This window comes from Salinispora sp. CH2A1_6, assembly GCF_056820975.1.
In genome coordinates, this window is the sequence record NZ_JBXEDG010000008.1 from 57672 (window position 1) to 170774 (window position 113103).

At 69.2% G+C, this 113103-nt stretch carries 108 protein-coding genes, 3 tRNA genes and 8 pseudogenes (2 of these 119 running past the window's edge); 61 read left to right on the top strand and 58 right to left on the bottom strand.

Annotation, left to right across the window (positions count from 1 at the left end):
- The 3 genes from AC1UKG_RS12925 to orn all read right to left on the bottom strand — a co-directional run.
- Positions 1–398, bottom strand: partial view of a helix-turn-helix domain-containing protein gene (locus AC1UKG_RS12925; RefSeq protein WP_482641775.1) — the 5' portion only. It extends 691 nt beyond the left edge of the window; only the first 398 of its 1089 coding nucleotides appear in the window; the start codon lies at positions 396–398; its stop codon lies beyond the left edge, outside the window.
- A gap of 597 nt (positions 399–995) precedes the next feature.
- Positions 996–1071, bottom strand: a tRNA-His gene (locus AC1UKG_RS12930).
- Between the two features lie 88 nt (positions 1072–1159).
- On the bottom strand, positions 1160–1756 hold the full coding sequence (gene orn / locus AC1UKG_RS12935; RefSeq protein ID WP_026271620.1) for an oligoribonuclease: 597 nt from the start codon (positions 1754–1756) through the stop codon (positions 1160–1162).
- Positions 1757–1824: 68 nt separating this feature from the next.
- Here orn and AC1UKG_RS12940 point away from each other — a divergent pair, with 68 nt between their 5' ends.
- A complete protein-coding gene (locus AC1UKG_RS12940; protein ID WP_482641776.1) occupies positions 1825–3087 on the top strand; it encodes a glycosyltransferase 87 family protein in 1263 nt (420 codons plus the stop codon).
- 208 nt (positions 3088–3295) lie between these two features.
- Here the strand turns inward: AC1UKG_RS12940 and AC1UKG_RS12945 are convergent, their stop codons facing one another.
- The 3 genes from AC1UKG_RS12945 to AC1UKG_RS12955 all read right to left on the bottom strand — a co-directional run bounded on the left by AC1UKG_RS12945 (position 3296) and on the right by AC1UKG_RS12955 (position 6405).
- Positions 3296–3880 (bottom strand): hypothetical protein, encoded by a 585-nt coding sequence (locus AC1UKG_RS12945; RefSeq protein ID WP_475890472.1) that lies wholly within the window; start codon positions 3878–3880, stop codon positions 3296–3298.
- Between the two features lie 102 nt (positions 3881–3982).
- Positions 3983–4723 (bottom strand): YcnI family copper-binding membrane protein, encoded by a 741-nt coding sequence (locus tag AC1UKG_RS12950; RefSeq protein WP_482641777.1) that lies wholly within the window; start codon positions 4721–4723, stop codon positions 3983–3985.
- Positions 4724–4740: 17 nt separating this feature from the next.
- Positions 4741–6405 (bottom strand): copper resistance CopC/CopD family protein, encoded by a 1665-nt coding sequence (locus AC1UKG_RS12955; RefSeq protein ID WP_482641919.1) that lies wholly within the window; start codon positions 6403–6405, stop codon positions 4741–4743.
- A gap of 286 nt (positions 6406–6691) precedes the next feature.
- On the opposite strand from AC1UKG_RS12955, the gene AC1UKG_RS12960 reads away from it, so the two are divergent.
- Complete coding sequence (locus AC1UKG_RS12960) at positions 6692–7216, top strand: MauE/DoxX family redox-associated membrane protein (RefSeq protein ID WP_018745337.1); 525 nt, start codon at positions 6692–6694, stop codon at positions 7214–7216.
- On the top strand, positions 7209–7922 hold the full coding sequence (locus AC1UKG_RS12965) for a DsbA family protein (protein WP_482641778.1): 714 nt from the start codon (positions 7209–7211) through the stop codon (positions 7920–7922). Before AC1UKG_RS12960 ends, AC1UKG_RS12965 begins: the two co-directional genes overlap by 8 nt.
- A gap of 11 nt (positions 7923–7933) precedes the next feature.
- On the opposite strand, the gene AC1UKG_RS12970 is transcribed toward AC1UKG_RS12965, so the two are convergent.
- Genes AC1UKG_RS12970 through AC1UKG_RS12985 form a run of 4 tightly spaced genes read right to left on the bottom strand, consistent with a single transcriptional unit; the run spans position 7934 to position 10590 of the window.
- On the bottom strand, positions 7934–8707 hold the full coding sequence (locus tag AC1UKG_RS12970) for an ABC transporter ATP-binding protein (protein WP_026271622.1): 774 nt from the start codon (positions 8705–8707) through the stop codon (positions 7934–7936).
- A complete protein-coding gene (gene cbiQ, locus AC1UKG_RS12975) occupies positions 8704–9474 on the bottom strand; it encodes a cobalt ECF transporter T component CbiQ (protein WP_018814977.1) in 771 nt (256 codons plus the stop codon). Before cbiQ ends, AC1UKG_RS12970 begins: the two co-directional genes overlap by 4 nt.
- Positions 9475–9484: 10 nt before the next feature.
- Complete coding sequence (locus AC1UKG_RS12980; RefSeq protein WP_018814978.1) at positions 9485–9877, bottom strand: PDGLE domain-containing protein; 393 nt, start codon at positions 9875–9877, stop codon at positions 9485–9487.
- Positions 9874–10590 (bottom strand): energy-coupling factor ABC transporter permease, encoded by a 717-nt coding sequence (locus AC1UKG_RS12985; protein ID WP_018742182.1) that lies wholly within the window; start codon positions 10588–10590, stop codon positions 9874–9876. The genes AC1UKG_RS12980 and AC1UKG_RS12985 overlap by 4 nt, the downstream gene beginning before the upstream one ends.
- A 227-nt stretch (positions 10591–10817) precedes the next feature.
- Between AC1UKG_RS12985 and bcp the strand changes: the two genes are divergently transcribed.
- Both bcp and AC1UKG_RS12995 read left to right on the top strand, forming a co-directional pair.
- Positions 10818–11294: a thioredoxin-dependent thiol peroxidase gene (bcp, locus tag AC1UKG_RS12990; RefSeq protein WP_482641779.1), complete on the top strand. Its 477-nt coding sequence runs from the start codon at positions 10818–10820 to the stop codon at positions 11292–11294.
- 118 nt (positions 11295–11412) lie between these two features.
- Positions 11413–11499: transfer RNA gene (locus tag AC1UKG_RS12995), tRNA-Leu, on the top strand.
- Position 11500: 1 nt separating this feature from the next.
- On the opposite strand, the gene AC1UKG_RS13000 is transcribed toward AC1UKG_RS12995, so the two are convergent.
- Complete coding sequence (locus AC1UKG_RS13000; protein WP_018742180.1) at positions 11501–11917, bottom strand: ASCH domain-containing protein; 417 nt, start codon at positions 11915–11917, stop codon at positions 11501–11503.
- Positions 11918–11990: 73 nt separating this feature from the next.
- Here AC1UKG_RS13000 and AC1UKG_RS13005 point away from each other — a divergent pair, with 73 nt between their 5' ends.
- Entirely contained in the window at positions 11991–12539 is a 549-nt protein-coding gene (locus AC1UKG_RS13005) for a GNAT family N-acetyltransferase (RefSeq protein WP_018742179.1), read from the top strand.
- Between the two features lie 77 nt (positions 12540–12616).
- On the opposite strand, the gene AC1UKG_RS13010 is transcribed toward AC1UKG_RS13005, so the two are convergent.
- Positions 12617–13435, bottom strand: coding sequence for an MOSC domain-containing protein (locus tag AC1UKG_RS13010; protein ID WP_018742178.1), 819 nt, complete (start codon positions 13433–13435; stop codon positions 12617–12619).
- An 86-nt stretch (positions 13436–13521) separates the two neighbouring features.
- On the opposite strand from AC1UKG_RS13010, the gene AC1UKG_RS13015 reads away from it, so the two are divergent.
- The 6 genes from AC1UKG_RS13015 to hutH are packed head-to-tail and all read left to right on the top strand — an operon-like array spanning position 13522 to position 21315.
- A complete protein-coding gene (locus AC1UKG_RS13015; protein ID WP_018742177.1) occupies positions 13522–14373 on the top strand; it encodes a MurR/RpiR family transcriptional regulator in 852 nt (283 codons plus the stop codon).
- A gap of 11 nt (positions 14374–14384) precedes the next feature.
- Positions 14385–16034, top strand: a complete 1650-nt coding sequence (gene hutU, locus AC1UKG_RS13020) for a urocanate hydratase (protein WP_018742176.1) — start codon at positions 14385–14387, stop codon at positions 16032–16034.
- A 10-nt stretch (positions 16035–16044) separates the two neighbouring features.
- Positions 16045–17259: an allantoate amidohydrolase gene (locus tag AC1UKG_RS13025; RefSeq protein ID WP_026271623.1), complete on the top strand. Its 1215-nt coding sequence runs from the start codon at positions 16045–16047 to the stop codon at positions 17257–17259.
- Complete coding sequence (locus AC1UKG_RS13030) at positions 17256–18614, top strand: formimidoylglutamate deiminase (RefSeq protein ID WP_482641780.1); 1359 nt, start codon at positions 17256–17258, stop codon at positions 18612–18614. The genes AC1UKG_RS13025 and AC1UKG_RS13030 overlap by 4 nt, the downstream gene beginning before the upstream one ends.
- Positions 18611–19789 carry an imidazolonepropionase gene (gene hutI, locus AC1UKG_RS13035; RefSeq protein ID WP_018814983.1) on the top strand — a complete coding sequence of 393 codons (1179 nt, stop codon included), beginning with the start codon at positions 18611–18613 and terminating at the stop codon, positions 19787–19789. The genes AC1UKG_RS13030 and hutI overlap by 4 nt, the downstream gene beginning before the upstream one ends.
- The gene (hutH, locus tag AC1UKG_RS13040; RefSeq protein ID WP_018742172.1) at positions 19777–21315 is read left to right on the top strand and encodes a histidine ammonia-lyase; all 1539 of its coding nucleotides are present in this window, start codon (positions 19777–19779) and stop codon (positions 21313–21315) included. The genes hutI and hutH overlap by 13 nt, the downstream gene beginning before the upstream one ends.
- A 66-nt stretch (positions 21316–21381) precedes the next feature.
- Here hutH and rdgB read toward each other — a convergent pair whose 3' ends face one another.
- The 8 genes from rdgB to clpS all read right to left on the bottom strand — a co-directional run bounded on the left by rdgB (position 21382) and on the right by clpS (position 26491).
- Positions 21382–21996, bottom strand: a complete 615-nt coding sequence (rdgB, locus tag AC1UKG_RS13045) for an RdgB/HAM1 family non-canonical purine NTP pyrophosphatase (RefSeq protein WP_018742171.1) — start codon at positions 21994–21996, stop codon at positions 21382–21384.
- A gap of 49 nt (positions 21997–22045) precedes the next feature.
- Positions 22046–22771: a ribonuclease PH gene (gene rph, locus AC1UKG_RS13050; RefSeq protein WP_018742170.1), complete on the bottom strand. Its 726-nt coding sequence runs from the start codon at positions 22769–22771 to the stop codon at positions 22046–22048.
- An 87-nt stretch (positions 22772–22858) separates the two neighbouring features.
- Entirely contained in the window at positions 22859–23605 is a 747-nt protein-coding gene (locus AC1UKG_RS13055) for an MBL fold metallo-hydrolase (RefSeq protein ID WP_026271624.1), read from the bottom strand.
- 168 nt (positions 23606–23773) lie between these two features.
- Positions 23774–24739 carry a PLP-dependent cysteine synthase family protein gene (locus AC1UKG_RS13060; RefSeq protein ID WP_482641781.1) on the bottom strand — a complete coding sequence of 322 codons (966 nt, stop codon included), beginning with the start codon at positions 24737–24739 and terminating at the stop codon, positions 23774–23776.
- A gap of 12 nt (positions 24740–24751) precedes the next feature.
- Positions 24752–25090 carry a MoaD/ThiS family protein gene (locus tag AC1UKG_RS13065; protein WP_482641782.1) on the bottom strand — a complete coding sequence of 113 codons (339 nt, stop codon included), beginning with the start codon at positions 25088–25090 and terminating at the stop codon, positions 24752–24754.
- Positions 25091–25159: 69 nt separating this feature from the next.
- Positions 25160–25648, bottom strand: coding sequence for a M67 family metallopeptidase (locus AC1UKG_RS13070; RefSeq protein ID WP_018742166.1), 489 nt, complete (start codon positions 25646–25648; stop codon positions 25160–25162).
- A gap of 55 nt (positions 25649–25703) precedes the next feature.
- Positions 25704–26198, bottom strand: coding sequence for a DUF2017 domain-containing protein (locus tag AC1UKG_RS13075; RefSeq protein WP_196230300.1), 495 nt, complete (start codon positions 26196–26198; stop codon positions 25704–25706).
- A gap of 2 nt (positions 26199–26200) precedes the next feature.
- On the bottom strand, positions 26201–26491 hold the full coding sequence (gene clpS / locus AC1UKG_RS13080) for an ATP-dependent Clp protease adapter ClpS (protein ID WP_018742164.1): 291 nt from the start codon (positions 26489–26491) through the stop codon (positions 26201–26203).
- Between the two features lie 167 nt (positions 26492–26658).
- On the opposite strand from clpS, the gene AC1UKG_RS13085 reads away from it, so the two are divergent.
- The 3 genes and pseudogenes from AC1UKG_RS13085 to AC1UKG_RS13095 all read left to right on the top strand — a co-directional run.
- Positions 26659–27945, top strand: a complete 1287-nt coding sequence (locus tag AC1UKG_RS13085; RefSeq protein WP_018814985.1) for a nicotinate phosphoribosyltransferase — start codon at positions 26659–26661, stop codon at positions 27943–27945.
- Positions 27946–27956: 11 nt separating this feature from the next.
- Entirely contained in the window at positions 27957–28538 is a 582-nt protein-coding gene (locus tag AC1UKG_RS13090) for an isochorismatase family protein (RefSeq protein WP_018814986.1), read from the top strand.
- Between the two features lie 15 nt (positions 28539–28553).
- Positions 28554–28793 (top strand): annotated as a pseudogene (locus AC1UKG_RS13095) (MFS transporter); the annotation flags it as partial.
- A 71-nt stretch (positions 28794–28864) separates the two neighbouring features.
- On the opposite strand, the gene ctaD reads toward AC1UKG_RS13095, so the two are convergent.
- The 6 genes from ctaD to AC1UKG_RS13125 all read right to left on the bottom strand — a co-directional run bounded on the left by ctaD (position 28865) and on the right by AC1UKG_RS13125 (position 35924).
- Positions 28865–30622: an aa3-type cytochrome oxidase subunit I gene (gene ctaD / locus AC1UKG_RS13100; protein WP_018742161.1), complete on the bottom strand. Its 1758-nt coding sequence runs from the start codon at positions 30620–30622 to the stop codon at positions 28865–28867.
- Positions 30623–30795: 173 nt separating this feature from the next.
- The gene (locus tag AC1UKG_RS13105; RefSeq protein ID WP_026271626.1) at positions 30796–31905 is read right to left on the bottom strand and encodes an FAD-dependent monooxygenase; all 1110 of its coding nucleotides are present in this window, start codon (positions 31903–31905) and stop codon (positions 30796–30798) included.
- Positions 31906–32035: 130 nt separating this feature from the next.
- Positions 32036–33832: a glycoside hydrolase family 15 protein gene (locus AC1UKG_RS13110; RefSeq protein WP_018742159.1), complete on the bottom strand. Its 1797-nt coding sequence runs from the start codon at positions 33830–33832 to the stop codon at positions 32036–32038.
- Positions 33833–34241: 409 nt separating this feature from the next.
- Positions 34242–34523 carry an adhesin gene (locus AC1UKG_RS13115; RefSeq protein WP_018723180.1) on the bottom strand — a complete coding sequence of 94 codons (282 nt, stop codon included), beginning with the start codon at positions 34521–34523 and terminating at the stop codon, positions 34242–34244.
- 225 nt (positions 34524–34748) lie between these two features.
- Complete coding sequence (locus tag AC1UKG_RS13120; protein ID WP_018742158.1) at positions 34749–35180, bottom strand: nitroreductase family deazaflavin-dependent oxidoreductase; 432 nt, start codon at positions 35178–35180, stop codon at positions 34749–34751.
- A gap of 150 nt (positions 35181–35330) precedes the next feature.
- Positions 35331–35924 carry a pentapeptide repeat-containing protein gene (locus AC1UKG_RS13125; protein ID WP_018742157.1) on the bottom strand — a complete coding sequence of 198 codons (594 nt, stop codon included), beginning with the start codon at positions 35922–35924 and terminating at the stop codon, positions 35331–35333.
- Here AC1UKG_RS13125 and AC1UKG_RS13130 point away from each other — a divergent pair.
- On the top strand, positions 35910–36098 hold the full coding sequence (locus AC1UKG_RS13130; RefSeq protein WP_018814987.1) for a hypothetical protein: 189 nt from the start codon (positions 35910–35912) through the stop codon (positions 36096–36098). The two genes, AC1UKG_RS13125 and AC1UKG_RS13130, sit on opposite strands and share 15 nt — an antisense overlap.
- A gap of 9 nt (positions 36099–36107) precedes the next feature.
- Positions 36108–36749, top strand: a complete 642-nt coding sequence (locus AC1UKG_RS13135) for an NAD(P)H-binding protein (protein ID WP_018742156.1) — start codon at positions 36108–36110, stop codon at positions 36747–36749.
- Here AC1UKG_RS13135 and AC1UKG_RS13140 read toward each other — a convergent pair.
- Both AC1UKG_RS13140 and AC1UKG_RS13145 read right to left on the bottom strand, forming a co-directional pair.
- A complete protein-coding gene (locus AC1UKG_RS13140) occupies positions 36743–37402 on the bottom strand; it encodes a DUF6642 family protein (protein WP_018742155.1) in 660 nt (219 codons plus the stop codon). The two genes, AC1UKG_RS13135 and AC1UKG_RS13140, sit on opposite strands and share 7 nt — an antisense overlap.
- A gap of 181 nt (positions 37403–37583) precedes the next feature.
- Positions 37584–39179, bottom strand: a complete 1596-nt coding sequence (locus tag AC1UKG_RS13145) for a DHA2 family efflux MFS transporter permease subunit (RefSeq protein WP_482641783.1) — start codon at positions 39177–39179, stop codon at positions 37584–37586.
- Between the two features lie 317 nt (positions 39180–39496).
- On the opposite strand from AC1UKG_RS13145, the gene AC1UKG_RS13150 reads away from it, so the two are divergent.
- Together AC1UKG_RS13150 and AC1UKG_RS13155 are read left to right on the top strand one after the other, a co-directional pair.
- A complete protein-coding gene (locus tag AC1UKG_RS13150) occupies positions 39497–40090 on the top strand; it encodes a dihydrofolate reductase family protein (RefSeq protein WP_018742153.1) in 594 nt (197 codons plus the stop codon).
- A gap of 183 nt (positions 40091–40273) precedes the next feature.
- The gene (locus AC1UKG_RS13155; protein WP_018742152.1) at positions 40274–40597 is read left to right on the top strand and encodes a GYD domain-containing protein; all 324 of its coding nucleotides are present in this window, start codon (positions 40274–40276) and stop codon (positions 40595–40597) included.
- Between the two features lie 57 nt (positions 40598–40654).
- Here the strand turns inward: AC1UKG_RS13155 and AC1UKG_RS13160 are convergent, their stop codons facing one another.
- The 7 genes from AC1UKG_RS13160 to AC1UKG_RS13190 form a co-directional block, all read right to left on the bottom strand.
- On the bottom strand, positions 40655–40825 hold the full coding sequence (locus AC1UKG_RS13160; protein WP_018814988.1) for a YunG family protein: 171 nt from the start codon (positions 40823–40825) through the stop codon (positions 40655–40657).
- Positions 40826–40845: 20 nt separating this feature from the next.
- The gene (locus AC1UKG_RS13165; RefSeq protein ID WP_482641784.1) at positions 40846–42222 is read right to left on the bottom strand and encodes a hypothetical protein; all 1377 of its coding nucleotides are present in this window, start codon (positions 42220–42222) and stop codon (positions 40846–40848) included.
- Positions 42223–42316: 94 nt separating this feature from the next.
- Complete coding sequence (locus tag AC1UKG_RS13170) at positions 42317–43516, bottom strand: hypothetical protein (protein WP_018814989.1); 1200 nt, start codon at positions 43514–43516, stop codon at positions 42317–42319.
- 137 nt (positions 43517–43653) lie between these two features.
- On the bottom strand, positions 43654–43938 hold the full coding sequence (locus AC1UKG_RS13175) for an antibiotic biosynthesis monooxygenase (RefSeq protein ID WP_018742149.1): 285 nt from the start codon (positions 43936–43938) through the stop codon (positions 43654–43656).
- Between the two features lie 90 nt (positions 43939–44028).
- The gene (locus AC1UKG_RS13180) at positions 44029–45447 is read right to left on the bottom strand and encodes an MFS transporter (RefSeq protein WP_018742148.1); all 1419 of its coding nucleotides are present in this window, start codon (positions 45445–45447) and stop codon (positions 44029–44031) included.
- A gap of 132 nt (positions 45448–45579) precedes the next feature.
- Positions 45580–46923, bottom strand: a complete 1344-nt coding sequence (locus AC1UKG_RS13185) for a class I SAM-dependent methyltransferase (protein WP_482641785.1) — start codon at positions 46921–46923, stop codon at positions 45580–45582.
- Positions 46920–48302, bottom strand: coding sequence for an FAD-binding oxidoreductase (locus AC1UKG_RS13190; RefSeq protein WP_482641786.1), 1383 nt, complete (start codon positions 48300–48302; stop codon positions 46920–46922). Before AC1UKG_RS13190 ends, AC1UKG_RS13185 begins: the two co-directional genes overlap by 4 nt.
- 101 nt (positions 48303–48403) lie before the next feature.
- Between AC1UKG_RS13190 and AC1UKG_RS13195 the strand changes: the two genes are divergently transcribed.
- On the top strand, positions 48404–48688 hold the full coding sequence (locus AC1UKG_RS13195; RefSeq protein ID WP_018742145.1) for a DUF427 domain-containing protein: 285 nt from the start codon (positions 48404–48406) through the stop codon (positions 48686–48688).
- A 57-nt stretch (positions 48689–48745) separates the two neighbouring features.
- Entirely contained in the window at positions 48746–49480 is a 735-nt protein-coding gene (locus AC1UKG_RS13200) for an RICIN domain-containing protein (protein WP_482641787.1), read from the top strand.
- Positions 49481–49484: 4 nt separating this feature from the next.
- On the opposite strand, the gene AC1UKG_RS13205 is transcribed toward AC1UKG_RS13200, so the two are convergent.
- Both AC1UKG_RS13205 and AC1UKG_RS13210 read right to left on the bottom strand, forming a co-directional pair.
- Positions 49485–49952, bottom strand: a complete 468-nt coding sequence (locus AC1UKG_RS13205) for a hypothetical protein (protein ID WP_018742143.1) — start codon at positions 49950–49952, stop codon at positions 49485–49487.
- Positions 49953–50006: 54 nt separating this feature from the next.
- Positions 50007–50615, bottom strand: coding sequence for a TetR/AcrR family transcriptional regulator (locus AC1UKG_RS13210; protein WP_018742142.1), 609 nt, complete (start codon positions 50613–50615; stop codon positions 50007–50009).
- 138 nt (positions 50616–50753) lie between these two features.
- Here AC1UKG_RS13210 and AC1UKG_RS13215 point away from each other — a divergent pair, with 138 nt between their 5' ends.
- From AC1UKG_RS13215 to AC1UKG_RS13240, 6 genes and pseudogenes are all read left to right on the top strand, one after another.
- Positions 50754–51209 (top strand): GNAT family N-acetyltransferase, encoded by a 456-nt coding sequence (locus AC1UKG_RS13215; protein WP_018742141.1) that lies wholly within the window; start codon positions 50754–50756, stop codon positions 51207–51209.
- Between the two features lie 20 nt (positions 51210–51229).
- Positions 51230–52225 (top strand): L-glyceraldehyde 3-phosphate reductase, encoded by a 996-nt coding sequence (mgrA, locus tag AC1UKG_RS13220; protein WP_026271629.1) that lies wholly within the window; start codon positions 51230–51232, stop codon positions 52223–52225.
- A gap of 86 nt (positions 52226–52311) precedes the next feature.
- Positions 52312–53454, top strand: coding sequence for an epoxide hydrolase (locus tag AC1UKG_RS13225; protein ID WP_018742139.1), 1143 nt, complete (start codon positions 52312–52314; stop codon positions 53452–53454).
- A gap of 199 nt (positions 53455–53653) precedes the next feature.
- Positions 53654–54058: an NUDIX domain-containing protein gene (locus AC1UKG_RS13230; RefSeq protein WP_026271630.1), complete on the top strand. Its 405-nt coding sequence runs from the start codon at positions 53654–53656 to the stop codon at positions 54056–54058.
- A gap of 10 nt (positions 54059–54068) precedes the next feature.
- Positions 54069–54971 (top strand): NshR/TsnR family 23S rRNA methyltransferase, encoded by a 903-nt coding sequence (gene nshR, locus AC1UKG_RS13235; RefSeq protein WP_018742137.1) that lies wholly within the window; start codon positions 54069–54071, stop codon positions 54969–54971.
- Positions 54972–55162: 191 nt separating this feature from the next.
- Positions 55163–55360 (top strand): annotated as a pseudogene (locus AC1UKG_RS13240) (GNAT family N-acetyltransferase); the annotation flags it as partial.
- 53 nt (positions 55361–55413) lie between these two features.
- Here AC1UKG_RS13240 and AC1UKG_RS13245 read toward each other — a convergent pair.
- Positions 55414–57213, bottom strand: a complete 1800-nt coding sequence (locus tag AC1UKG_RS13245; RefSeq protein WP_482641788.1) for a trypsin-like serine protease — start codon at positions 57211–57213, stop codon at positions 55414–55416.
- Between the two features lie 171 nt (positions 57214–57384).
- On the opposite strand from AC1UKG_RS13245, the pseudogene AC1UKG_RS13250 reads away from it, so the two are divergent.
- The 5 genes and pseudogenes from AC1UKG_RS13250 to AC1UKG_RS13270 all read left to right on the top strand — a co-directional run.
- Positions 57385–57758: pseudogene (locus AC1UKG_RS13250) on the top strand (transposase); the annotation flags it as partial.
- Between the two features lie 731 nt (positions 57759–58489).
- Positions 58490–59452 (top strand): phosphatase PAP2 family protein, encoded by a 963-nt coding sequence (locus tag AC1UKG_RS13255; RefSeq protein WP_018814993.1) that lies wholly within the window; start codon positions 58490–58492, stop codon positions 59450–59452.
- Between the two features lie 113 nt (positions 59453–59565).
- A pseudogene (locus AC1UKG_RS13260) lies at positions 59566–59793 on the top strand (radical SAM protein); the annotation flags it as partial.
- Between the two features lie 1438 nt (positions 59794–61231).
- Positions 61232–61384 carry a hypothetical protein gene (locus AC1UKG_RS13265; RefSeq protein ID WP_196233698.1) on the top strand — a complete coding sequence of 51 codons (153 nt, stop codon included), beginning with the start codon at positions 61232–61234 and terminating at the stop codon, positions 61382–61384.
- A 50-nt stretch (positions 61385–61434) separates the two neighbouring features.
- On the top strand, positions 61435–61782 hold the full coding sequence (locus AC1UKG_RS13270) for a hypothetical protein (RefSeq protein WP_482641920.1): 348 nt from the start codon (positions 61435–61437) through the stop codon (positions 61780–61782).
- Positions 61783–61944: 162 nt separating this feature from the next.
- On the opposite strand, the gene AC1UKG_RS13275 is transcribed toward AC1UKG_RS13270, so the two are convergent.
- Positions 61945–62361, bottom strand: a complete 417-nt coding sequence (locus tag AC1UKG_RS13275; protein ID WP_482643201.1) for a type II toxin-antitoxin system VapC family toxin — start codon at positions 62359–62361, stop codon at positions 61945–61947.
- On the bottom strand, positions 62343–62597 hold the full coding sequence (locus AC1UKG_RS13280; RefSeq protein WP_018729706.1) for a FitA-like ribbon-helix-helix domain-containing protein: 255 nt from the start codon (positions 62595–62597) through the stop codon (positions 62343–62345). The genes AC1UKG_RS13275 and AC1UKG_RS13280 overlap by 19 nt, the downstream gene beginning before the upstream one ends.
- 662 nt (positions 62598–63259) lie before the next feature.
- Between AC1UKG_RS13280 and AC1UKG_RS13285 the strand changes: the two genes are divergently transcribed.
- Positions 63260–64663 (top strand): autotransporter outer membrane beta-barrel domain-containing protein, encoded by a 1404-nt coding sequence (locus AC1UKG_RS13285; protein ID WP_482641790.1) that lies wholly within the window; start codon positions 63260–63262, stop codon positions 64661–64663.
- A gap of 711 nt (positions 64664–65374) precedes the next feature.
- Here AC1UKG_RS13285 and AC1UKG_RS13290 read toward each other — a convergent pair.
- The 3 genes from AC1UKG_RS13290 to AC1UKG_RS13300 form a co-directional block, all read right to left on the bottom strand.
- Positions 65375–65971: an AfsR/SARP family transcriptional regulator gene (locus tag AC1UKG_RS13290; protein ID WP_482641791.1), complete on the bottom strand. Its 597-nt coding sequence runs from the start codon at positions 65969–65971 to the stop codon at positions 65375–65377.
- Positions 65972–66099: 128 nt separating this feature from the next.
- A complete protein-coding gene (locus AC1UKG_RS13295; RefSeq protein ID WP_482641792.1) occupies positions 66100–67065 on the bottom strand; it encodes an FAD-dependent oxidoreductase in 966 nt (321 codons plus the stop codon).
- Positions 67066–67080: 15 nt separating this feature from the next.
- Positions 67081–68505 (bottom strand): NsdA family TPR-like regulatory protein, encoded by a 1425-nt coding sequence (locus AC1UKG_RS13300; protein ID WP_482641793.1) that lies wholly within the window; start codon positions 68503–68505, stop codon positions 67081–67083.
- Between the two features lie 217 nt (positions 68506–68722).
- Here AC1UKG_RS13300 and AC1UKG_RS13305 point away from each other — a divergent pair, with 217 nt between their 5' ends.
- The 7 genes from AC1UKG_RS13305 to AC1UKG_RS13335 are packed head-to-tail and all read left to right on the top strand — an operon-like array spanning position 68723 to position 75333.
- Positions 68723–69622 (top strand): radical SAM protein, encoded by a 900-nt coding sequence (locus tag AC1UKG_RS13305; RefSeq protein WP_482641921.1) that lies wholly within the window; start codon positions 68723–68725, stop codon positions 69620–69622.
- Between the two features lie 17 nt (positions 69623–69639).
- Positions 69640–70890, top strand: coding sequence for a methionine adenosyltransferase (locus AC1UKG_RS13310; protein WP_482641794.1), 1251 nt, complete (start codon positions 69640–69642; stop codon positions 70888–70890).
- Entirely contained in the window at positions 70887–71546 is a 660-nt protein-coding gene (locus AC1UKG_RS13315; RefSeq protein WP_482641795.1) for a class I SAM-dependent methyltransferase, read from the top strand. The genes AC1UKG_RS13310 and AC1UKG_RS13315 overlap by 4 nt, the downstream gene beginning before the upstream one ends.
- A complete protein-coding gene (locus tag AC1UKG_RS13320; RefSeq protein ID WP_482641796.1) occupies positions 71543–72301 on the top strand; it encodes a phytanoyl-CoA dioxygenase family protein in 759 nt (252 codons plus the stop codon). The genes AC1UKG_RS13315 and AC1UKG_RS13320 overlap by 4 nt, the downstream gene beginning before the upstream one ends.
- Before the next feature lie 8 nt (positions 72302–72309).
- Positions 72310–73281, top strand: coding sequence for an NAD-dependent epimerase/dehydratase family protein (locus AC1UKG_RS13325; RefSeq protein WP_482641922.1), 972 nt, complete (start codon positions 72310–72312; stop codon positions 73279–73281).
- 4 nt (positions 73282–73285) lie between these two features.
- Complete coding sequence (locus AC1UKG_RS13330; RefSeq protein ID WP_025619730.1) at positions 73286–73909, top strand: FkbM family methyltransferase; 624 nt, start codon at positions 73286–73288, stop codon at positions 73907–73909.
- A complete protein-coding gene (locus tag AC1UKG_RS13335) occupies positions 73906–75333 on the top strand; it encodes a hypothetical protein (RefSeq protein WP_482641797.1) in 1428 nt (475 codons plus the stop codon). Before AC1UKG_RS13330 ends, AC1UKG_RS13335 begins: the two co-directional genes overlap by 4 nt.
- Positions 75334–75363: 30 nt before the next feature.
- Here AC1UKG_RS13335 and gltX read toward each other — a convergent pair whose 3' ends face one another.
- Positions 75364–76767 (bottom strand): glutamate--tRNA ligase, encoded by a 1404-nt coding sequence (gene gltX, locus AC1UKG_RS13340; RefSeq protein ID WP_482641798.1) that lies wholly within the window; start codon positions 76765–76767, stop codon positions 75364–75366.
- A gap of 470 nt (positions 76768–77237) precedes the next feature.
- Here gltX and AC1UKG_RS13345 point away from each other — a divergent pair, with 470 nt between their 5' ends.
- The 3 genes and pseudogenes from AC1UKG_RS13345 (at position 77238) to AC1UKG_RS13355 (ending at position 80495) form a co-directional block, all read left to right on the top strand.
- Positions 77238–78110 (top strand): replication-relaxation family protein, encoded by an 873-nt coding sequence (locus AC1UKG_RS13345; RefSeq protein WP_482641799.1) that lies wholly within the window; start codon positions 77238–77240, stop codon positions 78108–78110.
- A 749-nt stretch (positions 78111–78859) separates the two neighbouring features.
- Positions 78860–79861: pseudogene (locus tag AC1UKG_RS13350) on the top strand (recombinase family protein); the annotation flags it as partial.
- Between the two features lie 76 nt (positions 79862–79937).
- On the top strand, positions 79938–80495 hold the full coding sequence (locus tag AC1UKG_RS13355; protein ID WP_482641800.1) for a hypothetical protein: 558 nt from the start codon (positions 79938–79940) through the stop codon (positions 80493–80495).
- Here AC1UKG_RS13355 and AC1UKG_RS13360 read toward each other — a convergent pair.
- Both AC1UKG_RS13360 and AC1UKG_RS13365 read right to left on the bottom strand, forming a co-directional pair.
- Positions 80470–80541: transfer RNA gene (locus AC1UKG_RS13360), tRNA-Lys, on the bottom strand. The two genes, AC1UKG_RS13355 and AC1UKG_RS13360, sit on opposite strands and share 26 nt — an antisense overlap.
- A 113-nt stretch (positions 80542–80654) precedes the next feature.
- Positions 80655–81808: pseudogene (locus AC1UKG_RS13365) on the bottom strand (MerR family transcriptional regulator).
- A 223-nt stretch (positions 81809–82031) separates the two neighbouring features.
- Here AC1UKG_RS13365 and AC1UKG_RS13370 point away from each other — a divergent pair.
- The gene (locus AC1UKG_RS13370; protein ID WP_482641801.1) at positions 82032–85151 is read left to right on the top strand and encodes an AfsR/SARP family transcriptional regulator; all 3120 of its coding nucleotides are present in this window, start codon (positions 82032–82034) and stop codon (positions 85149–85151) included.
- Here AC1UKG_RS13370 and AC1UKG_RS13375 read toward each other — a convergent pair.
- Positions 85118–85885 (bottom strand): Calx-beta domain-containing protein, encoded by a 768-nt coding sequence (locus AC1UKG_RS13375; RefSeq protein ID WP_482641923.1) that lies wholly within the window; start codon positions 85883–85885, stop codon positions 85118–85120. The genes AC1UKG_RS13370 and AC1UKG_RS13375 overlap by 34 nt on opposite strands.
- Positions 85886–86139: 254 nt before the next feature.
- Here AC1UKG_RS13375 and AC1UKG_RS13380 point away from each other — a divergent pair, with 254 nt between their 5' ends.
- Positions 86140–86610: a hypothetical protein gene (locus AC1UKG_RS13380; RefSeq protein ID WP_482641802.1), complete on the top strand. Its 471-nt coding sequence runs from the start codon at positions 86140–86142 to the stop codon at positions 86608–86610.
- Positions 86611–86751: 141 nt separating this feature from the next.
- Here the strand turns inward: AC1UKG_RS13380 and AC1UKG_RS13385 are convergent, their stop codons facing one another.
- Positions 86752–88038, bottom strand: a complete 1287-nt coding sequence (locus tag AC1UKG_RS13385; RefSeq protein WP_482641803.1) for an IS256 family transposase — start codon at positions 88036–88038, stop codon at positions 86752–86754.
- Positions 88039–88371: 333 nt separating this feature from the next.
- Here AC1UKG_RS13385 and AC1UKG_RS13390 point away from each other — a divergent pair, with 333 nt between their 5' ends.
- The 14 genes and pseudogenes from AC1UKG_RS13390 (at position 88372) to AC1UKG_RS13455 (ending at position 101390) form a co-directional block, all read left to right on the top strand.
- Positions 88372–90843, top strand: a complete 2472-nt coding sequence (locus AC1UKG_RS13390; RefSeq protein ID WP_482641924.1) for an FtsK/SpoIIIE domain-containing protein — start codon at positions 88372–88374, stop codon at positions 90841–90843.
- Entirely contained in the window at positions 90840–91511 is a 672-nt protein-coding gene (locus AC1UKG_RS13395) for a hypothetical protein (RefSeq protein WP_018742125.1), read from the top strand. The genes AC1UKG_RS13390 and AC1UKG_RS13395 overlap by 4 nt, the downstream gene beginning before the upstream one ends.
- A gap of 62 nt (positions 91512–91573) precedes the next feature.
- The gene (locus AC1UKG_RS13400; RefSeq protein WP_018218703.1) at positions 91574–91834 is read left to right on the top strand and encodes a hypothetical protein; all 261 of its coding nucleotides are present in this window, start codon (positions 91574–91576) and stop codon (positions 91832–91834) included.
- Positions 91835–91859: 25 nt separating this feature from the next.
- On the top strand, positions 91860–92495 hold the full coding sequence (locus tag AC1UKG_RS13405) for a hypothetical protein (RefSeq protein WP_018815001.1): 636 nt from the start codon (positions 91860–91862) through the stop codon (positions 92493–92495).
- A gap of 191 nt (positions 92496–92686) precedes the next feature.
- The gene (locus tag AC1UKG_RS13410; protein WP_018815002.1) at positions 92687–93115 is read left to right on the top strand and encodes a hypothetical protein; all 429 of its coding nucleotides are present in this window, start codon (positions 92687–92689) and stop codon (positions 93113–93115) included.
- Between the two features lie 981 nt (positions 93116–94096).
- Entirely contained in the window at positions 94097–94984 is an 888-nt protein-coding gene (locus AC1UKG_RS13415; RefSeq protein ID WP_018815004.1) for a Scr1 family TA system antitoxin-like transcriptional regulator, read from the top strand.
- Positions 94981–95184, top strand: a complete 204-nt coding sequence (locus AC1UKG_RS13420; protein ID WP_018742121.1) for a DUF397 domain-containing protein — start codon at positions 94981–94983, stop codon at positions 95182–95184. Before AC1UKG_RS13415 ends, AC1UKG_RS13420 begins: the two co-directional genes overlap by 4 nt.
- A gap of 249 nt (positions 95185–95433) precedes the next feature.
- Positions 95434–96216, top strand: a complete 783-nt coding sequence (locus AC1UKG_RS13425) for a bestrophin-like domain (protein ID WP_029123958.1) — start codon at positions 95434–95436, stop codon at positions 96214–96216.
- A gap of 123 nt (positions 96217–96339) precedes the next feature.
- Positions 96340–96741: pseudogene (locus tag AC1UKG_RS13430) on the top strand (class I SAM-dependent methyltransferase); the annotation flags it as partial.
- A 394-nt stretch (positions 96742–97135) separates the two neighbouring features.
- Complete coding sequence (locus AC1UKG_RS13435; protein ID WP_018742118.1) at positions 97136–97897, top strand: alpha/beta fold hydrolase; 762 nt, start codon at positions 97136–97138, stop codon at positions 97895–97897.
- Between the two features lie 259 nt (positions 97898–98156).
- A complete protein-coding gene (locus AC1UKG_RS13440; RefSeq protein WP_018742117.1) occupies positions 98157–98585 on the top strand; it encodes a hypothetical protein in 429 nt (142 codons plus the stop codon).
- A gap of 189 nt (positions 98586–98774) precedes the next feature.
- Positions 98775–99203 carry a DedA family protein gene (locus AC1UKG_RS13445; RefSeq protein ID WP_482641925.1) on the top strand — a complete coding sequence of 143 codons (429 nt, stop codon included), beginning with the start codon at positions 98775–98777 and terminating at the stop codon, positions 99201–99203.
- A 373-nt stretch (positions 99204–99576) separates the two neighbouring features.
- Positions 99577–100221, top strand: a complete 645-nt coding sequence (locus AC1UKG_RS13450) for a DUF4360 domain-containing protein (RefSeq protein WP_018815009.1) — start codon at positions 99577–99579, stop codon at positions 100219–100221.
- A 323-nt stretch (positions 100222–100544) separates the two neighbouring features.
- On the top strand, positions 100545–101390 hold the full coding sequence (locus AC1UKG_RS13455) for an endo alpha-1,4 polygalactosaminidase (RefSeq protein ID WP_482641804.1): 846 nt from the start codon (positions 100545–100547) through the stop codon (positions 101388–101390).
- 113 nt (positions 101391–101503) lie between these two features.
- Here AC1UKG_RS13455 and AC1UKG_RS13460 read toward each other — a convergent pair.
- The 6 genes and pseudogenes from AC1UKG_RS13460 to pepN all read right to left on the bottom strand — a co-directional run bounded on the left by AC1UKG_RS13460 (position 101504) and on the right by pepN (position 108365).
- Positions 101504–102806 (bottom strand): annotated as a pseudogene (locus AC1UKG_RS13460) (GNAT family N-acetyltransferase).
- 224 nt (positions 102807–103030) lie between these two features.
- Complete coding sequence (locus AC1UKG_RS13465) at positions 103031–103606, bottom strand: hypothetical protein (protein WP_482641805.1); 576 nt, start codon at positions 103604–103606, stop codon at positions 103031–103033.
- A 364-nt stretch (positions 103607–103970) separates the two neighbouring features.
- A complete protein-coding gene (locus AC1UKG_RS13470) occupies positions 103971–104603 on the bottom strand; it encodes a histidine phosphatase family protein (protein ID WP_018746091.1) in 633 nt (210 codons plus the stop codon).
- Positions 104600–104998 carry a ribosome silencing factor gene (gene rsfS / locus AC1UKG_RS13475; protein ID WP_018733493.1) on the bottom strand — a complete coding sequence of 133 codons (399 nt, stop codon included), beginning with the start codon at positions 104996–104998 and terminating at the stop codon, positions 104600–104602. Before rsfS ends, AC1UKG_RS13470 begins: the two co-directional genes overlap by 4 nt.
- Before the next feature lie 112 nt (positions 104999–105110).
- The gene (nadD, locus tag AC1UKG_RS13480; protein WP_018733492.1) at positions 105111–105704 is read right to left on the bottom strand and encodes a nicotinate-nucleotide adenylyltransferase; all 594 of its coding nucleotides are present in this window, start codon (positions 105702–105704) and stop codon (positions 105111–105113) included.
- Between the two features lie 147 nt (positions 105705–105851).
- Positions 105852–108365 carry an aminopeptidase N gene (gene pepN / locus AC1UKG_RS13485; RefSeq protein WP_018746090.1) on the bottom strand — a complete coding sequence of 838 codons (2514 nt, stop codon included), beginning with the start codon at positions 108363–108365 and terminating at the stop codon, positions 105852–105854.
- Positions 108366–108432: 67 nt separating this feature from the next.
- Here pepN and AC1UKG_RS13490 point away from each other — a divergent pair, with 67 nt between their 5' ends.
- On the top strand, positions 108433–108651 hold the full coding sequence (locus AC1UKG_RS13490) for a DUF397 domain-containing protein (RefSeq protein ID WP_018216626.1): 219 nt from the start codon (positions 108433–108435) through the stop codon (positions 108649–108651).
- A gap of 212 nt (positions 108652–108863) precedes the next feature.
- Positions 108864–109334, top strand: a complete 471-nt coding sequence (locus AC1UKG_RS13495; RefSeq protein ID WP_018746089.1) for a DUF4383 domain-containing protein — start codon at positions 108864–108866, stop codon at positions 109332–109334.
- A gap of 133 nt (positions 109335–109467) precedes the next feature.
- On the opposite strand, the gene obgE is transcribed toward AC1UKG_RS13495, so the two are convergent.
- The 4 genes from obgE to AC1UKG_RS13515 form a co-directional block, all read right to left on the bottom strand.
- On the bottom strand, positions 109468–110913 hold the full coding sequence (obgE, locus tag AC1UKG_RS13500; protein WP_018815480.1) for a GTPase ObgE: 1446 nt from the start codon (positions 110911–110913) through the stop codon (positions 109468–109470).
- Between the two features lie 94 nt (positions 110914–111007).
- Complete coding sequence (rpmA, locus tag AC1UKG_RS13505) at positions 111008–111259, bottom strand: 50S ribosomal protein L27 (protein ID WP_026271766.1); 252 nt, start codon at positions 111257–111259, stop codon at positions 111008–111010.
- 11 nt (positions 111260–111270) lie between these two features.
- Complete coding sequence (rplU, locus tag AC1UKG_RS13510) at positions 111271–111585, bottom strand: 50S ribosomal protein L21 (protein ID WP_018746087.1); 315 nt, start codon at positions 111583–111585, stop codon at positions 111271–111273.
- Positions 111586–111848: 263 nt separating this feature from the next.
- Positions 111849–113103, bottom strand: the end of a protein-coding gene (locus AC1UKG_RS13515) for an Rne/Rng family ribonuclease (protein ID WP_482642490.1). The gene runs 1889 nt beyond the window's last position; only the last 1255 of its 3144 coding nucleotides appear in the window; its start codon lies beyond the right edge, outside the window — the gene reads right to left on this strand; the stop codon is at positions 111849–111851.

The following is a 113103-nucleotide window of genomic DNA, read 5'->3' on the forward strand; positions in this document are numbered from 1 at the left end:
ACCGTGGTGCCATCCAGCCGGGTCGGCTCGGCAATCGCGTAGGCGATCCGCTGCTCATCATCCGGGGTGGTGACCGAAGGGGCCTCCACGACCATGGCAGCGAGCCTCCCGCCAGCTCGTAACGTGTCATCGAGCTGGCGAGCAATCTCGACCGTAGGCCTCGTCCGACCCGTTTCGAGGTCGTGCACATAGCTTTTGCCGCAGAAGATACGACGCGCCACGTCGCGTATCGACATCCCCAAGGCGCCACGGATACGGGCCAGCTCGGCGGGGAACCGGGGATCAACAAAGGTGGGAACGCGGGCAGGCATCGGGTCTCCCAGGTCGCGGTCTGGGTCGCGGGCGCCGGCCGCTACAACCGGCGCCCTGCCGCCATCGACGGTACTCCCCGCCCGCATGTCACGCCGTCACCTGTCCGTATGGATGTTCCGGCGCGTCGCGGCGTACGCCCTACCACGGAATGATGGTTCAGAACAGTTCAAGCTGTCCGCTATGCAGTAGCGGACAATCACAACGTCACTGGGACGGCCAAAACCATTCGCCTATATCACTTGTCGACTATGGATGCGCTACTAAAATTGTTCCGGCTGATCAGTGATCACGAGCAACGGTGACGGGGGCCTCCGTATGGGGTCGTGGCCCTCAGTCGCGCACCATCGCTGCCCTTAACCGAGCGGATTCATCGACACACCTACGAGAAGCCTCCCCTCTGTTCGTACGTGTGTTCGACTGACCCGCTCCTGTCAGCACTCAATGGAGGTCTTCGACAGCGCATGCACTCTCCCTCCCACCCCCACCGTCGCCCCGCGATGCCCGCGAACAGCTCGCCGCCGATGCCGAGGAAACCGTCCGAGCCACCTACGCGGAGGGCTATGCCGACGGGATCAGGCGCCGTGGAGCCGACGGCCGAGGTTGAGTTCCCCCATACTGCCCCTACAACGACTCAGGCCCCCTCCGTGGAGGGGGCCTGAGCTGCGGTGGAGTAGATCCACCTCTGGGGTGACTGATGGGAATTGAACCCACGACAACCGGGACCACAACCCGGTGCTCTGCCAACTGAGCTACAGCCACCATCCGCCGCGCCGGGGTTCACCCTGGCGGCGCGACCAATAATAGCCGCAACCGGCGTCGCCGCGTCCAGCGGGTTCCGGCCCGGCGGCTACAGCTTCGCGGCGACCGCCTTGGCGCTCTCCACATCTGGCCCCGGCAGCGGCACGAACAGCGTCCGTCGGTAGTACTCGAGCTCCCGGATGCTCTCGCGCACGTCGGCCAGCGCCCGGTGTTCCAGGCCCTTCTTCGGCTGGCTGAAGTACACCCGGGGGTACCAGCGCCGGCAGAGCTCCTTGATCGAGGAGACGTCGATCATCCGGTAGTGCAGGTGGTTGTCCAGCCGCGGCATGTCCCGGGCGATGAAACCCCGGTCGGTGGCGATCGAGTTGCCGCAGAGCGGGGCGGTACGCGGGTCCTTCACGTGACTGGTGATGTAGTCGAGGACCATCTCCTCCGCCTCGGCGAGCCCGATCGTGGAACGGCGGACCTCCTCGGTGAGCCCGGACTTGGCGTGCATCGTCGCCACGATCTCGGGCATCTTCTCCAGTGCCGCCTCGTCGGCGCGGATCACCACGTCAACGCCCTCACCGAGCACGTTGAGATCGGGGTCGGTCACGAGCGCAGCGACTTCGATCAGCTTGTCGCCGCCGAGGTCCAGGCCGGTCATTTCACAGTCGATCCAGACGAGTAGATCTGCCACCGGCACAGCCTACGCGCAGCCCAGCGGCCCGCGTGCCGCGCATCTGTCGGCACCGCGACCGTTAGGGTTCTCTCGTGCCAGCCGAACCCGTCTCCCCTCCCGCCATCGTCAAGGACGACACCAGCGGACGGACGGCACGTCGGATCGTCACGGTACTGGCTATCGCCGCCGCGCTGCCCGCGCTCTACCTGAACGGATGGAAGCACGACTTCTTCGACCTGAAGATCTACATGTCGGCGATGGACTGGTGGGCCACGGGCGAACCGCTCTACGACTACGTCCAGCCGGACCCGGTGCAGGGCGAGTTGTTCTTCACCTATCCACCGCTCGGCGCGCTGCTGCTGTCACCGTTCGCGCTGCTCCCGTTGAACGCCACCGTGACGATCTTCACGGTGCTGACCGTGCTGGCGGTGGTGGTGACCACCCGGTGGCTGGTCGACCCGGTGATCGCCCGACACCACCTGCCGCGCGTCTTCACCCTCACCGTGGCGGTGCTGCTCGTACTCGCCGTGGAGAGCACCCGGGAGACCATCACCTTCGGGCAGATCAACATGCTGTTGGTGGTGTTGATCCTAGCGGACCTGCTGTTCGCCGTGCCGCGGAACGGACGTTGGGCCGGGGTGGGGGTGGGGCTGGCGACGGCGCTCAAGCTGTACCCGGGCATCTTCATCGTCTATCTGTTGGCCTGCCGGCGGTGGCGGGCGGCAGCGGTGGCGAGCGCCACGGCGGCGGGAGCTACGTTGCTCGCCGCGGCTGTGCTGCCGCTCGAGTCGTGGCGCTATTGGACGCACGAGTTGTGGGCGACCGACCGGGTCGGCCGCACCGACTACACCGGCAACCAGTCACTGTTCGGTCTGATCCACCGCCTCACCGTGCCCCAGGAGCCGGAACGGCTCCTGTGGCTCGCCCTGGTCGCGGTGGTCGCCGGGTACGGGCTGTGGCGGGCGGCCCGGGCGGCCCGGGCCGGGCACGCGCTGACCGGCCTCACTCTCACCGGCCTGGTCGGTGCGCTGATCAGCCCGATCACCTGGCCCCATCACATCTACTGGTTCGTGCCGGCCGTCGTGGTGCTGGTGGACGCGGCGCTCGGCGCGAGGCCGGGCAGCACGCGCCGCCGGCTGTGGCTGCTCGCCGTCGGCGTCGCCGTGATCACCGTGTACGGCGTGGTGACGTTCCACGATTGGGGCACCGCCCTGGTGCCCACCGACACGGTCGCCGACTTCGTGGATCGCAACGTGTACGTGCTGCTGGGGCTGGTGCTGCTGGCAGCGCTGCCGATCCGCAACAGCAGACCGATTCAATCGGACACTCTTCACGAGACGCCCACAGCGCGCTAACCTGACGTCAGGGAAAGTAAGTGACGTTTCGGTAGCACCGATCCCCCGGTGCGGGACGGCCCTCCGTGTCGGCAGCACGGAGGGCCGTCCTCGTCCACCCCTGTTACCGGCAGCACCTCGCCGAGTCGAGTCGCGCTATCGCGCAGGGCCGAGTCGCCACCGCGCAGGGTTGAGCCGAGTCGCTACCGCGCAGGGTTGAGCCGAGTCGCTACCGCGCAGAGTCGGACGGCGCGGACGGCCGCAGCCGCCGCGCCGACACACGGCCGGAATCAGCCGGCACCTCGGCCTCCGTCGGCTCGTTGAGCGGCCAGGCCGGGCCGGCCTCCGGCGCTCGCCGGCGCCCCTCCGGGGCGATCGTGCGCTCCCCGGCTGGCCGCGGCATCGAACGGGTTCGCTCACCGGAAGCGCCGACCGACACGAGTTGCCGGGCCGGTGGGACGCGCCGGCTTCCGCCTCGCACGACGACCGGCTGCTCCCCCGCTCGGGCAGCGGGTGCACCGAGGCCGCTGAGCGAGGTCACTCCCAGCCGGCCGGCGAGGAGCGGCACCTGGTCCGGCTCGACCACGAAGACCACCTCCCGGGGGCGAACCGGTCGCAGCAGCAGCGCCAGGGCCCCCGACACCAGCAGCATCCCGCCAACCAGGAGGGCGGCGGTGACCGGCGGGACCCAGCTCTCCCGCAGCTCGGCGCGGAGGTCCAGGGTCAGGTCAGCGCCGAGCGCGGCCCCACCGAGCAGCACCGGAATCCCGGTGACCATCAACAGCACCCCGGCGACAACCCGCACTAAACGCACCGACTTCACCCCTCTCCGTAGTCGAGCACTCGGACGACCTTACCGACCCGAAGCGCCCAAACAGGGGATATCCACGGTCATCGCCGCGGAAAGGCGCTGCGGTCAGGCCTTCGGCGCGGGCGCACGTCGGGACCGGGTGAAGGCCAGCCCACCCAGCACCAGGCCACCCAGGCCGGCGACCAGACCGGCGACGCCGAGACCAACGGCCAGCCCCTCCCCCGCCGCCGCGTCATCCGTCGCCCCATCCGCCGCCGCGGCCGGCGTCCCGTCCTGGGCAGCCGCCGGATCGGCGTCCGCGGCGACAGCCAGCTCCAGCACCGGGGCCGGGGCCTCCGGCTCCACGCCGTCGGCGGTCGGCTCGTCGATCCACCGCACGACCGTTCCATCCGAGTACGTCTGCAGCGCCTTGAAGACCATCGTGTCAACCGCGGGTAGCGGCCCCACCGAGACCGGGAACTCCTGGAACGTGCCCGGCCCGATCCCGGCCTCGGGCTGCGCCGTCCAGGTGATCTTCGCTATTGCCTCGGTGATCTGGCTGCCGTGGACCTCCACCGGCTCGTCGAGCGTGCGCTTCTCCACCTCCGCCGTCCAGCCCGGGACCAGCATCGTCGAGACCGATCCGAGCGGGGCGTTCTCCGGCAGGAAGATCTCCACCTTGGTGGTGGAGTCGGTGTCACTCTCGTTCGGCACCCGGAAGGCGAATCGGCCGTACCCGCCCTGGGTCGCCTCCTTCGGGTCGACCGTGATGTGCGCCGAGGCCGGCCCGGCGAAGCCGAACACGGCAGCGGCGACCGCGCCGAGCGCGAGGAGGGCGGGGGCGGAGCTGCGCCGGAGACGGATCATGAAGTGGGAACCCTTTCCTATGTGACGGCGACGGTGGTCGTCACCGTGGCCTGGTCGATCTCAGACGTGCGGACGGTCACCCGCAGCTGCCAATCCCCGGACGCGGGCAGGTTGATCTCGCCGGTCGCGTGGTTGTCGGTCAGTGGCAGCAACGGCACCTCGATCGGTTCGATTCCCGCCGCCGGCAGCGCGACGGTGGCCCGCCACTCCGCCACCGGCTGGGGTCGGTTGTCCGGGGTGTAGGCGTAGAAGTGGACCGAGTTGTTGCCGCGCTTGGCCGGGTCCACCTCGACCTGCAACGAATACAACGAACTGGTCAGAGTCGTCGAGAAGTAGCCGCCGTCGGACTGGGCGGTGTCCGCGACCGCGGTCCGCGCCGGGGTGGTCTGGACCAGCACCGCCGCCAGCCCGAGCAACACGGCGGTGATCGCCAGCTCAACCATGATCGCCCGCCGCACCGGCGCGGGCCGCTCGGCCGCCGTGCGCCGACGCACCAGTGCCCGGGAATACGCGGCCACCGCGACCACCAGAACGAAGAGCCCGACCTTGCCGAGCAACAGCCGACCGTACGGGGTGTCGACGAGGGCCGCGAAGGAGGCGACCTCGATCAGCGCCTGTACGACCCCGGCGACGAGCAGCGCGGAGACGGAGAGCGCCGCCCAGCGGGACCAGATCGGCAGGATCGCGGTCAGCTCTCCCTCGTCGGCCTGGCGCAACAGGAAGCTGACGAGCATCACCAGCCCGCCGAGCCAGACCGCCATCCCGCCCAGGTGCACCGCGTCGAGCACGACCGAGACCACCGGAGCCGGGGAGACCGCCGGATGACCGGACAGGGGCCAGGTCAGCAGGGCCGCTCCGCCGAGGACGCCCAGGATCACCAGATCGGTCCGGCCGACCGGGCCGGCCAGCACCGGCCGGAGCACGAACGCCGCCGCCGCGAGCAGGCCCAGCCGGACCAGGTGCGCGGCGCCGAAGGTACTACCCAGCACCGTGCTCAGGCCCGCGCCCGTGATGTCGAAGACGCCGCCGCCGTTGGTGTAGGGGACCTGGAGCCAACCCGTCGCCAGGGTGGCGAACGCCAGCAGGCCCAGGCCGGTCCACGCCAGCCGGGCGGGGCCGCGACGGGACAGCCGGCGGGGCCAGAGCAGGGCGAGGACCAGCACCGGGCCGACCAGGAGCAGCAGGCCGAGGTAGCCGAGGTACTTGCCGACCTTGATTCCGGCACTCACCACCGGGTCGGCGCGGCTGTCGCTGCCGGTGTCGACCGGGGGTGTCGACGGGGCACCGACGGAATAGGTGAAGGCACCGGAGACCGGGTGGCTGTCGGCCGAGATCACCCGAAAACTGACCAGGTAGGTGCCGCGACCGGAATTCGGGTCGACCGGGATCACGACGACCGCGCCGTCGAAGCTGGGCTCGCCCCGGTCGGCCCGCGACCCGTCCGGTGCGATCACCCGGATCTTGCCAGGCACCTTGCGGACCGACTCGCTGAAGGTGAGGACCACCTCGGTGGGCGCGTCCGGCACCACCGCCGACGAGGCCGGGCTGCTACTCACCAGCACCGCGTGGGCGCTGGCCGGGCCGGCCGGGGCGAGCAACAGGGCAACGAGGGTGATCAGGAGGCCACCAACGGCGGTGAGCCGGGCGCTCCAGCGGCGGAGGACGACAGTCATGCCGGTCATGCTCACCCAGAACGCTCCCTGATGCCCAACCGGACCCGGGCCGGAGGGGGCCCAGGACCGGGCCGCGCCCGTCGGCCCATGAATGGGTGGTCGGGGCTCGCCCGCGGAAAGTTCCCGACGTGGCAGAGCCCATCTAGGGGCGAAGGTCCCTACCGCCACATCTGGCTCCGCGTAGCCTAAATTGTCGTGATCCTGGCCCCGCGCGACACCGCATCCGCTGCCCCCGCCGTCGGCCTGGCGTGGATCGGATGAGGGCGGGAACTTGCCGGCGGCGAGGAGCGACCACATGAACGTGACCACATCGAGCAGCCCTGTTGCCCGCTGGCCGACCGTCCGCCCCTGGATCGGCCTCGCCGCCCGGCTCGGCCTGGCCGCGGTCTGGCTCCTCGCCGGCGCCGCCAAGGTGGGGGACCTCGCCGCCTCCGGCCGAGCGGTGAACGCATACCAGATCTTCCCGTACGACCTGGCGACCGTGATCGGCGCCGCGCTGCCCTTCCTCGAGCTGGCCCTCGGCGTACTCGTGCTGCTCGGGTTGGCGACCCGGCTGACCGCCGGGGTCTCCGCGGCGCTGCTGCTGGTCTTCATCGCCGGCATCGTCTCGGCCTGGACCCGCGGGTTGAACATCGACTGCGGCTGTTTCGGCGTCGGCGGCGAGCTGGCCCCGGGGCAGACCCCGAGCTACCTCCCGGAGATCCTCCGGGACCTGGGATTCCTGGCGTTGGCCGGGTTCCTGTTGATCTGGCCCCGCACCCCGTTCTCGGTGGACGGCTGGTTGCTGGGCGAACGCGCAGTGGAGGACAAGGATGAGTAGTCGGAAGGGTCGCAAGGAGGCCGCCCGGGTGGTCCGGGACCAGCTGGCCCAGGAACGGCGGCGCAGGCGGACACTGTGGGTGTCGGCGACCGCCGTCTTCGTGCTGGTGATCGCCGGCTTCACCGGCTGGGCCGTCTACTCCGAGCAGCGCGCCGACGAGTTCACTTCGCCACCGGGCGCCAACGAGGCCGGCACCGGCATCGTGTACGGCTCCGGGCCGGTCACCATCGACCTGTACGAGGACTACCTCTGCCCGGCCTGCAAGCAGTTCCAGGAGGTCAACGGCGAAACCGTTGACCAGCTCGCGGACGAGGGCAAGGCACGGGTGGTCTTCCACCCGGTGGCCTACCTGAACCGCTTCTCGACCACCCAGTACTCGACCCGCTCCTCCGCCGCAGCGGGCTGCGCCTCAGCCGGCGGGAAGTTCCGCGAGTTCAGCGAGGCGCTCTTCGTCCAGCAGCCACCCGAGAACGGCGCCCAGCTCAGCGACGCCGAGCTGATCGACATCGGGGCTGCGGCCGGGCTCGACCGGGACACCTTCGGCTCGTGTGTCAACGACGGCACCTACCTGTCCTGGACCGAACACGTCACCGAGGAAGCCAGCCGAGCGGAGATCACCGGTACGCCGACCATCCTGGTCAACGGCGAGCAGGTCAACACCTGGTCACCGGAGGCTATCCGGGCCGCGGTGGAGGCCGCCAGCTGATCCGCACCCGGTCAGCGGGGCGTCGGACGGGGCGTGAATCCGTAGGGCAGTTCGAGGCGGTGCCGGGCGAGCAGCGCCTCGTCTGCCAGGATCTCCTCGGTGGGGCCGTCGGCGACGAGCCGGCCACCGTCCAGGATGACCGAGCGTTCGCAGAGCTCCAGCGCGTACGGCAGATCGTGGGTGACCATCAGCAGGGTCACCGGCAGAGCGCGCAGGATCTCGGCCAGTTCGCGCCGGGCAGCCGGGTCGAGGTTGGACGACGGCTCGTCCAACACCAAAATCTCCGGGTGCATGGCGAGCACCGTCGCCACCGCGACCCGGCGGCGCTGCCCGAACGACAGGTGGTGCGGGGCGCGGTCCCGGTGCTCGCTCATCCCGACCGCGGCGAGCGCCTCGTCCACCCGGGTCGTCAGCGCGGCGCCGCGCAGCCCCAGGTTGGCCGGTCCGAACGCCACGTCCTCGGCGACGGTGGGCAGGAAGAGCTGGTCGTCCGGGTCCTGGAAGACGATGCCCACCCGCCGGCGCACCTCGGCCAGGGTCGACCGGTCCGGGCGGACGGTGAGCCCACCGACGGTCACACTCCCCGCGGTGGGGGTGAGGATGCCGTTGAGGTGCAGCACCAGGGTGGTCTTCCCGGCGCCGTTGGGCCCGAGCAGCGCCACCCGGTCGCCGCGGGGCACGGTCAGCTCCACGCCGCGCAACGCCTCGTGCCCGTCCGGGTAGGCGTAGCGCACGTCGCGCACGTCAAGGCTGGAGGGCGTCATCGGCTGCACGCATCCGATCATGTCAGGACCAGGGCGGTGGCGGCGACGCCGGCCGCTACGGCGGGGACGGTCGAGGCGGCCAGCCACTGCCCGACGGTCGCCGCCTCCGCGCCCTGCCACGCCTGGGGCATCCGCCCGGCGTAGCCGCGGGACAGCATCGCCAGGTACACCCGCTCCCCCCGCTCGTAGGCGCGCAGGAACAGCGCCCCGACCCCGGTCGCGAAACCCCGCAGCTGCCACATGAAGCGCGGATCGTCTCCCCGGGACAGCCGGGCCACCCGCATCCGCCGGGCCTCGCCGACCAGCACTTCCAGGTAGCGCAGCATGAAGGTGGCGATCTGGGTGAGCAGCTGCGGGCAGCGCAACCGGTCCAACCCGATGATCAGGTCCCGGGTGGTGGTGGTCGCGGCCAGCAGCAGCGACGCCAGGACGCCCAGGGTGCCCTTGGCGAGGATGTTCCACGCCCCGTACAGCCCGTCCACGGAGACCGACAGGCCGAGGAGTTCGGTGCGCTCGCCCGCACCGAGCAACGGCAGGGCGAACGCGAACAGCACGAAGGGCAGCTCGATCAGCGACCGGCGCAGCAGCCAGCCGGGCCGGACCCGGGCCACCGCCGCGACCGCCGCCACCAGCACGGCGTAGCCGCCGAAGGCCCAGAGCGCCTCCCGGGGGGTGGCGACCACGGCGAGGGTGAAGGCCACCATCGCCGCGACCTTCACCTCCGGGGGCAGCCGGTGCACCGGTGAGTCGGAGCAGTGGTAGAGCAGTTGGGTGTGCCCGGCGCCCACGGCCCGCTCCTCAGCCCACTCCGGCGGCGGAGGTCGGCTGCGCCGCGTCCCCATCCGAGTGGGGTTGCTGCCCAGCCCGGCGCCGGAGCAGCCAGAACCCGCCCCCCGCCAGGGCGAAGGTCAGCAGCACGCCGACGACGCCGGAGAGCCCGGTGGCGAGGGCGTCGTCGGTGATGCCGGAGACGCCGTAGTCGGCCAGCGGACCGCCGATCTCGTGCTCCGACTCCCGCTGCGCCGGACAGTCACCACCGGTGACAGCGCCCGCCGCGTCAACGGTGCAGCCCTCCCGCAGCGCGGACTCCAGCCCGTCCGGGTCGGCCGACGCGAAACTGCTCACCACCCCGGCCAGCAGCAGGGAGACCAGCAGCCCGCTGGCGATGAAGCCCCAGGTCCGTTTCCTCACCGGGCACCTCCAACAGCCGGGACGGGGGACGACGCGACCGGTCCGCGGGCGCGCAGCGCGTACACAAGATCGGGTCGGGTCTTCGCGACGGTCAGCACCGTCATCGCGGTGATCAGGCCCTCGCCGACGCCGATCAGCAGGTGGGTGACGGCGATCGTGCCGGCCAGGCCGGCGATGTTGTCACCGAGGTCGACGGCGCCACCGAGTTTGTACTGGAGGACGAAGCCCAGCGCCGCCGCCACGACGCTGACCAACGCCGAGACGAACGCTGTCACGGCGAGCCCGGCCGGCGTACGCGGCAGAACCCGCAGCAGCGCGACGATCAGCAGGTACGCGGCGGCGGTGCCGATGATCGCCAGGTTGGTAATGTTGAGGCCGAGCATCGCCACACCGCCGTCGCCGAAGACCAGCGCCTGCACGGTCAGCACGACGGCCACGCAGAGCGCACCGACCCACGGCCCCACCAGCAGCGCGGCGAGCGCACCACCGAGCAGGTGGCCGCTGACCCCGGCGGTGAAGATCGGGAAGTTGATCATCTGCACGGCGAAGATGAAGGCGGCGACCAGGCCGGCCATCGGCGCCAGCCGATCGTCCAGGTGTTGCCGGCCGCGCTGGACGCAGAGCGCCATCGCCGCCAGTGCGATCACCGCGAAGATAGCGGCGACGGGACCGTTGATAATCCCGTTGGAGATGTGCATCGCCAGGTGCTCCACGCGACCTCCCACGTGTCCGGCGGGTCTGTCCACGCCACCGCGTCAGGCTATTAGGAGAACTGAGCTGTTGCCAATCCTTGGCAACAAGAGATGACGTCGGTCACGTCGCCGCGCAGCCAGGGCAAGCGAGATGTGCCGACCGAGCGCCACCCCCACCGAGCACCACGCCACCGAGGTCCACGCCACCGAGGCGGACCGGGAGCAGGCCCGGCGGTAGGGTCGCAGCCATGACCGCGCCTGCCCGCCTCTCCCCCGGCGACACCGCCCCCGACTTCACCCTCCCCACCGACAGCGGCGACCAGCTCGCGCTGGCCGACCTCCGCGGCCGCAAGGTGCTGCTCTACGCCTACCCGGCCGCGATGACCCCCGGCTGCACCACGCAGGCCTGCGACTTTCGCGACTCCCTCGCCTCGCTCCAGGCCGCCGGCTACGAGGTCGTCGGCATCTCCCCGGACAAGCCGGAGAAGCTGGCCAAGTTCCGCGAGCGGGACGCCATCACGTTCCCGCTCGTCTCCGACACCGACCGGGCGGTGCTCGCCGCGTACGGGGCGTACGGCGAGAAGCAGTCGTACGGCAGGACGGTCACCGGGGTCATCCGCTCGACGTTCGTCATCGACGTCGACGGACGCATCGAACGGGCGTTCTACAACGTCCGGGCGACCGGCCACGTCGCCAAGATCCGCCGCGATCTCGGCCTGGACTGACGACGCCCGCCGCGCCGCGCGCCCGCGCCCCTGGGCCGGCTATCCGCCGGCACGCCAAGGATGACCACCCGGGCGGGGCGCGGGCCCGCCGGGGAAGGCTCTAGACTCTTCCCGGCAAGCGGGAGTGGCGTAATTGGCAGCCGCGCAGGTCTTAGGAGCCTGTGTCCGAGAGGACGTGGGGGTTCGAGTCCCCCCTCCCGCACCACTCAGAGGGTCTCCACCAGCCGAAACCGCTCCAGCACGGCCAGCGTGTCGTCGTCCACGGTGAAGTCCGGGTCGCCGATCCACCCTCGGTAGTCCGCCCCGTGCCAGTACTTCTCGTGCCCCGCTCGCCAGGCGGCAACCGAGTCGTCGCCCTCGCCCTCGTCCCGGGCGTGGTCCAGGTCCACGTCGCCGAGCCGGCTGACCCGCACCTCGGTCAGCTCGATCACGGCCACCGGGCGACCAGCAGAATCGATCACCGCCGCCCGGGTACCCGCGACCGGTAGCTCTTCCCCTTCGATCTCGTAGTCCTGGCGCAGGCCGGTCGTGGTGGTCTTGGTCCCCGCGAGCACCAGGGCGACCAGCTGGTCCCGCAACGGACCGGGGAAGGCGAACTCGAAGGGTGGCAGCTCTGTGATCATGGGCGGACCCTAGCCTGGTTCGCCCTGTCGGGCTCGTCACTTTCTCGGGCGGTGGCCGACCCGACCGGAAAGGATGGGCAGCGTGGCCCTCCGGTTCGTACTTGACCCCGACCTGACGCCCGAGCTCCGCAAGGACATCGTCGCGCTCTGGGTTGACGTCGTCAACGCCGGTGGCGCGGTGGGCTTCGTCGCGCCGGTCACCGCCGCCGAGGTGCGGACCATCGCCGACCCCACCCTCGCCGCGATCGCCGACGGTCTGGACCGGCTGCTCCTCGGCTACGCCGGCGACCGGCTCGTCGCGATGGCGATCTTCACCGACAACCGGTTTCACCAGAAGACCCACTACCGGGTCCTGACCCGGGTCATGGTCCACCCGGACTGTCAGGGCGAGGGCTACGGGGTGGAGCTGACACGCGCAGCGGAGCGGATCGGCCGCCAGTGGGGGCTCGCCGCGCTCCATATCACCGTCCGGGACGGAGTGGGGCTGGATCGCTTCTACCGGCGCCTCGGCTATCGCGAGGTGGGACGGTTGCCCGGCGCGCTGCGGGTGGCGGCGGGAGATGACCGGGACGAGCTCCACATGTGGCTCGATCTGAGCACCGACGGTCGGGGTGATGACTGAAGCCCGGGGTGAGCCACGGCTCGGGTGGTCAGCGGCGCCCGGGATGATCAGCAGCGGCCCGGTCTGACCCGCTGCGGTCAGTCGACGGGCACGACCTCGTCGCCGACGGCGACCCGGCCGGTCTCGACGGGCACCAGGTGCAGCCCGAAGCGGAGCTTCTGCCGCACGTTGCGGTAGCGGCCGAGGATGACCAGCGGCTCCTTCCCCCGGATCCCGGTCTCCTGGTCGGTGGTGGTGACCACGCAGCGACCCGCCAGGCCGGCGGCGCGGAAGGTGACACCACCGATGCGCACCGGGCGACCGGCCCAGTCGTCCTCCGCCCAGGCCGGCGCTCCGGTGACCACGAGGTTCGGGCGGAAACGGGTCATCGGCACCGGCGGTTCGCCGGCCTCGGCCAGCCACCCGTTGAGCGCGTCGAGTGAGGCGGTGCTGGCCAGCAGGATCGGGGCCTCGTCGGCGAAGGTGACCTGGTCACCTGGGTCATGCTCGCGGTCGGCGGCGGGGAGGTGGCGGGCCGGCCGGGCCAGCCACACCAGGCGGGCCGGGCGGCCGAGGAACCGGCTGACCCAGGTCTCGGCGGCCGGACCGGCGGCGTGCGCCCACACGTCCAGCTTGCGGCTGCGGAAGGTGCGCACCGCGATCGGGGCACCGTCCACCGGTTCCGCGACATCGAGGTCGGGGTGGCCGGCGGCGCGCAGGGTGAGACCGCCGGCTCGGGCCACCGCGCGCAGCCCGACGAGGCTGCTGACCTCGCGTTGGGTGATGCCGATGCCCGCCGCGTCGACGAGCATCCAGCGCCGGTCGCCGGCCAGGCCCCAGGGCAGCACCGGGGCGACATCGTGGTCCCGCCGCCGACCTCCTTTGACGGGGTAGGTGTGCACAGCGCTCAGCCACATCGGCTCACCCTGCCACTCGTACCCCGCCTCGCGCCGGCCGCAGCGGTCCGGTTGCCGATGAAAGTTTCTATGCATAGGGTCGAAACATGAATGAAGGATCCGTCGTGCCCCCGGGTGACCGGGTGCTGGACCTGTTCCGCGGGGTTCGGCTCACCCCGACGCAGCGACGGATCGCACACTGCCTCGTCCAGCAGGGCCCGGCGGTGGCATACCTGTCGGCCGCGGAGGTCGCCGAGTTGGCCGGGGTGAGTCAACCCTCCGTGACCCGCTTCGCGATGGCCCTCGGCCACGACGGCTACCCCGCCCTGCGCCGCCACCTCCGGGAGCTGACCGCGACGCCCCGCGGCGAACGACCGAACTCGGACAACGAACTCCAGCAGGCGGTGCGTGCCGAGATCGAAAACCTGGACCGGCTCGCCGACCAGTTCGCCGACCGGGACCGGATCGCCGCCGCCGGCCGGCTCCTCGCCGCCAGCCACCCGCTGCCGGTGCTCGGCCTCCGCGCCGCCGCGCCGTTGGCCGCCTACTTCGCCTACTTCGCCGCCAAGGTGCTCCCGGACGTACGGGTCCTCGACGACGGCGGCAGCCTGCTCACCGACCGGATCGAACAGGCGGCCGAGGCGGGCGCGACCGCCCTGCTCGCCCTGGTGCTGCCCCGCTACCCCCGGGAGGCCCTCGACGCCCTGCGGGAGGCCCGGACGGCGGGCCTGACCGTCGTCGCCATCACCGACTCGCCGGTCAGCCCGGCCGGCGAGCACGCCGACGTGGTGCTCCCCGCCGCCGTCGGCGCACAACTCGTGTTCGACCTACACACCGCACCGATGACCCTGGCCATGGTGCTACTGCAGGCGATCTGCGACGCCGCACCCGTACAAACCCAACGGCGGCTGGAGGCCTTCGAAGCCTCCGCCGCCCGTCGTCAGTTGTTCCTCGGTTAGGAGGTTCCCCTATGACCCAGCCGATCCGCGCCGCGCGCGGCACCACTCTCACCGCCCGCAGCTGGCCCCAGGAAGCCGCACGGCGGATGCTGATGAACAACCTCGACCCGGAGGTGGCCGAACGCCCCGAGGACCTGGTCGTCTACGGCGGCACCGGGAAGGCCGCGCGGGACTGGCCGTCGTACCGCGCGCTGTTGAACACCCTCACCGAGCTGCGCGACGACGAGACGATGCTGGTGCAGTCCGGCCGGCCGGTCGCGGTGATGCGGACCCACGAGTGGGCGCCACGGGTACTGCTGGCCAACTCCAACCTGGTCGGCGACTGGGCCACCTGGCCGGAGTTCCGCCGGCTGGAGCAGCTCGGCCTGACCATGTACGGGCAGATGACCGCCGGGTCGTGGATCTACATCGGCACCCAGGGCATCCTCCAGGGCACCTACGAGACGTTCGCGGCCGTCGCCGCCAAGCGGTTCGGCGGGTCGCTGGCCGGCACGCTGACACTGACCGCCGGCTGCGGCGGGATGGGTGGAGCCCAGCCGCTCGCCGTGACCATGAACGGCGGTGCCTGCCTGATCGTGGATGTCGACCGCTCCCGCCTCGAGCGTCGGGTACGCGAGCGCTACCTGGACGAGGTCGCCGACTCCCTCGACGACGCGGTGCAGCGGGCAACCGCCGCCCGCGACGAACGGCGGGCGCGCAGCATCGGCGTGGTCGGCAACGCGGCCACCATCTTCCCCGAGCTGCTGCGCCGCGGTGTCCCGGTGGACGTGGTGACCGACCAGACCAGCGCGCACGACCCGCTGTCGTACCTGCCGGAGGGGGTTGAGCTGGCCGACGCCCGCGACTACGCGGCGGCCAGGCCGACCGAGTTCACCGACCGCGCCCGCGCGTCGATGGCCCGACACGTCGAGGCGATGGTCGGCTTCCTCGACGCGGGCGCCGAGGTCTTCGACTACGGCAACTCGATCCGCGGCGAGGCGCAGCTCGGTGGCTACTCGCGCGCCTTCGACTTCCCGGGTTTCGTGCCCGCCTACATCCGGCCGCTGTTCTGCGAGGGTAAGGGCCCGTTCCGCTGGGCGGCGCTGTCCGGCGACCCGGCCGACATCGCCGCGACCGACCGGGCCATCCTCGAGCTCTTCCCGGAGAACGAGCAGCTGGCCCGCTGGATCCGGATGGCCGGCGACCGGGTGGCGTTCCAGGGGCTGCCGGCTCGGATCTGCTGGCTCGGCTACGGCGAGCGAGACCGGGCCGGGGTACGGTTCAACGAGATGGTCGCCGCCGGAGAGCTCTCCGCGCCGGTGGTCATCGGCCGGGACCATCTGGACTGCGGTAGCGTCGCCAGCCCGTACCGGGAGACCGAGGCGATGGCCGACGGCTCCGACGCGATCGCCGACTGGCCGCTGCTCAACGCCCTGGTGAACACCGCCAGCGGGGCCTCCTGGGTCTCCCTCCACCACGGTGGCGGGGTCGGGATCGGCCGCTCCATCCACGCCGGCCAGGTCTGCGTCGCCGACGGCAGCGCCCTCGCCGGGCAGAAGATCGAACGAGTCCTCACCAACGACCCGGCGATGGGCGTCGTACGGCACGTTGACGCCGGCTACGACGACGCCCGGCAGGTCGCCGAGCGGACCGGCCTGCAGATCCCGATGGCCAAGGCGTAAGGAGGGCTCCGTGATGACGCATCCGGTGGTGGAGGGCTCCCTTCCGCGTAGATTCCGGCGGCTCTGGGACGAGATCGCGCCGATCGGCCGGGACGACCGTAGCGGCGGGTACCTGCGGTACGCGCTGACCGACCCGGAGCTGCGGCTGCGAGAGTGGTTCCGGGCCCAGGCCGACCAGCGCGACATGCCGGTGACCGAGGACGGCAACGGCAACCTCTTCGCCTGGTGGGGTGCCCCGGAGGCGGGAAACGCGGTGCTCACCGGCAGCCACTTCGACTCGGTACCGCACGGCGGGGCGTACGACGGGCCGCTCGGCATCGTCAGCGCCTTCCTCGCCGTGGACGAGCTCCGTGCCGCCGGCACCACCCCCACCCGGCCGATCGCGGTCGCCGCCTTCGTGGAGGAGGAGGGCGCCCGGTTCGGCGTACCGTGTCTGGGGTCTCGGCTGCTCACCGGGGCGCTGCCGGTCGAGCAGGCGGCCGAGCTGCGCGACCCGGCCGGGGTGAGTTTCGCCGAGGCGCTGGGCGGCCCGCCGGCCGGCCCCCGGCCGGAGCTGCTCGGCCGCTTCGCCGCCTTCGTCGAGCTCCACGTCGAGCAGGGCCGGGCCCTGGTCGAGCAGGCCGCGCCGGTCGCCGTCGCCAGCGCGATCTGGCCGCACGGCCGATGGCGTTTCGACTTCACCGGCGAGGGAAACCACGCGGGTACGACCCGGATGATGGACCGCCGCGACCCGATGCTCACGTACGCGTTCACGGTGCTCGCCGCCAACAAGGAGGCCCGGCGGCTCGGTGCCCACGCCACGGTCGGCCGGGTACGGGTGGAGCCGAACGCCACCAACGCCATCCCGGCTACGGTCACCGGCTGGCTGGATGCCCGCGCGGCCGAACCGGAGACCCTCGCGGGGCTGGTCGAGGCGGTCCATGACCGGGCCGCCGAGCGGGCCCGACGCGACGGCACCGGGCTGCGGCTGACCGAGGAATCGGCCACGCCCCTCGTCGCGTTCGACGGCGGGTTGGCCGACCGGCTCGTCCGGCTGCTCGACGCGCCGGTGCTGCCGACCGGGGCCGGGCACGATGCCGGCGTGCTGGCTGGGCACCTGCCCACCGCGATGCTCTTCGTCCGCAACCCCACCGGGGTGTCGCACTCCCCCGCGGAGTCGGCGAACGACGACGACTGCGCGGCCGGGGTGCAGGCCCTCGCCGCCGCGCTGGAGGAGCTGACATGACGCGCTGGCTCGCCGAGTACGCGTGGCTACCCGAGCAGCCCGAGCCAACCCCGGACGTGCTGATCGAGACCGCTGCCGGCCGGATCACCGGGGTTATCCCGCTGACCACCGAGGGCCGGCCGACCACCGGGGTCGAGGTCCTCGCCGACGCGGTCCGCCTGCCCGGGCTGACCCTGCCGGGGCTGGCCAACGCGCACTCGCACGCCTTCCACCGCGCGTTGCGCGGCCGCACCCACGGCGGCCGCGGCGACTTCTGGACCTGGCGGGACCGGATGTACGAGGTGGCCGCCCGGCTGGACCCGGAGAGCTACCTCGCGCTCGCCCGCGCCGGGTACGCGGAGATGGCGCTGGCCGGAGTCACCTGCGTCGGCGAGTTCCACTACCTGCACCACGGCCCGGACGGCACCCCGTACGCCGACCCGAACGCGATGGGGGCCGCCCTGGTCGAGGCGGCGGCGCACGCCGGAATCCGGCTGACCCTGCTGGACGCCTGTTACCTGACCGCCACTGTGGCCGGCGAACCGCTAACCGGGCCGCAGCGACGCTTCGGCGACGGTGACGCCCTGCGCTGGGCGGAGCGGGCGGCGGCGTTCACCCCCACCGACGCGCACGTACGGGTGGGTGCGGCGATCCACTCGGTGCGCGCCGTGCCCGCCGACCAACTGGCGACGGTGGCCGGTTCGGCACGGGAGCGGGGCGTCCCGCTGCACCTGCACCTCTCCGAGCAGCCGGCCGAGAACGATGCCTGCCGAGCCACGCACGGCTGCACCCCCACCCGGCTGCTGGCCGACCGGGGAGTCCTCGACCAGCACACCACCGCCGTGCACGCCACCCACCCCACCAGCTCGGACGTGATCCTGCTCGGGGACAGCCGCACCGGGGTCTGCCTCTGCCCCACCACCGAGCGGGACCTCGCCGACGGGATCGGACCGGCCCGCCGGATGGCCAACGCCGGCAGCCCGTTGAGTCTCGGCAGCGACAGCCACGCGGTGGTGGACCTCTTCGAGGAGGCGCGCGCGGTGGAACTGGACGAGCGCCTGCGCACCCGGCAACGCGGCCACTTCACCGTCGGCGAGTTGGTCACCGCGGCCACCTCCGCCGGACATGCCGCCCTCGGCTGGGGTGACGCCGGCCGGCTGGCCGTGGGCGACCGGGCCGACCTGGTCACCCTCCGGCTGGACAGCCCGCGGACCGCGGGAGTACCGGCGGCCGGTGCGTTCTTCGCCGCCACCGCGGGGGATGTGCACCAGGTGGTGGTGGATGGCCAGGTGGTGGTGCAGGACGGACGGCACCGCACCGTTGACGTCCCCACCGAGCTGACCACCTCGATCGCGGAGGTGACCGGGACAGCATGAGTAGCTTGCTGCTGGACAACATCGGAGAGCTGGTCACCAACACCACCGCCGGGGAGGGGCCACTGGGCATCCGCCGCGACGCCGCCGTGCTCGTCGAGGACGGTGTGGTGGCCTGGGTCGGGTCGAGCGGGGGTGCGCCCGCCGCCGACCAACGTATCGACGCCGAGTCGGCGGCCGTGCTGCCCGGCTTCGTGGACAGCCACGCCCACCTGGTCTTCGCCGGGGACCGAGCGGTCGAGTTCGCCGCCCGGATGGCCGGCGAGCCGTACACCGGCGGCGGCATCCGCACCACGGTCGGCGCGACCCGGGCCGCCACCGACGACGAGCTACGCGCCACCGCCCGCCGGCTACACGCGGAGGCGCTGCGGCAGGGCACCACCACCATCGAGATCAAGAGCGGGTACGGCCTCACCGTCGCCGACGAGGCCCGCTCGCTGCGGATCGCCGCCGAGGTGAGCTCGGAGACCACCTTCCTCGGGGCGCACCTCGTCCCCGCCGAGTACGCCGACCGGCCGGACGACTACGTCGACCTGGTCTGCGGCCCGATGCTCGCCGCCGCCGCGCCGTACGCCCGCTGGGTGGATGTCTTCTGTGAGCGTGGCGCCTTCGACGCCGACCACACCCGGGCGATCCTGACCCGTGGGCGGGCCGCCGGGCTGGACACCCGGCTGCACGCCAACCAGCTTGGTCCGGGCCCGGGGGTCCAGCTCGGGGTGGAGCTGGGGGTGGCCAGCGTCGACCACTGCACCCACCTCACCGACGCCGACGTTGACGCGCTCGTCGGGGCCGACGGAACGACCGTGGCCACCCTGTTGCCCGGGGCGGAGTTCTCCACCCGATCGCCCTACCCGGACGCCCGGCGGCTGCTCGACGCGGGCGTGACCGTGGCGCTGGCCACCGACTGCAACCCCGGGTCGTCGTACACCTCGTCGGTGCCGTTCTGCATCGCGCTGGCCGTCCGGGAGATGCGCATGAGCCCCTCCGAGGCGGTCTGGGCGGCGACCGCCGGCGGCGCCGCGGCGCTGCGCCGCACCGACGTGGGTCGGCTGGCGCCCGGCGCCCGGGCCGACCTGATGATCCTCGACGCCCCGTCCCACCTGCACCTGGCATACCGGCCGGGTGTTCCACTGATCCGCCAGGTCCTGCACAACGGAGTACCGCAATGTCGACCGTAGTCATTCCACCAACCGGGGTTACCCCCGCCGATGTGCTCGCCGTCGCCCGCGGCAACGCCAAGGTCGTCCTCGACCCGACGGCGATCGACGCGATGGCCAACAGTCGGTCCGTCGTGGACGGGATCGAGGCCGCCGGCCAGCCGGTGTACGGCGTGAGCACCGGCTTCGGGGCGCTCGCCAACACCTTCGTCGCCCCGCAGCGGCGGGCCGAGCTACAGCACGCGCTGATTCGTTCGCACGCCGCCGGGGTGGGGACCGCCATGCCCCGCGAGGTGGTACGGGCGATGATGCTGCTGCGCGCCCGTTCCCTCGCGTTCGGCCGCTCCGGGGTCCGGCCGCTGGTCGCCACCGCACTGGTGGACCTGCTCAACCACGATGTCACCCCGTGGGTACCCGAGCACGGGTCACTGGGCGCCTCCGGGGACCTGGCGCCGCTGGCGCACTGTGCGCTGGCGCTACTCGGCGAGGGCTGGGTGCTCGGCGCGGCCGGTGACCGGATCCCGGCCGGTGCGGCGCTGCACCGGGCCGGTCTCACGCCGATCGAGCTGGCCGCCAAGGAAGGGCTGGCGCTGATCAACGGCACCGACGGCATGCTCGGCATGCTGCTGATGGCCAACCACGATGCCGCGCACCTGTTCACCCTGGCCGACGTGACGGCCGCCCTGGCGATCGAGGCGATGCTCGGCACAGACCGGCCGTTCCAGCCCGAGCTGCACACGATCCGGCCGCACCCCGGGCAGGCCACCTCGGCGGCGAACATCCACCGCCTGCTCCAGGACTCGGCGGTGATGGCGTCGCACCGCGACGACGTGGTGCACGCGGTGCAGGACGCGTACTCGATGCGGTGCGCGCCACAGGTCGCCGGCGCGGCGCGGGACACCCTGGACTTCGCCCGACAGGTGGCGGGCCGGGAACTGGTCTCGGTGGTGGACAACCCGGTGGTCCTGCCGGACGGCCGGGTCGAGTCGACCGGGAACTTCCACGGCGCGCCGCTCGGTTTCGCCGCGGACTTCCTCGCCGTCGCCGCCGCCGAGGTCGGCGCGATCGCCGAACGGCGGGTGGATCGGCTGCTCGACGTGACCCGTTCCCGGGACCTGCCGGCGTTCCTCTCCCCCGACGCCGGGGTCAACTCCGGGCTGATGATCGCCCAGTACACGGCGGCCGGCATCGTCGCGGAGAACCGCCGACTCGCCGCCCCCGCCTCGGTGGATTCCCTGCCCACCAGTGGGATGCAGGAAGACCACGTGTCGATGGGCTGGGCGGCGACCAAGAAGCTGCGGACCGTCCTGGACAACCTGACCAGCCTGCTCGCGGTCGAGCTCCTCGCCGCGGTCCGCGGGCTCCAGCTCCGGGCGCCGCTACAGCCGTCGCCGGCCGGACGGGCCGCCATCGCCGCGTTGGCCGGGGCCGCCGGTGAGCCCGGCCCGGACATCTTCCTCGCGCCGGTGCTGGAGACCGCCCGTACGGTGATTGCCGGTCCGGAGCTTCGGGCGGCGATCGAACGTGAGGTCGGAACACTGGCCTGACCCATCTGCTCGGCTGCGCCGGGCAGCGGCTGCCGAGGTCGGTAGCCGCTGCCCGGGTACGGCAGGTCAGGCCGGCGGCAACACCTTGGCGACCAGCTTCGCCAGTTCGCGCAGCGCCTTGCCGCGGTGACTGATCGCGTCCTTCTCCGCCGGCGTCAGCTCGGCGTTCGTCCGGTCCTGCCCGTCGCCGCGAAAGATCGGGTCGTAGCCGAAGCCACCGTCGCCGTGTGGCTCCCGCAGCAGGCGACCGGCCTGCCGGCCGTCCACCAGGTGCTCCTTGCCACCGGGCAGCGCCAGGGCCACCGTGCAGACGAAGGACGCACCCCGATGCTCGTCCGGCACGTCAGCGATCTGGTTCAACACCAGCTGCAGGTTGGCGTGGTCATCACCGTGCCGGCCGGCCCAGCGGGCACTGAAGACACCGGGCATGCCGTTGAGCGCCTCCACCGCCAGGCCGGAGTCGTCGGCGATCGTGGGCAACCCGGTGCGCCGGCAGCCCTCCCGGGCTTTGATCAGCGCGTTCTCACCGAACGTCAGGCCGGTCTCCGGCAGCTCCGGGTAGGACTCGACATCGTCGAGGCCGATCAGGGCGATCCGGTGCGCGCCCAGGGCGCCATCGAGGATGCGTTGCAGCTCGATGAGCTTCTTCCGGTTCCGGGTGGCGAGCAAAACCTTGTTCATGCTGAGTCACCTTCGTTCACGACCACGGAAGCCAGCAGCGGAGCCGCCTTCACGAGAGCGCCTTCCGCTGGGCTTCGGCCAACTCCACACAGCCGGCGACGGCCAGGTCGAGCAGGGCGTCGAGCTGTCCGCGGCTGAAGACGCCCGCCTCACCGGTGCCCTGCACCTCAACGAAGTCACCGGCGCCGGTGCAGACCACGTTCAGGTCAACCTCGGCGGTCGCGTCCTCGGCGTAGTTGAGGTCCAGTCGCGGCTCACCGGCGACAACGCCGACGCTCACCGCCGACACCGAGCGGTGCATCACCGTCTCCGGCCGACCGGCGAGGGAACGGCGGGTGGCGAGCCAGGTCACCGCGTCGTGCAGCGCCACGTAGGCACCGGTGATCGCGGCGGTACGGGTGCCGCCGTCGGCCTGGAGGACGTCGCAGTCGAGCACGATGGAGTTCTCGCCCAGCGCCTTCAGGTCGATCGAGGCGCGTAGGCTACGGCCGATCAGCCGGGAGATCTCGTGGGTACGCCCACCGACTCGCCCCTTGACACTCTCCCGGTCAGAGCGGGTGTTGGTGGCCCGGGGCAGCATGGCGTACTCGGCGGTGACCCAGCCGAGGCCGGAGCCCTTGCGCCAGCGGGGGACTCCCTCGGTGACGCTCGCGGTGCAGAGCACCCGGGTGGCGCCGAACTCCACCAGCACAGAGCCCTCGGGATGGGTGCTCCAGCCGCGGGTCAGGGTCACCGGTCGGAGGTGGTCGGGCAGCCGCCCGTCAGGTCGCGCCATGTCTGCACCCTATGTGGTGGCGGGGGCCGCCCGCCCCGGGGTGTCCCGGTCGACTGGACTGCCGAAGCCCCGGCCGGCCCACGCCGGTCAGACCTCGTAGCGCGCGCCCGGCCGGACCACCTCGAGCGGGCCGGCGTAGGCAGCGGCGGCGGACGCGACGGTGCGTGCCTCGCTGCCCCAGGCCGCCACGAGGTGGGTCAGCAGCAGCCGCCCGACACCGGCCTTGGTCGCGACCTCGCCGGCCTCCCCGCCGGTCAGGTGCAGATCCGGTGGGTTGTCCACCCCGTCGAGGTAGCTCGCCTCGCAGAGAAACACGTCGGCTCCCTGAGCCAGCTGCAGCAGCGCCTCGCAGGGGGCGGTGTCGGAGGAGTAGCAGAGCACCCGACCGTTGTGTTCCAGCCGGACCCCGTACGTCTCGATCGGGTGGTTGACCCGATCCACGGTGACGGTCAGCGGGCCGACCGGGAAGGTCCCTGGGGCCAGGGGGGAGAACTGGTACACATCCTCGACCGTGCCGTCCGGCGTTCCGGCGAGGGCGGCGAGTCGCTCCGGTGTGCCCGCCGGGCCGTACACCGGCAGTGACGGATAGGGGCCGTCCGGGGCGTACCGGCGGACCACCACGTAGAGCGCGGCGTCGAGGAAGTGGTCGCCGTGCAGGTGCGTGAGGAGGACGGCGTCGGGAGCGTGGAGCCCCACGTAACGCTGGAGGGTCGACAGCGACCCGGAGCCGAAGTCGACCAGGAGCCGGAAGCCCGCGGCCTCGACCAGATAGGCCGAGCAGGGGGAGTCCGGGCCGGGGAAACTCCCGGCGCAACCCAACACCGTTAGTCGCATTGAGTCGTCTCACTGTCGCATTCTGTAGTGTCCGGGCCGGTTGCCTCTCCGCAGAGCATCGCTCCAACCGCCGTGTACGCCACGCTGGGCAGCCTACGCTCGGCGGCCCGAAGGCATGAATCATCCCCGGAAAGGTGTCACGAACGTGACACCGTCCCAGTTGGTGGGTCAGGCCCAGAGCTGCCCCTCCAGCGCCTCCTCCGCCTCGGCGAGAGTGCCGTCGTATGCTCCGGTCGAGAGATACTTCCAGCCAGCGTCGGCGACCACGAAGGCCACGTCGGCGCGGCGCCCCTCCCGGACCGCCTCGTGCGCCACCGCCAGCGCCGCATGCAGGATCGCACCGGTGGAGAGTCCAGCGAAGAGCCCCTCCACCTCGACCAGCTGACGGGTCCGCAGCACGGCATCCCGGGTGCCGACCGAGAAGCGCCGGGTCAGCACCGAGGCGTCGTACAGCTCCGGCACGTACCCCTCGTCGATGTTGCGCAGCCCGTACACCAGTTCGCCGTAGCGCGGCTCGGCGGCCACGACCTGGACCCCCGCCACCTTTTCGCGCAGGTAGCGGCCGGTGCCCATCAACGTGCCCGTGGTGCCGAGCCCGGCCACGAAATGGGTGATCGTGGGTAGGTCCTGGAGCAGCTCCGGACCGGTGGTCAGGTAGTGGGCCTTCGCGTTGGCCTCGTTTCCGTACTGGTAGAGCAGGACCCAGTCGGGGTGGTCGGCAGCGATCTGCTTGGCCGTGGCGACGGCCTGGTTCGAGCCCCCCGCCGCGGGCGAAAAGATAATCTCCGCACCGTACATGCGCAGCAGCTGCACCCGTTCGGTGGAGACGTTCTCCGGCAGCACACACACCAGCCGGTACCCGCGCAGCTTCGCCACCATGGCCAACGCGATACCGGTGTTCCCGCTGGTGGGCTCGAAGATCGTGGCACCCGGCCGGAGCCGGCCCGCCGCCTCGGCCGCACGGACCATGAACAGCGCGGCCCGGTCCTTGATGCTGCCGGTCGGGTTACGGTCCTCCAGCTTCGCCCAGAGCCGCACCGGCGGCGCCCCAGCGGGCACCGCCGGCGCGAGCCGGGGCAGCCCGACCAGGGGCGTTCCGCCACTGGCGTCCAGCAGACTGTCGTAGCGCGCCACGGGGCCGCCCCCTCAGCGGGCGGCTGGCGACCCGGCGTACAGGCCGCGGGGAGCGGCCATCCCGGCGAAGTTGGGGGCCCCACCCGCGACGGCCGGCAGGATGGTCACGCTGTCGCCGTCGTTGATCTTGGCCTCCAACGCGCCAAGGAAGCGGACATCCTCGTCGTTGATGTAGACGTTCACGAACCGGTGCAGCGCGCCGGTGTCGGTAACCAGGCGGCCCTTCAGCCCGTCGTGCCGGCTGTCCAGATCGGCGAAGAGGTCGCCCAGCGTGTCGCCGGCCCCCTCGACGATCTTCGCACCGCCGGTGTGGCTACGCAGGATGGTGGGGATGCGAACTTCGATGGCCATGATGCAATGCTCCTCGGTCGGGAATGCCGAAATGGTGACGGGACGTGGTGGGGTGTTACCGCGCTGGTTTCAGCGGCCAGAACACTCGTAGTCGACCGTCGCCGGGCTCTGCCCGAACATGTAGGACTGCACGGCGTGCGGGTCCACCCCGGCGTCCAGGATGCGGACCGTCTCCTCGGTCACCACGCCATCCACGATCCGGAAGGAGCGAATCTCCTCGGAGTCGGGCTCACGGGTGGAGACGAGCAGGTAGTGCGCGTCGGGCTCACCGGCGAAGGAGACGTCGGTGCGCGATGGGTACGCCTCGGTCGCGGTGTGCGAGTGGTAGATGACGACGGGCGCCTCGTCCCGGTCGTCCATCTCCCGCCACACCCGTAGCTGCTCCATGGAGTCGAACTCGTAGAACGTCATGGAACGGGCGGCGTTCTCCATCGGGATGTGCCGAGTGGCAAGGTCGCTACCGGCGGGACCGGCGACCACGCCACACGCCTCGTCGGGGTGGTCCCGACGGGCATGGGCGATGATCGCGTCCACGATCGCCCGGTCGATGCTCAGCACGCCGACCAGCGTAGCGTCTGCCCGTGCTGGCCGGCGAGGTGGCACCGGTCACGGATCAGTCGATCAATGCGCTGAGCAGGGACTCCTGCAAGTAGCCCAAATACGCGTAGACCGACAGTTGGAACATCCGACTGGACCCCGAATCCGTGGCGACCGCGTCATCGAGCTCCGCGCCGAGATCGGTGCTGTCCCGGATCTCCAGCCGGACGCCCATCGCCAGCCGGGCGTCGTTGAGCGCCCGCAACCACGCCTCGGCCGCCTCGCCATCGAGCCGGACCTCGCCACCGGCGTCGTCGGGGAGCGCCGCGAGAATCGCGCCGGCCTGGTCGATCTTCGCCGTCTTCAGGTCTCCCTCGGTGTACTGACGAAACTCCGCGGCGTCCGCCGCGTCGTCCGGGTAGACCTCCGGGAAGAGCCGCACGACCACCGGGTCGGCGTGGTCGAACGCGTCGGTGAGCAGGCCGACCACCTCGGTGGCGACCTTCCGCAGGACGCGGACCTCGTCTACCGCGAAGGTGGCCACGTAGTGGCCACTACAGCGCTGGAACATGCTCACGCCCGATCCACCGTCGCCCAGAGCCCGTACGCGTGCAGCTGCGCCGCGTCGTGCTCCATCCGTTCCCGGGTACCGCTGGAGACGACCGCCTTGCCCTTGTGGTGAACGTCCAGCATGAGCTGCTCGGCCCGCCCTCGGCTGTAACCGAACAACTTCTGAAAGACCCAGGTCACGTACGCCATCAGATTGACCGGGTCATCCCAAACGATCGTCACCCACGGTCGGTCGGGCGCCGGCACCTCGTCGGTGTCCGGCGTCTCGAGTGGTGCAACCTGTGGAGCCGCCATGCCCCCATCGTGCCACCGGATCCGCCGAATCGAGGAACCGGAACACCGACCGCTCGCCGGCCGACGCCGGCGCGGGCGCCACGGCCGGCGACAAGGTGACGGCGAGCACCACGATTGTTCCTGGGCCAGGGCGGTACGGAGCGCGTGGGAACTCTAGGCTGAGCCGGGTGAGCACCCTGGGCCCCGCGCTGCTGACCGACCACTACGAGCTGACCATGGTCCGCGCCGCGCTGCGGGACGGCACCGCCGACCGCCGCTGCGTGTTCGAGGTGTTCAGCCGGCGGCTACCGACGGGGCGCCGCTACGGTGTCGTGGCGGGTACCGGTCGACTGGTGGAGCTGATCCGGGATTTCCGCTTTGATGTCGATGAGGTGGAATTCCTCCGGCGAACCGGGGTGGTGGACGACGCCACCGCGCAGTGGCTCACCGCCTACCGCTTCACCGGCGACATCGACGGTTACGCCGAGGGGGAGCTCTTCTTCCCCGGATCGCCGATCCTCACCGTCTCGGGCACGTTCGCCGAGTGCGTCGTGCTGGAGACGCTGGTGCTGTCGGTGCTCAACCATGACTGCGCCACCGCGGCGGCAGCCACCCGGATGGTCACCGCCGCCCGCGGACGCACCCTGATCGAGATGGGCTCCCGACGCACCCACGAGGAGGCGGCGGTAGCGACGGCCCGCGCCGCCTATCTGGCCGGCTTCCGGTTCACCTCCAACCTGGCCGCCGGCGAGCGCTACGGCATTCCCACCGCGGGCACCGCAGCGCACGCCTTCACCCTGCTGCACGAGGACGAGCGGACAGCATTCGCCTCCCAGGTGGCGACGCTGGGCAGGGACACCACCCTGCTGGTCGACACGTACGACATCGGCCAGGGCATCCGCAACGCGATCGCGGTGGCCGGGCCGGACCTGCGGGCGATCCGGATCGACTCCGGTGACCTGGCGGTCATGGCGCAGCAGTCCCGGGACCTGCTCGACTCGCTCGGCGCCACCGAAACGAAGATCATTGTCTCCGGCGACCTCGACGAGTACGCCATCGCCGCACTCGCCGCCGAACCGGTGGACATGTACGGCGCCGGCACGGCCGTCGTCACCGGCTCCGGCGCACCGACCGCCAGCCTGGTGTACAAGCTCGTCGAAGTCGAGGGGCGCCCGGTGGTCAAGCGTTCCGAACAGAAGGCCACCATCGGCGGCCGCAAGGTGGCGGTCCGCCGGCACAAACCGACCGGCACCGCCACCGAGGAGGTGATCGTGCCGCAGGGCGTGCCGGAGCGGCAGCCCAACGACCGGCTGCTGCAACACACCTACCTGGCGGGGGGTGCAATCACGGCGCAGCCGACGCTGGACGAGTCGCGGGAGCACCTGCGGCAGTGCCTGATCTCGATCCCCTGGGAAGGACTGAAGCTCTCCGCCGGCGATCCGGCCATTCCGGTCACGGTCGTACCGGCCGACTGAAGGAGCGACACATGGGCAACGCACTGATCATCGTGGACGTGCAGAACGACTTCTGCGAGGGCGGCTCACTCGCTGTCGGCGGCGGCAGCAGCGTCGCGGCCGGGGTCAGCCAGCTCCTCGCCAGCGCACCGGACCGCTGGAACCACGTGGTGGCGACGAAGGACTACCACATCGATCCCGGGGCGCACTTCGGCGATCCGCCGGACTTCGTCGACTCGTGGCCCCCGCACTGCGTGGTGGGGACGCCCGGCTCGGAGTTCCACCCCGACCTGGTCACCGACCGAATCGAGGTGATCTTCCACAAGGGCGAGCACGCCGCGGCGTACTCCGGTTTCGAGGGGCACACGGACCAGGGCGAGTGCCTGGCCGACTGGCTCCGGCGGCACGCGGTTGACCAGGTGGAGATCGTCGGGCTCGCCACCGACTTCTGTGTCCGGGCCACCGCCCTGGACGCGGCCGAGGAGGGCTTCCAGACCACCGTCCGGCTGGACCTGACCGCCGCCATTGGGCCCGACACGGCCGACGCGGCACTACGAGCCTTCGCCGGCGCCGGGATCAGCACCCAGGGAACGCCTGTGATCAGGGCCGCATGAGCCGTTAACACGTTCGTCGCCGCCGGCATCGGGCTCTTCCTGCGCAATCCACCGGTCCGGGGCGCCAGCGACGCGGCCGGCCCGCGACGAAAGGTGCCGCGGCGGGAGTGGCTCACCGCCCGAATGGTCGCCGTGCTGGGCGTCTGAGCGCTCGCCTCGCTGATCGGCGGCTTCGCGTACGGGGCGATCACCCGGTCCCCGGCTCCGCTGGTGCTGCTGGCGGCGCTGGGCACCGCCACGATCCCGGTCGGGCTGACCGACGACGGGCGCCGGCCCGGGGTATTCCCCCCGGAGCGGCGCCCGTCGTCGGTGCGTACGGCGAAGCGTCAGTGGCGGTCTCGGTCGCTCGCCACGTCCTGGCTGGCGCCACCATCGGCTTCCCTGGTCAGCAGCTTGACCCCACCCTCGGACGGGGCGGCGGCCAAGGGGGTCTGCCCGGTGGCCAGCTCGGGGAACTTGTGGTCGAACGCGGGCCGCTCGGAGCGGATCCGTGGCATCCGGTCGAAGTTCCGCAACGGCGGCGGCGAGCTGGTCGCCCACTCCAACGAGTTGCCGTGCCCCCACGGGTCCTCGACCTCGACCACCGGACCCGACTTGTACGACTTCCAGCAGTTGTAGATGAACGGCAACGTCGAGATACCGGTGATGAACGCACCGACCGTGGAGATCATGTTCAACGTCGTGAAGCCGTCGATCGCCTGGTAGTCGGCGTACCGCCGGGGGAAACCCTCGTTACCGAGCCAGTGCTGCACCAGGAAGGTGGTGTGGAAGCCCACCATGGTCAGCCAGAAGTGCACCCGGGCGAGCCGCTCGTCGAGCATCCGGCCGAACATCTTCGGGAACCAGAAGTAGATGCCGGCGAAGACGGCGAAGACGATCGTGCCGAAGAGCACGTAGTGGAAGTGGGCCACCACGAAGTACGAGTCGGAGACGTGGAAGTCCAGCGGCGGGCTGGCCAGCAGCACGCCGGTGAGACCACCGAAGAGGAAGGTGACCAGGAAGCCGACCGAGAAGAGCATCGGTGACTCGAAGCTGATCTGCCCCCGCCACATGGTGCCGATCCAGTTGAAGAACTTCATGCCGGTGGGGACGGCGATGAGGAAGCTCAGGAAGCTGAAGAAGGGCAGCAGCACCTGGCCGGTGGCGAACATGTGGTGCGCCCAGACGCTCATCGACAGGGCGGCGATGGCGACGGTCGCGGCGACCAAGCCCTTGTAGCCGAAGATCGGCTTGCGGGAGAAGACCGGGATGATCTCGGAGACGATACCGAAGAACGGCAGCGCGATGATGTACACCTCGGGGTGCCCGAAGAACCAGAAGAGGTGCTGCCAGAGCAGCGGCCCGCCGGTCGCCGGGTCGTACACGTGGGCACCGAGGATGCGGTCGGCGGCGAGCGCGAAGAGCGCGGCGGCCAGCAGCGGGAAGATCAGCAGCGCCAGCAGGCTGGTGACCAGCATGTTCCAGGTGAAGATCGGCATCCGGAACATGGTCATGCCGGGCGCACGGAGGGTCAGGATCGTGGTGATCATGTTGACCGAGCCGAGGATCGTGCCCAGACCGGAGATCGCCAGACCGACGACCCACATGTTGGCGCCCACGCCCGGCGAGTGCTCCACGCTACTCAGCGGGGTGTAGGCGAACCAGCCGAAGTCAGCGGCGCCACCCGGCGTGATGAAGCCAGCGGTGGTCAGGGTGCCGCCGAAGAGGAAGAGCCAGTAGGCGAAGCTGTTCAGCCGCGGGAAGGAGACATCCGGGGCGCCGATCTGGATCGGCACGAGGTAGTTGCCGAAGGCGAAGACGATCGGCGTCGCGAAGAACAACAGCATGATCGTGCCATGCATCGTGAACAGCTGGTTGAACTGCTCCGGTGACAGGAACTGCAGCCCGGGCCGTGCCAGCTCGGCCCGCATGATCAGGGCCATCAGCCCACCGATCATGAAGAACGCGAACGCGGTGACCATATACATGATCCCGATCTGCTTCGCGTCCGTGGTGCGCAGCAGCCGCGCGAAAGCCGACCCCTGAACCGGCTCTCGGACCGGCCAGGGCCGGGTCACGACCGGCTTGGGTGCGACGGTGGTCACGAGTGGCCTCCGGTTCTGGGTTGTCCCGCTCGGCACGCTGTGCGGAAAGCGGCCGTCATCCGCAAGGAGGATAGTCCCCGACAGGTGGCCCGGCTGCGTGGGGTGGCCGGGTACTCTGCCCGGACACGAGTCCCATGTCCGTTACCCGCCTCGGGGCGAGCAGCCGAACGGACTCACAGTGGCCCCAGAAGCAGCCGGTAGTGGTCGCCGAAGATGCGCCCACCCCGCCCCCGCAGCAACGGGTCCCGCAACGCCGGTGCGACGTCCCGGGTCCGGTTGCGGTCCCGGGTCCGGTCCCGCACCCAGCGGGTTCGCGGGCGGCGGCGGCTCTCGTACGCCGTCAGCGCCGCGTCGATGTCGCCGGTCGACCTCCGCAGCGACTCGGCGAGCACGACGGCGTCCTCGAGCGCCATCGCGGCCCCCTGCGACAGGGTCGGCGCGGTGGCGTGCGCGGCGTCCCCGACCAACAGCACCCGCCCCCGGTGCCAACGGCCCAGCTCGACCTCCTCGGTCACGGTGGCCCGCACGTGTCCCAGACAGTCCAGCACCTCCGGGATCGGTCCACCGTAGTCGCCGAACAACTCGCCGAGCCGGGTCATCGGGTCGGCCGGTGCGACGACACCGGATTCGTCGGCGTAGCAGTACAGCCGACCGGGGCCGACCGGAACGATCAGAAAGCCGGTCTGGTGGCCGAGCAACGCGGTCCACTCCGTTACCGGCGGGCCGTCGCGCACCACGGCGCGGTAGACCACCTGGCCGGTGCGGCGGGGCGGACCGCCCAGCGCGGCGAGGGCGCGGACCTCGGATCGCGGACCGTCGGCGCCGATCACCAGGTCGTACTCGACGGTCTCACCGCCGGCGAAGGTAATGCCGACGGTCGTCGGGAAGAGGTCAACGGCGTCGAGCCCAACTCCGTACCGCACGACTCCCCCGGCCCCGGTGAGCAGGACGCGGTGCAGTTCGCTCCAGAGCAACGCCCGGCACTGGCCGACTCCGGACCAGAGCGCGTCGAGGTCGACCTCACAGAGCGGCGCGCTGGTGGCGTCGCGGAAATACTGTCGGCGGATCACCTGGCCGAGCGGGCGGACCGGGCCGTCCAGTTCGAGCCGGCGCAGCGCCCGGTCAGCGTTGCCCGGCAGGTAGAGGCCGCTGTCCACCAGGTCGCCGGGGGAGAGCCTGTCGATGAGGTCCGGTCGGAAACCCGCCATCTGCAGCGCCCGGGCCACGGCAAGACCGGCGAGACCCGCACCGACGACGAGGATACGCAGGGGGAAGCCACCCATGGTGGTGTACGCCTCCGGGAGGGTCGGGGGCACGCGTTGGAGGCAAGACATTACTTGGAGCTATCGACCCACACCAGTCTCCGGCGTCCGCCGGACACCCGGCGGAAGCCGACAACTCGCCGGGCCCGCCCTAGTCGGTGGTCGGATCGGTCAGCCGCCAGGCGGCGTTGATCAAACCGATGTGGGACAGGGCCTGCGGGGTGTTACCGAGCTGCACGCCGGTGCGCGGGTCGATCTGCTCGCTGAGCAGCCCGACATCGTTGGCGTACCCGGCCGCCCGCTCGAACAGCGCCCCAGCACGCTCCCGCTCCCCGGCCAGCACCAGGCACTCGACCAGTAGGAAGCTACAGAGCAGGAAGCCGGCCGGATCGGTTTCCCACCGCCGGATCAGCCCACCCCCGGCACCCAGGACCCGCTCCACCGCGTCGATCGTGGCCCGCATCCGCGGATCGGTGGCCGGCAGAAAGCCCACCACCGGCAGGAACAACACGGAGGCATCCAGCTCGTCGGAGCCGAACACCCCGGTGTACGCCCCAGCCCGCTCACTCCACCCCGACCGCAGCACGGTGTCCCGGATCTCGTCGCGGATCGTCGCCCAGCGATGCGGGTCCGCGCGCTCACCGAGCCGGGGCGCCAACGCCACCGCCCGGTCCAGCGCCACCCAGCAGAGCACCTTCGACGACAGGTGGTGCCGGTCCGTGTCCCGGGTCTCCCACATGCCTCGGTCCGGCAGCTGCCAGGTCTCGGCGACCTGCTCGGTCAGCCCACACACCATCTCGCGCACCTCGTAGTCGAGGGGGTCACCGAGCAGGTGGTGCAGGCGCCACACCGCCGCCACCACCTCACCGGGTACGTCGAGCTGCCGCTGCCGCCAGGCGTCGTTGCCGAACCGCACCGGGCGGCTGTCCGCGTACCCGCGCAGGTGCTCCGCGACGTGCTCGGAGATGTCCCGCTCCCCCGCCAGCCCGAAGAGCACCGGCACCGGCTCGGCACCGACCTGACCGATCGAATGCGCCGCCCAGGTGAACAACCGGGACGCCTCCGCCGGGCAGGCCGCCACCCAGAGGGCCCGCAGCGTCATCGAGAAGTCGCGTAGCCAGGCGTACCGGTAGTCGTAATTGCGGTCTCCGCCGAGTTGCTCCGGCAGGGAGGTGGTGAGCGCCGCGGCGACCGCGCCACTACGGGCATAGGTGAGCCCGGTCAGCACGACGGCGCTGTGCCGCACCAGCTCCGGGTAGCACCCCTGGTAACGGTGGGTCTCCCGGAAGGCCTCCCACGCCTGCACCGTCTCGGCCAGCATGGCCGACGGATCCAGCCGCACCGACTGGCCACCGTAGGCCGCCCGATAGCCGGCGGCGAAGCCGACAGTCTCTCCAGCCGCGACCTCGAACTCGGTATGCACCCGGTCCGTCCCGGCGCACAGGGTCAGCGAATCCGCGCAGAGCTCCACCACCGTCGCACCGGCCATGGCCAGCACTGTCCCGCCCGGCTGGTCGTGCAGGTACGGGGTGAGCAGTCCGTGGTCAGGACGGGGCACGAACTCCGACGCCAGCCGCACCCGCCCGGAGAGCCCCTCGACGCACCGCAGCAACACCGCGGGCGAGTTCAGGCCAAGCTGGTGCCCCCGCGCCCCGCGTTCGGCGGCGAGCGCGTCGGTGACCGCGACGCTCCCCTCCGGCGTGTGGTGGACGGTACGCAGCACCAGAGTCTCCGGCCGGTACGCGCGCTCCACCCGCCACCCGGGACGGTCCGCGTCGACCGGTGCCAGCCGCCAGTGGCCCGCCTCGGGATCGAGGATCCGCCCGAACACCGCAGGAGAGTCGAACCGATCCGGGCACCACCAGTCGATGGAGCCGTTCCGACCGACCAGCGCGCCGGAGCGACAGTCGGACAGGAACCCGTAGTCGGCGATCGTCGGCTGGTCCACCCACCGCGGATACCCCGAACCCGGCCGGTCAGGCCGGTTCGGCGCTGCCCGCACCTCGAAAACGGTCCGGCCACTTCGGCGCTGTCCGTACTTTCGCCGCTGTCCCGCCGTTTGCGCCCGGGCTGAGCGGGAAGAGTCTGCCCGACCGGCCCTGCGACCTCCAGCCCGGCCGCACTGACCCGGTCTCGCCAAGTCCCCGCTGGTGTACCGCCGTACGGCTGCGCTGGTGGGAGACGGCCAGAGCGCGGCGACGTACCGACGCGGGTCGGACGGCACCGTGCACTCGTTGCCCCACCGCCGCCCTGCGCAGCGGTGGGGCGCTCGGGTGTAGGGGCCCGTCAGCGGATAGCGCCGGGTCCGGTCGGGCACCCCAACGCCGGGTGCCCGCACGCGCCGAGGGAAGCTCGGGTCATGGCTGCTCGGTGAAGCCGAACTGCACGATGCCCTCCTCGTCCACGGTCACGTCCACAGCGGCATCCCCGAGCAGTTGGGCCGCGTCCGAGTCGAGGAATATCCGGGCGCCCTGGTTGTCCACCACCTGGTCACCGGCGACGGGGCCCTCGACCAGTTGCACGGTGAGCGAGCCCTCCTCCGGGTCGGCGGCGATCCGGACCCCACCGTCATTCGCGACGTCCTGCTGATTGGCGAGGTCTCGGATCACCAGCACGGCGTTGTCGGTCATGGTCAGCATGGCGGAGCTCCTCATGGTCCTGGGATTCGCCACCGGCCGCAGATGGGGCCGGGGAACCGGCGGCGATCGCCGCCGTGGCCCGGGACCGCGTTGGGTCCCGCACGCCAACGGTGCCCCTTGGCGGGGGCCTGCGTCATCCCGGGCCGCCAGCCCGTACCTGATCGGGTGAAAACCAGTGCCCCAGCCCACAGGTCGGGGCCACCGTGCTAACGCAGGGACGGACGGTCAGCTCCGCTCGAGGACCACCACCGGGATCTCCCGGTCGGTCCGGGCCTGGTAGTCGTCGTAATCTGGCCAGATCGCCGCCATCGTGGCCCACATTCGCGGCTTCTCCTCCGGGCTCGCCACCCGCGCCCGGGCGGTGAACCGCTCCGCACCGACCTGCACCTCGACCCGCGGATCAGCGCGCAGGTTGAGGTACCAGGAAGGATGCTTCGGCGCGCCCCCCTGCGAGGCGACCAACAGATACGCGTCGCCGTCGCGTCCGTAGATGAGCGCGGTACGCCGCAGCGAACCGCTTCTCCGTCCCCGGGTGGTCAGCAGCAGCGTGAACACGCCGGGCCGAAACTCATGCCCGTCCGCGCCGTCGGTGCGTTCGTATCGAGCGATGTGGTCGGCCACCCAGTCCGTGGGACTGTCCTGCACCTGCTCGGCCATCAACGACTCCCATCCTCTGTGGTCGATCTATTGCCCCCACGCTATCGGGTCCCGCGGCCACTCGACCGGTTCGCCCGGTCAGCGCGGCACGACCACCGGGTGGCTCCGGTCGGGGCGGCGCGGTGCGGTGTGGCTGCCGAGCGGCCCGGATCAGCCGATCTGAAAGCCGAGCGCCTGGGCCAGCACCACCGCCTGCTCGGCGCTGACGATCGCCCCAGCCCGCTCCACCCCGACCGGATCAAGGTTGGTGAGGTCGCTGCGACGCAGGTCGGCGCGGGACAGCTTCGCGTGTGGCAACTGCGCCCCGGACAGGTCGACCCCGGTGACGGTCGCGCCGCGCAGATCCGCTCGGGTCAGGTCGGCCTCGCGCATCCGGACGTCAACGATGCGCGCGCCGCGCAGATCGGCGCCCGGCAGCGCGACAAATGACCAGTCACCACCGACGATCGTCAGCGGCCGCAGGTCACACTGGTCGAAAGTGCTGCCGATCAGCTTGCAGCCGGTGAACTCGGCAGCGAAAAAGTTGCAGCGGCGAAAGACACAGCGCGTGAAGGCCGTGTTGATATGTCGGGAGGCGTTGAAGCTGACGTTGCCGAACGTGCACCCGGTGAAGAGCGCGCCACGGGTGGTCGCCTCGGTGAGGTCGACCCGCTCGAAATGGCAGCCGACGTAGTGTCGTTCGGCGATCTCCTCGCCATACCAGTCCTCGTCGCGGAGGGTTACCCCATCGTGCTGATCCGGCATCGCGCCAGGCTACTTCCCGACACCGACAACAACGGCCGACCGAACCGGCACCCGCAGCGACGAGGGCAGCGCAGCCGCGACGACGAGGGCAGCGCGGCCGCACTGCCGGACGGCGACGTGCCGCGCGGGGCCGAGATCAGCGTTCCCCGGGCGGTGGCCGGGCGGCATCCCTAGCCTGAGGGCGTGGGCAACATCGTCGTCTTCGGGGCGGGCGGAACCGCGGGCTCCCAGATCACCCAGGAGGCATTCCACCGCGGGCACCGGGTCACCGCTGCGGTACGTCGGCCGGAGGCCACCTCATACCTACCGGCAGGAGTGCAGGTGGTGACCGGGGACGCGACCAGCGAACGGAGCGTACGGGAGCTGGCCCCGGAGGCGGACGCGCTGGTGGTGGCGATCGGTGGCGGGGAACGCGGCCTCTGGCTAGACGCGGCGCGAACGCTGGTCAGCGCGGTTCGCGGGACACCGAGCCCGCCCCGGATCATCCACCTGGGGGGCGGGGCCACGCTCTGCACCCCGCGAGGCGGCCGGTTCCTGGACGAGCCCGACTTCCCCCAGGAGTACCGGGACGCCGCGCTGGGCCAAGCCGACGCCCTGGCGTACTACCGGTCCGCGGCCGACGGGGTGCGCTGGACGTACGTGTCACCACCGCCGCTGGAGTTCCACCCCGGCGCCCGGACCGGGCACTACCGCACCGGCGGGGACCACCCGGTAACCGATCACGAGGGCCGGTCGGTCCTCAGCTACCAGGACATGGCCGTCGCGATCGTTGACGAGATCGAGAACCCACGGCACGAGAACACCCGTTTCACCGCTGCCTACTGACCCGACACCGTCGGCCTGGTGGTCGGCGGGCGCGGCGGGCGGGCGGGCTGCGCGGGCACCCGGGGGCGGACCGGCGGGCGCCAGGAGCGGCCGTTGGCGTAGATCACCCGGAAGCCGAGGTACGAGGCGAGTGGCGCCCAGTGCGCCGAACCCATTCGTAGTTCAGCCGCGTTGTGCCGCTGCCCGTTGGCGAGCACGTCGAGCAGCACGGTCTCGAAGGCGGCGGACTCCACCCAGTCGACCTCCCGGGTGAAGCCGCAGATCAGGGCCGCACCGGTGGAATCCAGGAACGCTCGCAGCACCGCGTCGTTGGCGCGCAACACCGAGCAGCTGCCGAAGTAGAGACGCCGCCCCTCACCGCGGCCAGCCATCAGCTCGGCCACGTCGGTGAGGGCCACCGACTCCCAGTCGGTCAGGCGCAACCGGCTGGGCTCCCCATGGGTGGCGAAGAAGCCGACCCGGTAGTCGGCGTACTGCTTGAGCAGCCAACGGTCAACGAAGTAGAACAGTTCGTCCCGGGTCGCCGCGTCCTTGTGGATAAACCGGATCCGGCTCAGTCGCTCCAGCAGTTCCAGGGTGGGCAGGACCGAACCGCGCTCGTTGAGGTCACGGTGCCACTGGCCCTCGATACAGAAGACACCGCCGCGCGCCATCTGGTACCTCCCCTCGTCAGCGGCGCCGACGTTACCGGCTGGGCGGCGGCAGGCCGGGCGTCACCGCCTGGTGTGGCGCGAAGGGCCGTGGCCCGTGCGGGCGAGACGCGGTGACCAGCTCCGACGGGCCCGGGGTGAGGCCCGGTGTCGGGGCACCGCGATGACCCCGACACCGGGAGGTTCAGTGAACAACCACCGGGGTGCGCGGCTCGCCCGGCTGGTCGTCGCGCGACGGTGACCGATCCCGCCGCCGGGGCAGGAACGCGGCCGGGATGAAGGTGAGCAGGACCAGCGCGAAGGCCACCCAGAACGTGGTGGCGAAGGAGTCGGCGGCGAAGGCGAGCCCGCGCTCGATGAGCGTCGGGTCTGGGACCTGCTGGGCCAGTTCCGGCTGCCGCTGGGCGCTGATCGCCAGGCCCGCCTCGGTGACCGGCTCCCCGTTTGGACCGGTCAGGCCGGGGATCGGCCGGGATCCGTTCAACTCGTTGGTGAGGATCACCGACATCACCGCCGCGCCGACCGAACCACCGATCTGCTGGATGATGTTCAGCAGGGTAGAGCCGCGGGCTACCTCCGGCCCGGTCAGCGTCCGCAGCGCCGAGGTCATGATCGGCATCATCGTGCCGCCCATGCCCAGACCCATGACGAACAACGAGCCACAGATCAACAAGTACGAGGTCTCTGGCCCGACCTGCGTGAAGGTGAAGAACCCGGCGGCGATCAGCACCAACGCGAACGGCACCGTTCGCCCCACGGGCACCCGGTCGGCGAGCGTCCCGGCGATCGGCATCGTCACCATCGCACCGATGCCCTGCGGCGCGATGAGAAGGCCGGCGTGCAGGGTCGACTCCCCGCGCACCTGCAGGAAGTAGCTCGGGAAGAGCAGACCGGCGCCCATGAACGCGACAATGAACACGAACATCGTCACCGACGCGATGGTCAACCTGCTGTTCCGGAACAGCCGCAGGTCGAGGAGTGGGTGCCGGGGCTTGAAGGAGTAGCGGACGAAGGAGACGACCAGCGCGGCGCCGAGCAGCATTGGCACCCATACCTCAGGGTCGGCGAAAGTGCCCACCTCGGGCAGCGTGGAGACGCCGTAGAGGAAGAGCGCCAGCCCCGGGGAGAGCATCAGCATGCCGAGGAAGTCGAACGACTCGGACGGCTCCGGAGCGTCCTTCGGGAGGGCCAGCCGCGCGTAGACCAGGGCGAGCAGCCCGATCGGCAGGTTGATCAGGAAGATCCAGTGCCAGCTCGCCACGTCGATCAGCCAGCCGCCCAGGATCGGACCACCGATCGGACCGAGCAGCATCGGGATGCCCAGGACGGCCATCAACCGCCCGATCCGGTGCGGCCCCGCCGCCCGGGTCATGATCGTCATGCCGATCGGCATCAGCATGCCGCCCCCGAGGCCCTGCAGCACCCGGTACGCGATCAGCTCGCTGATCGTGTCCGCGGTGGCACAGAGACCGGACCCGATGGTGAACAGGGCCAGGGCGATCATGTAGAGGCGTTTCGTGCCGAACCGGTCGGCCGCCCACCCGCTCAGCGGGATCACCGTGGCCAGGGCGAGGGTGTAGCCGGTCATCGTCCACGCGACCCGGGCGTAGGACGCGTCGAACTCACTCTGGAAGGTCGGTAGCGCGACGCTGACCACCGTCACGTCGAGGATCGACATGATCGCGCCGAGCACGACCACGCCTGCCACCTTGAGCACCGTGGCGTCAAGCTTGTCCGATGTCGCGCCCGGCTGGGGGGACGCGACCGATTGTTGTGTCACGAATTCTCCTGATGTCGGTTCGGCCGAGGGAAGGTCGCTGCAGGCACGCCACGACAGCCGCCATGGGCGGCGGTTGGCCAGGAAGAGCGGAACCGCAGGAAGACTAGCCCTCCCCACCGACAACTCGCCGACGATTTTGACGCTCGCAGAAACCCGCTGGCAGGTGTTCCTCGTCACGGCGTGGCCGACCCGGGGATGATGTCGAAATCCCCACCCCTGCTCCGTCCCACCCACGAACCCCGACGACCGAGCGGAGGGCGCGGGCCCCACCGCGCCCCCACCCGGCAGCCGAGAAACGCGCACCAAAAGGGAGCGAGATGCGAACACTCATCGTGGTCAGTGCCGTGTCGATGGACGGCTTCTACGACGGCCCCGCCGCCGGCGGGACAGTGCCGATGGAGAACTGTTTCGGCACCTACAACCTCGAGCGGATCCAGGCCGCCGACACCGTACTGCTCGGCGCGAACTCCTACGCGATGTTCGCCAACTACTGGCCCGGCGTCGCCGACGACAGCACCGCCTTCGAGGCCGACCGGGAGTTCTCAAAGATCTACAACGTGGTCGACAAGGTGGTCGTCTCCGACCACGCCTCCCCGCCCCCGGCCGACCACCCCTGGGCGGACAACACCCGCATCATCAGCCGGGCCGCCGCCCCCACCGAGATCGCCAGGCTCAAGGAGCAGGACGGCAGAGAGATCGTCACCTGGGCCAGCCGGGCCACCTGGAACGGGCTACTCCAGCACGGTCTGATCGACGAGATCCACGTGCTCCTCGGCCCCGCCGCCCTCGCCGGCGGCACCCCCCTGTTCAAGCACCCGGTCTCGCTCCGACGTCTGGGCGTTCGCGCCTTCGACAACTTCGACACCGTCCTGCTCCGGTACGGCGTACTACCGCCATCCACGCAGCGATAATCCACCCGGCGTACGACGCGGCGACCCGCACCCCCGGTTGTCCCGGGCCGCGGACACAGCCCTGAGTCCTGCAGCCCTCCGCCCGCCACCGGGTCCGCGAACAGCCAGGCGACTGAGGCGTATCCGGGCGGCGAGCGGGTACCAATGGACCGGGCCGCGGGTGCCCGGGAAGGTGGTAGGGGCGTGGCGAAGTACCTCTTTCAAGCGACCTACACCACCCAGGGGGTGGCGGGGGTGAGTGAGCAGGGTGGAACGGCACGGGCAGAGGTGGTCCGGGCGCTGATCGAAAACGCGGGCGGGCGGGTGGAGTCGTTGTACTTCGCGATCGGCAAACACGACCTCTTCGTCTCCTGCGAGGTTCCGGACAACATGACCACCGCCGCGCTCGGCATCGCCGCCCGGGCGACGGGTGGAGTGAGAGCCGAGGTCATCCCGCTGATCACGCCAGAGGAGATCGACGAAGCAGCCCAGACGCCGGTCACCTACCAGGCGCCGGGTCAGACGTGAACCACTCCGTCGGACGGTAGGCCACGCATGCCGCGCACCCGGTGCCGGAGTAGCGGGTCAGGTCGATCCCCACCCCTCCGGGAGGCGGCTCCACAGGTGCATGCCCTGCCGGGACCCGTCCCGCCGCAGCACCACTGCGCGCAGCAGCTCGCCGCCGATCAGCTCACGCAGCACGAGCGCCGTCCCGCCGCACTGCCCACGGGCCGAGTTCGTCGCAGTCCAGGGCATGCTCGGACCCTGCCAGCGGGCTACGGCAGATTCGTCACACCGTGCGAGCGTCCGTCGCCCGGGTCTCCCGTCCCATCCCGCCCGGCGGCGCGGTCGCGACCGGGCTCCCACCAGCTGGACCGACCGTCCTGGCCGACCGAGGACGACCGGTCATTCCAGCGTTTCGGCCCGCAGTGCCACCCGCATTTGGCGTCCCACCCGTCCCCGGAGCGATGCGGCCGATCGGGGTGGTGCGGCCGATCGGCATGGTGCGGCCGATCGGGGTGGTGCGGCCGATCGGGGTGGTGCGGCCGATCGGGGTGGTGCGACGGCTCGGCATGGTGCGACGGCTCGGCATGGTGCGACGGCTCGGCATGGTGCGACGGCTCGGCATGGTGCGACGGCTCGGGGCGGTGCGGTACCGGTGTTTCAACGGGGGGTCGTCGTGCCTGCGGCACCACCACGGTGGACGGCGGCACCGCGGTCGACGGCGGCACCGCGGCGGGCTGCGGTGACGCGGGGGGCTGCGGTGACGCGGGGGGCACCGGTCGGCTGCTCGGTGCTGGGCCGGCCGGGCCGGAGGCGTCACTGGATTCGGACCGGTCGGGCCCCGCCATCGGCGCGGCCGGCGGCAGCGCCACCCCGGGGGTGACGACGAAAGCAGCCACCACCGAGGCGGCGACCGCCGCTACGGCGCCGACACACCGGCGGTTACTCAACCGGGCCCGCACCGGTGCCTGCTCCGGCAGGGCGACCGCGGGCACCGTCGGCCGGGTGCGCTGGTGCTTGGCGACCAGCTCATCCAGGCAGGCCGCGACCGCATCTCGGTTGCCGAGACCATCGGCGAAGGCGAGCGTGAGGTGGAAGCGGAAGGTCAGGGTCACCGGACGCGCCACCAGCAGCCCGGCCACCGGGGATCCGTTGACGGTGGGCAGCAGGGTCAGCGGCGAACTGCGATGGTGGGCCGGGGCGACCAACTCCTCGAACCACCAGTCCCGTTGTCGGTGCCGGCCGAGGAAGATCACGCGCCGGTCGGTCACCACGCCGCTGCCGGCCTCCACCGCCCGAATCCCCGGCGGCAGCGGACGCGGCGGCTGGTCGGTGCCGGCCAGGTCCAGCGCCCGCCCGGGCACGGGTAGCCGGCCGACGTTCCCGGTGACGGCCTCGACCAACTCCACGGCCGGGAAGACGCGGTGGACCACCTCACCGGGACAGAGTTGCACCGGCACGCTCCTCGGCGGGCCAGACCCAAGCAGGCCGACCTCGACCCGCAGCCGGGTCAGCTCGTCGGCACGGCGGCGCCAAGCAGCAGCCTCGGCCGCATGAACACGCCGTCGCCGGTCGTTTTCCCGGTCGGCCCACCGGGACCGCCAGGGCGGTCGGGGACCACGCACGAGGCGGGGTGAGGTCGCCGTCACGTACAGAACAACGTTTCACATCTGGGTTGGATACGGTCGTCCCTTCTGGCGGGTACGGCCTCGGCAGTTGGACGACACGGACCCCAGAGGGACCTCATCCTGACTGCGGGCTCAGCGCCCGGACAGTTCGCCAGACGCCGCCGTGCTGCCCACAGGCGCGCAGGCTGCCGCCAGCGAGACTGACCGAACTGTTCCCACACTGCACCAGATACCCCTGGCCGGCCCAGAATCCGGGCACGCAGTCGAACCAGTCACACACCTCGGCGGCCGGCTTCCGGATCGGGTCACCAGCGCAGAAGCCGTACCCCAGCGGGTTGGTCGGGGCGCCGCACAGGTCTGGCGCCGCGATCGGCGTCGGTGCTGGCGACCCCGCCTCGGCGGCAACCGCACCGGCGGCCGTGGCAGCGGTAGCCGAGGCGGTGGCTCTCGCCGAGGTGGTAGCGGTAACCGAGGCGGCTACGGTTGGCGGTTCCGTCGCGTCCCCGGCCGTCGCCGCCGCCACCTCCGTCCGGATCGAGTCGGACGGGGCGGACGGGGCGGAGACGATCAACGCCGCCGGAACCAACAGGGCGATCCCGGCGGCGACCGCCACCGTCCGCGCACCACCGAGGACGAACCCCGTCAGCCGCGCCTGCGCGGGCGTGACAACGGCGGGGCGCAGTGGCTTGCGCTGAGCGTGCTCGACAAGGGCCTCGTCGAGTTGGGCGAGCACCGCCTCCCGCTGCTCGATCGCGTCCGCGAAGGCCACACTCAGCTTGAACCGGAAGTCGGCCGCCGCATCCGCCGGCAGCAGCAGGCCGGAGGCGCGCCGCCGGTCGAGCACCTGGATCAGCGTCACCGGCGCGCGGGAGTCGTGCGCCAGACCGGTCATCTTCCCGTACGCCCAGTCTCGCCGGCCGCGCCCACCGAGCAGGACCAGCCGACGGTTGGTGATCACGGCGATACCGGTGTCCGCGATCCGCACGCCGTCCGAGCGCCGCCTGCGCAGCGGACCGGGTTGCAGGGTGACCGTCAGCTCGGGTGCGGGGAGCACCACCGCGCGCCGCACCTCGACCAGTTGGGCGGCGGGCAGCACCCAACAGACCGTCTCCCCGGGGTCGAGTTCGATCGGGAGACCCGCACCCGCGTCAACCGAGCCACCGAGCTCCTCGGCGAGGGTCCGTAGGCGCCGCAGCTCCTCGTCCCGCCGCCGCCACGCCCCGTCGGCCTCGCGGAACACCCGCTGTCGCCGTTCGTTCTGCCGGTACGCCCACCGGTACCGCCACGTCGAACCCGTCGAGCCAGTCATCGCCACGCCGACCCTCCGCCGCGTAGGCCACCATTCGGGGGTGTCACCAGGAATAACTCTGGGGTAACCCCGCGAGGGACGGCTTACGGCGAACAATGTGTCCGATCGACGGAGTGATTCAGACGATAGGCGGACCGGCCTCGTCAGGGCGTCTCGACGGCAGAGATCTCGTACCGAAAGATCTTCGCGTCTCGAATCGCCACCTGCTGCTCCTCGGTCGGGCCGGCACCGCGAAAGGTCAGCAGCTGCTCCTCGGTCTCCCAACGCTCGTACACGTTGATCCGGCCGGGCTCGACCAGGTCCCCACTGATCGTGAAGTCGAGACAGCCGGCCGCGCCCCGCGCAGCCGTCACGACCTCAAGGCACCCGGCGAGGTAGCTTTCTCGATCCTCCGGGTCGACGTACATGCTTCCGGCGACGATGAGCACCTGCCGGACCTCCCAGACTTGTGATCCACTGGCGAGATCCCACCAGCCGGTCTTCGACCGTCGCCGGCGGACGAAATCTCACCAGCCAGCCTACGACCGTCGAAGCCCGCGCCCCGCCCCCTCACGCAAGCCCGGCTGGTCGCGTTGGCGTCGATCGCGGCGGACCAGCACCGCGACGGTCAGCGCGGCGAGCGCCGCCACACCGGCCATGGCCCAGAGCACCGTCCGCAGCCCGCTGGTGAAGCCAGGCTCGGCGAGCCGACCCGCGGTGGTGCTCGCCAGCACCGCCCCGACGACCGCGATGGCGACGGTCTCGCTCGCCAATCGCGCCGTATTGATCATCCCGGCGCCGGTGCCGGCCCGATGCGGCGGGACACTACCGATGGCGAGCGCGTCGAGCAGCCCGATGGACAACCCGATGCCGGTACCGATGACGAGCAGCGGGCCGGCCAGGTCAGCCGGGCCACTGGTCGGGGCGAGCACGGTCGCCCACGCCGCCCCCGAGGCGACCGTCAGAACGGCGACGACGATCACCGCTGACGCCGACACCCACCGGGTCAGCGCCCCGGCGAGCAGCGGCAACGCCACCGTCGGCGCGGTGAGCAGCACCAGGGTCAGGCCGGCGGCGCTGGGCGTCATCCCGACCACCGTGGTGAGGTAGGACGGCAGATACACCAGCAGCGGCACCAGGACCGCGACGACGGTCGCCGCCGCCAGACAGATGCCGACGAAGCGCGGACTGGCCAGGAGGGTCAGGTCGAACATCGGCTCGGGGTGAGACCGCTCCACCCGGACGAAGGCCACGAACAGGATCACCGTCGCCGCAAAGGCGGCCACGATCCTCGGGTCGTCCCAGCCGTACGCCGGCCCCTGCACGAAGCCAAAGATCAACAGTAGTAGCGCGACGGTGAAGGAGACGGTCCCACCCCAGTCGAGCCGGCCCGCGTGCGGTTGACGCGACTCCGGCAGCCACGGCACCAGCAGCAGCACCGCCACCGCCACCAACGCGGGCACGGCGAACACCGCCCGCCACCCCAGAAGATCGATCAGCAGCCCCGCGATCGTCGGCCCGAAAGCCAGGCCAGCACCGATGGCCATCCCGAAGACGCTGAACGCACGCGTCCGGGCCCGCCCCTGAAACGTGTTGGCCAGCAACGCCCCCGCGCTGGTCGCGGCGGCAGCCGCACCGACGCCGGCGAGTGCGCGCAACAGGTTCAGCAGGAGGACGTCGCCGGCGGCGCTCGCGAGTAGCCCTGCCCCGGCGAAGATCACAAGCCCGACGGCGAAGACCCGCCGCCGACCAACCAGGTCGGCCAGGGCACCCGTGGCGAGCATGAAGCTGGCGAAGGTGGCGTTGTAGCCGTTGACCACCCACTGCACCCCGGCCAGGTCGGCGTCGAGGCCCCGCCCGATCTCCGGCAGCGCCACCGAGGCCCCGGTCAGCGACAGCGGCAACGCGAAGGTCGACACCAGGACAGCGACCAGCACGACGACACGTCGGTTCTGCACGACTCCCCCGTTCCTTTCGAACCGCTCCAGGCTAGTGGCCGCGGTCCCGGCAGCCACCAGGCCCGGCGGAGCCCGGGCGGGTACGGGATGCTGCCAGCGGTCACCTTACGGCGACCGCCGGCAGCACCGGAGTCAGGGCAGCCAGTCCGGCCGCAGCGGGTAGCTCGTCACCCCCGCGGCGCTGGTCCGCGTCGCCAGCACCTGGTGCAGCTGGATGGCGTTGCGCTCGAACGACATCCGGGATCCGGCCATGTACAGGCCCCAGACCCGGGCGGTTCCCGCGCCCACCTCGCCGACGCAGAAGTCCCAGTTCGCCACGAGGTTGCGGCACCAGGCCGCGAGCGTCAACGCGTAGTGGCGGCGCAGATTCTCCTCGTGCTGCACCTCCAAGCCCACGTCGTGGATCTCGGAGAGCACCCGGCCCGGCCCGGCCAACTCGCCGTCCGGGAAGACATATCGGTCGATGAACGCGCCGGAGCGGTGCGGCGCGCGGTTGTCGGCGCGGGTGATGCAGTGGTTGAGCAGCCGACCCTCGGGCCGCAGCCGGTCCCGGAGCGAGCCGAAGTATTCCGGATAGTTACGCACCCCGATGTGCTCGGTCAATCCGATCGAGGACACCACGTCGAACTGCTCCCGCGGCGTGTCCCGGTAGTCGAGGTACCGCACCTCGGCCAGCCCGGTCAGCCCCTCCCGCTCGATCGCGGCCTGCGCCCACTCGGCCTGTGCTCTGGAGAGCGTCACCCCGAGCGCCTGGACGCCGTACTCGCGGGCCACGTGCCGGACCATGCCGCCCCACCCGCAGCCCACATCCAGCAGCCGCATCCCGGATTTGACCGCGAGCTTCTGCGCCACCAGGTCGTACTTGGCCGCCTGCGCCGTCTCCAACGAGTCCTGCGGCGAGCGGAACAACGCGCAGGTGTACGTCATCGACTCCCCGAGCACCTTCTCGTAGAAGGCGTTCGACACGTCGTAGTGGTGCGAGATGGCGCTGCTGTCCCGGATCCGGGAGTGGCGCAGCCCGCCCAACACCCGCTTCCACCGGGGCACCGCCTCCTGCGGCGGAGGTGGCGGCGGGAGCAGCCGCTCCCAGCCCAAACCCCGAACCAGGGCCAGGGCCTCGGGCACCGGCGGGATCCGCAGCCGCACCTCGTCCTTGAGGACCCGCAGCGCCTCGTACGGATCGCCCGGATGCACCCCGGACAGGCCGAGGTCGCCGCTGACATACGCCCGGGCCATCCCCAGGTCACCCGGGGCGGTCAGCAGGTAGGACAGGCCGCGCGGGGTGTGGATGGTGAGGGTGATGCCGGCGTCGGACGGGCCGACGGAACTGCCGTCGTACCCGGTGATCCGCACCGGCAGGGGCTCGGTGGTCAGCGCCCGAATGATGTCGGCCAGGGTGCGTCCCCGGTTGCCGGCCGTCTTCGGCGCGGCCGCGGAGACGCTCGCCGACTTCTGCTGTCGATCAATCAGACTCATGCTCGTGCTACCGCCTTCTCGTACAGTCCGGTTAGCCGGTGGGCCGGGTCGTAGCGGTCCTTGACCGCCCGCCAGGTGTCGCCGCCGTAGAGCCGGTCAAACACCTCCCGGTCGTAGTACGCATCGGAGTAGAGCGACTTGTGCCCGCCAAGCTCCGACACCCTGCGTTCGATCGCCCGGTTCATGTCACCGTCGGCGGCACCCCCGGCGATCGGCACGCTTCCCCAGAACCCAATGTTCACGTAGTCCTGCCCCGGCCGCAGCGGATACAGCGGCCAGGACCGGGCCGATCCCGGCCCGGTCGGTTCCCGCAGCCGCAACGGGCAGAGCCAGACCGGGGTCATTCGCACCGCGCTGGCGAACCAGCGCAGGAACTCCGCGGTGCGCCCCAGCGGGATCTCCACGTCCTGCACCACCCGTTCCCGCGCCGGCTGGCCGCGCCACCGGTCAATCCGCGCGGCCACCTGATGCCGGTGCTCCAACCGGACCAGCCGGTGGTAGAAATCGCTGCGCCGCCAGCGCGCCGGCCAGACCCGGCGCAGCACCGGGTGCTGTGCCCCGAACGCCGCGGAGCACCAGAACCAGTCGGTGTCCCAGCGCCACAGGTAGTCGTGCCCGGTCAGGGCATCCTGGGTACGTTGCTGCAGCGACCGGTAGTAGATCTCCTGACCGGTGTAGTCGCTGACCGGCCCGGGGTCGTCGGTGAAGGTCGCGAGCACCAGGTACGCCTCATCCGGGCTGAACATCACCCCGTCCATCGCGTCCACCGCCGCCCCGGCCCACGAGCGGGTGGCGATGACCTCACCGATCGCCTCGGCGAGCTCCTCCAGCCGGTTGAACCGCACATTGTGCAGCGCGACCCGCCGGCCGATCGGTTGCAGCTCGATCCGCAGCCGGGTCGCGTAGCCGAGGCTGCCCAACGAGTTGGGGAAGGCGGCGAACAGGGCGGCGTGCTCCCCCTCCGGCCGGGCGGTGATGACCTCCCCGCCCCCGGTGAGCACGTCCAGCTCAATCACCGACTCGTGCGGCAGCCCGTTGCGGAACGACGTGGACTCGATCCCCAGGCCGGTCACCGCCCCGCCGAGGGTGATGGTGCGCAGCTGCGGCACCACCAGCGGCATCAGGCCGTGCGGCAGGGTCGCGTCAACCAGGTCCTCGTACGTGCACATGCCCTGCACGTCGGCGGTGCGGGCCACCGGGTCAACGTGGAGGACACCGCCGAGGCCACTGACATCAAGGCCCGGCGCGCGCGGTGCCGCCCGCGGGCGGAACAGGTTGGATGTGCGCTTGGCGAGCCGAACCGGCTGTCCCGGCCGCACGGCCGCATACGAGCGCCGGAGCTGGACCACCGCCTGATCATGATCACGCACGGCATTCATCAGAACACTTTAAGCCCAACCGGGCCGCAACGCGGGACGTCCATGGTGGCCAATGGCCAGAATGTCCACCTGACTTGCGGACGGCGGCCTAGCGTAGGGTCATGCCGAAGGCCGTGTGGAACGACCTGATGATCGCGGAGAGCAACGACACCGTGCTGGTCGAGGGAAATCACTACTTCCCGCGCTCGACACTGCGCGACGACCTGATCCGGGAGTCCGACACGCAGTCGGTCTGCCCGTGGAAGGGAACCGCGTCCTACTACACGTTAGAACACAACGGCCAGATCAGCCCGGACGCGGTCTGGTACTACCCGAATCCGGGGCCGAAGGCGGGGATGGTCCGCGACCGGATCGCGTTCTCGGATGACGTCCACGTCATCGACTGAACGGCGATGCGGCCGGCCGGCTGGCCGTGGCCCCCGCTGGTGGGCCAGGATGCCGGCATGTCCCCCTCCGCACAACGCCCCGATCCGGCCGGCACCGTCTACCGCCGGCCCGGCCCCACCCGCCCCCGGCGGCCCCGCGATCCACTGATGTGGGGGGCGGTGCTCATCGGCGCGGCCGGCCTCCTGCTCGGGGGGTTCTTCGTCCTCGGCGGCCCGGGGGGCGACGGCACTCCAGCCGTCCCGGCGGTGGCCGCGACCCCGCCAACCGGCGCATCAGCCGCGTCGGCACAGGAGCCGCCCGCCCCGCCCACCGTGGCAGCCACCTCCCCGAACTCCACCCCACCCACCGAGGACGTCAGCTCCCCGCCGGTCATCCCCACCGGCCCGACCGCGTTCCGCCAGGTGGCGTCGGGCCGGTGCCTGGGCGTGGACGGAGACGGCGCGCAGGCGACCGCGAAACTCCTCGACTGCCACGGCGACGACTCCCGCCAGCGGTGGCTGCCCAACTCCATCGGCCCGGGCCTGGTGAGCCTGGTCAACCAGGCTTCGAACATGTGCCTCGACGTGGAGGGCGCCAACGCCGACGACGGGGCGAGGCTGCAGCAGTATCCCTGCCACGGCGAGGCCAACCAGCAGTGGCAGCTCGTACCCACCGCCGGCGGGTCGGTGCTGATCGCGGCGCTGCACAGCGGCCGGTGCGCGTACCCGGACGGCAGCCGGCCCGACGCCGGCACCGACATCCGGCAGATCACCTGCGTTGACGCCCCCGACCAGCAGTGGCAGCTCGGCTGACCGGCTACTCGGCCACCCGGAGCATTCTGAGCTGGGCCTGGTGTTTGGGAAGGTGAACCCGGGCATGCAGGTCCAGCACCCGCCCCCAGGGCAGCGGGCCGTCCACGACGAGGTCGTAGCCCTCCCGCAGGTGGGTGTCGACCGGCGTGCCGGCCGCCGGGCCGAGCCGGTCGACCAGGGCCACCAGCCGGCTACTGGTGGTGCGCAACCGGGCGTCCAACGCGTCGAGGTCGCCGAGCTCGGCGACCAGCGCATCGACCTGGGGCCGGTGCATCGTCTCCAGGTCGTAGTAGGCGAACGGCGATCCGGCGAGGACCGCCTCTGTCGCCTCGATCATCAGCTCGTCGTTCGCGACGAGATGGGCCACGATCTGTTCGGCGTCGAGCCGCCCCTGCGGCGCCGGGCCGAAGCCTCCCGCGGCCACCTCCGCGAGCAACTCGTCGTAGGCCCGCCCCAGCGCTGCGCTGTCCACACCTGCCAGTCAAACCCGCGACGCGCCGGTCTGCGTCGCGTTCCGGTCCGCTGTTCACCCGGATGGGTGGTCGGCAGCAGCCGGGCCGAGCCGGGCGAGCGCGGCGTCGAGGGCGACGCGCTGCGCCGCCCGGGAGTAGGTGGCCGGGTCGATGGCGGTCAGCGTGTTCAGCCCCTCGACCAGGGCCACCAGCCCCGTGGCGGTGGACGAGCAATCCGCCGCGGGCCAGTCGGGCCGGACCGCGGCAACCAGCCCCCGAACCCGATCGACGAACCGGCGGTTGTAGCTGCGGTGCAGCTCGGCCAGGACCGGGTCGGCCAAGGCTGCAGCCAGGAAGCCCACCCATACCCGCGCCTCCTCCTGACGCTCCACGGTCGGAGCGGCGGCTTGGAGCAGTACGGCGCGCAGGGCCATCCCGGGTGTGTCGGCGTCGGCCTGCGCGGCGTCGGCCCGCTGGCCGGTGCGCTGGTGGAGCAGCTCGCGCGCGTGCACCAGCAGGGCCTGCTTGTCGGCGAAGGTGTGCAGCACCATCCCGGTGGTGCAGCCGGCCCGTTCTGCGACGGCGCGCAGGGTGAGACCGGGTAGCCCGCGTTCGGCGAGCACCGACCAGGTGGCAGCCGACAGGCGGAGCCGCTGGTCAACGCGGTCACGTCGACTGGCCATCCACCCTCCCCGGTCCGATTCCCTCCGGCCGGCCCGCGCCCACTGCGCCGGCCTCTCTGTCGTAACGTACGTTACGGTAACGCTTGTTACGAGCGCTCCCCCACCCGGGGTGCGACCGGCACGAACCAAGGAGGACCCGTGGTCTCCGTCCACCCCGAACCGTGGGAATCCACCGACAGCACCCGACTGCGGGCTGCGCAACGCGCCGAGCTGGACGCGCGCTACCACAGCGACGACCACGAGCCCGGTGCCCCGCCCACCGCCGACAGTGTCCCCGTCTTCCTCGTCGCCCGCGACCACGACGGTACCGCGCTCGGCTGCGGTGGCCTCCGCTTCCTTTCCACCGAATCCGCCGAGATCAAACGGATGTACGTCGCGCCGGGCGCCCGCGGCACCGGGGTGGCGACCGCCATCCTGCAAGCCCTGGAGGACGCCGCCCGGACCGCCGGCGTACAGACCCTGCTGTTGGAGACCGGCCCCGCCCAACCCGACGCGATCCGCTTCTACGAACGGGAGGGCTACCACCGCATCGCGAACTTCGGTCCGTACCAGGACGAGTCACTCTCCGTCTGCTACGCCCGCGAACTCGGCTGACCCGGTCAACGGCTACTCTGCTGATCGTGACCTACGAGGCCGCCGCCACCCGCTACGACCAGATGACCTACCGACGCAGCGGGGCCAGTGGGCTCCGCCTACCGGCGATCTCACTCGGCCTGTGGCACAACTTCGGGCCCGACCGCCCCTTCGATCGGCAGCGGGACATCGTCCGCCGGGCCTTCGACCTCGGGGTCACCCACTTCGACCTCGCCAACAACTACGGCCCACCGCCGGGCGCCGCCGAGGAGAACTTCGGCCGGATGCTCGCCACGGACCTGAAGCCGTACCGCGATGAACTGGTCATCTCCAGCAAGGCCGGCTACCTGATGTGGCCCGGCCCGTACGGCGAGTGGGGATCCCGCAAGTACCTCGTCGCCTCGCTGGACCAGTCGCTCCGCCGGCTGGGGTTGGACTACGTCGACATCTTCTACAGCCACCGGTACGACCCGGACACCCCGCTGGAAGAGACGATGGGCGCCCTGGACGCCGTCGTCCGGGCCGGCAAGGCGCTCTACGTCGGCATCTCCAACTACACGGCCGAACAGACCCGGCGGGCCGCGGCGATCCTGCGCGACCTGGGCACCCCGCTGCTGATCAACCAGCCGTCATACTCGATGCTGAACCGCTGGACCGAGGAGGACGGCCTGCTCGACACGCTCGCGGAGGTCGGCGCGGGCTGCATCTCCTTCAGCCCCCTGGCCCAGGGCCTGCTCACCGACCGCTACCTCGATGGCATCCCGGCCGACTCCCGGGTCCGCACCAGCGTCCACCTTTCCGAGCGGGACGTGAGCCCGCAACGGCTGGTCACCATCCGCGGCCTCGCCGCCATCGCCCAACGCCGCCACCAGTCCCTCGCGCAGCTCGCACTCGCCTGGGCCCTACGCGATCCCCGAATGACCAGCCTGATCATCGGCGCCAGCAGCGTCGCCCAACTCGAGGCCAACCTCGCCACGCTGGACAACCTCGACCTGACCACCGAGGAGCTGGCCGAAGTCGACCGCCAGCTCCGCTGACACCGGCCCGAGGTCTCCACTACTTTCTCCACTCTCTCGGCGATCGCGGAAGCTAACCTGCCGCATTGCCTGAGACCGTCGGTGTCATGCACGAGAACAACGCGCTCACCCCGTTCCGCATCGACATCCCCGCGGCCGACCTCGACGACCTGCGTAGCCGGCTGACCCACACCCGCTGGCCGTACCCGACGCCCGGCCGCGAGGACCGCACCGACTTCCGCCGCGGCATCCCGCTGGTGTACCTGAAGGAACTCGCCGAGTACTGGCACGACGGGTTCGACTGGCGGGCGCAGGAGGCGAAGCTCAACGAGTACGAACAGGTCACGACGGTCGTCAACGGCCAGACGTTCCACATCGTCCACGTACGATCGACAAACCCGCAGGCCACCCCGCTGATGCTCAACCACGGCTGGCCCGGCTCGTTCGTCGAGTACCAGCACCTCATCCCGCTGCTGACCGACGATTTCCACGTGGTCGTCCCGTCGCTGCCCGGCTTCGGGTTCTCCACCCCGCTGTCCGGGACCGGGTGGGAGTTGGCGCGGACCGCGGCGGCCTACGCCGAGATCATGACGCGCCTGGGCTACGAGAGGTTCGCCGCCCACGGCACCGACATCGGTTCAGGCACCACCGGCCGCCTCGCCGCCGAATACCCGGAGCGCGTCATCGGCACGCACCTCGGCATCGACCCCCACCTGCTCGGCTTGGTAGGCGACAAGTTCCCCTACCCCGACGGCCTCTCCGCGGACGAGATCGCCCAGATCGAAGCGGTACGCACCGAGGACGCCGCCGATCGCGGGTACCTCCTGATGCACAACCACCGCCCCGACACCATCGGCGCGGCCCTCACCGACTCGCCGGTCGGTCAGCTCGCGTGGATCGCCGAAAAGTTCAGGACCAGAGCCAACGGCACCTACCAGACCCCGGACGAATCGGTCGACCGCGACCAGCTCCTCACCAACATCAGCCTCTACTGGTTCACCCGCAGCGGCGCGTCGAGCGCCCAGTTCTACTACGAGGCCGAGCACTCCGGCCTCGACCTGGTCATGGCCGCCCACGTGCCGACCGGCTGGGCCGTGTTCAACACCCACCCACTCCTACGCCGCGCGATGGACCCGGGGAAGGCAATCAGCCACTGGAGCGAATTCACCGAAGGCGGCCACTTCCCCGCGATGGACGCCACCACACTACTGGCGAACGACATCCGCACCTTCTTCCGCAGCATCACCTGACCCCACGGGTCGTCAACAACCGCGAGGATGGTCCGGCTGGCGCCGGACCATCCTCGCGGCCTTGACGAGGCTGCTTGCGGTCACGTTCGGTTCCCGGTCACCGTCGGCCAGGCCCCGGCGTCAACACCACTACCCTCGATATCGTGACGCCAACCGACCACGGAGGGACAATCACGTGTATCGACCGTACGCCTTTCCGGTGTCTGTCAAAGGCGTCTGCGTCCGTGCCGGCCGTGTTCTGCTGCTCCGCAACGAGCGAGAAGAATGGGAACTGCCCGGCGGCAAGCTCGAACTCGGCGAGGACCCGGCTGGCTGCGTCGGCCGGGAGATCAGCGAGGAGACCGGCTGGGCGGTACGGGTCGGCCCGATCCTCGACTCCTGGCAGTACCAGATCGGCGACGGTGTCAACGTGCTGATCGTGACCTACGGCTGCTTCGCCGACGACGACTCGCCGATCACGGTGAGCTCCGAACACAAGGAAGGCCGTCTGTTCGCCGCCGACGAGATCGTGGACCTGCCCATGCCCGACGGGTACCGGCGCTCGATCGACGAGTGGTTCCGTCGGCTCGAGCCAGATAGCGGAAGCGAAAGGGGCTTGTGCTAGGGTCGCGCCCGTGGTAAGTCTCGATGTCATCACCGAACGGTCAGATCCGGCCGTGCAGCGGATCAGCGACGTCGTCAAGCATTCGCGATCCGCCGTCCGCACCGTGCTCATCGAGGATGCCGAGCCGCTTGTGGAATGTATCCGCGCGGGGTTGGACTTCATCGAGGTCTATGCCGTCGAGAGCAGCCCCTTCCCCGACGACGTGCTCGCCGCGTGCCGGCAGCGGAACATTCCCGTTCGCCTGGTGGCGGTCCCGATCATGAGCAACCTGTTCAAGGCCGACAAGAAGCCCAAGGTGTTCGGTGTGGCACGCACACCGCGGCCGTGGAGCTTCAACGACCTGTCCCGCACGACCGGTGACATCATCGTCCTGGACGGCGTGAAGATCGTCGGCAACATCGGCGCGATCGTGCGTACCTCCTTCGCGCTCGGCGCCGCCGGCATCGTGCTCGTGGACAGCGACCTGGCCACCGTCGCGGACCGACGCCTCGTCCGGGCCAGCCGAGGCTACGTCTTCTCCCTGCCGATCGTGCTCGCGTCCCGGGCCGAGGCGATCGACCACTTCCGGCACAGCAGAGTCCCGCTGATCGCCTTCGACACGGACGGCGATCTGGCGGTCAGCGATCTACGCGACGCCGACGAGCCGCTCGCCCTCCTGCTCGGGGCAGAGAAGACGGGCACGTCGCAGTCGTTCGAGAGCATCGCCAGCAGCACCGTGTCGATCCCCCTCAATCCGGATGCGGAGTCGCTGAACGTCTCGGTCTGCGCCGGGATCGCGCTGTACGAGCGGTCCTCCTGGAACCTCCCCGCACAAAGCCGCTCGCCGCGCCCGGCGGAAAACGGCCGGCAGGGCAGTCCCCGGCGCAGCGGCAGACCCGTACGGTCGGGACACCGGAGCCGCCCCGGCCGGTGACCGGGGAGCGGAAAGCGGCCGCGCCCTGGTCAGGATCCGGACTCGGACACAATCATTGACGTCGGCGGGTAGGCGACTGCCTCGACCGCACGGCCGCCGACAGAAGCGTGCCTCCTGTACGGGAGCCTCGATGGCACCGGCGTCGCCGAGGACCTCGGATCCAGCCGACACCCGCCAATGTGATCCCGAGGTATGGCGCGGCGTGGCGGAACCTCGGCCAACTGATGATCGGGCCGGTGGTGGCGGCGGATCGTCGCGCTGCGGCGACGCTGATTGGTGATCTTGCCCGTGGCGCGGGAGGGTCCCTGCGGGTCGATCTGCTCGATCACGAAGGAGAGTTGCGTGACTGGGTGGAACGCGCCGGGGCCACGCTGCGAAGCAGCACCACGCCGCCCACGGGGCTGCGGGCACACCGCTTGCAGCCCCGTGGGCGGTTAGGTCGTCAGCCTCCGATGCGCTTCCAGTCGGAGAAGACATCATCGACACTGCTTTGGTTGGTACCCCAGATCCAGTTGTCGGCGGCCTTGCCATACACCGCGATCGTGCCGGTGACGGAGGCGATGGCCGATGGGTCACCGACAAACGTCGGCTGGTTGGCACCGACGGCCGTCCAACTGCCGAAGGCCCCGTCGATCGATTCCTGACTGACCCCGCTGATGCCATCGGCGGTGTTACGGACAAAGATGGCGGTGATGCCGTTGTCCGCGATCAGTGGTTGGGGCCTCGATGCGACACCGGCTCCAGAGACACCGATCCGAGACCACGCTCCGATGGCACCGCCCGGGGTGCTTTGCGACGCGCCCCAGACGTAGCCGTCGTTACCGGTGGCGTACACGGCGATCAGGTTACCGGGCGTGACGACGGCGCTCGGGGCGGTCTTGAAGCCGTCGGTGGGCTGATTGGCGCCGACGCTGCCCCAGCTGCCCATCGCTGCTCCCGGCGAGGGCTGGCCCACCCCACTGACCTTACCCGCGGTATTAGTCGCATAGATCACGATTGTGTCGTTAGGTGCGATTACCGCGTGTGGCTTGGAGGCGACGCCGGCCCCCGCCGTGCCGATCCTCTTCCAGGCGCCGAATGTGGAGCCCGGGCTGACCTGGCTACTGCCCCAGACGTGACCGTCGCTACCGGTGGCGTACACGGCCGTAATGCCCTCGGGCGTTGTCACCACTGTCGGGTCGCTGGCGAGGATGGGCTGGTTGGTGCCGACGATGCCCCAGTCACCAAAGGCTGCACCCGGCGATGGCTGCCCCACGCCGTAGATTTTGTTATCGCTACCCCGACCGTAGACAGCAGTGGCCTCGTTGCCGGTAACCGTGGCGGTCGGGGTACCGACGAAGTCACCACGGTCACCGATGCGGGTCCAGGGGCTGAACACCGCGCCAGCATTGCCCTGGCTACTGCTATAGATCCAGCCGTCGGTGCCGAGGCGGTACTGCGTCACGATTCCGTCCCTGGTCCGAACCAGTCCGAGATCGCCGGTCGTAGAGCTGATGTCATCAGCGCCCTCGACCGTGGCCACGGCGTCGCGAAACCAGCCCGACAGGTCGTCAAGCCGGGACTGGGTGGCTCCCTCGCGGGTCTCGACTTCCCCGAGGCAGCCTTTCTGCCAGGAAGTGTCGTTAATAGCAACGAGTTCAACACGGCCACCGCTGTCGCGGAACGCGGGCCCACCGGCGTCACCTTTGCAGATGGTGGCGTCTGCCGAGGCACCGACGACGTTGATGGCTGTCGCGGTGGCGTCCTGCACAGTAAACGATGCGGTGTGTAGTCGGCGGGGAATCCATTCGGTAGCCGTGCGGCCGTAGCCGTTCACCCGAAGCATTTCCCCGTGGGAAGGTTCCGCGGTGGCCCAGGCAATCGGCGCGATATCAGTGACCTCGGCGGCCAACCTGGCCAACAATACGTTGCGATCTGGGTGAGGAATCACTGAGGTGACGGCGAGTTGATGCCCGGTTGAGCTGGTCAAATCGGTACGTCCGACCAATACGCTTGTGGGCCTGGTGGGGGCACCGGCCACAACGGGCGCGGTCCCATCAGCGAAGCAGCCTTTGGCTGTTACCACCCAGCGGGCGTCAACCAGAGCGCCTGTACAGACGTGCAGGTCACCAAAAGCGACCTTCGCGGTGAACGGGTAGACACCGTCCGGCACCTCTCCCCCACCGGCGACCGCCCGCGCCGGTGCACCGGTTAGCAATCCGGCGACAAGTATGGCTAGGGAGAGCCCGCCACCCAGACGCATACGTCTACTTTGCAATGTCTTGCCCCTTTGAATCCAGTTCTAACCCGTAACCGAGATGGACGGGTAGCATACTAATCCCGCTAATACGACAGCGGGGTACTGGGTTGGTGTGGAAACGGGGGCAGGCACCGCCCACCATGGACGTGTGTGTGGACCGACCACGATGCAGTGGTGATTGCCGGATACAGGGTGGACGCCAGTGCCGGCGGGTATTATTCACGACTTCATCCTGACGCTCGGGCAGCCTTACGCAGGCCGCCGCCGCGCCATCAGTGTGTTACTTCGTCCGGGGTCTACTGGCACTGTTGCCGCCGAACAACTCCTGGACAGTCGAAGCACGTCGGTGACACGGTCCGGCCGGGATGCAGGACCTGCTAACCCGGGTGACGGGGGACGACGCCGAGGTCCGCGCTGATGCCCGTGAGTTCGTTGGCCACCATCTCGGTGATGCCGAGGCCGTACTGGTCATTGACGAGACGGGTGATCTGAAGAAGTGCCGACACACCGTCGGCGTGCAGCGGCAGTATTCGGGCACAACAGAGAAATCGAGATGGTCCCGTGCTGGAGCCTGCCGATTTCGCTCTTGAGCCAGATCAGTGATTTGAGTAGCAGGTCTCACACGGTTGTTGCCGAAGAACTCGGCACCCACCTCGATGAGGTCGGACCTACCGAGTTCGAGCTTCCCGATGTCACTTTGGGTGAGCGGCACACCCGTTCGGTGGCGGCCCTGTCCACGTCATCGCGGGGAAAGCTGCTGACCGACACCTTCTGGTCAGAGTTGTGGGCGGACTGGCGCGAGGCGGCCGGCTGGCCGAAGGAGGGAACCTTCGTCGGACAACCTGCAAGCAGGCGGAACAGGAGAGCTATACCCGGGAACCCGCCCGCCAGCGATGTCGCCCGCTGTGGCCCCCGCCGTCACCGGGCGGCAACCGGTCCCCTGCCTCAGCGACGCGCCGCTGTCTTCCTGCAGCACGGTGGAAGAGACGCGGACGTCGAGCGCGAACGGATCCATGATGTCCGCTCCACTTGCCGATGCCCGGAGGCGTCGCTGACGGGGTGGACCTGGCCTGGGAGGCGCGACCGCCCCACCGGCGTGGCCGCCGAGGCGGCCACGCCGACATTGTTCGGTGGACCGCTTAACGACCGCTGTACGTCACGATGTTTGAGCCTCCCCCGCCCGGACCGGCCGGCGGGGGCCCTTTCCCGGCGGCTAGCCTTGACGGCCGTGACTAGCACCATTCCTCGGAACGAGAGCAGACAGCAGCCCCACCCTCCGGTGACCCACCGCCGGGTGATCGCCCTGTCGCTCTGGATGGCCGCGTTTGCGATCTCCGCGGTCTTCCTCGGCGTACCGACCAGCGATCCGTTTCTCCTGCTCGGCTGGCTGTGGTTGGCGACGATCGCGTGGAACAGCCACCTGCCGTGGCGGAGTCACCTAGCATTTGTCCGGGACTGGGCGCCCGTCCTGCTCATCCTTTTGATCTACAACATCTCCCGGGGGTACGCGGACGGGCTGTTGGCGCCGCACGCCATCGAACTCGTCCGGGCTGATCAGTGGCTGTTCGGCTGGCTCCTCGGTGGTGATATCCCGACTGTCTGGTTGCAGCGCCACCTGTGGCAACCGGGGTCGGTGCAGTGGTGGGAAGTCGCGGTCTCGCTCATCTACTTCTCGCACTTCCTGGCGGTGCCGGCCGCCGCCGTGATGCTCTGGGTGCGGTCGAGACAGCGATGGAAGCGGTACATGTGGCGATGGATCGTGCTGACGCTTGCGGGTTTGGCCACCTATTTCGCCTACCCCGCGGCGCCCCCGTGGTGGGCAGCACAGCCGCAGCACGGCTCCCTCATCGCCCCGGTGGAGCGCATCTCCACAAACGGTTGGGAGGCGCTCGGGCTGCATAGCGCGGGCAATGTCCTCAACGCGATGCAGGTGGAGGCATCGAACCCAGTCGCCGCCATGCCGTCCCTGCACACCGCCTATGCGCTGCTGGTCATCGCGTTCTTCCTGCCGACCGTGCAGCGACGGTGGTGGCCACTACTGCTTGCGTACCCGTTGGCCATGGCTTTCACTCTGGTATACACCGCTGAGCACTACGTGATCGATATCCTGGCCGGCTGGGCCTATGTGGGGATCACCTTCATCGTCGTCGGCCGAGTGGAACGGTGGACCCGATCCCGCGATGAAGGGGAAGCCGAACAGGGACGGCCGGTCACGCCGGCCACCCCTGTTCGACAACAGTAACGGCTCGGTGCGCGGCTACAATACCGTCCGGCCCGTGAGAACTGCGACATGCGCTTTTGTAGGTCGGGTCCGGGTTCAATTCCGTCGGCGACGACATGGCGGAGTTCGCACGGGGGTTCGACGTGACCGCCCTGTACGTGCTGCACCCGCCGCCGCTCAGTCGACTCGCCGCTGACCTGGATCGGTTGCGCGAATTGGGCGTGGACCATGTGCGCGCCAAGGTATTCAAAGGCGTGTACGAGGGCGTCCGCTATCCGGAAGGCTACACCGACGAGCAGAAGGCGCTGATCCTGGCCAACTCCGGCGAGTACGTCTTCAGCCGGCCCTACCTCGACGGCATGCCGCAGGCGAAGCACATCTCGAACTGACCTCGCCCCTCAAGCGTCGGGTGCCGACAACAGGGACACGCGTACGGTTCGCCACCCGCTTCAGCCACTACAGATCGCTGGTCAACGTCTCGACGTACTGCTCAAACCACCTGGTACGGCTCGCGAGTTCTTCCACAGACGACCCCTCTTGCTTACCGGCGTGGTCGTCCATCAGCTGCACCTTCCGCTGTCGATCCAGTTCAAGAACCGAGCCCACTCGCACCCTAACCACTCTTCCGTCGCCTCCATTTGGAATTCGGCGTCACCATGTCCTTAAATATGAAAAACCATAGCCACCCAGCCTCGGTGCCACCACTCTGCGCATCGAGACCAACCTCCGCGTTGAATCGGCGACCATTCACAATCACTCGAATTATGCCAATGAACACCGACAAAAAGCACACCATAAACGCTAGGCGGAGGGCCGGTGCATCGGATGATGCTGCCAATGCAGCGCCAACGACAATGAAGCCGCCGAGAGCCGATCCAAACAACTGCCGCCGAGCAGCCACTAAGCCCGGGATAATGGGCTCTCACCATGGGAGGCCAAAGAGTATGGCCTGACCGGAAACCAGACCACCACCACAATGATACGCGTCATCCTCAACGAGATGGAAGTTTGCGAACAGCACGCCCACTTCGTAGAATCGGCGGGAAATTCTCGATGATTGGCGAAGGCAGTCAAAGCTAGGTAAAGTACGTGGCGGGGGGCGTGGATCATGCCCCCCGCGACAACGAAAGAACGCAAGGGAAATATGACAGACTTTAGTACCTCCGGCTGGATCGCTCTGTTTGGGAATCATCAAGCGAACGTCGAGGGCTGGGATCTGGTGACGCGAACAGCCCTGGTCGTCGATCCCGAGCAGGGGATCCTACGACCTGTTACCGAGTACCCAGACTTTCAGCGCTTGATTTATGCACATAGAGTAGTCAGCGCAATTCCGGCCACTCCCGGGTATCGAGTTCTTTGGCGCGACCCCCTTGCCGGCGTTGAGACGGAGGCAATCGTCGGCTGGCTGGTGACCGAACGCGGAGGCGCCGTACCTATAACGGCGGACGGTGCCCCAGCAGAGGAAGCCGAACTGATCCTCGAACCCGGCCAGGAGGTACCGCCACCCGACGCATGATGCATGAGGGCGACGGGCCGGCAGTGATCCGAGCGTCGGTGGGACACAGCCCGCACGTTGATGGCCTCGTCGTCCAACTGGCGGCTCGGCAGCACCCTGCGCGTCTGCGACGGCGACCTGGACACCTCCGCCCCCACGGCGTTCACCGAACAGACCATCCCGGCCGACGGCCTGGTCCTGCAGCCGGGGCTGCTCTATCTGGCGGTCACCACAAGCGGACCGCATCGGAGACGTTCGCGCATATACTCAACGGCGACCGTGACATCGGAGCCCTCGGCGGCTGGGTGCACGTCTCTGCACCGCTCGGCCACCAGGACCACGCGATCCGCTGGACCCTGGAGGTCCGCGCCGTCAAGCCGGTCCACATCTACGCGGGCATGACCTTCGGCAAGCTCTTCACCCGCCCGCCGGAGCGTGGATCGAACCGGACTGGCTGACGGATCGATTCGAGCGGCGGACCCGTAGGGCTGGGCTACCGCCGATCCGGCTGCATGACCTTCGTCATTTGGCCGCAACGATCGCCCTTGCGGCCGGTGTCGACCGGAAGGTGGTGCAGGACATACTGGGCCGCTCGTCCATCGGGCCCACGTCGGACGCCTACACCTCCGTCCTGCCGGAGGTGGCACGCGAAGCGGCGAAAGCGGCTGCCCGTCTGGTGCCTCGGCAGAAGCGCTCCCGGGCTCACACAAACCCGAAATTTCGGCCGACGCCGTTGGACAAGCCGCCTGAAGCGGCGGCTAACACCGCCCGTCTGGTGTCACGGCAATACACGCCCGGCTTACCTCGGGCTCACAACGGGCACATGCGAGCACAACAGTTCGACCGAAACTCATGAGGAAGATCCTCACGAAGCGCGATGCGCCTGTTCAGGACCTTGATCGCTGAGTGGGCCGGAGATACCACCATGCGAACCACAGTGCAACGATTGTCGGTGAGCCGCTTCCACTCAGGATGGCCGGCCAAGGGCGTCAGGCCGATGATCCTCGGGCGGCCGCCGTCAGGACGCGGCGAGCAGTCGGATCTCGCAGCGAATACCGCTGGCCTTGGCGAGCCGACCATCACCGGTCACGAGTGGGCAGGCCATCAACTCCGCCGCCGCGACGTAAGCCGCGTCGTACGCCGTGACATTGCCCCACATCTGCCACATCCGGTCAACCAGCATCGCGACGCCAACCTCGTCGATGACCAACGAAGGCAGGGCGTCGATCGCCTCCTGAGCCCGGGCAGGGCCGAGCCTCCCACCGAGGACCTTGCCTCTGATCACGGACATGACCTCGACCAGAAGATGACTCGGCGCGGCCCAGTGCGGATCTCCGGTCAGTTCCGCCCGCGCCGCGTCCCCGACCGGCCCATCATCGACCAGAGCGTCGGCCAGAACCGACGCATCCACGACGATCACGCGGCGCTTCCCCACGGTCCGCGCTGCTCCCGCTGGTCGTTCAACTCTGCGGCGCTCTCCCCCGGCAGAGAGCGAGCACCGTCGGATCTGCCGGCGAAACGATCAAGGGCCGCCGTGTTGCGCAGCCGTCGAGCCTGCGTCTCCACCAGTTCCAGCAGGTATGCCTGGAGTGACTGCCCGCGCGCCCTGGCCTGGGCTGCCAGGGCGTCTCGCACTTCTTCCGGCACGTCCCGAATCTGGAGAGCAACCATGCATTCATTATGCATGCAGCATCGCTCGCTCGCCGGAAAAGACTCGGACCCTCGATCAACTGGTTCGCATGACGACTGTGGTGCGGCCAAGAGCCGCAGGTCAGAGAAGTGTGGGCCGGAGGTACCACCATACGAACCACACCGCCACGGTCGCCGGTGACCCGCTACCACTGAGTTCCCAACTCACGCGGATCGGGTGGTGCTCGATGAACCCAGCCCGACCGACCAAACCGCCGGTGCGGTCCGCCCATGCGGATGAGATCAACCCGTTCCAACCCCTTCCCCAGCGAGGTTCAGGCCATCGAGCGGCGGCTTGGGCCGGGGAGCGGCCAGCGCGGTTGACGAGTCGGCGGCTGGGACGATCCCCCGCTCGTGAGACCAGCCAGGCGAGGGGCGGCGGCGGGGACCGCAGCACGGACCAGGGCGGTCAGGTGGTCGCGGGTCATTGGGAGTCCTGCTGGGGATGTGGGGCAGGGGACTATCCATCACGGCCTGAGGTGCCATTTGGGCATTTTCTTCGTGTTCATGCCTCTATGGGGTTTATGTCGATTTAACTCTATGTGGTTGCTACCGCCGACCTGGTAGCCGAGGAACACCGCCCTGGGTCTGCACCCCAGGTGGCTTGTCCCCTGTCCGTGACGGAGGAAGGACACCAAGGCCACATGAGCTATCCGCACCACACCCATGAACCTGACGCTGACCGGTTTGGTGGACGCCGGGCTAGGTCACGGTGGTGGGCCGTCGGACTGGCCGGCGTGACCGGCTTGGCCCTGACCACCGTGGGAGTCATCGCTATCCCCACCGCCGACGCTGCCGAACGCACCCTCGCCAGCGCCGATGACTGGCCCGGACAACCCGCCCGGGCCTCCACCGGCAGCCATCACGAGGAGGGCAAGCCCGACGACAAAGACAACGCGAAGGGGAAGGACGAAAAGGAGAATAAGAGTTCGAAGGGAATTACGGTCCCCTGCGACACGGACAAATTAATCGCGGCGATCACCCTCGCTAACGCCCGTGGCGGTGCCGTACTGGACCTCGCCAAAGACTGCACCTACCTCCTCACCTCCGATATCGCCGGCAGTGGCCTGCCCGCCATCACCACCCCCATCACTCTCAACGGTGGCAAGCACACTACCATCAAACGCGCCGCCGCCGTCGATCAATTCCGCATCCTCGCCGTCCGTGCCGGCGGCGACCTCACCCTCAACCGCCTGGAGACAACTGGCGGCCAGACCAACGAAAATGGCGGTGGAGTCCTCGTCGTAGCCGGCGGCCGACTGATCGCTAAAGACAGCTCAATCAATCACAACATCACCACGGCAGGAAATGGGGGCGGAATCTTCAGCATAGGCACCGCCATCTTCGAACAAACCACCGTCCGCAATAACACCGCCATCAGCGGCGGCGGTATCTACAACTCCTTCGGAGTACTGACCATCACCAAGTCGCAGGTGAAGACGAATGCCGCCAACAATAACACCGGCGGCGTCGCAAGTGTCGGCAGTCCCGCCGTAGTCACAATAGCGAAGAGCGTAATCGCCGGCAACAACTCTCAGGGGACAACCGGCGGCTTGCTGGTCAACGACGGAGTCGGCAGAGTTTACGACACCAAAATTACCGGAAACAACGCGGTCTCGTTCGGCGCAATATACAGCGACGGCGGCCAGCTCACCCTAAAAGAGGTCGATATCACAAATAATACCGCATCGAACGGATTCGCTGGTGGCCTATTTGTAGAAACCGATTCCACTGCCGTGATCGAAAAGGGCCTCATCAACGGAAACGTCTCCCTCACAAACTTTGGCGGTGGGGTATACAACCTTGGCGATTTGGTAATTCGCGACACCACGGTCGTAGGCAATCAAGCTGAAGAGGGTGGCGGCGTCTACAACTCTGGGGGCACAGCCACCCTGTTCAACACGCAGGTGGCCAAGAACGTCGCTGTTAGCGACGGTGGGGGCATCGTCAACAGCGGCGGCACCGTGAACCTGAGTACCGCCACCGGCACCGTTGTCATCAAGAACCGACCCAACAACTGCGTCAACGTTCCCGGCTGCGCCGGATAGCCATCCGAGCACATCGGATCCACGAGGGGTCTCGTTCCGCCGCTTGCCGGTAGGAGCGGGATCCCTCCACCGTTCCTACCGGGTTACCCCTTCCTGGGGTATCGGCGCCGGTGGCGTGGACGATCCTATCCACCCCACGTCGGTGGACGAGCCAGTCCACCGACTTCGTATCGGAGCTGGCCCGAGACGCTACGGAGCGTATGGGAGAGCGGCTGTTCGGAACGTCAGGTAACCCGCTGACGTGCCCCTTCATATCGATCACCTAAGAGGAGCTGGGATCAAAAATCTGCCCCGCCGGCGGTCACTGGTCGGGTCATGTTCGGTTGGGCTACTGACCGGTTACAAGTCGTCACCCTCATTCTTTAAGTTATCTGTGGCATAAGATACGAAAGTTCGTCAACGGCCTTGCCGGCAGAGAGCGGCGGTGGGGGTGATCCACCACGACCTAGTCGACGCGAACTGGAATAGCCATCAACCGTCGGCCGTCGGCGTCGCCCACCGGCACCGACCGGCGGCTCCGCTATGGGTCAGGATGCTTCCGGCGCGACGCAATGTCAGATTTAGCAGTGTCCGCCCTGCTATCCGCCTCAGCTGTTCAGATAATTCTTCAAAAGCTCCGAAGCAAGGTGTTCGCAGAATCTGACAGGAGCCGTTTTGGTAGTGCAGGGCACTTCTGGTTGCGAGAGCAACGTGCCGCGATGGCCGGTCACGTCACCGATCGCGGATCGCCGCGGCGGCTAAGGCGAGGAGTTCGTCGTCCGGGTGTTGGTGGACTGCAAGTTCGAGGACAGCTCTGGCTTCAGCGGGTTGCTCGGTGAGCGCTTCGGTGAGGGTGACGGCTGCGGCCACAAACTCACGCGCGACAGCTTCCTGGTGTCGTGCGAGCCACGGGTATCCAGTGTTGGCGGCGAGGGGTCCGCAGTAGGTGGTGACCGCGTGGTGCAGGGCGGCGACGTTGGCTACGGGTTCGGTGACCCTTTTCGCGGCGGTGACGGCGTCGCGCATGGTCCACAGGTCTACGTCGAAGACGTCGCGGTTGAGGGTGTAGCGGTGCCGCTTTAGCCGCAGGTATGCGGCGCTCCCGCCGACTGAGCGAAAGACCTGGCGCAGGTTGTAGGTGTAGGTGTGCAGCCGCTGGGTTGCCAACCGGTGCGGTGGCTCGGGTAGGAGGTCGTCGAGGACCTCGTTTTGGTGGGCCGTGCCTCCTTGGACGATGAGGTAGACGAGGAACTCCAGGGCCTGGGGGCGGAGGTGTTGGCCGGCGGGGACCCCGAGGATGGTCGGTGGGCCGAGCACGCGGACACGCACCCGATGCGCTCCGGCATCGGCTTCTTCTTTGGCCGGTCGGTGCGTCGGGTGGCCTCCGGGTGGGTCAGCGCCGACTACAGGGGCAGTCCCGGGTGAATTCCCGGGTTCGGCGTCGTTCATCGATGAGATCAGCCAGAAACCCTGACCAGAGAGGAGGCAATTTCAAGGGCGCACCCCCAGGAGAGGGTGACGCCGGCTCCGCCGTGTCCGTAGTTGTGGATCACCTTGGTGCCGTCGATTCGACGCTCTTCGACGCGTACGTATGGTCGGGTGGGCCGTAGGCCGACTCGGTGCTCGATGACCCGGGCCCTACGAAGGCGCGGTTCGATCTCGGCACAGCGTGCGACGATCGCCGCGGCGATGTCCGGATCGGGCTGCGGGTTCCACGCGTCGGGTTGGGCGGTGCCGCCGAGGACCAGTGTCTCGCCCTGCGGATAGAAGTGCAGCAGGTCCGGTGAGAGCCCGGTGTCTTCGGAGAAAAACTCGGTGATGCCCGGGTTCTCGACCACGACGAGCTGCCCGCGGATCGGGGCCAGGTCGGGGTCGGGTACGAGGTCGTGGGCGCCTATCCCGGTGCAGTTGACGACCACTGGGGCGACATCAACGGTCTCATCGAGTGAGTCGACCCGGCGGATCGCGATCTCGCCGCCAGCTTTCCGGAGCCGCTCTCGCAGGTAGCCAAGGTAGACCGGCATGTCGACCAGCGGAGCCGTGTAGCGCCACCCGGTGGCGAAGCCGTCCGGCAACTCGTCCGGCTCACACATCCTGAATCCATCAAGCTCGTTTCCCCACTCCGGCGGTTCGACCGGCTTGCGGGACGCCTCGACGCCGGAGACGAGCCGTACACCGGTCACCGTGTCGGTCGCGAGTTGCCGCAGGACGTCAAGCGTCTGGGCGCTCCAGACCCGCACCCGGCCGACAGGTTCGACGAGGTACGGACCCCACATCGCCCCGGCCGCGTACGAGGTGGTCCGCTCGGGTGACTCGGCTGCCCAGATCTGGACCCGCAGCCCGGCTTCGGCGAGGCAGATGGCGGTGGTGAGGCCGGATACGCCAGCGCCGACGACCAGAGCGTCAAGATCGGTGCTCGTCATCGTTTGACCGTAGTGTCAGGCCGGTTGGTGCGCCAGTGCCTTCTCAAGGTCGGGGAGCACGTCGGCGACGCTCTGGTTCCGCTTCCGTCGGCGGAACTCCTGCTCGAGGGCAACGAGGAGTGCGGTGCTGCGGGGTGAGCGGACCTGCTCGAGCCGGGGTAGGGCCATCCTGGTCACGGCGCAGGCATCCTCGAGTTTGCCGTGGGCGGTGTAGCCGAGGGCGAGCCAGGCGCCTTCGTAGAGGGCTCGCCGCTGGTAGGGAGCGTCTGGTGGGCGGGCGTAGGCACCGGTGCGTAGGAGCGCCCCGCCTTTGCGAAGCAGGGCCCGCCCCTCAGCTCCGCTGCCACCGGCCACAATCTGTCGACCGGCGAGGATCATCGCGTAGCCGGCCTGGCAGTCGAGGTGGTTCGGGGTCAGGTAGTACATCCACTCCGGTTCGCGGTCGGGATGCCGCTTCGCGAGTTGGTCCCGGGCTTCGGCCCAGGTGCGCTCGCACTGCTCGACGTCTCCGGCTACGGCCTGGGCGTACGCGAGGCGGGACAGCACAGACGCTTGGACGCTGGCGGCGGACCGGCCGACGACCCGGCGGGCGGCGTCGCCGAGGCGCAGGCCGTCGTCGGCGTCGCCGAGAGAGGCGGCCTGGAAGGACAGGTCAGCGAGGATGTGTCCTTCCATGGATCGGTATCCAGCGTCGTGTGCGGACCGTAGTCCGGTGAAGAAGTACCGCTGGGCCAGTCCTTGCTGTCCGGCGTCGAACGCCTTCCAGCCAGCGAGTTGGGCGAGGTCGGCGAGGGCAACCAAGAGTCGGCGGATCGTGGCGTCCGTATGGCCGCCATCGCGGAGTACGAGCAGGACCGCGCGAACCTGGGCGCCGACGTAGCCAAGGCCGGATGCGCCGCCGCGCTCGTCGTCGAGTAGCTGTAGGCGCGGCACGCTGGCTTCGATCTGGTCGACGAGCGGGTCGTCTGGTGTCGCGGCCGGAAGCATGGTCCCGTCCGCCGGAAGGTGTACGTCGAGGTAGATGTTGACGGCCTGGGCGAGAGCGGTCCCGGAGACGGAGAGGAACATCCTTCGGTCCACCAGTCCTCCCAACAGCCAGTCCTCGGCGACCAGCATGGTGTTCGTGAGTGTCCACGGCCCGTCCAGGCCGGTGCTGGCGGCCATGACCAGGGTGCCATCCGCCGTGTCGGGTTGCCCGTGCCAAAGGTCCCCTGCGGTCACGATGCGGCCGAGGCGGCGGGAGATGACGTACGCGCTCAGCGCTGGCAGCGGTGGGCGGGGGATGCCGCCCGCGTCGCGCCAGTGGTATGGCGCGGTTGCGGCGAGTGTGCCGGGCCCGAAGAGTCGGTTGATCTCCCGGGCGAGGGTACGTGGGGTGAGGCCGGCTTCGGTCATGTGCGCGGCGAGGGTCTGGTTGGTGCGGTCAGGTGGAGATCCCATCGGCTCCTCCGGAGGGTCAACCAGGAGTACCGCGAAGGTACCGGATCGTGCTGGCCACCGGGGTCGGCGAATTGACGCTCTTGACGGTTCCATCCACTGCCCGAGCGGTGCCGGTTCGCGGTCTGCTGGGTGCGTCCCCGCCGGCGTACCGCCAGGAGGGCTGCGCCGGCGGGTGAAACCCGACGGGCGAGCGGAGGACCTGATGCGTACTTCGGCGATGACCCAGGCCAAACCTCCATGGGACTGGGAGTTCGACTGGCACCTCACGAACCGCTGCAACTTCTTCTGCGAGTACTGCCATCCGCAGATCCGCTACGTACTCAACCGCAGCCACCTCGACGAACCGGCTCCGGAGTTGGTGGTCCGGCGCTTCGACGAGTTGAACAGGGTCTGCCTGGTGCACATGTCCGGCGGGGAGCCCTTCATGTTCCCCGGCTTCGTCGAGCTGTGCCGGGGTCTGGCCGGTAACCACTTCGTCAGCGTCAACACCAACCTTGCCTCCGACGACGTGGCGGAGTTCGCTGAGCGTGTCCCGGCCGCCCGGGTGGCGAAGATCGTCGCCGCGATACACCAGCCCGAGCGCGAGCTTCGGGGGCTGGAACTCGACACCTACGCCCGCAACTACCTGATCCTGCGACGCGGCGGGTTCGACGTGAACGCCCTGTACGTGCTGTACCCGCCGCTGCTCAGTCGACTCGCCGCTGACCTGGATCAGTTGCGCGAATTGGGCGTGGACCATGTGCGCGCCAAGGTGTTCAAAGGCGTGTACGAGGGCGTCCGCTATCCGGAGGGCTACACCGACGAGCAGAAGGCGCTGATCCTGGCCAACTCCGGCGAGTACGTCTTCAACCGGCCCTACCTCGACGGCATGCTCTCCTTCCGGGGCCAGGCATGTACCGCCGGTGTCACCTCGTTCAAGGTCACCGTCACCGGTGACGTGCGCCGATGCGCTTCCGTGCCGACCGGCTACGGAAACCTCTACGACGGCACCTTCCGGCCCGCCGATGTCAACGAACCCTGCCCCGCCAAGCGGGTGCTGGTTCTCTCGCAGTGCCTGTCCTACCTCGTTGAACCTCCGATCCGCCCCGACCAGGGCGTCGACCCAGGCGATCTCTGACCCGAAGGGCATCCCACATGCAGATCTCGATCCGTCATGCCTGCGTCGACCCGGACGACCAGCCGTTCGACGTCGCCGAACGAAAGGGCGTCGGCCATCCGGACAGCCTTGCCGACCTGCTCGCAGACGCCTTCTCCCAGCGCTACTCCTCCTGGTGCCTGCGCGAGTTCGGCGCCATCCCCAACCACTGGGTGGACAAGGTCAACCTCGTCGGCGCCGCCGCCGATGTCCGCTTTGGTGGCTTCGACATCCTCAAGCCGGCAGACTGCTACCTCTTCGGGAAGATCACCGATCGGGTCGGCGCCACGCAGGTGCCGATCGAGGAGATCTTCCGGTCCGTGGTCCTCGATGTACTACCGGCCGCGCTGGGCGACCGCCGGATCCTCGAACACCTCCGCCTGCACATCAACAACACCCGTGGCACCGCCGTTGACCACGACCCGAAGTTCTACCGCCCCGACACGGCATCGGCCATCAACGCCGTGCTCGCGACGGAGTCAGTCGCCAACGACACCGTGGTCTGTGTCGGCACCAGCCGCCGCGGCCTCGCCGCCGATCTCGCGATACGGCTGGAACGGCGACTCACCGACGAGGGATTCCGACGGGTCGTACCCGCTGCCGGAACCGACGTGAAAGTCATGGTGGTCCGGATCAATTCGGCGCTGGAAGTCACCGCTGCCGTGCCGTTCCATCCCGAGCTGGTCGACTCCTGGCCGGCATACCGGGCAGCGCTCGCCGAGGCTCAAAGCGCCGCCTCCGCCGAGCTGAAGTCCCTGCTCGACCAGGAGCCCCGAGCCTGGAACACGACCAGCCTGTCGCTGCACCTCAACACAAAGGATCTGCCGGGTCGCGGATACCTGGCACCGTTCGGCACCTCGCTCGGCAAGGGCGACTGCGGCGCGGTCGGACGGGGCAACCGGTACAGCGGGGTCATCGAGCCGCTTCGTCCGGCGAGCGGCGAAGCACCCGCCGGCAAGAACCCGGTCCACCACGCGGGCAAGATCTACACCGCGCTCGCCGCCGAGGCCGCCGAGCGAATGCTGGCCGAAACCTCGGCGTATGCCGAGGTCACGATCACCGCACGCAACGGTGGCCAGCTCGATGACCCGGCGCACGTCCTGGTCTCGGTGGACCGCGAGGTCGACGCCACCACCGTGACTGAGATCGAAGAAGTGGTGCGCCGCGCCGTCGCCGGGGCCTCCACCTTCGCTGCCCGTTTTCTCGCCGCCGAACCGCTGGCCCGGTTCCGCAACGGAGTACCGCTATGACGACGAAAACGTTGTCCGAGGTGCACCAACGGCACATCGCCGCCCTACGCGACCAGCCCGCGGTCGTCGATTCCGAAGGCCTCCGCGTTGGCTCGCAGTACGTGATGTTCTTCGCTGAGGCTGAGCTGATGCGCGAGCACGTCACCCGACTCACCGAGGGGTTCGCCCGCCCCAACGTCCTGGAGGTCGGACTCGGGCTCGGTGTGTTCGCCACCCAGCTGTCGAAACGAGAAATCGGCTCGTACACGGCGATTGAACCGCACCCTGGTGTGGCGCTGATGGCACGCACACGGGTGATCGACACTCTCGACGCGCCGGCGCGGGTGTACATCGACCCGTGGCAGCTCGTGACGCTGCCAACTGGCGTCTTCGACGCGATCATGTACGACACCTGGCCGCCGGACGGCCACGCTGACTCCGACTTCACCGAGTTCGTCGTTGACGTCGCGGTGCGCTGCCTCCGCCCAGGTGGTCGGTTCAGCTTCTTCCACAGCGGCACCTCGATCGGTCCGGCCCGCCGGAATGTTCTCGACCGGTACTTCGCGCAGTGGACCGCCTACCCGCGCACCATGCCCGCCGAGCAGACCCCAAACCACTGGACCAAACCGAGCCGTGAATTCCTGATCCCGATCGCCACGAAAGGCGGTGCCCGATGACCTCGCCGCTCGCTTCGGCGGTTTCCGCGCAGCAGATCGACCGGTTCGCCGCACACGGATACCTCGTCCTGCCGGGCCTGATCCCACCCACCACGATCCAGGACTTCCGCGTCGAGGCTGACGCCCTCCTCGGTGACCGGCTCGCCAAGATGGTGGCGGCCAGGACGCGCGACCCGCGGGTCACCTGGTGGCGCCTCGCCAACGGCAAGCCGTATGTGCTCAAGGTCAAGCCCGTGGTCGACCTATCTCCGGTTGTGACGGCGGTGGCCGACAGTCCCACGCTGCTCGCCGTCGTCACCGACCTGCTCGGCGCGGCCCCGAAGCTGGTGGACAACAAGCTGATGTACAAGCAGACCGTCGACCTCACCGCCGGATGGGCAGCGCTACCGGTGCTCGGTGAAGCGGTCCGTAAGCACACCGACGCCGCCTACTACGCAACCCGGGGCTACCGACGGGTGGTGACCGTCGCCGTCTGCCTCGACCGGTGCACCGAAACAGCCGGCGCGCTCCGTGTCTGGCCCGGCAGCCACCGCGACACCATCGAGATGATCCCGACCGCCTGCCAGGGACCCGTCGTACCCGATACCGTCGCGCCCGACACGGCGGCCGTCACCCTGGTCGCCGCACCCGGAACGGTTCTGGTCTGGGATGCGGCCCTGGTCCATGCCAGCGGGCCAAACACCTCCGGTCATCCACGCCGACTACTCGTGCTCGGCTACAGCCCCACCAGCCCGGGCGACGGGGAACGCCAATGAAGATCCTTATGCTCGGCGGCACCCGTTTCGTGGGCCGTCACATCGTGGAGGAGTGTCTGCGGCGCGGAGACGACATCACTGTGCTCTACCGGGGCCGTTCACCATCGCCCTTCGCCGGGCTCGTGCGGCACGTGTTGACCGACCGGCGCGCACCGACAACCGAAGCCACCACGGTCCTCGCCGGACCGTGGGACGGGGTCATCGACACCAGTGCCGGGGACGTTGATGACCTGCGCCCCGTTCTGCCCCTGCTCGGCAACGTCAACCAGTACATCCTGCTCTCCACGTGCGGGGTGTACCGCAGAGCATCCGCCAGACACGGCCTGACCGAACGGGCACCGACGATCGCAGCTGACGCCTCCCACCCGGTACGTGCCTCCGCCACCCGCAAACTCCGCTGCGAGCGATACCTCCGACGTCGCCTCGACCGGATCAACGTAACCCTGCTCATCGCGCGCCTCGGCCTGGTCATCGGCCGATACGACGACAGCGCACGCCTCGCCTACTGGCTGGAGCACGCACTGCGCGGGGGCGATGTCCTGGTCCCGATGGATGACCGCCAGCCCGTCCAGCTTATCGATGCCAGCGATGTCGCCCGATTCCTGCGTGACGCCGTCAACCAGCAACTTGCCGGCGTCGTCAACGTCGCCGGCGCCCGAACCACCGCCCGCACCCTGGTCGACACGGTACTGACCCGCGCCAGCCGAGCTGTAACCCCTTTCCGGGTCGGCGAGGACTTCGCGCTCACCCACCGCCTACAGCCATGGACCGAGGTCCCCCTGTGGTTGCCCACCAGCAGCCCCGAACTGGCACTCATGTCGGTCAACAACAGCCGGGCCGCCAGTGCCGGCCTCACCCTCCGACCCCTGCCCGACAGCGTTACCGACGCGCTCGGCTGGCAGGCGTTGCGGCGCGGCTGGTCACAGCGTTGGCTCGATCATGCCCGTGAGCAGGACCTGATTCACCGGTGGCGGGGGTAACGGCATGCTGCCCTACACCCAATCCGCGCCGTTCCACTCGCAATGGGGCGAGGATCGCTGGCTCGCCGAGCACTATCACCTCCCGACGCACGGCGTCTTCGTCGACATCGGTGCCGGCGACGGTGCACGCGGCAGCAACAGCCTCTACTTCGAGCGCCGTGGCTGGCGTGGTCTCTGCGTGGACGCCGATCCCCGCAACCACCAACGACTCCGGCAGCGCTGCTGCGCCGTGGAAACCTGCGCCGTATCCACCACCCCCGGACTCTGGCCTTTCGGCATGTACGCCCACAAGCCCTCGTGGTCCGGTCTGCAACGGCGCGGCACCGACTACCAGGAGATCCTCGTCGCCTGCCGCCCCCTGGAGGATCTCCTCGACCAGTGGTGCATCGACCAGATCGACCTGCTCAGCATCGACGTCGAAGGCACCGAACTCGACGTCTGGGACTCCTTCGACCACACCCGGCACCGGCCCGCCCTCGTCATCGTCGAATTCGACGACAAACACCCCGACCGACACCGCCGCACCATCCACCGCCACCTCGGACCGGACACCTACAAGGTGGTCCACGAGACACCCGCGAATCTGATCCTGCACCGAGCGGACCGGCCATGGCGGCGACGCCGATGAGCAGGCGCGGTCTGCCGATCAACCGGCTACTCCCCTCCGGCAAGGTGCTCGTTGTCTGCGGTCGTGCCGACGACGCGGCAGCCTGGCAAGACCTGCTCGGCTCGACCCGATGCCTCGCCCTCGCTCTGGACGACGCGCCGCCCGCGGCCCGGCGCCGGCCCCTGCGCGGTGCCTCCGACCACCTCTCGTGGCAACACCACGCCATCAGCGGGCTCGACGGCTCCGGCTGGCTCGCCGGACCGGCCGACGCCTTCGACCCCGACAACACCGCGGCGCTCCTTCTCCCTGACCCACTCGATCCGCCGCGCTCCGGGGCCCGGCAGCGGATCGGCGCCAGACAACCCGCGTGGCAGTTCTTCGAGGACAAGACCGTGGTCGACGCACTCTGGGATGCCGCCGGGGTGCCCCGAGCGCAGTCAATCGTCGGCGATGGCACTGCTGACCTCGCCAGACTCGGGGCCATCGTCGATCAAGGCACTGGGGTCGTCTGCTCCTACCAGCCGATTGGTGCCGGACCGTCCGCTGGCGGCGATGGCATCTGGTGGTGGCGCGGCGGGCTACCACCAGAGACCATCCCCACCGTCGAGCCCGGCACCTGGCGCGTCCGGCTCATGCCCTTCCTCGAAGGGGTCCCGGTGCGCCTGCACGGGCTGGCCCTTACCACCAGGATCGTCCCCTTTCCACCCATGGAACTCGTGACTCTGCCCCGGCCAGCACGAGGCACTTTTCTCTGCGCTGGCGCTGTTCCCATCCTCGACGACACCGCTGAGTTCGCCGAACAGACCGATCGAATCGGAGCCAGTCTGCGCGAGCGCCTCGGCTACCGCGGTGGCTTCTCCGTTGACGGCATCCTCACGGTCAACGGGTTCATCCCCACCGACTTCAACGCCCGGCTCACCTCCGCCATGGAAGCCGCGCCCTCTGACCGTCGGGTCCTACTGCACGCCGTCAACCTGCTCGCACGAGCGGGAATTGAGCCCGACATCAGTGCGGTCGAGCGGCTGGCTGAGGAAACCTTCACCGCCGGGACCACCTGCACAATCTTCGGCGCTGCTACCCGCGCCAACGAACATGTCCCGCCGGAGACATCGATCCGCTGGGTTGGCGATCGACTGGTCGCCGACCCGCTGGGGGCTGACGGAACCCTCGTCATCTCCCCGTCCCCGCGCGGCTGGCTGCTGACCGCGACCCTGGTCAGCGACCAACTCCCGGCCGGTGGCAGGGTCGGGCCCTGGGCACCCGAGGTATTCCGGCTCAGCGACGAAGTCCTCGGCACCGACTTCGGCAACCTCGCGCCGCCATTCGACACGCAGCCCACCGCCGGCCTGCCCGCGACACCGGCACCCATCTTCAGCCCACGACGGAGCGTGCCGGTCAAGGGCACCGCTGGATTCGCCAGCGGAGCGGATCGACGACCAGGATGACCGGCGGATCGATCCGCCGGACACGAAAGGTCAACGCAGGCGGTCGAGGGCGGCTCGCAGGCGCGCAACGGTTCGCTCACGTCCGAGGATCTCGATCGACTCGAACAACGGCAGCCCGACAGTACGGCCGGTCACCGCGACCCGTACCGGTGCCTGCGCCTTGCCGAGCTTGAGTCCCCGTTCCGCACCGATCACCTCTAGCGTCGACTTGAGCACCTCGGCCCGCCACTCGCACGTCTCATACGCCTCGACCACGGCCGCAAGTAGCGCCGGGGCGTCGGCTTTCATGGCCTTCGCCCACGCTGCCTCGTCGGTGGTCGGCTCATCGAGGAACAGGAAATCGACCATCGGCACAATCTCGGAGAGCACCGCGATCCGGGTCTGCGCCAGTTCGGCGACAGCAGCGAACGCGTTGGCGTCGTATGCCTCCGGCCGCCACGGCGCATTCTCACCGGTCAGCCACGGCTGGCACGCCTCGACGAACGCCTCAACCGACAACGCGCGGATGTAGTCCCCGTTGAAGGCGCGGAGCTTCTTCACGTCGAAGAACGCCGGCGAGGGGTTGACGTCCTCCAGCCGGAACTCGGTCACGATGTCGTCCCAGGGCAGGATCTCCCGGTCACCGGACGGCGCCCACCCGAGCAACATCAAATAGTTTCGCATCGCCTCGGCGAGGTACCCCTCGGCGCGGAAGTCCTCCAGGGCGACCCGGTCGCGGCGCTTGGAGAGCTTCTGCCGCTTCTCATTCACCAGAATCGGCGCGTGTACCCACACCGGTGGTTCCGTCCCCAGCGCCTCCCAGAGCAGCTGCTGCTTCGGCGCGTTGGGCAAGTGCTCCTCAGCCCGGATTACGTGCGTGATCCCCATGACCATGTCGTCAACCACGTTCGCCAGTAAGAACACCGGAGAGCCGTCGCCGCGCGCGATCACGAAGTCCTCGATCAGCACGTTGTCAACGGTCGGCTTGCCCCGCACCAAGTCGACGATCACGGTCGAGCCTTCGTCCGGCGTACGGAAGCGCAGAGCGCGGCCTTCTCCGACGGTTTGGCCCCGACTGCGGCAAAAGCCGTCGTAGCCCAGGTATTCGCTCCCCGTACGCGCGTTGACCTGATCCCGGGTGCAGTCGCAGTAGTAAGCGCGCCCCGCGGCGATGAGCCGGTCGATGGCCTCCCGGTGGTGCTGGGTGTAGTCAGACTGGAACAGCGGGCCCTCGTACTCGCTCGGGCCAATCCCAAGCCACTCCATCGCATCGAGAATGCCCTGAACCCATTCCGGCCGGTTCCGCGCCGCGTCCGTGTCCTCGATCCGCAACACGATCGTTCCGCCCGACTGTCGGGCCAGCACCCAGTTGAACAGAGCGGACCGGGCATTGCCGACGTGGAACATACCCGTCGGGGAGGGCGCGAAGCGCACGCGGAGATCGGAACTAGCCACGGCTAGCAGGCTACCGAACCACCGACGGGCGAGCTGACTGATATCCGGGGGCGGAGCTTCCCGGAGGGGAACAACAGGTTGTCCTCGTCGTCGGGCCTCGGCGACGAGGTACGGGGCAGGTTCGTCAACGCCCGCCAGCTGGCCTCCGCATCCCGACCAACACGGCGGGCGCAACGCCGTCCCATCCACGAACACCGTCACCTTGGAGTAAACCATGTCCACGCATCGACCCTCATCGCCACCGCTACTGGCGGCTACCGCATCTTCGACGTCTCCCGCTGACAGCGGTGGGCTTGACCTCCCGTTGCGGGTCCTGCTGGGGCTCCCACTTGGCGTCCCGCTTCAACAGGACCCCCGAACGGACCCCCGGTTCGGCTCACAGCCCAGGTCAGGGCCGCTGTCAGCAGCGTCTGTCGTGCTGCGACAGACCCTCCGACTGGGTCTCTCCCCCCTCGGGCTGGTGGTGACGCATGCCTGACCCGTTGCTCCGAGTCCAGTCCCAGCTCACCGACCGTGATCTCGTCCTGCTCGGCTGGCTGGCCGACCACGGAGTGCTCACCTCCTTCCAGGTCGCCGAAGCCCTCTACCCGTCGGTCGACTACGCCCAGGAACGCCTGCGGGCGCTGACGCAGAAGTTGGGGGTAGTGGAACGGTTCCGGCCGCAGAAGCCCGACGGCGGCTCCTACCCCTACCACTACGTGCTGGCGCAACTCGGCGTCGAGGTCGTCGCCGCGCAGCGCGGCGACGACCTGCCGCGCAGAGACCAGGCCCGCAGAAGGCGGTGGCACCTGACGAGACGGGCGAACCTGCCGCACCTGCTCGGGGTCAACGGCTTCTTCACCGCTCTGGCCGGTCACGCCCGTACCCATCCCGGTAGCTCGTTGGTGCGCTGGTGGCCGGCGGGACGCTGCCAGCAGATGGGTGCCTTCGCCGAACCCGACCACGACGTCACCGTGCGCGTCTACCAGCCGAGGTCACAGCCGGACGGACACGGCATCTGGGTCGAAGGCGACCGCAGGGTGCCGTTCTTCCTGGAGTACGACCTCGGCACCGAACGGCCGCTGTCCCGCCTGGTCGACAAGATCGACGGCTACCGGGACCTCGCGCACGTCACCGGCCGCCTCTGGCCGGTGCTGTTCTGGCTGCACTCCCCAGCCCGCGAGCGGCACCTGCACCAGGAGTTCGCCGCGACCGGAACCATCTACCCGGCGGCCACCGCCGTGCACACCGAGGTCACCGGCATCAACCCGGCCGAAGCCGTGTGGTGGCCGCACCGCCACCACGGGGCGCCGATGCGCCTAGCCGACCTCCCCGCCGGTAGCGGCGCTGAACAGACCAGCTGACCCCCCGCTAAGCGCCGAACCACGCACGGCGGCCGGACACGCGCGCACAGGCGGGGCGACAAGGACCGCCCCGCCGCTGACCCGACCGCCCAGGCGCGGCGAGCGGTAGCTGTCCGCGCCGGCTCCCAACGATGGAGGGCGGAAGGTACCTCTGCGCTCGCGGTGACAGCAAGCATTCGAAACTGTCAGCGGCTCTCCAGGAGCCCGTGTGAGTTGTGGCGAGTCGCTGACAGTCCGAATCACTTCCCGGTGACAGCGCTCGGAGGTACCGTCCCCGCCTCCCGGACGCCAGATACAGCGACCCGCCACGAGTCGCCTCTTCCGCATCAATCAGATCAGTCGCGCGACTCCGCGTAAGAGAGGAAACCGCATGAACGAAGGACTCCGACCCCCGCAGCTTCACATGCTTTTCGGAGGACCGTGGCCACCCCGTCGTATGACGACGAAAACGCCGTCCGGAGCTATCCTGACGAACCGTATCCCGGCACCGCGAACAATAACGGCGGTGCGAAACACGTCCCCACCAACAATAAGGAAACGACGATTCCGATGCGTATCGCACGTGTCGACACCATTCCCATGACCGCCGAAGACCTCGATAACGCCGCCGAAGCCCTCGCCGTCCTCCTCAACCACTTCCGGCGTGAGCACCCCGACCTCGCCACTTGAACCTAGCCCAACGGCGGCCCACCCCGCGTGTGCCCGCCCACGGCTACCCCACACCCGATCTCAGCGAAGGACCCACCCCCATGCCAGGCAATCCCACCCCCACCAGCCCACCGAAGCGGCGTGGGCGACGCGCCCCCACCACCCCGCCGGAAGACTCGACCGGCCCGTGCCGGGTGTGCATCTACATCCGGCGCTCCACCGACGACGAACACCAGCCCTTCAGCCTGCTCGCCCAACGCACCGCCCTCAAAAAGTACGTCGACAACCACCCCGGCTGGGTCATCGTCTGCGAATTCGAAGACGACGCCTCCGGCGCCACCACCGAACGCCCCGGCCTCAAGAAAGCACTCGACGCGGCGAAAGCCGGCCTCTACGACGTCCTACTCGTCTACCGAGTCGACCGATTCAGCCGCAGCCTCGCCCACTTCGTCGACCTCGCCGCCACCCTCGACGCCGCCAACGTCCGCTTCTCCTCCGCCACCGAACCCGTCGACACAGGCGGTGCCATCGGCCGCATGATGCTGCAATTCCTCGCCGTGTTCGCCGAATTCGAACGCAACATGATCATTGACCGGGTGAAAAGCGGCATGACCGCAAAAGCCAGCAAAGGCCAATGGGCCGGCGGAACCCGCCCCTACGGCTACCTCGTCGATAAAGACACCCAACGCCTCGTCCCCCACCCCGACGAGGCACCCATCCTGCGAGACATCTTCCACCTCTACACCCGCGACCGACTCGGCACCCGCGCCATCGCCACCGACCTCAACGCCCGCGGCATCCCCAACCGCACCGGCAAACAATGGTCCGGACACACCATCAACCGGATCCTGGACAACCCCGCCTACACCGGGGACATCGCCTACCGCGACGTCTACGTCCCCGACGCCCACAAGCCACTCATCGACCGGGACACCTTCCGCCGCGCCCAGGACATCGCCAACGCACGAGGCGACATCCAAACCCAGCGGGCCAAGTCCGACTCGGACTACTACCTCACCGGCCTACTCACCTGCCCCCAATGCGGACAGCGCTACATCGGCACGTCCGCCAAAGGCCGGACCCGCCGCTACCGCTACTACACCTGCTTCACCCGCACCCGCTACGGCAAACACGCCACCTGCACCGCACCCCGACTCCCCCGCCGACGACCTCGACCACATGATCCTGCAGGCCCTACACGACTTCTACACCACCGCCGAACCCGTCCTCGCCGCCATGATCGAACGCGCCAACTCCCAGCACGACAGCACCACCGACGACCGATGCGCCGAACTCACCGCCATCGCCCGCCAGATCACCACCACCGAGAACGCGATCGACCGTTACCACACCGCGTTCGAGAACGGCACCATGGACGACGCCACCGCCGGACCGCGCATCCGGGAACTCCGCCACCGGCTGGCTCAACTCCAGGCCCGGCACACCGAACTCGACGCCGGCCTGACCTCGCAGCTCGAGCCCCCACCGCCCGGCACTGTCGCCCGCATCCGCGACCACCTCAGCACCATCATGACCAGCGGCAGCACCACAGAACGCAAAGCCGCCATCGAGACCCTCATCGCCGAAGTCCAACTCACCGACCAAGGAGTCGTACCCGTGTTCAAGATCCCCACAGACACGACAATGCCCCCGCCCGAAACGGACGAGGGCATCTCGAAAGAACCACCGGTTCGCACAATGGTGCGGTCGGTGGGCCGCCAGGGACTCGAACCCTGAACCTAAGGATTAAAAGTCCTCAGCTCTACCATTGAGCTAACGGCCCGCTGGGGCACCAGGTTACCCGATCGCCGGCTCCGCCCAGGGGCCGCCTGGGTGGCGCGGGTAGACGGCGTAGCTCCGGCTCGGGGTCGCGACGGCGGCGGTGGCGAAATCGACTCAGGTCCGCGCCGGAGTGGCGGCGGCGCCGCCGTCACCACCCGCTACGAGCAGCCGGAGGCCGAGGTCGGCTGTGTCGAGAGCGACGAGGTCGCGGTTCCGCTCGGCCCACCGCCCGGACGACAGGTCTTCGTGGAGCGACCGGACTGCCCGCTGCTCCGCCTGCGCTCCCACTCTGGTCCAGACCGACGTCGCCCGGCGTACGTGTTCGTCCAGGTACGCCTCGGGCCGGCGCCAGTAGGCCTCGAAGAAGCCGTCAGCGCAGTCCCACGGGACGAGCACCGGTTCGGCGCGTCCGCCGATCGCACGGGTCAGGTCGGCGAGGGACGGCCAGCCCACGAGCAGGTCCGCGAACTGGGGTAGGTAGTCGCGGGTGAGCCAGAACCGCTGCCCCAGCCGGTGTCCTCAGCGTCATAGGTGAACACCACCACCCGACGCGCGACCCGCCGCATCTCCCGCAGCCCGACGACCGGGTCCCGCCAGTGATGCACGGTGCTGACCGCCATCGCGGCGTCGAAGGACTGGTCCTCGAACGGCAGACTCTCCGCGGCGGCGGCCACGCACGGCGCCACGCCCGCGGGACGCTGCGCGCGCATGACCGCCGACGGTTCCACCGCCGTGACCTCACGGTCGTGCGGTTCGTAGGAGCCGGTGCCCGCCCCAACGTTCAGCACCGTACGGGCGTCTCCCAGCGCGTCCCAGATCCGGGCGGCAATCCGTGGCTCGGTGCGCCGCGTCGCTGGGTAGGCGGACCCGATCGCGTCGTACAGCTGCGCGCCGAACACTCTCAGCTGCTCCGCTGGTGTCGTCCTGATTCCCATCGCCCGTGCCTCCAACTCCCGGTCGATGGCCGTCACCATGGCGACGGCGCGGTCCCGCTGGTCCAGCAGCAACCCGCGCAGCCGACGCAGGTGCGCGACCGCGTCGGTGGTCGGATCGTTGACCAGGTCCGCGATCTCCCGCAGCCCGAAGCCAAGCCGCCGGTACGCGAGCACCTCCCGCAGCCGCTCCACGTCACCCGCCGAGTAGGCCCGGTGTCCGGCCACGGTCCGGGTGGACGGCCGTAGGAGGCCGATCTCGTCGTAGTGATGCAGCGTGCGAACGGTTACGCCGGCCAGCTCGGCCGCTTGCCCCACAGTCAGGTGATCCTCCACGGCGTCGACTATGGGACCTGCCGCTACGTGAGGCGCAAGCAGAAAGTGCTGAGCCACCCGCCGTGGTCTGGGCTGTCCGGTACCCGCGCCAGCCGCCCACCCCGGCCGGTCCCTACCTATCCTTTGGTCGAAGGGCGGCCTCGGAGCCAGGTTCCTTTCGGTCTCGATGCCAACTCGTCAGCAGCCGCGACGGCCTGGGCTGTCATAGCGGGAGGGGTCCTTGATGCCGGGTGTTCAGGTCAGCATTCTCGGCGGCGTCGAAGTGATCGGACCGCGCGGCCGGACCGAGTTGGTGGGTCGACGGCATCGTGCCCTGGTGGCCGCCCTGGCCCTGCGGCCCGGCGCGGTGCTGCCGCTGTGGCGGCTCGTTGAGGCGCTGTGGGGGGACTGTCCACCACGAACCGCCGTCCGGTCGTTGCACAGTCACGTGGCGCGGCTGCGCCTCGCGCTCGACGGGAGCGGGTTGGGCGGAATACTGCAGACCCGGGAGCCGGGCTACCTACTCGCCATCGACCCGACGGCGGTGGACGCGTACCGGTTCGAACAGCAGACCAGGGCGGCGCGGGACGGCGTGGCCGCCGGTATGGTCGGTTGGGCTGCCGACGCCATGGAACAGGCCTTGGAGTTGTGGCGTGGCGAGGCACTCGCCGACGCGGAACCGATCGGATGGACCGCGGCCGAGGCAGCGCGCCTGGCGGACCTGCGACTCGCCGCGCAGATGGACCGCTGCGAGGTACTGACCTGCCTCGGCAGAGCGGATGAGGCGCTCGGCGACATAGAGCGGCTGTTGGCCGCGGATCCGACCCGGGAACGGCTGGTGGGCCTGCGCATGCTCGCCCTGACGGGATCCGGGCGGCCGACCGAGGCACTGGACGCCTATCAGCGGCTACGCGTTCGGCTCGCGGAGGAACTCGGGGTAGATCCGTCGCCCGAACTGGCAGATCTGCACACCGCGCTGCTACGTGGTGCCGCGCCGGCTGACCTACGGGCGCCGGGTACCGTTCTTGGCCGGAACCCGGTCGCGGCGACGCCACTCCGACCAGCGCAGCTGCCGGCACCGGTGGGGTACTTCACCGGCCGCGGCACCGAGCTGGGTGAGCTGAGCAGTGTCATCGAAGCAGGCCACGATGACGTCCGGCCCGTGGTGCTGATCAGCGGCCAAGGCGGGATCGGCAAGACGTCGCTTGCGGTGCAGTGGGCCGGCAGCGTCGCCGACCGTTTTCCGGACGGTCAGCTCTTCGTCAATCTCCGTGGCCACGACCGGGCCGATGCGCTTGCCCCGGCTGAGGTGGTGGCAGTCCTGCTGAGGTGCCTCGGGATACCGGATGACCGGCTTCCCACCGGGCTGGCCGAGCGGGTCGCCCTGTACCGCACGGTCCTCGCCGACCAGCGCATGCTCGTCGTGCTCGACGACGTCGGTTCCACCGAGCAGGTGTTGCCGGTGATCCCGGGCAGCGCCGCGAGCCTGCTCGTGGTGACGAGCCGGAACAGCCTCGTCGCCCTGGTGACGCACACCCGGGTGCACACCATCCTCCCTGACCTGTTCAGCCAGGACGAGGCGACCGACCTGATGGCGAAGATGCTCGGCGCCGAGCGGGTAGGCCGAGAGCGCGACGCGGTGGCCGGGCTCGCCGAGCTGTGCGGTCGGCTTCCGCTCGCGTTACGGATCGCGGCGGCAAAGCTCGCGATGCGCCCGGCTCAGCCCATCGCGGTGCTCGTTGAGGAGTTGTCGGGCGACGACCGGTTGGCCCACCTGTCCGTCGAGAACGGCAGCCGCGACGTCAGTGTGGTGTTCGCCAGCGCGTACCAGTCGCTGTCGGTACCCGCGATGCGGCTGTTCCGGCTGCTCGGCCTGCATCCCGGGCCGCACCTCGGTGCACCCCTGGCCGCCGCGCTCTGCGGCCTGCCCGCCGGCGTGTGGCGACCCGCGTTGGCCGAACTCGTCGCGGCACATCTGGTTGCCGAGCCACGGCCCGGCCGGTACCAGTTCCACGATCTGGTCCGGCTCTTCGCACGGCGGTGTGCGCTGGCCGACGAGCCCGCGAGTATGCGCGCCGAGGTGGCCGAGAGGTTGCTCGACTGGTATCTCGTCGGCGCCGAAACGGCCACCCAGGTGCTCGACAGCAGTCTTGACCGGGTAACCGCGGTGCTGCGTCATCCGGCTCCGGAGCTCCCCTTTCCCGCCGCTCGCGCGCACGCGATCGCGTTTCTCGAGTCCGAACGCGAGAATCTACTGCCGGTCGTGCGGTACGCGGAGGAGCACGCCCAGCCTGCCGCGGCATGCCAGCTGACCTACCTGCTGACCAGCTACTTCGACGTGCACGGCGACTGGTCCGAGCGGGTGGAGATGTGCCAGCACGCGGTCCGGGCCTCCCGTCGGGTCGGCGATCCGGTCCTCGAGGCCGAGATGCATCGGGCACTTGGCGTGGCCTACCGCACGACGCACCAGCTCAGCCGGGCACTCGACAGCCACAACCAGGCGTTGGCGCTGTTGCGGCCGCTCGGGGACGAGAGCGGCTTGGCGTACGTCTACAACAACATCGGTGGGGCATTCGTCGAATTGCGTCGGTTCACCGCCGCGATCGAGGCGTACGAGACCGCGCTGCGGCTGCACGACCACTGCGGCAACCAGGCTGGCGCGGCGACCGCCCAGCGTAACCTCGGGTACGTCCATGTCCGGATGGGCCGTGCCGATCTCAGCTTCGCCCCACTGCACGCGGCGTTGGCCACCAGCCGATCCATCGGTCTGCACCGGCTCGAGGCGAGCACGTTGAACAGCCTCGGCGAGGCGTACCTACAGCAGACGCGACACGAGTCGGCGCTCGACTGCTTCCACGGAGCCTTTGCCGTGAGCCGCGAAGCCGACGACCGCCGCTACCAGATGGTTGCCCTGAGCGACCTCGGACGCACCTACCTGGCGCGCGGCGATCCGGCGTCGGCTGTGGAACATTTCGATCGGGCCCTGGCCATGAGTCGCAGACTGGGGCACCGGCACATCGAGGCGCGCACCCTCAACCAGCTCGGCGAGGCGCAGCTACGCCTGGCGAACCTCGACGAGGCCCACCGGTGCCTGACGGCAAGCGCCAGCCTTCGGCGGTCCGTACCCGACCTGTACGAGCAGGCACATGTGCACCGCAACCTCGGCGACCTCGCGGAGCTGACCGGCAGCCGAGGTGCCGCACAGCACCACTGGTCAACGGCTGTTCGGCTGTACCGCGAGGCGAACGCGACCGATGAGGCGGAGCAGCTCGCCGGCAAGCTGACCGGCGAAACCGACATCAGCGCCGTCCACGTTTCCCCACGATCATGTCAGTCATCGTCAACGATGCCCATGACTACCTGATCCTCGGTGATCTTCCCGTTCGAGGGTGCGTGGAGGTGGACGTAGAAGTACTCGTCCCGCTCCGTCACCTGGTCGTCGCGGACCGCTATGTTCAGCTCCGCCGCTGACGTCCCGGCCGGTATGGTGAGCACCCCGTTGGAGACTCCGGTGTAGTCCGATTCGGCCGTCGCACTACCATCTTGAGTGGCGAAGTGGATGGTCAGGTCGACCGGCGCCGGCTCCGATATGATCACGCTCAGCCGGCAGGCCACACACGATTCCAGGCAGTGCGGCTTGCCAAGGGGCATGATCGTGACATCGTCGTTGTGAATCGTGCCCAGGCCGACCGGGTCGGCAAGTGCCAGCCCGACCGGGTTGGACAGCGCTAGCGTGAACACCTCGTCCGGCTCGATCGCGTAGTCACCCACAAGGTCCACGACGACCGTGCGGTTGGTGGTGTCACCCGGCAGCCAGGACAACTCACCAGATACCGGCGTGTAGTCGAGTCCGGGCTCAGCCACTGGCATCGCACCGCCTGGGTCAACCCCCGTCGCATACTGGACGGTTCCCCCCGCGCAGCCCGCGGATGTCACGGTGAACGTCATCGTCTCCGCGAAGAACCCGCCCTCGAACTGGGTGGCGTCGCTTACGCCAATGCTGCGCGGCGCACAGATATCGTCCGCGACAGCCGGACCGACCGCTACGGCGGCCACCGCCAGCACCAGCATTGCGCTGACCGCCACCAGCCGTGTCATGCCCTTCATAGTCCACCTCCTTGGCGCCCGATCGGCGCTGGTCGAACGGGTCACCTCCAGGATTAGCCCCTGCCTGTTGTGGCGCGGTTGTGGCGCCGTCTGGCTTCCGCGGCGGGCCGTCGCAGGGACCGGGCAGACCACCACACACAACAGCGCCACAACCCCGGTGCAACAGCGGTGCCGTTGATTGGGGGCATCGAGAGTCAGGCCCGGAACGACACGGTCCAGCGGACCGTGCCAGGGAAGGAGAACTCATGCTCAGGCGACAAACGAGGGTGCGTGCGATCACCGCGATGCTGGGGCTTGTCGGCGCCACGTTCGCATCACTGGCGGTGTCTCCCAGCACCGCACAGGCACGGTGCGACGGCGTGAACACCAGCATCACCAGCACCCTAAACATCGGCACCGCTGTCGCCGTCCGCGAGACCCCGGTCGCCGGCACCTGCAATGACAACAACTACTACCAGGGCACCTTCAGGAGCAGCTATGCCGGCTGGCGGGCATCCGTCTGGTTCGAGCGAGACGGGTGGCAGAGCCGCTTCGGCCCATACGGTACGGCCATTCAGGCCTACTCCTACTCCGACACCAGCACCCCGCTTCCAGGAGTCACCGCCATGCACCTCTGCCTCGACAACGGAGTGACCTGGTACTGCGGCTGGGGAAACAACTACACCATCGCCGCCGGCGTCACCCACAACTTCACCGGAATCAATCACGGCTTCTGATCTCACCCCGGGCTCCCGGGATGCCGCTGACCGGCATCCCGGGAGTCGACGCGCGCGCCTTGGTCACCCCTCCCCTCACTGAGACAGCCGATGATAACTGTCGAGGGGCTGTCTCGCTAGCGGTGTTTCCGGCGATCTTGGTTAGTAGGTTTCAGCGGCTGGGAAGCGGTCGCTGAAGGTGATGGCGAAGGCGTTCAACGCGGGTTTCCAGCGCATCGTCCATCGGGTTCTGCCTGCTCCGGTGGGGTCCAGGGAGCGAGTCACCAGGTACAGACACTTCAACGCGGCCTGCTCGTTGGGGAAGTGGCCGCGGGCCTTGACCGCCCGCCGGTAGCGGGCGTTGAGCGACTCGATCGCGTTGGTCGAGCAGATGACCTTGCGGATCTCCAGGTCGTAGTCGAGGAACGGGATGAACTCCGCCCAGGCGTTGTCCCACAAGCGGATCACCGCCGGATACCGGCCGCGCCACTTGTCGGCCAGGTCGTCGAACGCCGCTCGGGCGGCGTCGGCGTTGACGGCGGTGTAGATCGGCTTGATGTCGCGTTTGATCTCGTCCCAGTACTTGCGGGAGGTGAGCCGGAAGGTGTTGCGGATCAGATGGATCACGCAGGTCTGCACCACCGTGCGGGGCCACACGTTCGTCACGACCTCGGGCAGGCCCTTCAACCCGTCGCAGACGAGGAAGAACACGTCCTTGACGCCGCGGTTGCGTAGGTCGGTGAGCACGCTCATCCAGAACTTCGCGCCCTCACCACCTGCGCCGGCCCACAGACCGAGGATGTCCTTGTCGCCGTCGAGGGTGACGCCGATCGCGGCATAGAACGGCCGGTTGGCGACCTGCCCGTCACGGACCTTGACCACGATGGCGTCGATGAACACCGCGGCGTACATCTCGTCCAGGGGCCGGTGCGACCAATCCGCCATCTCCTCGAGCACCTTGTCGGTGATCCGGGAGATCGTCTCCTTCGACACCGAAGCCCCGTAAATCTCGGCGAAGTGCGCGCTGATCTCCCCGGTCGTGAGGCCTTTGGCATACAGCGACAACACGACCTCGTCGACCCCCGACAAGCGCCGCTGCCGCTTACGGACGATCTGCGGCTCGAACGTGCCCGCCCGGTCCCGCGGCACATCGATCTGCACCGGGCCGTTGCCGTCGGTCAACACCGTCTTCGACCGAGTGCCGTTACGGATGTTGCCCGACCCGACACCGGCCTGGTCGTGCTTTTCGTAGCCGAGGTGCTCGGTCATCTCCTCGTTCAGTGCGGTCTCCAGGACCGTCTTGGTCAGCTGCTTGAGCAGCCCGTCCGGGCCCGTCAACGACAGCCCTTGTTCCTTGGCGGCTCGGACCAACTCGACGGCGGCTTTCGCCTCCGCGGTCGACTCGGGCCGCTTCTTACGTCCGGTCTGATCGTTCAGTGTCGCGGTCATCACGGCACCCTCCTCACCAGGCACAACGCCTGGCAGGTCAGGCCGGAAACACCGTTAGATCCACACTCCCACTGTCGATGGAGGCCGTTGCTGAGGGCAACGTGGGGGCTGACTCGGAGTGGCCACTTTGGGTAGGGTCTGCGCGAGTAGCCGTGGTCGGTGAGCTGGGGGCGTGCGTTGGAGTCGGTGGCGTCAGCGTTCGGTCGAGCGGTGGCGGCGCACCGGGATGCCGTCTCTCACATTGAGGCTGCTCGGGCCAGGTTGCGCAACCGCACCGCGGAAGCTGGCGCTTCGGCGCAGGCCCGCGAGGAAGCACAACGTCTCACCGCCCGGATGCAGCGGCTCGCCGAGGGGCTGACGCCCGGTTGGCTGGGTTGCCGCCTGGACGGTTCGGCGGCGGATCTTCCCACCGGCGTGGATGCGGCGCTGGGGCGTCCGATGCCTGTTCGCCTGGGCGACACGACGCCGGTGGCGGGAAGCGGGTTCAGCGTCGTGGCGCCGTTCCTGGGCGCCGGCCACCTATCGGTCGACAGTGACGCCCGTGATCCGACGGTGGCGCGCTGGCTGCGCGGCATACTGCTGCGGGTGTTGGCGGCGTTGCCGGACGGCGTGCTTCAGGTCGCGGCGGTGGATGGGGCGACCCTCGGGACCGTCTTCGGTCCGTTCCGCGAGATGGTGGAGGCGGAGGCGTGGCCGCGGCCGGCGATCGACCTGCCGGGTTTCCAGCAGGTGCTGGCCGAGGCGGAGAAGCGGATCGAGCGCGCCCAGGGTGGCGAGTCGGACCCTTCGGTGCTGCTGGTGTGCGTGGCGGCGATGCCGGAGGGCGCCGGGCGTAGGGAGTGGTCCCGGTTGTCGGCGATCGCGCACGCGGGCCCGGCGACCGGAGTGTTCCTGCTGCTCGCCGGCTACCCACCACCGCAGCATCCGGGCGGGCTGAACACGGCGCCGCACCTGGAGGGCACCACCGCGCTGACGGCGTCCAGCGGTGGGGTGTTCACAGTCTCCGACCCGCCGGGGCAACACCGGTTCAGCTCGGACGACTCGGGGTTGGCGGTACCGGTAAGACTGGACGCCGGCCCGCCGGACACGCTGGTGGAGGCGGTCTGCCGCCGGTTGGCGAAGTCGGCTCGGGTGCAGACGGCGACGGACTTCACGATGCTGATGCCGGAGGAGATCTGGCAGCAGTCGTCGATCGACGGCCTGCGGACGGTGGTGGGCCGGGAGGGGCGTACCGAGTGTGTGCTGGCGTTGGACGACGCGACGCCGCACTGGCTGGTGGGGGGGCGCACCGGGTCGGGGAAGACGGTGTTTCTCCTCAACGTGCTCTACGGCCTGGCCTCGCGCTACTCGCCGGACGAGTTGTCGCTCTACCTGCTGGACTTCAAGGAGGGCGTGTCGTTCGCGGAGTTCACCCCGACGATGGTGGACCCGTCGTGGATTCCGCACGCCCACACGGTCGGCATCGAGTCCGACCGGGAGTACGGGTTGGCGGTGCTGCGGACGCTGTCGCGGGAGATGACCCGCCGGGCGACGGAGCTGAAGCGGGCCGGCGTGACCAAGCTGGCCGACCTGCGGACCGGTCGGCCGGACGTGGCGATGCCCCGGCTGCTGGCCGTGATCGACGAGTTCCATGTGCTCTTCGAGGGCAACGACTCGGTGGCCCAACAGGCGGTGGCGCTCCTTGAGGAGCTGGCGCGCAAGGGCCGCTCGTACGGCGTCCACCTGATCCTGGCGTCACAGACGATCTCCGGGGTGGAGGCGCTCTTCACCAAGACCGACTCTATTTTCGGCCAGTTTCCGCTGCGGGTCGCCCTCGCCGGTGGCGGCGGTGTCCTCGACCAGCTCAACGATGGTGCGGACAACCTGCCCCTCGGCGGAGCGGTGATCAACTCGGCGGCCGGGATTCCGGGGACGAACCGGGTCATCCGCTTCCCGAACGCCGACGCCGGGTCGGTGGCCACCCAGCGGCACCTGCTGTGGAGTGCCCGCCGACCGGGTAGCGCCCCGCCGACGGTCTTCGCCGGCTACGCCGAGCAACATCCGGACGAGGATCCCACCTTCGTCGCCCTGACGCCCGGCGTCCGGCGGCGCCAAGCCCTGGTCGGCCGGACCGTGGCCGTCGGCCTGCCCACCGCAGGTTTCACCCTCGACGCGACCCCGGGTAGCCACCTGGCGGTCCTGGGCACCTCCCCGGTCGGGGCCGACGTGCTCTACGCGGCCACGGCCAGTTTGGCCCGCCAGTACGCGCCGGGCACGGCCCGGTTCCTCATCGCGCCGCTGGTCGCCGCCGCCGACGACGCCTCCGACGCCGCCGTCGAGGCGGTCGCCGCCGCCGGGCACCCGTACGAGACGCTCAGCGCGGCCCAGCTTCGGGCGCAGCTGGCAGAGCTCGCCCAGCCGACCGGCTCCGACGGCGGGCCGACAACGCACCTGGTGATTTTCGGTGCGGATGTCGCCAGCAGTCTGCTGACCACCAGCGACCCCACCACCTACCGCTCGGGGCACGACGAGCTGCGGGATGTGTTGGCCAACGGGCCCACCCACGGTGTCCACCTGCTTGGCTGGTGGCGCTCGGTGAGCCGGTTCAGCAGCGACCTCGGACCCACCGGCGGCAACGAGGTCGCCTGCCTCGTCGCCCTCAACCTGCCCAGCAACGAGGTCAGCTCCCTGCTCGGCGACTACGCGTCGGAGTGGCAGTCCCGCCCCAACCGTGCACTGCTGGTCGACCGGCACGACAACCGCCGCGCCCTCATCGTCCCCTACGTGCGCCCCGGCACCCTCGACCAGATCGATGAGTACGCATGACTGAGCAACCGGACACTCCACTGCCCCGTGATGGCGGCTGGGCCGCCTACACGGATCACGCCCGCCGCCTCTCCGCCCTACTCAAGGAGGAACGCTCCCGTAGCGAGCAGCAGGCCGCCGCCAGTCGTGACGGGCAGGCCGCGGTGGATCAGCTCACCCACCGGGTGGCGGCGCAACGGCAGCACCTGCACCACCTCGCCGCCACCCTGCGCCTACCCGCCCCACAGTTCGACCGGGTCGCGCCCGGCCCCATACCGGACCCGGCCGAGGCGCTGCGGCGGGCCACAACCGCCGCCAACGCCGCCGATGCCGCCGCCGAGAACGCCCACCGACGAGCGGCCCAGCCGCCGTTGTTGCCGGCGTTCACCCCGCTGGCGCGCAATGCCCTCGTCTACTCCATCGCGGCCATAGTCGGCACGTTCGCATCGCTGCTGATGTTTGCCCTCAGCCCCGACAAGGACCTTGGTCGCATCCCGTTGCACCTCGCGCCCTGGTCCCTGTGTGGACTGCCCGCGCTCGCCTTCTTCGCCGGCTATCTCACGATCAGTCTCGTCGGGCAGCCCCGCCTCGGGGGTGGTGGCACCCGGTCCAGAAGAGTCGGCGGCGTGATCTGTTTTGTCGGCATGCCGATCTTGTGGTTCATCTTCATCGCCGCGACCCGCGGCTGACACCAGGCGCACCTGCGACCGACGGCAGGGCGTTGGACCTCACAACCCAGGGAGGAAAGTCAATGGCCACCATCGGAGACATCAAGGCGGGCCTGGCCCACGGCAAGACTGAAGCGGACAAGGCCCTCGCCCAACTCGCTGGCGTCAACGCCCAGGTCGACAAGGCCATCGCCGTACTCCAAGCCCTCGCGGCCGGCACCCAGCAGCCCGCTGTCATGGGCGCCATCGGCAAACTCACCGCCGCCAAACAGAAGTTCGGTGAGGGCGCCGGCCTGATCCAGGCCGCCGTCGCGCAGACCGAGAAGTACAACGCCGTCCTCTGACACCGATCCCCCGGAAGGTCCCCCGATGCCCACCGTCATCGTCCCCGTCGGCCTCAACCTCGGCCCCTCCTACCGGTACGTCACCCCACCCGACCCCAACCCGGAGTACTGGGAGGTTCGGCTCGGCAACGAATCCGAGGAACTCACCGATGACGAATTCCAGGTATGGGGGCGCGCCTTCCTCGACCCCGAGCGCCACGCCCGCCTGGAAGTCACCCGCGAAACGCTCCAACGCGACCTCCTCGCCGCGGGCGCTGGCCTCGCCAACCCAGGACCGATCATTGACCAGCTCCTCGACCGGGGCCTACTGATTGAGTTCGATCCGAACGGTGACCTGGAGAAGCCATTCCGGCGCATCAAGCTCCACCCACTCGCCGAAGGGATGGGCAACACCCCCGAAGAACCAGACCGCCGCCACATCGGCCACAACGGTCAAGCACACGTCAAGGTCAACTCGACCATCTATGGTATGTGGGCCTACTCATCAAGCGTGGGATCGCTCTGGGACGCGTGTATCGACTTTGAATCAGGCGCCAAGGAACAACGTACGGCTGGCGAGGATATAGCGGAGACCACCGCAGCCGAGGTTGCAGGCGAAACCGCTGGGATCTTACCGATGCTGATCGCGTCCGGCTGCGCATTCCTTGACCAGGTTCGGTAGCGTCGATGGCGTGGACGAGAGGGCGCTACCAGCGAAGGCGCACCAACGACCTGGGTAGGCCTGGAGCACGACAAAAGGCTACAGGCGCGCTGACCGCTGTTGCGGGCGCTATCCGTGACACCGCCATCGAGTCTGCGCGAGATGGCATTAGTAAGGCCAGTGAGAAGATCGGCAAGGCTACCGGGGGCGGGATGGCGATTGCCGCCACGGCAGCCGTTGACGCCGCCGGTTACCACCCCTCCCCGGTGATTGCGGTTGGCGCGGCCTACGCCGGTATGAAGGCGGGTGGGCTCGTCGGTCGCGCCATGAACGCCGGGTTGAATCGGTTCACTGCCGGGAAGGGAAGTGGTCCGATCGGCTCCGTGTTGGCGGACCTGATCACGACGCTTCGGACAATCGAGCAGGTGCGCCGTGGCGTCGGCGAGGCCATCGATGCGGTGAACAAGGCGCAGGCCCACTTTCAAAAGGTCAGCCGCGGCGGCGAGAACAACCTTCTCAACAGCGCTGTTCGCGCCTGCCGTCAGGCACCGGTTCAGCTCGAGGAGGGCGTAGACGACCTCCGGCAGGCCGAGGACTTCGTTGGAAAGCACCTCGTCGGGGTCGCGAAGACTGGTGGCTGACCACTGCCAGCCGCCGCCGTCGTCGTCAGCCAGTTGAACGATCAACAGGGCGGCTTACCGGCGGGCCTCGGCTGATCGAATGAGGAGGGACGCTGGTTGCGTCGAGGGTCAGGTTTGTCGCTTCGCCCGTCAGGAGAGGGCTCGGCCTTTCGCTCCCCTTCAACGGGTTGCCGCGGAAGGCGGACACCGATTACGCGGGCGTACTCGGTGAGGCTTCCTCCGGCTTGGGCGAGGAGCCATGCTCCGGCGCGGAGTTTGACTATCCCCCGGGCATAGTTTCCCAGGGCACGGTTGACCAGGGGGTTGGCGGCTCCCGCCGTAAGGGCGCGGAATTCGGCTCGGACCTTCTCGGCATCGTGGATGACGGCCTTGGCCATCTCTTGCTGTTTGTGGACGGAGAGGTGCAGGTCTCTCAGCGCAGCAGCGACGTCGGGCAGGCTCACGTTCTTACCTCCGGGCGCGTTCGGACACGGGATCTGGTCGGGCTTCGGAACTGGTTGGCGCGTTGGTCACAGCTCACTCGTCCATCGGGTTCGGCCCGGGTAGGGGCGTGACCTGCGGCTGCCGCAGTCGGGGCAGTTCAGTGCCGACCCGCACCGTCGGCACCAGCGTGACTTGACCTTGAATAGGAACAAGCCGGCGGCAAACCGAGCACTGCTACCGCGGCTAGGACAAGGGATGGAACCACTGCGTTGCCTCCCCGACTCGGCCTCCCGCAGGGCGCAGCTCGCTTCGGGTGACGGCTGCGTTCCGCCGAGAGGCGTCTGAGGCCGATCCGACGGCGGGCCCCTGGGAATGCGAACCCATCGCCGATTTCGCGGCTTCCATCGACCGCTTCAGCCTGAGATGCTGATGCATATATTGCCCACGCAGCAGCAGGAATGCAAGGGTTGCTTCCGCATTCAGGTCACCTACCGAGCGCGGGTGGACATTGCATGCGCATCACAGGCACACTCTGAGCTACGACAGGAGCGAAGGGACATGGAGTTGTCAGCTCGACGGCAGCCACCCACCGTGCGCCTCCGGCGGCTCGCGGCTGAACTACGCCGACTCCGCACCGAAGCTGACCTCACTCGCGAAGAGGTCAGCGAACAGACCAGCATCAACCCCGCCACCCTCTACCGCATCGAGACGGCCCGGGTCCGTCCGCAACGGCGCACCCTGATGGCGATGCTCGACACGTACGGCATCACCGACGAGGACCAGCGCAGCGAACTCATCGCCCTGTCCCAGCAGGCGACCCAGCTGGGCTGGCTCCAGACATACGAGTCGGAGCTACCCGAGCTGTACACCACCTACATCAGCTTCGAGGCTGAGGCTCGCTCGGTCCACAACTACGAGTCACTGTTCGTCCCGGGCTTACTCCAAACCGAGGACTACGCCCGCGCGGTGATCCGTGGAGTCCTACCGTTCGCAAGTGACGCCGAAGTGCAAACCCGGGTGGAGGCCCGACTCCAGCGTCAGGAGTCACTCCATAAATCTGACCCGCTGCGGGTTTGGGCGATCATTGACGAGGCCGTCCTGCACCGTCTGGCCGGCGGGCCCCAGGTCATGGTGGATCAGTTCGACGCTCTGGTGAAGGCCAGTAGCCAGCCGAACATCACGCTCCAGGTCATCCCGTTCACGAGCGGAGCCCATGCCGGCATGCCCGGCTCATTCGTGGTCATGGACTTCCCCGATCCAGCCGACCCTGCCCTCGTGTACATCGACAGCATGGCCGGCGACCTGTTCCTCGAACGCGAAGCTGATGTACGCCGCTACGCCACCACGTTCGAGCACCTCCGGGCTACCGCATTGGACCCCACCAGCTCGATCAAGCTGATCAACGGACCAGCCGCTACGTTCAGCACTCAAGGAGGTACAGGATGACCCCCGCCAACCTGGCCCACGCCCACTGGATGAAGAGCAGCCGATCGAGCGGGAATGGCCAGTGTGTCGAAGTCGCCGCGCTCGATGACGTGGTGGCGTGCCGGGACAGCAAGGACCCGAACGGCCCGGCCCTCGTCTTCGGACTTAGCGCCTGGACGAACTTCCTGGCGGAGACGAAGGATGGGTTCCCGCAGCGGTAAGTGGTGCCGCACCGGCCACGCCCTGGTGCACTATCGCCCCACGACTCGCGCGGCCCAGCGGTAACCGGGCCACGTCCTTGCTCTCGCCGAATGCCAGTCCTACGCTCGCCAGACGGCGGCCGGCCGTCGATCTTCTCCGGCTACCTCCTTTTCAGGTGGCGACCGAAAGCCGGCCGCTGTGGCGCGCGTTAGGCGAAGGTTCTTGGTGAACCTTAGAGGGATTCGATTTCCGCGACAGGGAGTGGCCACATGTGGAGCTGGAACCATCTTGCGCCAGGTTGGCTCATTTTCCTCATATTCTTGGCAGTATTCTGCCTTATTGGCGCGCTGGGAATCTGGCTGCTGCGGGGCCGCGCCAAGCGCTTGTCCGATGCTGAGCCGAAGTGGTTGGATCTCATCACCCACACGACCTCGGTCACCGGCACCCTCTACGCGCTCTTGCTCGTCCTGACCGCCCTGACGGTGTACGGGACGTACTCGCAGGCTGGCGCGGCGGTCGCAACGGAGGCGGCGGACCTGAAGGCGCTACACAACGTGGTGTCCGAGTATCCGGAGCCCACCCGCGGTGAGCTGCAGGGACTGTTGAACGAGTATGTCGACTACATGGTCAACGAAGCGTGGCCGAGCTACCAACGCGGCGACGAGGTGGACGGCGACCGCGAACTCGAGGAGCGGATCTGGCGCACCCTCTTGAATTTCACGCCGAATTCTGACAAGGAGCAGGAGTTGAGTGGCCTTGCCCAGTCAGAGTTCGAGGGTTGGAGCAAATCCCGCCAGATCCGAAGCACCTTCAGCAGCGCCGCTCTCCCCCCGACGCTCTGGTTCACACTCCTGGCCGGCGGTGTGTTCATCATCTTCCTGTCCTGCCTCATCCCGACCCGGACCCGGCACGCCTCCCTGGTATTGGTCTCCGCGACCGCGGCCATGATTTCCCTGCTGATATTCGTCGTCGAGCGGGTCGACGACCCCTTCCGAGGGTCGATGAGCGTTTCGGCCGATCCTTACGCAAGGGTCGCCAAGACTTTCGACTGATTCCGATGAGGTCGTTGTGGCGCCATCCCAGAGGCGGCGCCACAGTTTGGGACTGCACCCTCGCGTCGGTTGACCTGCCACGGTACGTGACCGTCCATAGCACTCGGTGGAACGCTCATCGCCATGGTGGATCTTGACAATCAACTGGGGTACTGGAACTCCACGGGAGCGTCGAGGACCTTCGGACATCCGGTTGCGCCTTCATGGCTGGAGGGCATCGATCGCCAGGCGCACATCCTCGACTACGGGTGCGGTTACGGACGGCTCGCGGGACAGCTCGCCGAGTGGGGTTTCCACAACGTCGAAGGGGTGGATGTCGCTCCCCAACTTGTCGCCCGCGCACGTGCGCAGCAGCCGGGGGCGCGGTTCACGGTTCTCGACGCTCCTCCCCGACTGGACCACCCCGACAGCAGTGTTGACCTGATGCTGCTGTTCGCGGTGTTGACGTGCCTGCCGAGCGACGCCGGGCAGCGGAGGCTGGTGGCCGAGCTGCGCCGGGTTCTGCGGCCCGGTGGGCTCCTCTACCTCAACGACCTGTGTCTGCAGGCGGCTCAGCGTAATCGTTCTCAGCATCAGCAGTTCGCCGCGACGTACGGCAGCTATGGGGTGTTCGAGACCAACGACGGAGCGGTGTGCCGGCACCACACGGCGGACTGGCTGAATGACCTGTTCGTCGACTTCGACCGGGTCGCCACCCGCGAGGTCTCCGTGGACACCATGAACGGCCGTCCGGCCCGGGCTACCCCAGCTGCTGCTGTCCACCGGGCCGTCCGACGTCGTCCACCGATAGCTCGTCCTGAGCGGCGGACCCGGGCGTTGGCGGGCCCCTGCCATAGTTTTCGATATGACCTCACCGGACGTCCGCGTGCTGACAGATCCCCGACGAGAAGCCTGGGGTACGGGCGGTCCACGGCCAGTCGTGACCTACGTGTGGCCGGCAGGCGCCGCGACGACCGGTGGCACCGTCCTGCTCTCGCACGGGACCGGCGGTTGCGCACTCGACCTGTCCTGGCTGGCCGAGCCACTGGCCTCGGCTGGCCTGCGGGTAATCGGCGTCGACCATCACGGCAACAGCCATCGTGGCGGCTACCATGCCGAAGCCTTCGCGCGGTGGTGGGACCGCCCCCAGGACCTTTCGGTGGTGCTGGACCACCTCGCCGACGGTGGTCCCGTTGGCGTCGCCGGCTTCTCGCTCGGCGGCTACACCGCCGCCGCGGTGCTTGGGGCACGAATCGACGCCGACATGTTCGGCGCTATCGCCACCAGACGAGTGACGGTGCCCTCACCGCCGGAGTACCCGACCCTGATCGACGAACTGACCGACCGGATCGGCGCCGCTGACATCGCCGCGTGGATCAGCGAATCCGGCGACGACTACGCCGACCGCCGAGTGACCGCGGGTCTTCTCATCTGCCCGGCGCAAGGCCAACTACTCACCTCCACCAGCCTGCGGGGCATCACGACGCCCGTGTCGATCTGGTGGACCGGCGAGGACGACCAGACGCCGGCCGAGACCAACGCACTGCACTACGCTTCCCTGATTCCTGGCGCCACCGAGCACTGCGCCGACCCGTCGGCTGGCCACTACGTGTTCGTGCGGGACGTGCCGGACGCGGATCGGATCCGCACCCGCCTAGCCGACGCGGCCGTCCACTTCTTCCGCGAGCAGTTGACCGCGTAGAGGCGACCGCCTCGTCACCATCAGTGCTGGCGGGGACGACCTCCGGACATCGGAGTGAAGCGTCGCGACGACAGGGCGGCTGATGTGCAGGTCAGCCTCTGACGGGCAGCCCTGGTTAGGCTGAGCCATGCGTCTGCAACGAATTGGCCTGGTCGCAGCCGGAATCCTGGCGACGGTTACAGGGTGCACCGAAGCCGCAGCCGATGATTTCGGTCAACCGACAGGGTCGACAACGGCCCACGCCCGGGATCTCCTGCCGATGACCTCGACGAGTTCCGGGGACGCACCGCGAGACCTACTGATCCGGGACATCGAACAGACCTACCCCACCAACTCGTACTACGGCGTAAGCGCCGATGGAGGAGTGCTGCTGATCCACCGCGGCCGCGTGCCACTGGTCGACGATCTGGACGCCGGCCTGCGCCTTCGGCACCCGGAAGTCCCGTTGATTTTCACCGATGCACCACCTCCGCATCCCGTCCTCACCGAATTGACAACCCACATCAAGGTGGACATCCCGTACTGGAAGTCGAAAGGGGTGGCCGTTGCGGCAGTGGCACTGAACCACGACGGATCCGGCGTGGCGGTGATGGTTGACCAACCGACGGCTGCCCTGGCCGCTGCCATGCGAGAACGATACAAGTTCCCGAACCTGGAGCTGTTCCACGGCGAGTTCGCCGCCGCCTGACGCCTCCCTGGCCAGTCCCGGCTCAGCTCCCCCGGTGGGCGGCTGGGCCGAACGCGGGTTGTCGCACCCGGACGGTGACACCGGGCCCGATTCGGGCGGGACCTGCCTCAACGCCTCGAGACGGTACGCTCGTGCTCGAGCACAAGACGTGACGGCGCCCGCTAAGTTGATCATCCTGGAGTCGACCACATCGGCTACCTCCTCGGCCGCCGGTACGGCCACCGCCTGCGCAACACCTATCCCGGCCGCCGGATCAGCGCCGCGAACTGGGACCGCGCGATGGTGGCGCTGCCACGCTACGGCGCGTGGGCGGTGTTCCTCACCCGACTGCTGCCCATCGTCCGTACCCTAACCCCGGCCACGGCCGGGATGGCGAAGGTGCCCTACCCGCACTTCCTTCCCGCCTCCCTGGCCGGTGCCTACATGTGGTCGGCGCTGTACGTCTTCGCCAGCGCGCTGGCCGGCGCCTCGGTGGAACGCATCGAGACGGTGATCGGCAACACGGGTACGGCGATCCTGGTGGTCCTGGTCGTCCTCGCACTGGCGGTGTTCGCGCTACGAAACCGGCAGGCCAGGGCGATGGAGTCGTCCCCCGCGCCGCTCGCTCCCCGGCGTTAGCCACCGGCCGTGTCAAGCGGCAAGCCGTGATGAGAATGTGTATCATTTCGCAACGTGCGATGAGGAATCTATCGGTCGAATCTGCCTTACCAGCACGGCAGCGACATAGCGTCCGACCTCTCGTATTGCCGAATGGCACGGCGGCGAGCGGACACGCCAGGACATCAATCTGTATTAATTGGGCAATGGTCACTGATGTGACGCTAGCTCCTCGCCGAGGCGCCCATATCCTCATGTGCGCGGTCCGGCTGGCCCGCCAGGCCCCCTCCACCACCGCCCTTCTGCACGGAACCTGTCCTTCTCTCAAGCCCCGAACGGTCCAGCGCCAGCCGGTACCGCCGCTCACGCACCGAGGCGTACAGGAAGGATTCTCATGTTCAGTTGGCTCGCAACCGGAGGCATGATCCTCTCCCTGCTGGCTCCCACGAACCCGGTGGTGGACTTCCCCGAGCCCGCGACCCCACCCCCAGGTCAGATCGTCATCGATCTGGTAACTGTCAATGGCTCGGGCTGCCCGGCCGGCACTGCCGCCATCGCCATGTCGGCCGACAACACCGCATTCACGGTCACCTACAGCGCCTTCATCGCCCAGGTCGGGGTCGGGGCGGAGCCGACCGACTGGCGCCGCAACTGCCAGCTCAACCTACGGGTTCACGTCCCGCAGGGGTTCACCTACGCGGTGGCCCAGGCTGACTACCGCGGCTTCGCCGCCCTGGCGGACGGGGCGTCCGGCGTGGAGCGGGCAAACTACTACTTCCAGGGGATGTCACCCACGGCCTACACGACCCACATCTTCGACGGTCCGCTGGTGGACAACTGGCAGGCCACCGACGTCACCGACGTCGCCTCGCTGGTCTGGCACCCGTGCGGCGAGTTTCGCAACTTCAACATCAACACAGAGCTCTGGGCGCTCGCCGGCACCTCAGACACCAGCACCACAACGAGCTTCATGACGATGGACTCGACCGACGGGGCCATCTCCACCACCTACAACCTGGCCTGGAAGACCTGCCCGTAAGACAGGACGAGCCCACCGGCTGAGCGTCAGTAGCGCCCAGCCGGTGGGCCCGCGCCCACGGCCGTCACCGACCGAGCATAGAAACGACGTGCTGCTCTCGCCCCCCATGCTTGGGTGACTTCCGACAGCAGCGGGCGCGGCGGCGACGAAGCGCCACCCGTGCCCGTTGTGTCATTGGATGAGGGTATAAACGGCCATTGACGTTGGCTTGTCAGCGGAGTTTGGTGGGTAGCACCGTTCGTGCCGGGCAGTCGGGTTGGGCTTGCCGAACTATCCCGCCCGCGACCAGGCTCCCCGGCGTAACCCTCCCCTGGAGTTGTTCAATGGCTAGTTTCACCCGGTCGATGCTTGCCGCATGTACCGTGCTCACCGCTACCGCACTCACAGTCTCGGTCGGAGTCTATGCGTACAACGACCCGGCGCCCGTCCCAGTTGTGCCGACCGCCTCCACCGCGGTCTTGCCACCGGTCAATGCGACATTCGACTATCAGATCGGCGCTGCCTACCCGCCCCCGGGCGGGGTGCGGGTCGTAAGCCGCGACCGACAGGATCCGATCGCCGCCAACCTCTACAACATCTGCTACGTCAACGCGTTCCAGGTGCAGCCCAACGAGGTTGACTGGTGGCAGAGTCAGCACGATGACCTCCTGCTCCGTGACTCCGACGGCAACTACGTCGTTGATGGCGACTGGAACGAAATTCTGCTCGATATATCGACCTCGGCCAACCGTGCGGCAATCGCGGGTATCGTCCAGAACTGGTTCGACGGCTGTGCGCGGGCCGGCTACCAGGCGATCGAACCAGACAACATCGACTCGTACGAACGGTCTGAGGGCCTGCTCGCCATCCATGACGCGATCGCCTACCTGGAGTTACTGACGCCACACGCCCACAATGCGGGGCTCGCCATCGGGCAAAAGAACACCACCGACCTCGGTACGCGTGGCAGGAACGCCGGACTCGACTTCGCCATCGCCGAGGAGTGTGGGCGCTACAACGAGTGTGACTACTTCACCGGCGTGTACGGCGACAACGTCATTGTCATCGAGTACACCGACAGTGCGTTCGCGAAGGCGTGCGCGGCGGTCGGTGACGAGGTCTCGGTCGTTCGCCGCGACGTCGGCGTCACCGCGCCCGGCAGCGGCACCTACCGGTACGGCTCCTGCTGAGCCCGTGTCACTGTCACGCCACCGCAGCCACACCAGACAGACCCCTGGATCGAAGACACGCGAGGCAGAATCAGCGTGTGACCTGGCACGACGCGGCTAAGGATCGTGGCCCGTCAGTTACCCGGCCAGACCCGCACCGGTACGCGCGGGAACGCGGCTGTCAGGAACTGCTCGGTGAGGCCGTCGCGCACGGCGGCGTCCGGCCAGGCATCGAGCACCTGAGGCAGGGTGCGGTGACCAACAGCGAGGTGCAGCAGGGCACCGGGCGGGATGGCGGCATGGTGGCTCGCGTCGGAGCTCGAACCGATCGCACTCCGTCTCGCCGTCACCGCCGTTAGTTCACCGTCGTCGAACTCGAGGTGCGCGCTCGCGGTGTAGGTGTCAATCACGAGTGTGGATTCGGGCCAACGCAGATCGGCTGACTGCCAGCGGCTGCGTAGCAGCGGGGCGAGGCGGGCGAGCAACTCGACCGGGTCGCCGGTGCGGGCATACCAGGCTCTGGGGCGCGTTGGTACTCCGGTGGGCCCGATCCGGGCCAGGAGGTGGTCCGGATCGAGCAACGGACGCACTGCGTGGAACGGGCGCTGGACCGTCGTGGCGTAGCGCCGACCGACCCGGCCGAGATAGGCGTACGTCGCGGCGGCGGCCTCCGGCCAGCGCCCGGCAGGCTCGCAGGTCGCGGCGAGCACGGTCAGCTCTCCCGCCGCGGAGAGCGCGGTGCTGTGCACCAGATATCCCTGGACCTGCTCGCCGCGCCGCAGCACGGCGACCTCGCGCCGAACGAGAGCCTCCGCCCGGCGGCCCACGATCTCGTACCGCCAGGCGACGGCGTCGCGCGGGCAGACCAGAGCATCCCCGTCCGCCTGCGGTCGGTCGATACGGGCGAGGGCGTCCGCGTCGGCCGCGGTGGCGGGGCGGACGGTCCAGGGTCCCGGGTAGGCGTCCGGTAGGGCGGCGGCGGGCACCGTGGGTGCGCCGCCGTGGGCCAGCGCGTAGTCGTAGCCAAACCGACGGTAGAAGTGGGGAATCCCTTCGATGATCTGGAGTGGCACGCGATCGGTCGCGCAGCGCGGCGAGTAGCCGTTCGGTGAGCTGGTTGCCGCGATGCTCCGGTGCCGTGCCCACCAACTCGACCTGAGTCACCGGCAGCCGGATCCCGGCCAGGCTCCACTGCTGACGAAGACCGACCAGACTGGCCGCCAGCCGACCGGTGGTGGTGTCCTCCACGACCAGGAAGTCGTCGGGTGTGACCGAAGGATGCCCGTTCAGCAGATCGTGGACCCAAGCGGTGATCCCGGCATGCGGTTCTCCGCCGGTGGTCGCCTGCAGTTGAACGGTCGCCTGCAGGCGGGCGAGCTGATCGACGTCCGACTCGCGACCGCGCCGAATCCTGTAATGATCGCCTCGGCTACTCATGCCTTACGTTCTACCGTCAGGTGATCGCTCGCGGTCGCTTGCGGGGAAGTGACTCCGCCCACGCCGGGCGCTCAGTAGACCGTTGCATGAGATTGCTCCGGATCTGCGCACATCGGTAGCAGTGCTACGACTGTTGGCCGGCACCCGGTTCGGGTGCCGGCCAACAATTTCTTTCCCCCTTGGCTGGGTCAGGTCTGTGGGCGGGGGGGTGGTGGTGGGTGGGGTCAGTTGGTCCAGTGCGCGGCGACGAGGTCGGCGGCCTGGGTCTCCCACTGGGCGTAGTGGAACGGGAACGCCGACACCTGCACCTTCTGCGCGGCCTCGGTCAACGGCAGTTCCTGCCAGCCGTCAACCTGCTTGAGGCCGTTGAGGAAGGCGGTGGTGGAGTACTCGGGGTCGGTGATCTGCTCCACACTGCCCCAACCGGAGGACGGGCGCTGCTGGAACAGGCCCTGCGAGTCGTGGTCGTTACGCGCACCCAGGTGTCCCAGGTTCTCCAGCTTCGACTCCTGCAAGCTGGTAGCAATTGCCACCACGGCGGCGCGTTCGTCCATGCCGGCCTTCTTGGTGGCCTCGATGATGGCCTTCACATTCGATACCTGCTCGTCGCCCAGGCTGATGCGGGACTGCTTGCCCTGGGTGCCGTGCGGGATCAGCGTGTCCATGTCCGGCTTCGCAACCTGAACGGCTGCGGCGGGGGTGGTGTCGGTGAGGGTGGCCAGGGGGCCGGCGACGACACCGGTGGACAGGGCCAGACCAGCGATACCAAGCACACTACGACGCAGAATCGTGTTCACCATGAGGGTTGCTCCATTCGGGGGTCGACACCCATCACGCACGCCCGAAGGGGGTCAGGCGGCAACAGGGTGCAAGCACCGTCCGGCGCTCAAAACAAAACGAGAAGAAAAGAGAAGGGGGTCGGCTACCGCGGTCCGGGGACACGCACGGCGCCGGGTCCAGATGTAACGACCGGCGGACCGCCACCATTCCGGGGCTCACGCACGCCCGGCATCCGCCATCGGCGGGGCGCTTCCACGGCCGTACGCATGATGTAACGCCCCGACGGCCGCCGAGATTCCACCACCACGGTGCCCCCGACCACACCCCACACAGGCATCAACCAGACAATCAGTCGTTTAACGGAAACGCCCCTGAAATCGGAGCCTATCGGTGGCTACCGGTGGAGTCGACGTCGTAACGGGGCCCGATGTTGTGTGCGCGCAGGCGCCAACCCCGCAGTTCGTCGTGCCACAATTCGGTCCAGTGGCAGTTGCGTAGCGAGTCGATCGTCTGCAGCACGGCGGGCTCCCAGCCGAGTAGCTGACCGATGCCCTGTCGGGCGCCACCAGCATGGGTGGCGACCACCACCGTCCCACCGGCGACGGTATCGGCGGCCTCCTGGAACGCGACCCCCAGCCGCTTACCGACGTCGTCCAAGGTTTCGATGCCGGCACCAGGGTCTGGGTCACCGGCCCGCCAACGGGCATACTCCTCCGGGTACTGTTCGGCCGCCTCGGTGAGCCGCAGCCCCTGCCAGGGCCCGAAGTGCCGTTCCCGCAGCCGTACGTCGGTGTGGACCGGCAGCCCGGTCAGGGCGGCCAGAGCGGCGGCCGTGTCCGCCGCCCGCCGAAGGTCGCTGGCGAAGATCGCGTCGGGGTGGAACTCGGTGAGCAGCTGGGCGGCAGCCCCGGCCTGCTCCCGACCGAGGTCGTTCAGACCGATATCGGTCTGCCCCTGCACCCGGCCGCTGGCGTTCCAGTCGGTGTTGCCATGTCGCCAGACAATCAGCCGGGTCATTCGGCCGTGCCGGGCTCAGCGGCGGCGAGGTCGCGGTCGACGAAGGGAATCTGCGGGCAGTCCTTCCAGAGCCGGTCCAGCGCGTAGAACTCGCGCTCCTCGGTGTGCTGGACGTGCACGACGATGTCCACGTAGTCGAGCAGCACCCAACGACCGCCCCGCTCCCCCTCGCGCCGGACCGGCTTGGCCTTCTCCGGCAGCTGGAGCAGGCGCTCCTCGATCGCGTCAACGATGGCGAGCACCTGACGCTCGTTGGGGGCGGCGGCGAGCAGGAACGCGTCGGTGATGGCGAGCTGATCACCCACATCAATGATGACGATGTCCTGCGCCCTCTTGTCGGCGGCGGCCTGGGCGGCGGCGGTCGCCAGCTCGTGTGCGCGTTCGGAAACTGTCACCGTTCTCCTTCGATCATGCGTGCGACCCCCCAAGCGTCTCACATGAAAGAGCGACGCGGCCGGTCGGTTACGGCGCGTCCGGGCAGGAACGGCCACAGGCCGGGACGGATCACTACTGGTAGAGCCGCCGTTTTGCGATGTACTGCACCACACCGTCGGGCACCAGGTACCACAGCGGCGCGCTCCGGGAGACCCGGACGCGGCAGTCGGTGGAGGAGATCGCCATCGCGGGCACCTGCACCAGGCTCACCGTGTCGGCGGGCAGGTGCGCGTTGGACAACCTGAAGCCGGGCCGGGTCACCCCGATGAAGTGGGCCAACTCAAAGGCCTCGTCCAGGTCCTTCCAGGAAAGGATCTTCGCTAAGGCGTCCGCGCCGGTGATGAAGAAGAGCTGCACCTTGGCGCCGTACACGGCCCGCAGGTCACGCAGCGTATCGATGGTGTAGGTGGGACCACCGCGGTCGATGTCGGCCCGACTGACCTGGAAACGAGGGTTGGAGGCGGTGGCGATGACCGTCATCAGGTATCGGTCCTCGGCGGGACTGACCGGCTGGTCCTCCTTCTGCCAGGGCTGCCCGGTGGGGACGAAGATCACCTCGTCCAGCCCGAACCGGTCGGCCACCTCGCTCGCCGCGACCAGATGCCCGTGATGGATCGGGTCGAACGTGCCGCCCATGATCCCCACCCGCCGGATGTCTTCCTCCACCCCGCGAGTTTAAGCCGACCGCGGCCAGCGCCGTCCTCGCCCCAGCTTCCCCGCCACCCTCGGCGCCAAAACGGCTCCGCCCAGCGATGAGATTGCGCCCAGTCGGAAGACGTCTGCGCCCACGCCGGCAGCCGGGCCCGCGCTCCTTCAGGCGTCCACCGCCGCGACGGCGGTGCGGGCGATCAGCGCCCGGCGCATGTCGTCGTCCGCGTCGATCAACGTCCGACGAAGGCCCCGGGTCAGATCCTCCCGGGTGAGCAACGCCGCGACGCCCTCCCGAGTGCTCTGCGCGACCGCATAGCGCGGGAACGCCCGCTCCGCGATCCGCTCCGCCACCCACGGCGTACGCAACCGCGAGGCGATCGGCATGTCGGCAAGGTACCGCCCGACGTACGAAGCGGTCAGCGTCGCCTGCTCCGGCTGCCAGAAGCCCTTCGCGGTCGCCTCAACCAGGCGGTTGGAGCACTCCGTGTCCGCCACGATGATCTCCCAGGCAGCCTCTTTGGCAGCCGGGTCGGGCAGGGCCGCGCGACAGCGGGCGGCCCGCTCGGCCCCGGTGGCGCTCGGGTCGGCTGCCGCCTCGGCGGCGATCTCCGCCACACCGGCCCCACCCAGCGCCACCAGCCGCCCCAGCACCGCCCACCGCAGCTCCGTGTCGATCGCGAGCCCCGGCGGCCTGCCCTGGCCGGCCAGCCAACCGGTCAGTCGGTCCACGTCGTCGGTCGCGGCGACCCACCCTCGGGCCGCGGCGAGCTGAAGCGAACCACCGGGCGGCGCGGTGTCGAGCAGTTGCCCGGTGGCGACGGCGACCTGGGCCAGGGCCGCCTCGCGGTCGCGGGGGGTGAGGTAGCGGTTGATCAGCGATCGGCTGATCGCGACCACATCCTCGACGATCACCACCTCGGTCTCGGCCGGCAATGCGGCGGTGATCAGCTGCACCAGCTCCATCACCGGCCGCTCCCCATCGGTGACGGCGTCCAGCTCAGCGCCCCAGAGCAGCGCCCGCGCGAGCGAGTCGGTCAGACGGGGCAGCAACAGCGGTACCGCGTCCGCCGAGGCCGAATCCAGTCGGATCTTGGCATAGGTCAGGTCGCCGGCGTTCGGCAGCAGCAGCTGGGCGGCCGCCTGCCCGGCCAGGTCCGTGAGCACCGTGCGACCACCGTCGACGGAAGGTTCCACGTCCACCAGGCGGTGCTGCACGGTGCCGTCAGCGGCGTACCGGGCGAGGCCGACCCGGTGCGGGCGCAGCACCGGGTGGGATTCCGGCCCGCTCTGCACCAGGGCCACCTCGGTGTATCGGCCGTCGGCATCGAGCGCTACCTCCGCCCGCAATGTGTTGACCTGCGCGGTACGCAGCCAGCACCGGGCCCATCCGGTCAGGTCGCGCCCACTGGCCGTGGTCAGGCTGGCCAGCAGGTCCGCCAGGGTGGCGTTGCCGAACCGGTGCTCGGCGAAGTACGCGTTGAGCCCGGCCAGGAAGTCCTCGTCGCCGAGCCAGGCCACGAGCTGGCGCAGCACCGCGGCGCCCTTCGCATACGAGATGCCGTCGAAGTTGAGCATGGCCTGGGCGGCGTCGGTCACCTCCGCCGGGGCGACCGGGTGGGTCGACGGACGCTGGTCGGCCGCGTACCCCCAGATCTTGCGCCGCATCGCGAAGCTCGTCCAGCCGCGATCGAAGCGGGTGGCCTCCGCGGTCACCCGGGTGGCCAGGTACTCGGCGAACGACTCGTTCAACCACAGGTCGTCCCACCACCGCATGGTGACCAGGTCCCCGAACCACATGTGCGCCATCTCGTGCGCGATGGTGCTGGCCCGCCACTCGCGCTCGCTCTCGGTGACCGCGGACCGGAAGACGTAGTCGTCCCGGATGGTCACCAGCCCCGGATTCTCCATGGCCCCGGCATTGAACTCCGGTACGAACGCCTGGTCGTACTTGCCGAACGGGTACCGCTGCGCAAAGAGCTGGTGATACCGGTCCAGACACTGTTTCGTGATCGTGAGGATCTCGTCGATCTCCGCGTCCAGGTGCGTCGCGAGCGACCGACGACACCAGACGCCGAGCGGAATGCCGTCATGCTCGTCCCGGTGGACGTACCAGGGCCCGGCGATCACCGAGACCAGGTACGTGGCCAGCGGTTCGGTCGGGGCGAACTCCCAGCGCCCTGGACGCGGCGAGGCAGCCAGTACGCCGTTCGCGGCGACGGTCCAGTGCTCGGGGGCGGTCACCGTGAGGGTGACTGGGGCCTTGAGGTCGGGTTGGTCGAAGGCGGCGAAGATGCGCTGGGCATGGTCGAGGAAGGACATGGCGTACAGGTAGGTCTCCCCGTCGGCCGGGTCGACAAAGCGGTGCATCCCCTCAGCGGTGTTGGTGTACGCCATCTCCGCCTCGACCGTCAGCGTGTTCCGCTCGGCGAGGCCGGTCAGTGGCAGCCGGTTGTCGACCAGCAGGGCGGGGTCAAGGTCGGTGTCGTTGATCCGGACCGAGCGCAACATCTGCGGCTGGCACTCGACGAACGTCCGGGAACCGGGGGTCGCCCGAAACCGGATGGTGACCCGCGAACGAAATCCTTCGTCGCCGGTCACATCGAGGTCCACCTGATAGGACTCGACGGAAATCACAGCGGCGCGCGCGGTCGCCTCTACGCGGGTAAGGCTCGGCATCCGCTTATCCTGCCCGATGGAACAATACGAATTACCCCCCACACCCACGGTACTGGAGGACTGGACCATGACGACGCACCCCAAAGGCGACTTCGATGTCTCGCGGGCCGTCTGGCAGCGAGCCGAGGGCGACACCTCCGAGGCCGCTGTCGAGGTCGCGTTCGTTGACGACCTGATCGGCATGCGGAACTCCGCCGAGCCGGACGGGCCGGTACTCGTGTTCACCCAGGCCGAGTGGGACGCCTTCGTCGCCGGCGCCCAGGACGGCGAGTTCGACCTGGACTGAGTCGCCGGACCGCCTCGGCCTGGATCGACGGTCCGGGTCGAGGCGCCGTGTCCGCCCCCTTCGCCCGCGCACCCTGGGCTCCGGCCGGCCACCGGTGTGATGCACCGTTTGGCTGCGGAGTCCGCTGGTGGGACCGGACAATGATGGATTGTCGGGTCGGGGGCGAGCCCGCGCCACGGCGCCATGGGCCGCGGATCGACGGAGGTGCAGGCATGGCAGAGCACGCACGAGCGCGGTCGAGGGCTGGGCTCCAGGTCGCGGCCCTCGCCGTGGCGGGAATCCTCCTCCTACTGGGAGTACTCGGGTTCGTGCCCGGGATCACCACCGACTATGACGAGTTGCGGTTCGCCGGACCGGACTCCGGAGCAAAGCTGTTCGGCCTGTTCCAGGTCTCATTCCTGCACAACATCTTGCTCCTGGGCTCCGGCCTGGCCGGCCTGGTGCTGGCCCGTCGGGTAAGCGGGGCGCGGGTCTTTCTCACCGTGGGTGGCGCGCTCACCCTCGCCCTGTGGATCTATGGACTCGTGATTGACCGGTCCAGCTCAGCCAACGTGATCCCGGTGAATGACGCCGACAACTGGCTACACCTCGGGCTCGGCTTCGCGATGCTCGTACTCGGCCTGCTCCTGTCCAACCAGAAAGGCACCGGGGGACGACTCGACACTCCCCTGGACCGGCCCTGACCCATCCGCTGGCCCGACTGCCCGCCACGCCGACGTGGCCCGCACCCGGTGCGGCGGCCCGCCACGGCCCCACGGCCGCCCCAACCGGCCCTCGCCCGGTGCGGAGGCCCGGGCGATCAACCGGTGCGGTCGGTCACTCCGCGTCGTCGCCGACCGGCTCGCCGGTTTCGGCCTCGTCGTCCGGGCGCTGCCGGCGGGCCTTGCGGGCGGCCAGCCGCTCGGCGGCCGACGGCCGCTCCGACTGCTCCGCCATCCGCTGGTCACCACCGCGTATCCCGGGGACGAACTCGGCGTACAGCGTCGGCTGCCAGTCGAACTCGCGTTCGCCGATGCGGACCAGGTCGCCCGCCTGCGCACCGGCCTTGCCAAGCTTCTCCTCGACGCCGAGCCGGGCCAGCCGGTCAGCCAGGTAGCCGACCGCCTCCTCGTTGTCGAAGTTCGTCTGCCGGACCCACCGTTCCGGGCGGGTACCCCGCACCACCCAGGCGCCGCCGGGCGCAGTCTCCACGGTGAAGCCCGCGTCGTCTACCGCCTTGGGACGGATCACGATCCGGGCGGGCTCCGCCGGCGGTGCCGCCGCACGCGCCGCCGCCACCAGCTCGCCCATCGCGTACATCAGTTCCTTGAGTCCGGCCCGGGTGGCCGCCGAGACCTCAAAGACGCGGAAGCCGCGAGCCTCCAGGTCCGGCCGGACGATCTCGGCCAGGTCCCGCCCATCCGGCACGTCGACCTTGTTGAGGGCGACCAGGCGCGGCCGATCAACCAGCCCACCGTACGCGGCCAGCTCCGCCTCGAGGGCGTCGATGTCGGCCACCGGGTCGCGCTCCGTCTCCAGGGCCGCGGTGTCGACGATATGCACGAGCACAGCGCAGCGCTCGATGTGCCGAAGGAACTCCAGACCGAGCCCCTTGCCGGTGGCCGCGCCCGGAATCAGGCCGGGTACGTCGGCGACGGTGAAGGTGTGGTTGTCCGCCCGGACCACGCCGAGGTTCGGCACCAAGGTGGTGAACGGGTAGTCAGCGATCTTCGGCTTCGCGGCGGAGATCACCGAGATCAGCGATGACTTACCCGCGGACGGATAACCAACCAGACCGACGTCGGCGACGCTCTTCAGCTCCAGTACCACGTCCATCTGGTCGCCGGGCTCACCCAGCTCGGCGAAGCCCGGCGCCTTGCGGCGGGCGTTGGCCAGCGAGGCGTTACCCCGGCCACCGCGGCCACCCCGGGCCACCTCGAAGGTCGTCCCGGCACCTACCAGGTCGGCGAGCACCGTACCGTCGGCGGTCTGCACGACAGTGCCGTTGGGAACCTTGAGGACCAGGTCGGCACCGTTCGCGCCGTCCCGGTTCGATCCGGCCCCGCCCCGGCCGTTGGCGGCCTTGACGTGCGGACGGAAGTGGAAGTCGAGCAGCGTGTGCACCTGTGGGTCAACCACCAGCGAGACGCTGCCGCCATGCCCGCCGTTGCCCCCGTCCGGACCGCCGAACGGCTTGAACTTCTCCCGGTGGACCGAGACACAGCCGTGCCCGCCGTCGCCGGCCTGCAGGTGTAGGACGACCCGGTCAACGAACGTCGTCACGCCACCAATCCTTCCAGCGGGAGTCGTACTGAACACAAGAAAGCCGAAGCGGGCCGGGACACCAGGTCCGCGGCCCGCTTCGCCGGAGAGCCTATTACTGCGGAACGATGCTGACGGTCTTGCGACCGCGCTTGGTACCGAACTGGACCGAACCGGCGGACAGCGCGAAGAGCGTGTCATCGCCGCCCCGGCCGACCAGGTCACCCGGGTGGAACTTGGTGCCACGCTGGCGGATGATGATCTCGCCGGCGCTGACGAGCTGACCACCGAAGCGCTTCACGCCGAGCCGCTGGGCCGCAGACTCACGACCGTTACGCGAGCTGGACGCACCCTTTTTGTGAGCCATGAGAGGACGACCTACTTCCCGCTGGAGATGCCGGTCACCTTCACCTGGGTCAACGGCTGGCGGTGACCCTGGCGCTTGTGGTAGCCGGTCTTGTTCTTGAACTTGTGGATCCGGATCTTCGGGCCCTTGGTGTGCGCGGCGATCTCACCGGACACCTCGACCTTGGCAAGCTTCGCCGTGTCGGTCACCAGGTCGTCACCGTCGACGAGGAGCACCGCGGCAAGCTGCACCGCGTCACCGGGGGCACCGGCGAGCTTCTCGACCTCGATCACGTCGCCCTCGGCGACCTTGTACTGCTTGCCGCCGGTCTTGACGATCGCGTACATCGGAGGCGGACTCCCTGTCGTTGAGGCTGCTGGCGGTCGTTCCCACGGCGGCTCGCCGGATGACACAAGGCACGGCGGCGCGGGCACGCGGGAGGTCGGCACACCAAAGTGCGCCGCCGGCAAGCGTACGCCATGGCCCGGAGCTCCCCCAAACCGGCCGGCCGAAACGCCCAACCCTACCCGGCATAAGGGTGCGCCGACCGGACCCGCAGGGCGGTTCCGGTCGGCGCGACACAGCTGTCAGGGGCGGGTACGGCGCACTGTCAGGGGCGGGTACGGCGCCGCGCACCGCCCCGGCGGGAGCGCCGCCGGCCGCCGGCCTCGGGCTCCTCGCCGTCCTCGCCACCCACCGCGTCCGGGTCGTCGGGCGCCGCGAGCCGCGCCATGTCGCCGCTCTGGCTCGCCACCACGCTCGGGACCACCGGTGTTTCCACCTCATACCGAGACAGGTCATAGCCCATCGTGTCGTAATAGTCAGAACCGGGCGTCGTGGACGCGACCTCCGGGGTGGTGGCACCAGCGCCCCGCGCCTCCTCGCTCTCGGCGACGGTCTGCTCGGCGGCGGCGGTCCCCTTCCGCGCCCGCCGGCGGGACGACCCGCCCGCCTCGGCCGGCGCCACCGCCTTGACCTTCTCTCCGCTGCCGCCGGCCCGCGGCTTCTCCGGCACCGGCTCGGTGTGCAGGATCAACCCACGACCCTTGCAGCACTCACAGGTCTCGCTGAACGCCTCCAGCAGGCCGGCCCCGATCCGCTTCCGGGTCATCTGCACCAGCCCAAGCGAGGTGATCTCCGTCACCTGGTGCTTGGTGCGGTCCCGCCCGAGGCACTCGGTCAGCCGACGCAGCACCAACTCCCGGTTCGACTCCAGGACCATGTCGATGAAGTCGATGACCACGATGCCGCCGATGTCACGCAGCCGCAGCTGACGGACGATCTCCTCGGCGGCTTCCAGGTTGTTCCGGGTAACCGTCTCCTCCAGGTTCCCGCCGGCACCGGTGTACTTACCGGTGTTCACGTCAACCACGGTCATCGCCTCGGTACGGTCGATCACCAGGTGCCCCCCGGAGGGGAGGAAGACCTTGCGGTCCAGACCCTTCAGGATCTGCTCGTCGATCCGGTACTCGGTGAAGACGTCCGTGGTGCCCACGTGCCGGCGCAGCCGGGCGACCAGGTCCGGCGAGACGTGCGACAGGTACGACTCGACCAGGTCGTACGCGCCCTCACCCTCAATCACCAGCTCCCGGAAGTCCTCGTTGAAGAGGTCCCGGACAACCCGGATCACCAGATCTGGCTCCTCGTAAAGCAGCACCGGTGCACCGCCTCGGCCCGCCTTCGCCTGGATGTCCTCCCACTGCGCCTGCAGCCGCTTGACATCCCGCGCCAACTCGTCCTCGGTGGCGCCCTCAGCGGCGGTACGGACGATCACGCCCGCTCCCTCCGGAACCAGCTTCTTCAGCGCGTCCCGCAGGCGCTTGCGTTCGTTGTCCGGCAGCTTGCGGCTGATCCCGGAGGCGTTG

Coding starts and splice junctions, on each gene's coding strand:
- bcp (WP_482641779.1), top strand. CDS start 10,818: ATGACCGCGCCTGCCCGCCTCTCCCCCGGCGACACCGCCCCCGACTTC.
- AC1UKG_RS13410 (WP_018815002.1), top strand. CDS start 92,687: ATGGCGATTGCCGCCACGGCAGCCGTTGACGCCGCCGGTTACCACCCC.
- hutH (WP_018742172.1), top strand. CDS start 19,777: ATGTCGACCGTAGTCATTCCACCAACCGGGGTTACCCCCGCCGATGTG.
- AC1UKG_RS13405 (WP_018815001.1), top strand. CDS start 91,860: ATGCCCACCGTCATCGTCCCCGTCGGCCTCAACCTCGGCCCCTCCTAC.
- AC1UKG_RS13055 (WP_026271624.1), bottom strand. CDS start 23,605: ATGCGACTAACGGTGTTGGGTTGCGCCGGGAGTTTCCCCGGCCCGGAC.
- AC1UKG_RS13425 (WP_029123958.1), top strand. CDS start 95,434: ATGTGGAGCTGGAACCATCTTGCGCCAGGTTGGCTCATTTTCCTCATA.
- rph (WP_018742170.1), bottom strand. CDS start 22,771: ATGGCGCGACCTGACGGGCGGCTGCCCGACCACCTCCGACCGGTGACC.
- clpS (WP_018742164.1), bottom strand. CDS start 26,491: ATGGCGGCTCCACAGGTTGCACCACTCGAGACGCCGGACACCGACGAG.
- AC1UKG_RS12955 (WP_482641919.1), bottom strand. CDS start 6,405: ATGACCGGCATGACTGTCGTCCTCCGCCGCTGGAGCGCCCGGCTCACC.
- AC1UKG_RS13415 (WP_018815004.1), top strand. CDS start 94,097: ATGGAGTTGTCAGCTCGACGGCAGCCACCCACCGTGCGCCTCCGGCGG.
- AC1UKG_RS12970 (WP_026271622.1), bottom strand. CDS start 8,707: ATGATCGGATGCGTGCAGCCGATGACGCCCTCCAGCCTTGACGTGCGC.
- AC1UKG_RS13285 (WP_482641790.1), top strand. CDS start 63,260: ATGAGCTATCCGCACCACACCCATGAACCTGACGCTGACCGGTTTGGT.
- AC1UKG_RS13200 (WP_482641787.1), top strand. CDS start 48,746: ATGTCCCCCTCCGCACAACGCCCCGATCCGGCCGGCACCGTCTACCGC.
- AC1UKG_RS13355 (WP_482641800.1), top strand. CDS start 79,938: ATGATCCTGCAGGCCCTACACGACTTCTACACCACCGCCGAACCCGTC.
- AC1UKG_RS13280 (WP_018729706.1), bottom strand. CDS start 62,597: ATGGTTGCTCTCCAGATTCGGGACGTGCCGGAAGAAGTGCGAGACGCC.
- AC1UKG_RS13395 (WP_018742125.1), top strand. CDS start 90,840: ATGACTGAGCAACCGGACACTCCACTGCCCCGTGATGGCGGCTGGGCC.
- AC1UKG_RS13420 (WP_018742121.1), top strand. CDS start 94,981: ATGACCCCCGCCAACCTGGCCCACGCCCACTGGATGAAGAGCAGCCGA.
- AC1UKG_RS13385 (WP_482641803.1), bottom strand. CDS start 88,038: ATGACCGCGACACTGAACGATCAGACCGGACGTAAGAAGCGGCCCGAG.
- AC1UKG_RS13315 (WP_482641795.1), top strand. CDS start 70,887: ATGACGACGAAAACGTTGTCCGAGGTGCACCAACGGCACATCGCCGCC.
- hutI (WP_018814983.1), top strand. CDS start 18,611: ATGAGTAGCTTGCTGCTGGACAACATCGGAGAGCTGGTCACCAACACC.
- hutU (WP_018742176.1), top strand. CDS start 14,385: ATGACCCAGCCGATCCGCGCCGCGCGCGGCACCACTCTCACCGCCCGC.
- AC1UKG_RS13370 (WP_482641801.1), top strand. CDS start 82,032: ATGCCGGGTGTTCAGGTCAGCATTCTCGGCGGCGTCGAAGTGATCGGA.
- AC1UKG_RS13330 (WP_025619730.1), top strand. CDS start 73,286: ATGCTGCCCTACACCCAATCCGCGCCGTTCCACTCGCAATGGGGCGAG.
- AC1UKG_RS13400 (WP_018218703.1), top strand. CDS start 91,574: ATGGCCACCATCGGAGACATCAAGGCGGGCCTGGCCCACGGCAAGACT.
- AC1UKG_RS13295 (WP_482641792.1), bottom strand. CDS start 67,065: ATGACGAGCACCGATCTTGACGCTCTGGTCGTCGGCGCTGGCGTATCC.
- rpmA (WP_026271766.1), bottom strand. CDS start 111,259: ATGGCTCACAAAAAGGGTGCGTCCAGCTCGCGTAACGGTCGTGAGTCT.
- AC1UKG_RS13345 (WP_482641799.1), top strand. CDS start 77,238: ATGCCTGACCCGTTGCTCCGAGTCCAGTCCCAGCTCACCGACCGTGAT.
- AC1UKG_RS13455 (WP_482641804.1), top strand. CDS start 100,545: ATGGCTAGTTTCACCCGGTCGATGCTTGCCGCATGTACCGTGCTCACC.
- AC1UKG_RS13310 (WP_482641794.1), top strand. CDS start 69,640: ATGCAGATCTCGATCCGTCATGCCTGCGTCGACCCGGACGACCAGCCG.
- AC1UKG_RS13005 (WP_018742179.1), top strand. CDS start 11,991: ATGGGCAGCGTGGCCCTCCGGTTCGTACTTGACCCCGACCTGACGCCC.
- AC1UKG_RS13120 (WP_018742158.1), bottom strand. CDS start 35,180: ATGGCCGAGCAGGTGCAGGACAGTCCCACGGACTGGGTGGCCGACCAC.
- AC1UKG_RS13225 (WP_018742139.1), top strand. CDS start 52,312: ATGCACGAGAACAACGCGCTCACCCCGTTCCGCATCGACATCCCCGCG.
- AC1UKG_RS13490 (WP_018216626.1), top strand. CDS start 108,433: ATGACGACGCACCCCAAAGGCGACTTCGATGTCTCGCGGGCCGTCTGG.
- AC1UKG_RS13000 (WP_018742180.1), bottom strand. CDS start 11,917: ATGATCACAGAGCTGCCACCCTTCGAGTTCGCCTTCCCCGGTCCGTTG.
- AC1UKG_RS13075 (WP_196230300.1), bottom strand. CDS start 26,198: ATGTTCCAGCGCTGTAGTGGCCACTACGTGGCCACCTTCGCGGTAGAC.
- AC1UKG_RS13105 (WP_026271626.1), bottom strand. CDS start 31,905: ATGGGTGGCTTCCCCCTGCGTATCCTCGTCGTCGGTGCGGGTCTCGCC.
- AC1UKG_RS13450 (WP_018815009.1), top strand. CDS start 99,577: ATGTTCAGTTGGCTCGCAACCGGAGGCATGATCCTCTCCCTGCTGGCT.
- AC1UKG_RS13325 (WP_482641922.1), top strand. CDS start 72,310: ATGCTCGGCGGCACCCGTTTCGTGGGCCGTCACATCGTGGAGGAGTGT.
- AC1UKG_RS13160 (WP_018814988.1), bottom strand. CDS start 40,825: ATGCCCTGGACTGCGACGAACTCGGCCCGTGGGCAGTGCGGCGGGACG.
- AC1UKG_RS13140 (WP_018742155.1), bottom strand. CDS start 37,402: ATGGCGCGCGGCGGTGTCTTCTGTATCGAGGGCCAGTGGCACCGTGAC.
- AC1UKG_RS13030 (WP_482641780.1), top strand. CDS start 17,256: ATGACGCGCTGGCTCGCCGAGTACGCGTGGCTACCCGAGCAGCCCGAG.
- AC1UKG_RS13470 (WP_018746091.1), bottom strand. CDS start 104,603: ATGACCCGGCTGATTGTCTGGCGACATGGCAACACCGACTGGAACGCC.
- AC1UKG_RS12960 (WP_018745337.1), top strand. CDS start 6,692: ATGAACGTGACCACATCGAGCAGCCCTGTTGCCCGCTGGCCGACCGTC.
- AC1UKG_RS13190 (WP_482641786.1), bottom strand. CDS start 48,302: ATGAATGCCGTGCGTGATCATGATCAGGCGGTGGTCCAGCTCCGGCGC.
- AC1UKG_RS13390 (WP_482641924.1), top strand. CDS start 88,372: ATGCAGCGGCTCGCCGAGGGGCTGACGCCCGGTTGGCTGGGTTGCCGC.
- AC1UKG_RS13125 (WP_018742157.1), bottom strand. CDS start 35,924: ATGCCGGATCAGCACGATGGGGTAACCCTCCGCGACGAGGACTGGTAT.
- AC1UKG_RS13210 (WP_018742142.1), bottom strand. CDS start 50,615: ATGGCCAGTCGACGTGACCGCGTTGACCAGCGGCTCCGCCTGTCGGCT.
- AC1UKG_RS13300 (WP_482641793.1), bottom strand. CDS start 68,505: ATGGGATCTCCACCTGACCGCACCAACCAGACCCTCGCCGCGCACATG.
- AC1UKG_RS13245 (WP_482641788.1), bottom strand. CDS start 57,213: ATGCGTCTGGGTGGCGGGCTCTCCCTAGCCATACTTGTCGCCGGATTG.
- AC1UKG_RS13465 (WP_482641805.1), bottom strand. CDS start 103,606: ATGGTGAACACGATTCTGCGTCGTAGTGTGCTTGGTATCGCTGGTCTG.
- AC1UKG_RS13375 (WP_482641923.1), bottom strand. CDS start 85,885: ATGACACGGCTGGTGGCGGTCAGCGCAATGCTGGTGCTGGCGGTGGCC.
- rplU (WP_018746087.1), bottom strand. CDS start 111,585: ATGTACGCGATCGTCAAGACCGGCGGCAAGCAGTACAAGGTCGCCGAG.
- AC1UKG_RS13090 (WP_018814986.1), top strand. CDS start 27,957: ATGGGCAACGCACTGATCATCGTGGACGTGCAGAACGACTTCTGCGAG.
- AC1UKG_RS12965 (WP_482641778.1), top strand. CDS start 7,209: ATGAGTAGTCGGAAGGGTCGCAAGGAGGCCGCCCGGGTGGTCCGGGAC.
- AC1UKG_RS13185 (WP_482641785.1), bottom strand. CDS start 46,923: ATGAGTCTGATTGATCGACAGCAGAAGTCGGCGAGCGTCTCCGCGGCC.
- AC1UKG_RS13115 (WP_018723180.1), bottom strand. CDS start 34,523: ATGCTGACCATGACCGACAACGCCGTGCTGGTGATCCGAGACCTCGCC.
- AC1UKG_RS13440 (WP_018742117.1), top strand. CDS start 98,157: ATGACCTCGACGAGTTCCGGGGACGCACCGCGAGACCTACTGATCCGG.
- AC1UKG_RS13380 (WP_482641802.1), top strand. CDS start 86,140: ATGCTCAGGCGACAAACGAGGGTGCGTGCGATCACCGCGATGCTGGGG.
- AC1UKG_RS12950 (WP_482641777.1), bottom strand. CDS start 4,723: ATGATCCGTCTCCGGCGCAGCTCCGCCCCCGCCCTCCTCGCGCTCGGC.
- AC1UKG_RS13065 (WP_482641782.1), bottom strand. CDS start 25,090: ATGGCCATCGAAGTTCGCATCCCCACCATCCTGCGTAGCCACACCGGC.
- AC1UKG_RS13320 (WP_482641796.1), top strand. CDS start 71,543: ATGACCTCGCCGCTCGCTTCGGCGGTTTCCGCGCAGCAGATCGACCGG.
- AC1UKG_RS13010 (WP_018742178.1), bottom strand. CDS start 13,435: ATGTGGCTGAGCGCTGTGCACACCTACCCCGTCAAAGGAGGTCGGCGG.
- AC1UKG_RS13495 (WP_018746089.1), top strand. CDS start 108,864: ATGGCAGAGCACGCACGAGCGCGGTCGAGGGCTGGGCTCCAGGTCGCG.
- AC1UKG_RS13195 (WP_018742145.1), top strand. CDS start 48,404: ATGCCGAAGGCCGTGTGGAACGACCTGATGATCGCGGAGAGCAACGAC.
- AC1UKG_RS13305 (WP_482641921.1), top strand. CDS start 68,723: ATGACCCAGGCCAAACCTCCATGGGACTGGGAGTTCGACTGGCACCTC.
- AC1UKG_RS13015 (WP_018742177.1), top strand. CDS start 13,522: ATGAATGAAGGATCCGTCGTGCCCCCGGGTGACCGGGTGCTGGACCTG.
- AC1UKG_RS13150 (WP_018742153.1), top strand. CDS start 39,497: ATGCGAACACTCATCGTGGTCAGTGCCGTGTCGATGGACGGCTTCTAC.
- pepN (WP_018746090.1), bottom strand. CDS start 108,365: ATGCCGAGCCTTACCCGCGTAGAGGCGACCGCGCGCGCCGCTGTGATT.
- rdgB (WP_018742171.1), bottom strand. CDS start 21,996: ATGAACAAGGTTTTGCTCGCCACCCGGAACCGGAAGAAGCTCATCGAG.
- AC1UKG_RS13335 (WP_482641797.1), top strand. CDS start 73,906: ATGAGCAGGCGCGGTCTGCCGATCAACCGGCTACTCCCCTCCGGCAAG.